Consider the following 113,565-nt stretch of genomic DNA (forward strand, 5'->3'; position numbering starts at 1 on the left):
CTCCTGCATGAGCGTGGCTGCTGCTTCGACAGCGACCACATCTTGGCACCGAGATGCCGTCAGTCGGAGCGGGAGCCATCCACCCCATCTGCTTTTCCGGCCGACCGTCTCAGAAGCGGCTGTTCCACTTACGGCCAGTTTCCGTCATCGCGCGACGCCCGCCTGAACGTCTCAGACGGATGGCTTCCGGCTGGTCGGCTTTCGAGCGACATGGGTCCGGAGCAGACGTCGTTGTCGTCTCCTCTCTCGCTGTTCGCGCGCGGGCCACCCTGCAAGGTGTCCCCCGACGAACGCGTCGCGCGCCCGAGGATGACGCGTCCAGACCGGCGGGACGGCCTACTTCAGGAGGCCGTTCGCCAAGCACCGGAAGGCCTCGGTGGCCCTGCCGAGGACGGCCGGTGGATCGTCGGACGCGGCGACCCAGAGCGCGGCGTTGAGCGCCGCGCCGTTGATCAGGCGCGCCGCGGCCTCGGCATCGACAGGCTTGACCGTCCCGGCCTCCACGAGGGCCTGGATCGTCTCGGTCGTCGTGCGCAGGCAGGCGGTCTGGCCCGGCCATCGCGACGGATCGCCCAGCACTGCCGGTCCGTCGAGGAGCACGATGCGCTGGATCTCCGGCTCGAGGGCCAACTCGATGTAGGCGACGCCCTCGTCGAGGAAGCCGAGCCAGGGCGTTGGCGCCCTCTCGCGCGCGACCCGCGCCTTAGCGACCATCTCGGCGTCGAGCTGCGCGATGACGGCCTGAAGCAGGCCCTTCTTGTCGCCGAAGTTGTGATAGAGCGCGCCGCGCGTCAGGCCGGCCGCTTCCGTCAGCTCATCCATCGACGCCGCTGCGTAGCCCTTCTCGGCAAAGGCTGCACGCGCCGCGCGGATCAGCCTCGCGCGGGTTTCCTCCATCTTCAGCGCGCGCCGTCCCGATGCCACAGGATGCCTCGATCCTTCACATAGGCCCGCATGTGTTGACATACGCCGCGTATGCCATGATGGTCCGCATACGCGGCGTATGTGAATGGCGCCGCGAGGTCGATGGAAGCCGTCGGCACCCTTCGCAGAGGACACGCGATATGTCGAAGCGCGATGCAGTCTTTCCGCCCGGACGGCAAGCCCTCTACGACAAGCACCGCTACTCGGCCGCGATCCGGTCCGGCGACCTGCTTTTCGTCTCCGGCCAAGTCGGCAGCCGCGAGGATGGCTCGCCTGAACCGGATTTCGGTGCGCAGGTTCGCCGTGCCTTCGACAGGCTGAACTCCGTTCTCGCGGCGGCCGGCTGCAGTTTCGACGACGTGGTGGACGTGACAACCTTCCACACCGACCCTGAAACGCAGTTCGACACAGTGATGGCGGTACGCGACGTAATGATCGGCGAACCGCCCTATCCGAACTGGACTGCCGTCGGCGTGACCTGGCTCGCGGGCTTCGACTTCGAGATCAAGGTCATCGCCCGTCTTCCGACCCCGGTCTGAGTCGGTGTTCGGCTCGGACGATGCCGGGAAGAATCGCCAAGCCGCTTGTTCCTCCACGGTCCCGATACCGGCATCATCGTCGATGAGACAGATTTAGACTATCGCTCCTGACCCTGTACGAACTTTGAACTTGGATCACCGCGTGGGGCCCATCACCCGGCGAGGAGCCCCGCCGATTGGACCACCACAACCGCGAGCATGCAGACCGCCGCCGCGGCCGCCGCGTACGACACAATTTTCGTGAATCCCTTCATGGATCTCCTCCTGACAAATCGGATCTTCGGTCGTCGACAGAGATCGCGGCGCGCGACCGCGCTCCGGGAAGGCAAGACGGCCCGGATCGCCGCGTCACACACCGTATCGGGGTGTCACGTCGTCAACGCTCCTCGGTGGCGAGCGTAAACAACGACAGGAAGATTCGGTTCACCTCGGATGCGCGCGTCCTGTCCTTGAGCGACAACTTGCCGCCCGCGACGCGGCACGTTCTGGAACTTCGCAGGCGATAGGTGAGCGGGACGCGCGGCCCGCGCAGGGGCGCACGGGGCGTCCATGACCGGCCCGGTGCCGACGCCCGTCGCGCGAGCGGCCCGAAGGCGCCCTCCCCTCCCGGTCCCGCTCCGTAGCGCTCCGATGTGTCGGGCGGTCACCGACCGCGTCGTCGCGGGCCGCGACCGGATGCCCGACCGTCTCCGGACCACGGGACCTTGCCGGTCAGCGACGCCACCATCCGACGCGTCGCCGCACCACCATCCTGATCCTGCGGTGCGCGGCTCGCATCTGAGTCGTCCCTGCCGATCGGTCCACGCCGCCTCACGGGCGCGCGGGTTACGGTCCGCCGCTGGAAGCGCGTCGGCGAGGTCCCGAGCAGGCCGGGTCGCCACCCTTTGTGCGGCTGATCGGCCGCCTCGCGTCTCTGTCCAGTGGCGTCCGAGCGCGCCCGAGACGCGTCGCCGGTCAGTGGCCACCCAACGCGCTGGTGCCGGGCCTGCCGACGCGACCGCTTACAAAAATCAGCGCCCCCGGGTCCGCTCCTGAGAAAACTCAGCGCGGCCCCTGCGGTGTCCGACGGCGCGGGACTTACAAAAATCAGCGCAGGTGGACGCGCCTGCCGGGGTTTGGAAGGTCGCCAAGCGCCCTCACCCGTCATCGACGGCGTGCGCCACGCTGACTTTTGCCAGCGGACGGTCGGCGAGCGCTGATTTTTCGCACTCGCGCCGACGCGACCGGCGCCAACGGCGGTCGCAGCCGTGCCGGGACGCCGTCGCGGCTCGACCGCTGGGCGGCCGTGGGTCGCCGACGCTGAGTTTTGTAAAGAATCCCGGTCGGCGCGCTGAGATTTGGAAACCCGATGATTGCGCCCGGTCGGCGACTCGCGACTGATAGCCTCCAAATTGCCCTGTGGTCGGCACGAGGAGAGCGAGACCGGCATGAACGCGGCAGAGACCCGCCAGTTGAGCCTGTGGGAGCAGAGCCTGCGGCGCCCCGAGGCCGGAGCCGACCGGCCGACGACCAGGCTCGGCCCCGCGCTCGACGGCCGCATGGATGTGTCGTTCCTCCACAAGGGCTTCTGCATCGCCGGCCTGCCGCTGCGCCGGCCCAAGAACACGATGGAGCCGTGGAACCGGCGCGACGGTCGCTTCTCGCTGACCGTCGAGCCGGCCCGGTTCGTCCTGCCCAACGGGCGCCAGATCGAGGTGGGCGTCCCGTTCGGACCCAAGGCGCGCCTCCTCTCCATGTGGCTGGCCACGGAGGCCCGCGATCCGCGCCGGAGCGCCGGCGACCGCTGGATGGAGATGGGGCGGATCACCGAGTGGTTGAAGGCCGTCGGTTTGCCGGTCACGGGCGGCGAGCGGGGCTCGATCGGGCCGACCAAGGACCAGCTCGTCCGGCTGAGCTTCCCCATCTTCACGATGGTCCTGAACGGCGACGAGGGCGGCCACGTGTTCAAGCGCGAGAGCCTGATCGAGGGGGGCGCGTTCAAGGATGACGACCTCGAGGTCTGGGCCGCCGGGGGACACAGCGCCATGCGCTGGCCGGAAGCGCTGATGCTCAGCCAGAACGCCTACGACCGCTTCACACGGCACTCGATCCCGGTGCCGACCGCCAGGCTGCGCCAGGTCGCCCACAACGCCATGGCGATCGATATCCTCGTGTACCTCTGCTACCGGCTGCCGCTGCTCTCGCGCGGGGAGAGCGAATTGCTGACCTGGCGCGATCTGATGGCGCAGTTCGGATCCTCGGAATTCGCCTCCCGCTTCAAGCAGGCCTTCTCGGAATCGATCAAGCGCACCCTCGACGCGTACCCGGAAGCCAACGTCGCGATGACGGCCGAGGGTCTGGTGCTGCGGCACTCGGACCCGGCGGAGCTGCGGCGCGCCTTCGTCGCCGTCGCGGGGGGGCCGACCCGTCGCGCCCGTGCCGCGCCGCGGGCGCGCAAGGCTGCGCGGGTCCCGGATCAGATGGGCCCCTGCGAGAGCGCGGACCTGCTGACGCCGGCCGGTGCCGCGCGCGCCTGACGGCGGCCCACCCCCACCCCTCTAGACGGAGCAACCCGGCAAAAGAAAAGGCCCCCGAGACGTTCGCCCCGGAAGCCCTCTCTGTCGTCTGGACAACCTCAGAGAATCACTCCCGGACATCGCTGTCAACCACGCGACGCGGCCATCGCCTCGGCGGGCGCTGCTCTCTTGCCTCATCGCGGGCGAGGACAATGCTTCCCGGACACGAACCCACGACGCCCTTCGGGCGGCGACCGCTCTCGCTCGGCATGATGGCCGCGCAGGCGGCGGCCAAGGCCTGCCCCGACGACGCGGTCGGGCACAAATGGCGCATCTTCCGCGACGTGACCGAGGCGAAGGATCACCTCGCCGTCTCGGACCGCGCCCTCGCGGTGCTGAGCGCGCTGCTCACGTTCCATCCCGAGACGGCGCTGTCGCCCGGCTCGCCGCTCGTGGTCTTCCCGTCGAACCGCGAATTGTCGCTGCGGTCGCACGGGCCGTCCCCGGCGACGCTGCGGCGCGCGCTGGCCCAGCTCGTCGCGGCCGGCCTGGTGATCCGGCGGGACAGCCCGAACGGCAAGCGCTACGCGCGCCGCGACGGTGCCGGCGCGATCGCGCGCCTTCGGGTTCGACCTGACGCCGCTCGTGGCGCGCGCGGGGGAATTCGCCGTTCTTGCCCGGGCGGTGCGGGCGGCCGCGCGCCGGCGCCTGCTCCTGCGCGAGGAGATCGCCCTGCACCGCCGCGACCTGTCGAAGATCCTCGCCCTGGCCGCCGAATCCGGATGGTCCGGGCCCTGGGCGGCGCTCGCGGACCGGTTCGCGGCCTGCGGCGGCATGCCGGGTCGGACCGCCGGCGAGCCCCACCTGCACGCCGCCGCCGAACCGCTGCGCGCGCTGCGCCGGGAGGTGGACAAGTGGCTGCCAAGTTTGGCGAATGCGCCGGAAATGGTCGGCACTGCGTCTCACGGTGAGCGCCACCATCAGAATTCAGATCCAGATCCTGCTGACGATTCTGAACGGTGCCCCCGGCGAGGCCCGGCCGGAGCCGCGCGATCCGACGTCGCTCCCGCGCCCGGCCAGCCGCGTCCCCTCCCCTCGCCGATCCCCTCTTCCCTCCCCTCGCCCCTGCCTCTGCCGATGGTGCTCGAGGCCTGTCCCGACGTCGTGCTCTACGCCCGCGACGGTATCCGGAGCTGGTCCGATCTGGCCGGCGCGGCGGAGGTCGTTCGTCCGGCGCTGGGAATCGGTCCGGACGTCTGGGAGGCGGCCCTGGCCGCGATGGGGCGGGACCACGCGCTGTCGGCGCTGTCGGCGATCCTCCAGCGCGCCGAGTCGATCGGCGCGCCCGGCGCCTATCTCCGCGACCTGACGCGGAAGTCCCGCTCCGGTCGGTTCTCGGCCTGGCCGATGCTCTTCGCCCTGTGGCGCCAGCGCCGTCGAGCGTCAGCCGACGGCCCAAGCGGTCCCGTCCGCGTCGCGGGAGTTGACCGCGGTCAACACGCTCGCCCGCTCGGAAGCGGGGCGGCGCGAGCGTCAACATTCTGTTAAGGTTGACTGTGATCTTGTCACGGTGCGGCGGCGTTTGCGGCCGAGAAAACCGTGACAGGAGTTCGGAACCGTGGCCAGCCCCGCGGCGCTCGCCGCCCTACCCTCTTCGGGGTCAACCTCCATGGCGATGCACGATCTGATCGCCGGCGACGCGCAGGCGCTGTCGGCCAAACTGCAGTCGCACCGGCAGCGGCTGTTCCCGCCCGAGGCGCGCAAGCAGCTGCGGCGATTCTCGTCCGGCGAGGCCGCCAAGCTGATCGGGGTCGACGACGGCTACCTGCGGCGCCTCTCGCTCGACGGCAAGGGGCCCGCCCCCGAGATCGGGCCGTCCGGGCGGCGATCCTACTCGAGCGCCGACATCCAGGCGCTGCGCGGCATGCTGGACGAAGGGGCCAAGACTGGCCGGCGGTACCGGAAGGAGCGGCGGGCCGAGGAGCATCTCCAGATCATCGCGGTGGTGAATTTCAAGGGCGGCTCGGGCAAGACCACCACGGCGGCCCATCTCGCGCAGCACATGGCGCTGCAGGGCTACCGCGTCCTCGCCGTCGACCTCGACCCGCAGGCGAGCCTGTCGGCCCTGCACGGGATCCAGCCCGAATTCGACGTGCGGGACAACGAGACCCTCTACGCCGCGATCCGGTACGACGCGGCGCGCCGTCCCCTGACCGACGTCATCCAGAAGACCTACTTTCCGGGCCTCGACCTCGTGCCGGGCAATCTCGAGCTGATGGAATTCGAGCACGAGACACCGCGCGCCCTCCTCCAGCGGAGCAGCGACGGCGATTCGCTGTTCTTCACGCGCTTCGCCCAGGCCCTGGCGCCGGTCGCCGACCGCTACGACGTGGTCGTGGTCGATTGCCCGCCGCAACTCGGCTACCTGACGCTCTCGGCCCTGTGCGCGGCGACCAGCGTGCTCGTCACCGTGCATCCGCAGATGCTCGACGTGATGTCGATGTGCCAGTTCCTGCTGATGACCTCCGAGATGCTCGGGGTCGTCGCCAAGGCCGGCGGCGACATGAACTACGACTGGATGCGCTACCTCGTCACGCGCTACGAGCCGACCGACGGTCCGCAGACCCAGATGGTCGCGTTCATGCGGACGCTGTTCGGGGAGCGCGTGCTCACCAACGCGATGCTGAAGAGCACGGCGGTCTCGGATGCCGGCATCACCAAGCAGACCCTGTTCGAGGTCAGTCGCGACCAGTTCACGCGCGCGACCTACGACCGCGCGATGGAGAGCCTGGACGCGGTCAACGGCGAGATCGAGGCGCTGATCCGCACGGCATGGGGACGCTGATCCGATGGCCCGCAAGAACCTCCTCGCCGGCCTGCTCGATCCGGCCGACCAGACCGAGTTGACCGCGGTCAACTCGCCCCGCGACGACGCGGCGGCCGCGCGATCGGAGCGGGGCCCGGCCCCGGCCGTTCCCAGCTTCACCGGCCGCGGCGCAGTCGGCGCGATGAGCCGGTCCCTGGAGCGCCTGACCTCCGAAGTCGTCTCGGCGCGCGCCGCGGAGGACCAGCTCAGGTCCGGCAGCGTCGCGGTCGATCTCGATCCGGGCCTCGTCGACCCGTCGCCGGCCCCCGACCGGCTGCCGGTGATCGACGGCCCCGGCGAGGACGCCTTCGTCGCCGTCATCCGGGCGCAGGGGCAGCAGACCCCGATCCTGGTGCGGCCCCATCCCACCGTCAGCGGGCGCTATCAGGTCGCGTTCGGCCACCGGCGGCTGCGGGCCGCGGCCGCGCTGGGGCGGCCGGTCCGCGCGCTGGTGCGGACGCTCACGGATGCCGAACTCGTCGTCGCCCAGGGTCAGGAGAACAACGCGCGGGCCGATCTCAGCTTCATCGAGCGGGCCGCCTTCGCCCTGACGCTGGAGCGGCTCGGGCACGGGCGCGACGTGATCATGGCCGCCCTGCTCGTCGACAAGACCGAGCTGTCGCGCCTGATCGCGGCGCGGCGCGCCCTGCCCGATTCTGTGATCGCCGCCATCGGTCCCGCCCCGAAGGCGGGACGCCGCCGGTGGATGAGCCTCGCGGATCGCCTCGCCAGCCCGGAGATGCGGGCGCGGGTCGATGAGATCGTCGCCGCGGACGCCTTCGCGACCCTGTCCTCCGACCAGCGGTTCGTGCGCGTGTACGCGGCCGTGGCGCCGGTCCCAGCCCCGGCGCCACCGGTGGTCCGCGCGGGGCCGGAGGCGGGGCTGGCGGAGGACGGGCGCCGCTTGGCGCGCATCGAGCGGACCCCGACGACCGTGGGCCTGATCATCGACGAGACGCTCCATCCCGCCTTCGGCGACTTCCTCGTCGCGCGCCTCCCGGAGCTGTTCGCGGCCTACGAGCGCGAGCAGGCGCGCGGCCCGGAGCGATCCGGGCTCTGAGGTCGCGCCGCCCGGGCCTCGCGCCGCCGGGGCGGACCGGTCGCGAGGCCGCCGGTCCCCGAGATCCGCCGCGCGCGATCCGCCCGCACGGGGGAGGGGGCTCCGGCGCGCTGCGTGAGGCCCCGGCTACCTGCAGGCCTCGGCCCGCTTGTCGATCAGGCCGCGCAGCCCGGAGAGGCTGATCTCCTCCGTGATGGCCTCGTGCCATCGGTCCAGCAGGCGGATGCTGAAGCGTCGACCGGCCAGAATATCTTTCAATACGTCCCCATTCAGCGTGATCACTCCGGCGTCCTGCATCTGCGTTGTGGGAAACATCGCGTTTGAAACAGGTCCCTCGTCGATCCGATACTGATAATTGAAGATGGAATTCTTTGGCAGGCCGGTGATCTCGATGCGGTCGCCGACGATCTGGATGCGCGACCGCGCCTTCGGCGCCAGAACGCAGGCGACGTCGCCGCTCGACGGGGCCGCCGATTTCCTGAGCACCCAATCGCCCTCGCCGGCGACCGTCTGTCCGGCCTCCTGAGCGTGGCCCAGGCCCGCGACAAGGCAGAGCGCGACGGCGCAGATCGTGACCCTCATGAACGACATCCCCGCTTCACCCGCCGGTCCGGCCCTGGGACCAACATCGTTCGCGCGGCGGCGCCGTCGATCTAAGACACATTCGCCCGGTCACCGGCAGGCGCGCGCCGGCGGATCCGCGATCGGGTCAGCCCCGCCTCTGCGACTCCTCCGGGGCCCTCGGCGGCCCTACGGCGTCACGCCGGCCGACCGGAGCCGCGCCGCGAGTCGCGGATACACGCGCAGCGCGTTCCCGGCGTAGATCTTGGCCCGGTCCGCGTCCGGGATCGCCGCGGCCTCGACGTAGCGCTTGGTGTCGTCGTAGGCGTGGCCGGTCTCGGGATCGACCCCGTTCACCGCGCCGACCATCTCTGAGGCGAACAGCACGTTCTCGCGCGGGACGACCTTGAGCAGCAGGTCGATGCCGGGCTGATGGTAGACGCAGGTGTCGAAGAAGACGTTGCGCATCAGCTCGGACAGCGGCGGCCGCTTCATGTCCTGGGCCAGCCCCCGGTAGCGTCCCCAGTGATAGGGCACGGCACCCCCGCCGTGCGGGATGATCAGGCGCAGCGTCGGAAAGTCCTTGAACAGGTCCGAGGTCACGAACTGCATGAAGGCGGTGGTGTCGCCGTTGATGTAGTGCGCCCCGGTCGCGTGGAAGTTGGGATTGGCCGAGGCGCTGACATGCACCATGCCGGGCACGTCGAGCTCGACCATCTTCTCCCAGAGCGGGTACCAGAACCGGTCGGAGAGCGGCGGATCGGTCCAGTAGCCCCCGGACGGGTCCGGGTTGACGTTGCAGCCGACGAAGCCGAGCTCCTTGACGCAGCGCTCGAGCTCGGCCGTGCAGTTCTTGGGCGAGACACCCGGCGATTGCGGCAGCTGGCAGACGCCGACGAAGTTCTGCGGCATCAGGCTCGTCACACGGTGGATCATGTCGTTCGACACGATCGACCAGTCGAGGCTGGTGCGGGCCGTGCCGATATGGTGGCCCATCCCGCCGGCCCGCGGCGAGAACAGCGCCAGGGAGATGCCGCGCTCGGACTGGAGCTTGAGCTGCCGCCCGCTCACGCTGGCGCGCACCGCGTCGTCGCTGACTTGCAGGTCCGACGGCTTGGGGGACTGGCCCGGGTCGTTGAGCGCGCCGATCTGGCGCTTGCGCCAGTCCAGCATGGCGGCCGGCTCGGTGGTGTAGTGCCCGTGGCAGTCGATCACCAGACCCGTGTAGCGCGACGGCTCGGCCCGCGCGGCGCCGGCCGTCAGCGCCGCCGCCCCCAGCCCCGCGAGGCGGCCCAGGAAGCCGCGCCGGGGCAGGCAGCACGCGCAGCCCGCGCCGGTGATCGGCGTGGCCGGATCTGCCGCCGCGATCATCGCGCGCCGCCCTCCGGCAGGGCGGCGCGCTTGCGCAGCACCATGTCGCCCCGGAACAGGAACTTCTGCGCCCGCTTCCCGGTGTCGACCTCGGTGGTGAAGACGTTGCCCTTGGAGTCGATCGCGAGGTTGTGGACCCAGTGGAAGTCGCCGGCCATCCGGCCGTTGCGGCCGAAGCGGCCGAGGACCTCGCCGGTGTCGCGGCTCAGGGTGCGGACCTCGTTGTTGGCCCCGTCGGCGTTGAGCAGGTAGGTCTGGCGCTCGTCCGGCCACAGGGCGAGTTCCCAGACCGAGCCGTTGGCCCGGGTGTTCTTCTCGACGAACATCTCCTTGACGAAGGTGCCGTCCTTCCGGAACACCTGGATCCGGTCGTTGGTCCGGTCACACACGTAGACGAGGCCGTCGCGGGCGATCTGCACGCAGTGCACCGGGTTGGCGAATTGCTGGGACGGGGCCGCCGCCGGATCGTAGGGGCCGAGCTTGTCGTCGGTCGGCGGCTTGCCGTAGGCGCCCCACATCCGCTTGAACGCGCCGGTCTCCGCGTCGAACACGATGACGCGGTGGTTGTAGTAGCCATCGGCCACGTAGAGCTCGTTCGTCTCCGGGTCGACCATCATGCCGGCCGGCTTGCCGAGGCGGCTCGTGTCCCGGCTGTCGGTCTGCGGCCCCTGCTTGCCGATCTGCAGCACGAACTTGCCGTCCGGGGTGAACTTCAGGATCTGGCCGTCGGTGTCGCCGTTGCCGGCGAGCCAGACGAAGCCCTTGTGGTCGATGTGGATGCCGTGCTCGTTCTGGGGCCACTGATAGCCCTCGCCCGGGCCGCCCCAGGACTTCACCAGGCGCCCGGCCTGGTCGAAGACGAGGACCGGCGGCGCCGGCTTGCAGCAGCGGGTGCGAGGCGGATCGAGGCTCGCGGCCTTCTCGTCGTCGGTGAGGGTGCGCGGCCGCTGGATCACCCAGACATTGTCCTGCGCGTCGACCGCGACGCCCGCCGCCTGACCCATGATCCAGTCGTTCGGCAGGCGCTGCGGCCAGGCCGGATCGACCTCGAAGCGCAGCGGCTCCTCGGCGAAGGCCGGAACGGCGAATGTCAGCACTGTCAGCGAGGCCGCAGCCGTCAGCCGACGCAGCACGCGTCGCAGCATCTCGGTTTCCTCTCCCGATTTTTACTCAATTCGTGCCGCCATGAGAGGCTGAAAGGCCGCCCTCGTCCAGCATCGCGCAGCATATCTGGGTAACATCCCGGGATGCTTGCGCCCGGATGTGCCCGTCCGCGCGCGGTCCCGGCCGCCGCCGGGTCGAGTCGAGGCGCGCGCCGAGATGCGCCCTGGGCGGCCCGAGGCTGTATCCTTCCCGCGCCGACGGCGAACAGGGACGGTACGTCCCGCATCGACGAGTCCGGATGGAGGCGCCCCCATGATGACGCGCAGAACGCTGACCCGCACCCTTGCCGCCGGCGCGGCCGCCGCGCTGCTGCCCGGACCGGCCACCGCCCAGGACCTCCCGCGGGCGCGCAACGTCGTGCTGGTCCACGGGCTGTTCGCCGACGGGTCGTGCTGGTCGGAGGTGATCCCGCACCTGCAGGCGGCCGGCCTCTCCGTCAACTCCGTGCAGAACCCGCTGACCACCCTCGCGGAAGCGGTGGCCTCGGCGCAGCGCGTGCTGGCCCGCCAGGAGGGACCGACCGTCCTCGTCGGCCACTCGTTCTCCGGCATGATCGTGACCGAAGCCGGGATCGACCCGAAGGTCTCGGCGCTGGTCTACGTGGCGGCGCGGGCGCCGGACGCGAACGAGGATTACGCGGCGCTGGCGAAGGCCTACCCGACCCCGCCCGCCTCGGCCGGCATCGTGTTCGACGGCGACGAGGGGCGCCTGAGCGAGGCGGCGTTCCTGCGGGATTTCGCGGGCGACCTGCCGGTGGAGAAGGCGCGGGTGCTGTTCGCGGTCCAGCAGCCGTTCCGCAAGGCCCTGCTGACGGGACGGACCACCCAGGCCGCCTGGCGCTCGAAGCCGAGCTTCTACGCGGTGTCGACCGAGGATCGGACCATCGACCCGGACCTCGAACGGTTCATGGCCAAGCGCATGAACGCGCGGACCGTCGAGCTCCGGGCGAGCCACCTGTCCCTGATCTCGCGCGCTCCGGATATCGCGGATCTCATCCTCGAGGCGGCCGGCCAGCCCCGCCGTCGTCGCTGACCGGACGCGGCTCGCTTGCGGGCGCTCGTCCCTCCCCACGGTTCCCGGTCCGGGGTTCCCGTGCCGGGCCGGACGGCGGGGAGGGGGCTGGGCTGCGTGCGGCGAAGGTCCCGGGATGTCCGGACGCGGTCCCTCGGCCCTACCTATCGGTCATCGGGCCGAAACGGATCTGGAGCGCGCGCATGCAGGACATCCCGTTGGGGGCGAAGGGGAGCTTCGCCATGCTGGTCGGGCCGTCACATCTGGCCAGCCAGTTCAAGGACAACATCCTGCCGCCGGTCTTCGCCACGCCGATGATGGTCCTGATCATGGAGAACGCGGCGCTGAACGCCGTCCGCCAGTACCTCGATCCCGGCGAGAGCGCCGTCGGGACCAAGGTGGACGTGACCCACATGGCGGCGACCCCGGTCGGGCACCGCGTCCGGGCGGAAGCCGAGGTGGTCGGCGTCGCCGGACGCCAGATCCAGTTCCGCGTCGCGGCCTGGGACGAGTCGGAGCAGATCGGGTCCGGGACGCACGAGCGGATGATCGTCGACATCGAGCGGCTCGGCAAACGTCTCGCCGCCAAACAGCCCGCCCCGTCGAAGCGCGCGTAGGGTCCGGGCCGTGGCCCCTGGCACCTGTGGGACCGACGAGCCCGGCTCGGTGCCGACGGGCTTCGACCCTCAATCCGGGCGGCCCGCGCCAGCGGACTCGGTCTGCCGCACCGCGACGGCAGCCCTGATCGCCTCGTAATCGGCCTTCTTCAGGACACGCCGGGTCACGAGATCCTCCGGGGAGCCGTAGGGCCGGAACGCGACGATCCGGCGCCCGATCATGCCGGCCCCGAGGGCGTTCAGCTCCTCGACGGACGCCGTGTTGAGGTCGACGCCCTGGCCTGGAGAAGCTGGCGGCTGGCCGGAGCCCGGCGCGCCCTCGGCCTGCTGCGGCGGCGCCGCCGGCTTCGCCACCCCGCTTGCCGCGGGGGCATCCGGCGACGCTGCCGGCGATGCGGGCGGGGTTGCCGCCAGGGACGACGGGGGGGCGGCTGTCGCGTTCCGCGGTGCCGGGGCGACGCGCTGGGCGGATCCGGCGTTCGGCCCCGGATAGACGGACCGGATGGCCTCGCCCTGCGGGTCGATCCCGGATCGGTCCTGCTTGGACACGGGAATCGGTGTGGACGCTTGCCTGTCGCGGCTCGCGTGAGGGCGGGGCCCGTAGGAGATCCAGAGGCCCGCCAGGACGACTGCGGCCGCCGCCAGACCGGCGCTGATGGACAGCGTGGATCGGCTCATTCTCACAACCTCCTCTTGGCGGGCGGGGCACTGTCCCACGGCGATGGCACTGTCGAGGCGGGCTAACCCAGCCCGAGCGGCATCGCCATCCGCCGCGTGAGGTTCGCTGATCCGAATCGTGCGGCGCGCTGGCGCAGCTCACGGTCGCGCGGGCCGCGCGGCGAGGCGGCCGGCGTCGTCGCCCGCGCGGGGCCGCACGTCTGATAACGCCGCAGCGCGGGTCCGGCCGTCAGAGCTCGAGCGTCACGGCGTCCCGCGCGCGCGAGACGCAGGGCATCATGCGGCTCCCGCGCTTGGCGAGCGGCAGGACCGCGTCGCGGTGGAGGACCGCGCCGTCGCGATAGCCGCACTCGCAGGCGCCGCAGACGCCGAGCTCGCAGGAGGAGGGCAGGTCGAGCCCCGCGCCGCGCAGCACGTCGAGCAGCGACCGGTCGGCGGGCACGTGGAGCACCTGCCCGGTGGAGGCGATGCGCGCCTCGAACGGCTCCGGTACGAAGCCCTCGTCGCGCAGCGGCTCGAAATGCTCGCTGTGCACCCGCTCGGCGGGCCAGCCCCGCGCGACCAGACCCTCCTGGACCGCGTCCATGAGGCGCCGCGGCCCGCAGGCGTAGGCGTGGGTCCCGGTCTCGGCCGGGCCGAGGGCGTCGGGGTCGAAGCGCCGCCCCTCGGACCCGAACCAGCACCGGAGGCGCGGCCCGCAGACCGTCCGCACCGCCGCCAGCAGCGGCGCGCGCTCGGGGGAGGGGGCGCAGAGATGGAACGCGTAGTCCGCCCCCGACGCGGAGAGCGCGCGCGCCATGGCGAGCAGGGGCGTCACCCCGATCCCGCCGGCCACGAGCAGGTGGCGGCGCGCGCCGGGGTCGAGGGGGAAGTTGTTGCGGGGCGCCGAGACGTGGGCGAACGCCCCCGGCGCGAGCGTCTCGTGCGCCCAGGCCGAGCCGCCCCGGCCGGCCGCCTCCCGCTTGATCGCGATCTCGTAGCGGCTCCGGTCGGCCGGGTCGCCGCACAGCGAGTACTGTCGCACCCGCCCGTCCGGCAGGCGCAGGTCGACGTGGGCGCCGGCCGTCCAGGCGGGGAGTTCCGGGCGCGCGGGATGGACCAGACCGAGGTGCAGCACCTCCGGCGTCGTCGCGACCGCGTCGGCGACGCGCAGCTTCATGATCAGGCGGGCCGTCATCGCGCGCAGCTCCGTCAGTCCAGCAGCGCGATCGCGTCGCCGGGCCGGATCACGCCGCCGCTCTCGATCCCGCAGTTCAGGCCCGAGCGGTTGTAGAGCGGCAGGTAGACCGGCATTCCGAGCAGCTCCTCGAGATAGCGGCAGGGGAAGTTGAGGCGCCCGCCCCGCAGGATCACCGCGCCGACCCGGAAGCGCCGGCCGACCAAGTGGTTGAGCGGCACGCCGCGCACCGTGAGGTTGCGCCGATGGTCCCCCGGCAGGAGGCGCAGCGGCCCCTCCTGCAGCGGCGGGTCGTTGCGGTTGAGGGCGTCGAGGGCCTCCTGCTCGATCAGCGTGACCTCGCGCACGTCGGGCTTGGGCGAGTAGGTGCCGGTGCCGAGGAAGTAGCGGTCGCCCTCGATCCCGCGGCCGGCCACGCACACGGCCTCGGACACCTCCTCCATCTCGTAGCTCGCCGCGGGGGCGATGTGGATGTGGGTCAGGCTGCCGACCCAGCCGGCGGCGCCGCCCGGAACCCGGACGGCGGCCGATCCGGCCGCGTGCGCGAAGGCCTCGACCATGCGGGGTGCGGTCTCGCCGGTCATCGTGCTGGTCGCCTCGGTTGTCATGCGGCCTCCGTGGCGAGCGCGATCGCCTCGATCTCGACCCGGGCGTCGCGCGGCAGGCGCGCGACCTCGACCGTGGAGCGGGCCGGGGCCTCGCCCGGGAAGTGCTCGGCGTAGACCGCGTTCATCGCGGCGAACTCCGCCATGTCCTTGAGGAACACGGTCGTCTTCACGACGCTCGCGAGGCTGGCGCCGCCCGCCTCGAGCACGGCGGCGAGGTTGGCGAGGGACCGCCGGGTCTGCGCCTCGATCCCGTCCGGGAACGCGCCGGTGGCGGGATCGATCGGCAGCTGTCCGGAGGCGAAGACCAGCCCGCCGGCCCGGATCCCCTGTGCGTAGGGCCCGACCGCCGGAGCGGCCTTCTCGGTGCGTATGGTGTGCTTCGTCATGCGGTCGATCTCGCGTCGGTCTGTTTCAGATAGTGGACGATAATCCACTGTATGGGAAGCCGCCGCGCGCGTCCGGGGCGGCTCATCCGGTCAGTCGATCGGCTTGCGCGCCGTCTCCGGGGCGAGGAGCGTCGCCGTCAGGGTGATGCAGGCGAGGGCGATCAGGTAGACGGAGATCGGCCAGGTCGCGCCGGAACTCCAGCCCAGCAGGGCCGCGGCGATCAGCGGGGTGAAGCCGCCGCTGAGGGCCGCGCCCACCTGGAAGCCCAGCGAGGCGCCGCTGTAGCGCAGGCGCGCGTCGAACAGCTCGGACATCCAGGCGGCGCCGGTGCCGAACATGATCCCCTGGCCGAAGCTCAGGGCCACCGCGACGGTCAGGGTGATGATCGTTGGGTCGCGCGTGTCGAGCAGGGTGAACAGCGGGAACGCGAAGGCGATCGAGAACAGGCAGGCGGCGACGAACAGGGTCCGGCGGCCGTAGCGGTCCGACAGCCAGCCGAAGGCCGGCAGGGTGAAGAGCTCGATCACCGCCGCCACCAGGATGCCGTTCAGGATGATGCTGCGCGACAGCCCGAGCTGGCCGGTCACGTAGGAGATCGAGAACACGGTCACGACGCTGACGTAGGCGATCTCGGAGACCTTGAGGCCCACGGCCTTCAGGAAGGTGCGCGGGTGCTCGGTGAGGATCTCCATGACCGGCAGCCGCGCCACGGCGGACCGCCGCTTCACCCGCTGGAACGCGGGCGTCTCGTGCAGGCGCAGGCGGATGAACAGCCCGAGGCCGACCAGCAGCGCGCTGGCCAGGAACGGGATCCGCCAGCCCCAGGCGAGGAAGTCCGCCTCCGGCAGGAAGCCGCACAGCGCGAAGGCCCCGATCGACGCGATGACGCCGAGGGGGTAGCCGAGCTGGACGATGCTGCCGAAGTAGCCGCGCCGCTCCGCCGGGACGCTCTCCACCACCATCAGGACCGCGCCGCCCCACTCGCCGCCGATCCCGATGCCCTGGACCAGGCGCAGCGCCACGAGCAGGATCGGGGCCCAGATGCCGATCTGCGCGTAGGTCGGCAGGCATCCGATCAGGAACGTGCCGAGGCCCATGATGATGATGGTCAGGGACAGCATCGCCTTGCGGCCGATCTTGTCGCCGAAATGCCCGAAGATGACGCCGCCCAGGGGGCGCGCCAGGAAGCCCACCGCGTAGGAGCCGAACGCCGCGATGGTGCCGACCAGCGGGTCGAAGCTCGGGAAGAACAGCTTGTTGAACACGAGCGCCGTGGCCGTCCCGTAGATCAGGAAGTCGTACCACTCGACCGTCGTCCCGATGACGCTCGACCAGACGATCTGGCGCCGGTCGGCGACCGGCACCGGGCCGGCATCGAGAGCCGGGGACGCCTCAAGGGGCAACGCGGTATCGGCCACGGCACATCCTCCACTGTGATGGATAAAAATCCATTCTTGTGGAGGCAAGCGGCGTGCCAGCCCGGCGACGCGCGTTCCGGAGTGCGCTTCGGCGCAAGGTGCGGCGCAAGGTGCATTTCGGCAGCCCCTGCGCTAGGCGGGGGCGACTCTCTCGGTGCCGCGCCCCGGTCGCGCGGCCCGGACGCGGGCGCGGAAGACGGGGCATGACGGCGAGGACGATCATCGGGGCGGACCCGGCAGCGACGGAGACGTCCCCGCAGATCCACATCGCCGAGGAGATCCGGCGGCGCCGCAGGGAGCAGGGCCTGTCGCTGGAGACGCTGGCGGCGCGCTCGGGCGTCAGCCGCTCGATGATCTCCAAGATCGAGCGCTCCGAGGCCGTGCCGTCGACGGTGGTGCTGTCCCGCCTCGCGGAGGCGCTCGGCGTCACCTTCTCGCGGCTGATGGCGCCCGCGACGGAGCGCGAGATCCTGGTCATCCCGGCGAGCCGCCAGCCGATCCTGCGCGACGAGGCGTCCGGCTACCTGCGGCGCTGCATCTCGCCGGTCCTGCCCGGGCGCGGCATCGACTGGGTGCTCAACACGCTGCCGCCGGGCGCCAGCACCGGCGAGTTCACCGCCCATCGCCGCGGCGTGTCCGAGTACATCTACGTCCTGCGCGGCCGCCTGCGGGCGGTGATCGGCGAGCGCGCGGTCATCATGGAGACCGGCGACAGCCTGTATTTCGAGGCCGATGCCGGGCACGCCTTCACCAACGTCGGCACGGAGGCGTGCGAGTACTTCCTGGTGATCGACCCGTCGCGCGTCCGCTGAGCCGGGCCGCCCCGGACGTCCGCGGCGCGCGGGGCCGGCCGCCGGTCCCGGTCGGGCGCGTCAGTGGAAGGCCTTGAAGGCGATGATCGTCTCGGAATCCTTCACGCCGTCGAGGCGCAGGAGGAAGTCGTTCACGAACAGCCCGATATCGACGCCGTTGTCCACGTGGAACTTGGCCATGATGTCGAACCGTCCGGCCGTGGAGTAGATCTCGGACGCGATCTCCATCGCGACGAGCGCGTCGGACGCGGCGTAAGTCTTGCCGATCTCGCATTTGATCTGCACGAAAAATGTCTTCATGTCCGTCTCGCTGGATGGCGCGCCGCCGCGGCCGCGCGGATCGGGGCCGCCGACCCCGCCGGAGCGGCCGAACCTAGCACCGTTCCGCGCGTCCGCTCAGGCGGAACCCGGCCGGAGAAACGCCAGGACCTCGCGGGCGAACAGCTCGGGGGCCTGGAGCTGCGGGACGTGGGCGCAGTCCGGCAGCGTCACGAACCGCGCGTCCGGCAGCCCGGCCGCGAGCTCGCGCGCCATGGCCGGCGGGGTCGCCTCGTCCTCCTCCCCGACGAGCACCAGCGCCGGCGCGCGGATCTCTGAGAGGCGCGCGCGCAGGTCGAGGCCGGCCAGGGCCGCGCAGGCCGCCCGGAACACGTCGACGTCCGTGCGCAGGAAGGCGGCCCGGCGCTCGGCCATCAGGTCCGGGTGCGCGGCCTGGAACGCGGGCGCGAACAGCCGGCGCATGGCCGTGTCGGCGAGCGCCGCGAGCCCCTTCTCGGCCGCCGCGCCGGCCATGCCGCGGAACGCGGCCCGGCCGGGCTCCGGGAAGCAGGCGCCGCAATCGGCGAAGACGAGCCGGTCGAAGAGGTCGGGGTGGCGCAGGGCGCAGAGCAGCAGCACGAAGCCGCCGTAGCCGTTGCCCAGCCCGGCCGCTGGCCGGCCCCCGGTCGCCGCGCGCAATGCCGCGCCGACCCGGTCGGCGACGGCCTCGAGGCCGCCCGGCGCGGGCGCGGAGGCGCCGAACCCAGGCAGGTCGGGGACGAGGAGCCGGAAGTCGCGGCCGAGCGCCGGGGTGACCCGGTCGAAGCTCGTCCGGTCGGCGAGCAGCGAGTGCAGCAGGACGAGGGGCGGGCCCTCGCCGGACAGGGTCACCGCGACCTGGCCATCCGCGAACATCGCATGCATCCGAGACCTCCCCCGCCGCCTCTGCCGGCGGCTCCACGACGCTGTCGCATCCGACGCGTTCGCTCGCAATCCGGTTGACGTGATATTTCACGAATGGCAGCATGTGTCGATCGAACGAGGTCGTGCGTGCTGCTCCGAGACAACATCTACGCGGCGATCCGCGCCGACATCCTGGCCTGCGTCCTGCGCCCCGGCGCGGAGGTGCGCGAGCAGGAACTGGCCCAGCGCTACGCCGTGAGCCGGCAGCCGGTCCGGGAGGCGCTGCTGCGCCTGGAGCGCGAGCGGCTCGTCACGGTTCACGCGCGTCAGGGATATCAGATCAACGCGATTTCGGTGGCGGACGCGCGCGATCTGCTGCGCATGCGCCTCGCTCTGGAGCCGGCCTGCGCGGCCGAGGCCGCGGCCGGCGCGCCCGCTTCCGTCCTGGCGTCCCTCGACGCGTTCCGCGCCGTCGCGGACGGCGCCGACTTCATCGCGGAGAACCGCGCCTTCCACATCGCCCTCGCCGAGGCGTCGGGGAACCGCCGCATGGCCGCGACCGTGCGCGACCTCGTCGAGCAGGCGGACCGGCTGGTCCGGGTCAGCCTCGACGGTATCCGCGGGCGCGACCCGGCGCAGCTGGTGGACGAGCACGCCGCCATCATCGACGCCGTGCAGCGCCGCGACGGGCGCGGGGCGCGCCGCCTCGTGCGCGCGCACGTCGCCCAGGCCGAGCGCCGCATCCTGACCGCCCTGGAACGCAGCGCGATCGTCCTCTGAACGAGGTCGCGCCCGGCGCGGAGCCGAGGGACGCGGTGGAACACGACACCGGGCCCGACCCGGCCCGACAACGGACCCGACACGGGAGAGACGCCATGACCCTGCACGCGCCGGAACCGACCGTCGAGACACGGGGCAACTTCATCGACGGGCGCGAGGTCGAGGCCGGCGACGGCGCGCTGATCGACGTGCGCAACCCCGCCACCGGCGCGGTGATCGCCCGGATCCCCAATTCGGGGCCGGCCGACGTCGACCGGGCGATGCGCGCGGCCCGGGCGGCCTTCGAGGGCCGGGAATGGGGCGGGATGGACATCCGGGCGCGCGCCCGGCTGGTGAACAGGCTCGCCGACGCGTTCGAGGCCAACCTCGACACGCTCTACCGGCTGGAGACCACCAACAACGGCCGGCCGGTCAACGAGACCCGGGCGCAGCTCTCGCGGCTGCCGGACTTCTTCCGCTACTTCGCGGGCGTGGCGCTGGCGCGGCGCGACGACGTCATCCCGGTCGAGGGCAACTACCTCAACTACACCCGCCGCACCCCGATCGGCGTGGTGGCGAACTGTACGCCGTTCAACCACCCGCTGATGATCCTGTGCAAGTCGCTGGCGGTGGTGCTCGCCACCGGCTGCACCACGGTGGTCAAGCCCTCCGAGTACACGCCGCTCACGACCCTGAAGCTCGCGCAGATCTTCACCGAGGCCGGCCTGCCGCCGGGCGTGTTCAACATCGTGCTGGGGCTTGGCGCCTCGACCGGCAAGGCGCTGGCCGAGCACGGCGACATCAACAAGCTCGTGCTCACCGGCGGCACCGAGGCCGGCCGGATCGCCGGCTCGGCCGCCGCGAAGGTCTTCGCCCACCAGACCATGGAGCTCGGCGGCAAGACCCCCGTGATGGTGTTCGACGACTTCGACGTCGAGCGGGCGGTGAACTACGCGGCCTTCGGCGCCTTCATCGGCGCCGGCCAGACCTGCGTGTGCGGCAGCCGCCACCTCGTCCAGGCCTCGATCTACGACGAGTTCGTCGAGCGGCTCGCCGCCAAGACCGCCGCGATCCGCCTCGGCGATCCCTTCGACCCGGCGACCCAGCTCGGGCCAGTCATCTCCGAGCGCCAGCGCGAGCGGGTGCTGGCCTATGCCGGCTACGGCCGCGACCAGGGCGCCCGCGCGGTGGCGGGCGGGCGGGCGGCCCGGGTGCCGGGCTTCGAGGGCGGCTACTTCGTGGAGCCCACCGTGTTCGCGGACGTCACCGCCGACATGCGCATCTTCCAGGAGGAGGTGTTCGGGCCCTTCACCAGCGTCACCCGCTTCGAGGACGAGGCCGACGCGCTCCGGCTGGCCAACGACTCGCCCTTCGGCCTCGCCGCGGCCGTGCGCACCCGCGACGTCGCCCGGGCCCACCGGGTGGCGCACGCGGTCAAGGCCGGCATCGTCTGGATCAACGACCACCACCGCCTCGACCCGGCCTCGCCCTGGGGCGGGGTCGGCGACAGCGGGCTCGGCCGCGAGTGCGGGATCGAGAGCTTCAACGACCATTTCGACGTGAAGAGCGTGATGGTCGCCACCGGCGACGGGCCCTTCGACTGGTACCGCGACACGGCCGGCCAGCGCCGCCTGAACTGACGTCCGGCGGCGCGGGGGATGCGAGGTCCGCGCCAGACGGACCCCTTCCGCGCCGGCCCCGAACCCGAGGAAGGAAACGCCCCATGTCCGAAGCCGTGAGCCCGGCGGTCAACGCCGGAGGCCGCCTCGACCGCCTGCCGATCGGCCCGTTCCACCGCCGCATCATGTGGCTGATCGGGATCGGCATGTTCTTCGACGGGTTCGACATCTACATCGCCGCCACCGTGCTCGGCGCGACCCTGAAGAGCGGCTTCTCGACCCTGCCGCAGAACGCGTGGTTCGTCTCGGCCACCTTCGTGGGGATGATGGCGGGCTCGTTCCTCACGGGCTTCTTCGGCGACCGCTACGGGCGGCGCTTCACCTACCAGGCGAACCTCCTGGTCTTCGGGCTGGCCGCCATCGGGGCGGCCTTCGCGCCCAACATGACGGTGCTGATCGTGCTGCGCTTCATCATGGGCGTGGGGCTCGGGGCCGAGAACGTCGTGGGCTACTCGACCATGACCGAGTTCGTGCCGGCGCGCTCGCGCGGGCGCTTCCTCGGCCTCATGGCGGTGTTCGTCGTCACGGGCCTGCCGGCCGCCTCCCTGATCGGCTACCTGATCATCCCGACCTTCGGCTGGCGGGCGATGTTCGCGCTGGGCGGCCTCGGGGCGCTCGCCGTCTGGTACGCCCGCAAGAGCCTGCCGGAATCGCCGCGCTGGCTCGAGGCCGTGGGGCGCCACGCCGAGGCCGAGGCGCTGATGCGCGCGATCGAGGCCGAGGCGGCCCGCGGCGCGCCGCTGCCGCCCGCCGCCGCCGCGGCGCCCGTCACGCAGCTCGGGCTCGCCGCCCTGTTCCGGCCGCCGCTGCTGTCGCGCCTGCTGCTGGGCTGCCTGTGCCTCGTGGTGATCAACACCCTGCTGTACGGCTTCGTGACCTGGCTGCCGACCTTCTTCATTCGGCAGGGCCTCTCGGTGGCGACCTCCTTCGGCTACGCGCTGCTGATGGGGCTCGGCGCGCCGGTGGGCAGCGCCATCGGCGCCCTGACCGCCGACCGCTGGGGCCGCAAGCCGACGATCATCGGCGCCTCGGCGACGGCCATCCTGTTCGGGATCCTCTACCCGATGACCCTGGACCCGGTCCTGCTGCCGCTGGTCGGGTTCGGGCTGACGGTGCCGATCTACGTGCTGGTGGCCCTGCTGTTCGGGATCTACATCCCCGAGCTGTTCCCGACCGAAGTGCGCCTGCGGGCCTCGGGCCTGTGCAACACGGTCGGGCGCGGGGCGACCATCGTGACGCCCTTCCTGGTCGTTACCCTGTTCGAGACCTACGGCATCGCGGGCGTGACCGGCCTGATGATCGGGCTGCTCGCCCTGCAGATCGTGGCGGTCGCGGCGTTCGGCGTCGAGCCGCGCAGCCAGAGCCTGGAGAGCCTGGAGGCCGGCGTGGCGCCGGCCGAGGGCGGCCCGGCCGCCCGGGCGCGGGGCACGGTTCCGCGCCCGATCCACTGAGACCGGGAGGCGCTCCGCCCGGCCGTCCCCCGGCCGGGCGGAGCGATCAGTTCCAGGTGTGCAGGACCGTGCGCCAGGCGCCGTCGCGCTTCTCCAGCACGTTCACCCAGTTGCCCTCGAACTTCTTCTTCGCGCCCCCGTCCCCGGGGCCGGTCATCTCCCAGCGGCCGGACACGATGAGCAGGTTGTCCTTCGGCAGCGCGGATTTGACCGTCGTCTTGTGCTCGTCCCATCCCTTCGCCTTCAGCCCGGCGAAGAACTTCTGGATGCCGTCGCTGGTCTGCGGCGCGCCCTTCGTGACGACGATCGCGTCGGGCGTGTAGAGCTTGGCCAGCGCGTCCATGTCGCCGCCGTTATACGCCGCGTCCCACTGGCTCGCGGCGCTCTGCGCGTCGGCCTGGACGGTGTCCGACCGGCACAGGCTCGGCGTCATCAGGGCGACAGCGAATACGGTCGCGTGCAGGACGTGGGGACGCAGCATGTCTTCCTCCATCGTGAAGTGTTCTGGTCGATCACGGTGCGAAGGCGCGGGAGCTCCGGATCTTGACTAAGGGTATTTCTCCCAGGTTAGGGTGATGACGCTCATCCTGCCGTCGACGTTGAACTTGAACGGCACCGTCGTGAGGACGAGCCGCCCGTTCTCCTGCGCGACGTGCCGGACCTGGGAGGTCCCGGTCCAGGCCTCGTTCCAGGACGTGTCGATGTCGTGGACGATCCGGTCGCCCTCGAGCCGGTAGGTCCCGGCATAGGCGAAGAAGGTCTTGTGGAGCTTGATCCGGTCCGCGTCGGACATCTTGTCGTTGGCGATCGGCCGCTCCCGGCCTTCGTGGGCGCAGACCACCATCATGCGCCCGTCGCGGCCGTAATGGATCCAGCCGGTCGGCTTCGGGCCGCCGTAGGCGTCGATCGTCTCGCCCGTGTCCACGATCCGGCGCGTGGCCGCGGCGAGGCGCCAGGTCCCGACGACCGCGTCCGCGTCCACCGCCCATCCGGGCGAGATGCCGAGACAACCCGAGACCAGGACGGCGGTGCCCGCGACGCCGACCATCGCCGTCTCGGCGAGCCGAGACCTGCGCAACCCCTGTTCGACGACGCGCATCGCAGCGACCCCCGGTAAGGCCATGGGGACTCAGAGCACGAACCAGACCGTACGCGACAGAACCATCATTGAATACCATGATCGGTGCGAATGCAAGGCATATGTGCTGATTTGATAAAAGCGAAAACAGTCAAAGATCTGATATGGTCCGAATGGCGCTGGAAAGATAAGTATAGATGCGCCCGAGAGACCCGCGCGGCCTGCCGGCCGAGTCGACGGCGCGCGCGGCGGCGACGTTCGGGAGGGGGATCGGCCGCCCGCATGCGGAAACGTCCTGATCCGCGTGTCCGGATCGTCCTTTCCACCTGCGCGAGGCATGCGAACATCTGCGCGTCCGAGACGATTGACCGCTCATCGGGGGAATGCCGCGCGCCTATCGAGGGTGGCGCGCAGGGGCTACGGTCCCACTGATGTCCGCGGCAACCGACCCCCACCCCGACCCCAGGCCGACCCTCGCGCGGCCCGACGACGATCCGTACCTCTGGCTGGAGGAGGTCGACGGGCCCGACGCGCTCGCCTGGGTCGAGGCACGCAACGCGGAGACGCTCGCCCGCTACGGCGATGCCGGCTTCCTCCGCGACCGCGACATCGCCCGGGACCTCCTCGACCGGCCGGACCGCATCCCGTTCGTCCAGCGCTTCGGCAGCTGGCTCTACAATTTCTGGACGGACGGCGCGCATCCGCGCGGCCTGTGGCGGCGCGTCGACGCGGCCGGCTACCGCGCCGCGGTCCCGGACTGGGAGATCCTGCTCGATCTCGACCATCTCGCGGCGACGGAGGGCGAGGACTGGGTCTGGGCCGGGGCGACGATCCTCAGGGACGCGCTCGATCGCGCCCTCGTGCGCCTCAGCCGCGGCGGCAAGGACGCGGCCGTGATCCGCGAGTTCGATCTGGACACCCGCACCTTCGTGGCCGACGGCTTCGTCCTGCCCGAGGGCAAGGGCGGCGCGACGTGGCTCGATCGCGAGACGGTGCTCCTGTCGAGCGCCCTCGGCCCGGGCATGGCCACGCGGTCCGGTTACGCGCGCACCGTCCGGCTCTGGCCGCGCGGCACGGACCCGCGCGACGCGTCCGTCCTGTTCGAGACCGCCGAGACCAGCATGGCGGTCTGGGGCGCGTCCGACCGGCAGACCGGGACCGAGCGGATCACGGTCGTCGAGCAGCTCGGCTTCTTCGACGCGGCTGTCCATATCGGCGATCGCGGCGGCCTGCGCGCGCGCCTCGACCTGCCCACGCATGCCGGGGTCCAGCTGCACCGCGACCACCTGTCCGTGCGGCTGCGGCGGCCCTGGACGGTGGACGGCGTCGCGCACGACACCGACACGGTGCTGGCGATCGCGCTCCCCGACCTGCTGGCGGGAGGCCGCGCCTTCACGGTCCTCTGGCAGCCGGACGCGCGGCTCGCCCTGCAGAGGGTGTTCTGGTCGGCCGGGCGGCTGATCGTGGACGTGCTCGAGGACCTGCGCCCCACCTACCGGGTCTTCGAGCCGGGGCCGGGCGGCTGGACCGAGCGGCCCCTCGCTGGGTTGCCCGCCCTGGGTTCCGTCCATCTCTGGCCCCTCGACGGCGATCCGGAGCGGGCGGACGGAGCCCTGCTGGCGCTGGCCCACGATCCGGTGACGCCGCCGGCGCTGCTCGCCTTCCCGCCCGCGCTCGACGCCCCGGCCGTCCTGCGTCGGGCGCCCCCGGCCTTCGACGCGCGCGGCATCCGGGTGACGCGCCACGAGGCCGTGTCGGCGGACGGGACGCGCGTGCCCTACGTTCAGGTCGGGCCGGAAGCCGAGACCGGTGCGGCCCCCGTCTACCTGACGGCCTATGGCGGGTTCGGGCTCTCGCGCCTGCCGGATTACCAGCCCGTGCTGGGCAAGCTCTGGCTGGAGCGGGGCGGCACCTGCGTGACCGCCAACATCCGCGGCGGCGGCGAGTTCGGCACCCGCTGGCACCACGCGGGCCGGCGCGAGGGCAAGGCCCGGGCGCACGACGACTTCGCCGCGGTGGCCGCCGATCTCGTGGCCCGCGGCGTGACGCGGCCGGGGCGGATCGCGGCCGAGGGCGGCTCGAACGGAGGCCTGCTGATCGCCAACATGCTCACCCGCTACCCGGAGCGGTTCGGGGCGCTGGCCTGCACGATCCCGCTGATCGACATGCGCCGCTACACGAAGCTCCTGGCCGGCGCGAGCTGGATCGCGGAGTACGGCGATCCGGACGACCCGCAGGACTGGGCGTTCCTGTCCGGCATCTCCGCCTACCACGCCGCCGAGGCCGGGCGGGCCTACCCGCCGATCCTGCTGGCCACGAGCCGCGGCGACGACCGGGTCCATCCAGGCCACGCGCGGAAGATGGCGCAGAAGCTCCGCGTCCTCGGCTGCGACGTCGCCTTCTACGAGCCCGCGACCGGCGGGCACGGCGCCGGCAAGGACAGCGAGCAGACGGCGGCGTTCCGGGCGCTGGGGCTCACCTTCCTGCGCCGCGCCATCGGATGGGATGACCCGGTCGCGTGAGCGCGGCCTCGACCCGAACCGCGGCATCGTCCGGGTCCGCATACGGGAACGGCGGGGCTCTCGCCCCGCCGCTCACGCCGTCCGTTCGGGCAGTCCGTCGCCCGGGCGGCCCCGAGGACCGCCGCGGCTCAGAAGCCCATCAGCACCCCGGCCGAGCCGGTCACCGTCATCGCGAGGCCGCCCAGGAAGGCGCCGATCATCGCGTAGGAGAAGCCCTTCAGGACCATGTCGTGCACGCCTCTCATCGAGCAGCGGGTCTCGGGCGAGACCCGGGATCACCAACTGCAATGATGATGCCGGATCGGCCGGCTGCGTGCGGTGCGAAGAGTCACGCTGCGCCGCGGAACCGTTCGGCGCGCGTTCAGGCGGCGACGGTGGGCGAGACGGCCGCCGGGCCCGTCTCGCTCACGCGAAATGGGCCGGCAGGCTGAGGGCCTGCGCGTAGGTCACGAGGGCGACCGCGCCGGCGATCAGGGTTGCCACCAAGGCGATGCGGTTGGTCCAGGTCATCGTCGTCTCCATCGGGTTCGCGACTGTGTTCGCGGTGTGATCCCGATGTACGCCCAAGCTTTCAGGTCCGGCGTGTCCCGGAACACCTGCAGGGCCGCCGCTCGCGCACGGATCCCGGGCCGCGCACCGGCCGGAGGCGGGCAGGGAGGCCGCCTCCGGGCTCGGAGGGCCCCGCAGAGCGGGACGGGACCCTGATCCGCCGGCCCGCTCTATCTGGCCCCCGCGCCCTGATCCGCGTTGGAGGCGACCGTGAAACCCTCGCGATCGAAGACGGTGTAGAGGATGCCGGCCGGATCGAGGCCGAGACCCCCGATATGCGCGATCGCCGCTTCCTTGGCCTCGGCCAGCGTGCTGAACGGGTCCGGCAGCTGATACATCCGTGAGGCCTGCTCGGCGCCGTCGATCCGCACCGGCGGCGTGGTGATCTCGACCGTGTAGGGCACGACGACTGTCCGCCTCGACCTAGTGGAACACGCCGAGGAAATACAGCAACAGGATGATCGGCAGCGGGATTCCCAGCAGCCACAGCAATCCACCGCGCAGCATTCGCGCCTCCTCTATGTCGACAATCGCACCGAAATATCGGCCGGTTCGAGATTGGAACGCGCGAACATCGGAAAGGGATGCACAATACTGGTGCGAATGCTCGGAGCGCACCTTCGGTAGAGCTGCGTGAGATCTGCAGGCGTCCCGCCCCGCGCGGATGGCCGTCCGCGCCCGACCTCCGCCCGGCCGCGGCTGGGACGGCTCAGCGATGCAGCGCGGCGATCCAGTCCCTCAGCGGATCCACCACGTAGGCCATCCAGGTCCGCGCCCAGGCCAGGGCAGGGCGGTTCGCGTCGATCGGCCGGGCGGCCATCAGGGCCGCCACGTAGGCGTCCTCCTGGGGCTTGCACGCGTCCAGGGCGCCCCGCTCCCGGCCGGGCCTGCTCCGGTGCGCCGGCTGCCGGTCGAAGGCCTCGCGGACGCAGCCGTGCCACGCCCGCTCCAGGCCCGGCAGGTCGGCCGGCTCCGCTGCCAGCGCCGCGGCGGGCTCGGCCCCCGCCAGGGCCGCGAGGAGCGTCAGGCCGGCCGCGAGGGGCGAGCGCCTACTCATCCGACGCGCGCTCCGTCTGCGGGGCCGCGTCGGCGAGGGTCATCGCGCGCGCGGCCGTGCGCAACTCGTGGCGGGCCACGCCGTCCGCGAGCGCGACGAGGGCGACGAGCACGAGCCCCAGCATGAGGAGACGGCGGATGGTCGGGGCGGGGATGAGCATCGAGGGCGCCTCAGGGAGACGTCCGCACCGTAGCGGAGCCGTCGCGCGCCGGCTGCCACTCCGATGCCACATGAGTACGGAAAGCGAACGTCCGTCCACGAAATCCCGGCGGGAGCGCCCCGGCGCGCCCGCGAGTCGCGGATGCCGGCCATCGCCGCGCCGGATCGAGCCGCGGTGCCGGGCGCGCCCAAAAGGGGCCGGTCCGGCGCGACGAAGAGACCCCGCGCTCGATCCGATACTGACGATTGTGCGGCGTCGCACGCATTCGCGGCAACCGCCGGCCTAACATCCATGTTGAAGGATGACATTCGGCCCGACAGAGCCGAGGCGATCAAGACCGCCGGAACGACGATCTTCCTCACTCGCGACAGTTGACCGGATGACTTCGTGCCGAAGTCAGAAGAGGTTTGCCATGACCGTCCGCCTGTTCGCTGCCGCCGCGCTCGCCGCGACCCTCGCCGCCGCCCTCGCGACGCCCGCCTCCGCGCAGGGATCCGCCGCACGCCACGGCCTGTCCGACGTCACCGCGGTGATGCTGCCCGAGATCTCCGTCACCTACCACCGGCCCGTGCCGGCCGACCGCTCCGCCGGCCCGCACGTCGCCGGCCCGGCCGGCCGCCAGCCGCGCTGACCGGTCAGGCCCGGCGCCCGCAGGATTGCCGGCCTTCCGCGATCTGACCTGCACGAGGCGTGCACGAGGCCTGCACGGTGCCCGCACGGTGCCCGGCGGGGAGGGCACGTCTCACGGCGCGAAGGCAGATCTCGATCCGGTCGGGCCGGGCGGCGACGCGCATTCGCCGAGCCCGCGCCCGGTCGACATGCACGCGCGATTAGTGTTGACGGCCGTCAATGCTATGCTCGGTGGTCCGTCCACGGTATGCATCGACTTCAGGAGCGCGCCGGGACGCGAAGGGCCGATTGCTATGACACGCTTGACCGTCGCCGCGCTGGTGTTCGCCCTCGCAAGTCCCGCGATCGTCGCGCAGGCCCAGCAGGACATCCCGATCCAGCAGGATCTCAAGCGCATGGATCGCCTCGATCAACGGCTCGGGCGCGAGGATACCGAGTTGAAGGTCGATCCGAACGTGACGCCGGACAATCCGGACGGTGTGGTCGGCTTCGACGGACCTCCGTTCAACTACGGGGATCCCGGCGTGATGGGTGACGGCCCCCTCCCGCCGGGATCGCCCGCCGACGACGACGACTGGTACTGACCGGGGACGGCGCGGCCCGCGGTTCTGAGACCGCGGGGCCCTGCCCGGTTCTGAGCGCGCCTCAGCGCCCCTTCTTGTAGAGCTTGCTGGCGATCTCGAAGATCTCCTCGGGGGCGTAGTTGGGCGCGAAGGCCCCGTAATTGCCGTCGAGTTCCGGGATCTTGCCGCCCTCCGGCAGGCCGTCGACGACCTCCAGGTTGCCGGGCGGATCCCCCGGCAGCGCGACCTCGTCGTTCGACCAGACGCCGGCCGCTTCCTTGTAGTCGTCCGGGCTGAAGCGGTAGAGGCGCCGGTGCGAGCCCTCCTGCAGATATTTCTGGCACTCCGGAATCTTGTCGAGAACGATGTTCGGGGTTGGCAGCATCTTCTCGATCTCGACGCCGGTCAGCTTCTTGAGCGCCAGCGCGTAGGCGTGCGCGTGCACCGAGCCGCGCACGAGCAGGTAGCCGCAGACCTCGCGGCCGGTCGGGTCCTTCAGGGTCTCGTAGACGCGCAGCTTGTGCAGGCGCGCGCCGCACTCCAAGTGGAAGTTGTGCAGCAGGTCGATGATGATGTTGCCCGTCGTCGTCACCATGTCGACGTTCCAGGACTGCGCGTTGGAATTGACCGGTGTCGCGCCGCCGCCGTTGCTCAGGAAGCTGCCGGCGAGCCGGATGTCCTGCATGTTGTGGAACGGGGCCTTCGAGACGTCGACCTCCTCGGTGTCGTCGCCGGGGCCGTTGTTGAGCATCGCGATGCCGGTCGAGACCAGCTCCACGTGCCCGAGCTCCTCGGCGAAGATGCTCGACACGAGGCTGTAGAAGGGGCGCAGCTTCGACTTGTTGCGGAAGTTGAAGCTCTGGAACATGTAGTTCCCGAGGGTCGACATCTCCCCGTACTTGCCGCCGAGCAGCTCCTGCAGCGCGGCCGCCGCGTTGGGATCGGGCTTCTTCGGCTGTGGCAGTTCGGCCTGAAGGCGGTCGAGCTTCATGAACATGCGAGCAGCTCCGTTCGCGCGGGGTGCGCATGACGGCATCTTCCCGCACGGACGATTGTTCCTGCGGCTGAGACGGGGCGGCCCGCGGGCGGCCCGCGGGCGGCCTCCCGGCGGCCGGCGCCATCCGGCTGTGGACAGTGGCCTCGGCGCGGGCGCCCGGCCGCCATCCTTTCCGGAGCGGTAACCATGCCGGTCCTACCAGCCGCGACCCCGGACGGTGAGGCAGGTGGACGAATGGGCGACGACGTGGCGGCGATCCTGTTGACCCTCGTGACCGAGAATTCCGAGTTGCGCGAGCAGCTCGCCAGCGCGCAGGACATGCTGATGGAGACGGCCATCGATGCCGGGCAGCTTCATGCCCGGATCCAGGGCCTGGAGGCCGAGCGCGACGCGTGGCGGGCCGAGGCCGGGCACCGGCAGGCCCGCGCCGCCCTGACCGCCTGACGGTTCGGCGGCGCGCCGACTGGGCGCGGAGGTGGGGCAGGGCCGGATGCGCGCGGGTCGGATTTCGCGGTCGGATCGCGGAGCGTGTACGCTCGGCGGCCGTCGAACAATCGGCACGGGAGCGCGCGGCCATGGTGACGAACGTCCTGCCCCCGCTCGATCCGGCCGCCCTCCCGAACGGAATCCGCGCCCGCTTCGTCGAGGACGTCAACGGCCTGCGCATGCACGTGCTGGAGGCGGGCGACGGCGGTCCCGACCGCCCGCTCATCCTCCTGGTGCACGGCTTCCCCGAGATCGCCTATTCCTGGCGGAAGGTCATGCCGGCGCTGGCCGCGGCGGGCTACCACGTCGTCGCCCCCGACCTCCGGGGCTACGGCCGCACCGCGGACGCGCCGGTCGCCTTCGCGGACGACCTCGCGCCCTACCGGCTGCACAACCTTCTCCTCGACCTGCTGTGCCTGATGAGCGCCCTGAAGCGCGACAGGGTCGCGGCGCTCGTCGGACACGATTACGGGTCCTGGGTCTGCGGCTACTGCGCCCTGGCGCGGCCCGATCTCTTCGGCATGGTCGCCCTCATGAGCGCGCCCTTCGCGGGGGCGCCGGGGCTCGACGCCCTGGCACGCGGCCTCCGGACGCCGGCCGACGACCCGATCCACGCGGCGCTGGCCGCCCTGCCGCGCCCGCGCACGCACTACCACCGCTACTACGCGACGCGCCGCGCCGCCGCCGACATGGAGCGCAGTCCCCAGGGCCTCGCCGCGTTCCTGCGCGCCTATTTCCACCACAAGAGCGCGGACTGGCCGGACAATCGACCCCGCGCGCTCGCCGGCTGGACGGCCGAGGCCCTCGCCGAGATGCCGACCTACTACGTGATGGATGAAGGCCGGACGATGCCCGCGACCGTGGCGCCGGAGATGCCGGAGCGGGGCGGCGCGGACTGCGCCTGGCTGACGGAGGCAGAACTCGCCGTCTACGCGGCCGAGTACGCGCGCTCCGGCTTCCAGGGCGCGCTCCAGGGCTACCGGTGCCGCATGGATGGCAGCATCGACCGCGACCTCGCGCGGTTCGCCGGCCGGCGGATCGAGGTCCCCCTCCTGTTCGTGTCCGGGGCGCGCGACTGGGGCCCGTTCCAGGCGCCGGGCGCGCTGGAGCGCATGAAGGATGGCGCCGGCGCGGGCCTGCTCGGCTGCCACTTCGTGGCGGGGGCGGGGCACTGGGTTCAGCAGGAGCAGCCCCGGGCCGTCGCGGACCTCCTGCTCGACGCGCTCGGTCGCGGCGGGGCCGGATCCCGCCCCGGCGCGTAGGCGCCCGCCGCCGCACCGCGTCCGCTTCTATCGGGGCGCCGACGGCCCGGCTATGTCTCCCGCCAACCGACCGGAGGCCCAGTCGGATCGGGCGCCCGGCGTCCGTTCCGGATCCTCGAGGGGGCGACGATGGATGTGGAAGCGCGCGCCATCCGGCGGGTCAGCAGGCGGCTCCTGCCCCTCCTGATCACCTGCTACTTCATCTCCTACCTCGACCGGGTCAATGTCGGCTTCGCCGCGCTGACCATGAACGGGGACCTCGGCATCTCCGCCACGGCCTACGGGCTCGGGGCCGGCATCTTCTTCCTGAGCTACTTCGTCTTCGAGGTGCCGTCGAACCTGATCCTGGAGCGGGTCGGGGCGCGGGTGTGGATCGCCCGCATCATGCTGACCTGGGGACTCCTGTCGGGCGCGATGGCCTTCATCGTCGGCGAGAAGAGCTTCTACGCCGTGCGCCTGCTGCTGGGCGCCGCGGAGGCCGGGTTCTTCCCCGGCATCATCTTCTACCTCACGCTGTGGTTCCCCGCGCGCTACCGCGCGCGCATCATCGGCACCTTCATGGCCGCGGTCCCGCTCTCGAGCGTCATCGGCTCGCCGGTCTCGGGGGCGTTGCTGGGCCTCGACGGGGTCTGGGGCTTCAAGGGCTGGCAGTGGCTCTACGTCCTCGAGGCGCTGCCCGCCGTCATCCTCGCGGGCATCGTCCTGGCCTTCCTGACGGACCGGCCGGCGCAGGCGGCCTGGCTGCCCGACGACGAGCGCGCGTGGCTCACCGAGCGCCTCGCGCAGGAGCGGCGGGCGCGCGAATCCGCCCGCCGCTACAGCGTCGCGGAGGCGCTCCTCGACCGGCGCGTGCTCGCCGTCGCCTTCGTGTATTTCGGCAACGTGGCGCTGCTCTACGGGCTCAGCTTCTTCCTGCCGCAGATCGTCAAGGGCTTCGACCTCACGAACCTCCAGACGGGTCTCGTCAGCCTCATCCCCTTCGCGATCGGGATCGTCGGCATGCTCGCCCTCGGGCGCTCCTCGGACCGCAGGGGCGAGCGCAAGGGGCACGCGGCCTTCGCGCTCCTGCTCGCGGCCGGCGGCACGGCCGCGGCGGCGCTGGTCTCCGATCCCTACGCCAAGATGGCCCTGTTCAGCGTCTCGGCCTTCGGCATCTTCGGCGGCCTCCCGGTGATCTGGACGCTGCCCACCGCCTACCTGTCCGGCGCCGCGGCGGCCGGCGGCATCGCCATCATCAACGCCCTCGGCAACCTTTCCGGCTTCGCCGCGCCCTACGCGGTCGGCGCGATCAAGGACGCCACCGGCACCTTCACGGGCGGCCTCCTCCTCATCGCGGCGGCCGGCCTCGCCGCCATGGTGACGGTCCTCTGCCTCACCCACGACCGGCACCTGGAGCAGGCCGCGGCGCGCGGCGCGCGGGCGGCGGAGTAGGCGCGGCGGGGCAGACGCGGTGGGTGAACGCGACCCGGGGGGAGGGGGCAGCGCCGCCGCCCCGCCGCGCCCGGGTGGCGGGCGGCCGCCGATCGACCTACGGTCGCGTCGCCAGGTCGTCCCAGCGGAGGCCGTGTCGCGGGGCCGCGCGGCCCCCGGGACACGCCGTCCCCGGCGACGCCCCAGTTCGAGCCCATCGGAGCAGCCCATGAACGCCCCCGTTCCCGCCCCGCGGACCCGCCCGGACGCGGCGACGATCGCGGGTCTCGCCGAGGCCCTGCGGGCCGTGCTCGGGGACCGGGTGACGGCGAGCCCGGCGGTGCGCGAGCAGCACGCCAACCAGCTCACCTGGGCGCCGTGCGAGCCGCCGGACCTCGTGGTCTTCCCGCACTCCACCGCGGAGGTGCAGGCCGTCGTGCGCGCCTGTGCCGAGCGCGACATGCCGATCGTGCCCTACGGCGTCGGCACCTCCCTCGAGGGCCACGTCAACGCGCCGTTCGGCGGCGTCTCGATCGACACGGGGGCAATGAACCGCGTCCGCGCGGTCCATGCCGACGACCTCGACTGCACGGTCGAGGCCGGCGTCACCCGCAGGGCGCTGAACGCGTACCTGCGCGACACCGGCCTGTTCTTCCCCATCGATCCCGGGGCGGACGCCACGATCGGCGGGATGGCGGCGACGCGGGCGTCGGGCACCAACGCCGTGCGCTACGGGACGATGAAGGACGCGGTGCTCGGGCTCACCGCGGTGATGCCGAACGGCGACATCGTCACGACCGCCCGGCGGGCGCGCAAGTCGTCGGCCGGCTACGATCTCACCCGGCTCCTCGTCGGCTCGGAGGGCACGCTCGGGATCATCACCGAGGTCACGCTGCGCCTGCACGGCATCCCCGAGGCGATCTCGGCGGGCATCTGCCCGTTCCCCTCGATCAAGGCGGCCTGCGACGCCACGATCCTGACGATCCAGTCCGGCATCCCGGTCGCGCGCATCGAGCTGCTCGACGAGGTGCAGGTGGCGGCCTGCAACCGCTACTCGAAGCTCGCCCTGCCGGAGACCCCGCTGCTCCTCGTCGAGTTCCACGGCACGGACGCGGGCGTGCGCGAGCAGGCCGAGCGGTTCGGCGAGATCGCCGCCGATCTCGGCGGCGGCCCGTTCGACTGGGCGACCGGGGCCGACGAGCGCGCGCGCCTCTGGCAGGCGCGCCACGACGTGTACTGGGCCTCGGTCGCGCTGCGGCCGGGTCCCACGATCAAGAACATGTCGACCGACGTCTGCGTGCCGATCTCGCGGCTCGCGGAATGCGTGGAGGCGACGAAGCGCGACATCGCCGCGACCGGGCTCACGGCGCCGATCGCCGGCCATGTCGGCGACGGCAACTTCCACACCCTGCCGCTCGTCGATGCCGACAGCCCCGAGGAGATGTCCGCGGTGGCCGGCTTCCTCGACCGGCTCGTCGCCCGCGCGCTGGACCTGGGCGGCACCTGCACGGGCGAGCACGGGATCGGCCAGAAGAAGATGCGCTTCATGGAAAGCGAGCACGGGCCGGAGGCGCTCGGCCTCATGCGGACCCTGAAGCGCGCGATCGACCCCCGGAACCTCATGAATCCCGGCAAGCTGATTCCCTGACGCGCCCCGCGACCCGGCGCCGCCGTCCGCGTCGCCCGTCGATCCCTCCGATCCCTCCGATCCGGGCCGATCGTCTGCATCGGTGCTGTTCAGGGCCGAGCGATCACGTCGTCCGATCCTCAAAGCTGGGGATCGCGCCGACGCCGCGGGCCGGGTCTCAGATGGCGCCGGCACACCGAGGACGGGCGTCCGCGAGAGCGGCGGCCGGCCGCGCGATCCGGTAGCACGCGCGAGATCGCCCTCTAATCCCGAATTCTCGGCCGAAACGGATGAATTATTCTGCTTGCCATACGTTCCTGGCACACAGAATAATGCATGCCGCCGTGCCAATTTCGGAACCCAACATAAGGTTCCGGCGCGGGCAAGGAATTCGTCGGCGTGCACGCCAATCCTATAGCACGCCGCTGAATGTCAGCGCAGGAATGAGGGAGGAAGCTCATGGCCATGCCAAATGCCACGCCGGCTACGGCAGTACCCAGTACAAATCGATGGCTGCAGATCGTGCTCGGCGTGATCTGCATGGTTGCAGCGGCGAACATCCAGTATGCCTGGACGCTGTTCGTCCCCGAGATTCAGAAGACCTTCGGCTGGGACCGCGCCGCGATCCAGGTCGCCTTCACGATCTTCGTCGTCGTCCAGACCTGGCTGACTCCGATCGAGGGTTACTTCATCGATAAGTACGGCCCGAGCCGCGTCGTCATGTTCGGCGGTCTGATGACGGGCCTGGCCTGGGTCATCAACTCCTACGCCACCAGCCTGAGCGGCTTCTACCTCGGCTCGGTGGCCGGCGGTATCGGCGTCGGCTGCGTCTACGCCACCTGCGTCAACAACGCGCTCAAGTGGTTCCCGGACAAGCGCGGCCTCGCGGTCGGCCTCACGGCGGGCGGCTACGGCGCCGGCTCGGCGCTCACCATCCTGCCGATCGCCAAGATGATCGACAGCGGCAACTACGCCCAGGCCTTCTTCGTCTTCGGCCTGATCCAGGGTGCCATCATCATCGCCGCCGCCATCGCCATGCGCGCCCCGCGCAAGGATCAGGTGCCGTTCTCCACCAAGGTCCTGCAGTCGCGGCGCGACTACACCCTGGGCGAGGCGCTGCGCACCCCCGTGTTCTACGTGATGCTGCTGATGTTCACCTGCACGGTGACGGGCGGCCTGATGGCCGTGGCCCAGCTCGGCGTGATCGCGCAGGATCTCGGGGTGAAGAACTTCCAGGTCAACCTGTACTTCTTCGCCATGGCCGCGCTGCCCTTCGCGCTGATGCTCGACCGGATCATGAACGGCATCTCGCGCCCCCTCTTCGGGTTCGTCTCGGACCGGATCGGCCGTGAGAAGACGATGTTCATCGCGTTCGCGATGGAGGGTATCGGCATCGTGGCGCTGGGCTACTTCGGCTCCAACCCGTGGGCCTTCGTGATCCTGTCCGGCGTGGTGTTCCTGGCCTGGGGCGAGGTCTACTCGCTGTTCAGCGCCACGGCCGCCGACACCTTCGGCTCGAAGCACATCGGCAAGATCTACGGCGTGCTCTACTGCGCCAAGGGCTTCGCCGCGCTGTTCGTGCCGGTGGGCAACCTGATCATGCAGGCGACCGGCACCTGGGCGACCGTCCTCTACACGGTGGCGACCATGGACCTGATCGCCGCCGTCCTGGCGATCGCGGTCCTGCGGCCGATGCTCAAGCAGCACCACGCGGCGAACAACGACGCGGCGGCTCCGGCGATGAAGCTGGCCCACGCCTGAGCGACGGCCCCGGCCGCTCCGCGGCCGGGGCGAAGCCTCCCCGACCCGGCTCCGGAATTCCGGAGCCGGGTCGGCCAGCACCGGGCAGCTGGCCCGCACGGAGACCGTCTCGTCGAGACGCAGGGCGCCGCGGGCGATCGCGCATGTTCGGGCGCGCATCGACGATCGGGCGAGGGGCGGCTGTCCTGGCGCCTCGCTCTCACGCGATAGCCCGGCCACGCTCGGCGCCATTCCAGGACCTGAGGCCAGAATCCATTCTCGCGTTCCCGGAGTTCGACTGTGCTGCAGCCTTCCGAGACCTCTCTGGGTCTAGCCTCGATCGGACAGACCCTGAGTCTGCGTGAACAGGCCTACGACAGCATCAAGCAATCGATCCTGGCGATGGATCTCTACGCCGGATCGGCGCAGATCCGGCTGCACGAACACCAGATCGCGCAGGATCTCGGCATCAGCCGCACGCCGGTCCGGGAAGCCCTGACGCTCCTGGAGCGGGAGGGCTTCGTGTCCACGGTGCCGCGCCGCGGCCTCTTCGTGACGCGCAAGAACAAGCGCGAGATCGTCGAGATGATCACCGTCTGGGCCGCGCTCGAAGGCATGGCGGCCCATGCCGCCGCACGGAACGCCGAGGATGCCGATCTCCGCGCGCTCGGCAGGGCCTTCGAGGCGTTCGATATCGCGACTCTGCCCGACCATCTGAAGGCCTACGACGAGGCCAACCTCGACTTCCATCGGACGATCATCCGTCTCGGCGGCTGCGGGTTGATGGTCGAGATGACGACCAACCTGTTCATTCACATGCGGGCGATCCGGTCGGCCTTCCTCCATCGGGCCGGGAGGCTCGAGGACTCGATGCGCGAGCATGCCGCCATCATCGCCGCCTTGCAGGCACGCGACGCGGATCGGGCCGCGATCCTCGTTCGCGATCACGCGCTCGGGCTGATCGCGCATGTCGAGGCGCACTGGGTTTGGCCAGAGGGGTGAGAGGCACCTCTGACGGAGGACCACCGATGCTACCGTCCGTTCAGACGACCGATCTGCTCGGCCTCGGCTTCCTGATCATCGGGCTCGCCGCAGCTGGGATCGCCAGCGCGAGCCGGTCCGCGCGTTTCGCAGAGGAGCCGCGCGAGGAGCTCGCGGGCGGGGCTCTGCTGGTGGCGATCCTCGGCCTCGCCTTCGTGCTCGCCGAGTGAGCGGGCGCGGCGCGTCGTGAGCGCCGGACTTCCCGGGAGCCCGCCGCGCGCTACGGGGTCGCCTGCCCCGCGCGTGCGTTCCACTTCTCGAACTTCCCGAGCGCGCCCCACGCCGTCAGCCCGATGAAGATCGGCATCGTGTAGGGGCTCAGCCCGAAGGCGGGCGTGAGCTGTGCGAGCACCTGCCCGAGACCGGTGTTGAGCGGCACCTGGGACAGGATCTGCGTGGCGACGGCGCCGATGATGCCGATCGCCGACTTCTTGCCGGAGAGCAGCTGCCCGATCGTCTGCCCGAGCGCGCCGTTGACCGGCCCGAGGACCGCGCCGTCGGGACGCGCCGCGGGCGGGCCGGGCAAGATCGGGGCGGTCGGGAGGCGCGCACCGTCGATCTGTCGGCGCAGGGCCTGGAGGAACTCGTCGAGCCGCGCCGCGACGTCGGCGGGCGGCGCGGCCGGCGCGATCACCACCGGGGGCATCGAGGCAGGTTGCATCGGGGCGGGCTGCATCGGGGTGACCGCCCGCGCGGCGAGCTGTCGCTCCAGGTCCTGGATCCGCGTCAGCACCGCGTGGTCCGGCGCCGCCGGCCGCAGCGCCTCCTGGATGGCGGCGATCGTGCGCGCGTCCGCGAGGCCGGTATCGTCCAGACCGCACCGCGCCTGGAACGTCGCGACGGCCGTCATGGTCCGCGGCCCGTTCCGGCCGTCCTCGACGAGGGGCGGCGTCGCGCCGAGGCGATTGAGCGATTGCTGGACCCAGAGCGTGCTGTCGGCGAGTTCGTCGTCGGGCTCGCGGGACACGGCCGCCTCGACGGCGCGCGGCGCCGCGAGCGCGACCGTCGCGTCGAGGTCGATGAGGCTCCGCAGGATCACCGCGGTGCCGATCTGCGTGTCGACCACGTTCGGGTCGAACACGTGGTCGCGCACGAACTTGCCGCCGCGCGCGCCCGGCGGCCCGTAGGCCGTCGATCCGCCCCAGAGATACGGCGAGTTCACGCCCCGGCCGTGGTAGCCGTAGCCGTTGAAGCCCTCGAGCCGGTAGAGGGCCCGCGCGACGCTCCAGTCGCCGAGCCCGACCAGGCCCTGGAGGCGCAGCGCGTCGACCGCCCCTTCGACGAAGGCCTGCGGCCCCGTGAACGGCCCGCGCCCCTTCGGGACGATCGTGGTGCGCCGTCCGAGCTTCTGTCCGTTGCCGAGATACGTGTCGAAATCGAAGGCTGATTCCCGGTAGTGGCAGAGCCCGATGAACCACCAGGGCACGCCGGTGCGCGCCTCGATCTCCTGGTAGCGCGGCTTGCCGGCGGCGAGCTGCTGCGCGAGCTTGCGCACGGTCGCGAGCTTCTCCGGCCGGATCTGGAGCGACGCCCAGGTCCGCTCGTAGCCGTCCTGAAAATCCTGGAAGGATGCCATGTCGATGCTCCGGGCTCTGCGGTGACGAAGCCTTGATGGGACGGCCGGCACCTGCGCGCGGCCGGGCGCCGATCGGGCGGGGCTCCGGGCGACGCCCCGGATCCGGGCGCGCGCGGTCGCGCGCCGCCCGGGCTCGCGACGGAGGGACCGGGTGCGGTGTCGGCGACGTCCCGCGCGCGCCGGGCTAACCGGGCCCGGCGGCCCCCGCCGGCCGGCCGGCGCAGGAGATCCGGAACGCGGTCGGGAACGGCGTGCCCCCGTCCTCGACCGCGCCCTCGGCCCGCACGGCGTCGCGCAGGAGGATGCGGCGAACGATCTCCGGGACCATCGCGCCCGCCACGTAGCGGCCGAGGCACTCGTGATGGCCCCGGCCGAAATGGAGATAGGTCTGCTCCGGGCGGGCCGGGTCGAAGCGGTCCGGGTCGGGCACGCCGGTCGCGTCGAACATCGCCGACAGGCTGAGGGGCAGGACGACCCGGCCCTTGGCGATCCCGCTCTCGGCCGGGCTGCCCCGGCCGAGCACGTGGTCGGTCTCCGCCTGGCGGAACATGAAGGCGACGATCGGCGCGAAGCGCAGCGCCTCCCACACGTAGCCGTCGAAGGCGGCGGGTCCGGTCCGGGCGGCCGCGCGGGCCGCCGCGAGGATCTGCGGCCGGCCGAGGAGCTCCGCGAGGGCGTGCACCACGGCCTCCGACGTGGTCTCGATGGCCCCGATCAGCAGGCCGCCGACGTTGATGACGACGCGGTCCATGCCGAAGCCGGTCGCCGCCGGCAGGTGCAGCCGGAGCAGCCGGGTGAGGACGTCGTCGGGCAGGTCGGCGCCGGCCTCGATCGCCGCGACGCGCGCCGGGATGATCCTGGCGAAGGCCGCCCGCATCTCCTGGCGCGCCAGATCCGCCGCCGCGTGGATCGCGTCGGCGTCCGGGCGCTCGTCGAAGGGGAGGTTGTTGAACTGGTCGAACTGGTTCGCGTACGACCAGCGCAGCAGGTCGGCATCGGGCGCCGCGAACCCGAAGAAGCGCTGCACGATCCGCAGCGGGACGCGGCGCGAGACCGACGCCACGACGTCGATGGATCCGCCGCCCTGGTCGAGACCCGCGTCGAGGGCCGCGTCGGTCTCGGCGCCCGCCAGATCGCGGATCGCCGGGAGGTCGCGCCAGGACAGCACGGCGCGCATGACCGCCTTGTCGCGGTAATTCACCTCCGTGCCGTCGAGCGCCAGCATGAACTCGCCCATCTTGGGCTTGTAGAGCGCGACGGAGAAGACCTGCGGCAGGGACAGGATCTCCTCGACCTCGGCGCGGCCGGCGACGAGGATGGCCGCGCCGCAATCCAGGGCGGTCCGTCGCGCGCGCAGCTGCGCGAAGAAGGGCTGGGGCGCGCGGGCGATCCAGTCCCGGGCGCGCTGCCAGCGCTCCGCCACCGGCAGGGCCTCCAGGAAGGCGAGGCAGGGCGTCTCGGGAGCGGCGGCGCGCATGCACGACCTCCTGTGGCGTTCGCGGAGCGGCGCGGGCCGTCCGGCCCGACGCCCGGTGGTCAGTTGAGCGAGACGTCCAGCCCCTCGCGCAGGCGCGCCACGAGCTCGCCCTGCCGGTGCGTCTCGGTCTTGGCGAACAGGGCGCGCAGCTGGGTGCGGGCGGTCGAGATCGCGATGCCGCGGTCCTGGGCGTGGTCGTCGAGGGACCGTCCCGAAGCGACCGCGTTGGCGAGGATCGACTCGGCGACGGTCAGCCCGAACAGCTTCTGCAGCCGCGCGGCGTTGCTCCCCTGGACCTTCGGGGTCCCGGTCCGGATCACGATCGCCAGCTCGGCCCGCACCTTCGACCCGGTGCCGGCCGGCCGCTTCGACAGCGGGTGCAGCGACACCCGGTAGGGCATGCCGCTCTCGCCGCAGGTCACGGTGATGTGGTCGGCCTGCGTGATCGCGACGTCGCCGCTCGCGGCCGCGAGCGCCTCGCCGGCCGCGCGGGCGATCCGCCGCCCGGTCTGGCTGTCCTTGAGGACGAGGCTGCCCTTCACGAAGGACAGGCCGGTCCGGGACCGCGCCAGCGCCTCGGCGGCGCGGTTGGCGTGCGCGACGCGCAGGTCGGAATCCGTGAGGATCACGGCGGCGTCGAGCAGGTCCAGGGCGGAGGCGAGATCGGACGTGCGCTCGGAGGCCTGCCGCATCAATGCGTACAGCTCGAAGGCCCGGCGCAGGTGCGGGACGAGCATCGCCAGGCGCCGGACCTCGTCGGACCGGAAGGGGCCGCCCTCCTCGCCCCGCATCGCCGCGAGCGTCGCCATGACGTCGGCTTCCTTGGCGAAGTAGGTGACGAGGCTGTGCTCGATCTCGAAGGGCTGGACGACCTCCTTGAACAGGGCCGACTCGCGGAACTGCACCGCGTCGACCCCCTCCTCGGCGCGGATGACCTTGCCCTGGTTCGACAGGATGTAGGGGAGGCGCGGATCCTCGGTGGCGTGCCGGTAGAGGAACTCGCGGTACCGCGACCGCTCGAAGCCGGACACCGCCCAGAGCGGCTTGCGGTTCCCGTCGAGGCTGAACACGGCGAGCTGGCCGACCCGGCCGCCGACGAAATCGGTCAGATCCTCCAGGAGCGCCGACCACTCCTCCGGCTGGCCGACGCGGTCGTAGATCGACCCCACCAGAACCGAATACGCCTCGAGATCCTGCATGGCCACGCTCCGCGCTGAGTGCGAGTCTTGAGTGTTGTCAGATCTCCAGCCATCCGGTCGGACCGACAGGTGCCGAAATCGGTTGTTCCATTACGGATGCAATCGAACGACAAATCAATACTGATAAGATAGAAATCGAAACCGCGGAGCTCGCCTACAGGGTTCGCAGATACTCCAGGAGCTGCCGGCGCTGCGCGTCGTCGAGCTGCTCGGTCCCGTAGGTCGGCCCCTCGTGGCCGGTATTGGCATTGCCCGGCAGCGCGGTGTCGAACAGGAACGGCCCGAGATCGGACCGGAACCCGATCCGGTCCTCGTCCAGCTCCCGGCTCCCGACCCGGAACGTCCTGGATCGCCGGCTGGACGGCAGCAGGAGTTCGTACAGGTTCGGCACCGAGCCGTTGTGCAGGTACGGGCCCGTCGCCCAGATGCCGTTGAGCGGCCGTGCCTTGTAGACCATGAGGTCGCGGTCTCTCCGCGCACCGACGAACGCGGCGACGAGGCCCTTGCCGCCGGCGGTCGAGACGTCGTCGAGCATCGCGTTGCGGGCCTCGAGGGCGGCGGTGCCGCGCTTGAGCAGCCGGTCGAGGATGACGGTCTGGTCCGCCCCGACGCCCGCTGGGTCCGGTCCACGGTCGAGGGGCGCCAGGATCGCGCCGGCGACGAGCGTGGCCACGAGTTCGAGGCTGCTCGTCTCGGCGGCCAGCGGCGGCGTCGTCGCGAGGAACGGCATCCGGATCCCTTCGAGGATCCCGGTCCGCGCGCGCCGGGACACGGCGTTCGTCGCCATCTTCGGGTCGGTCCCGATCTCCGCCAGCGGCGTCAGGGTCACCGTCAGCGTGCGGTTCGCGCCGGTCGGGGCGATCGCGTGGCAGGACAGGCAGTACCGGTCGTAGTGGACCTTGCCGGCCGCGGCGTCCCGGGCCTGCGCCTCGGTGCGCGGCGCGATCCGGTCGGGCCAGGCCGGCGCCGTGAGGGCGCCCAGCTGGTTCTCGATCCGCAGGAGGTTGACCCGGTCCGCCGAGGTCTCGAACCAGAGCGGCGGCAGGGTCGGCTCCCGGATGTCGGTGCGGGCGAAGACCCCCAGCACCTCGCCGACATTCCGGCCCAGGCGCTCGACGGCGAGCCCGTTCGCGGCCGAGCCGTTCCACTGCACCCGGTCGTGCCACGACGTATCCCACAGGAACGGATAGCTGACGGGCGCGTCGGGCGGGGCGATGTTGTGCGGGTCGCGCAGATCGATGCCCGTCGCCCGGTTGAAGATCATGCCGAACGCGTCGAGGCGTGCCGGCCCCCAGGGCACCGCGGTCCGGCTCGACGCGACGTAACGGGAGAAGTCCTCGGCCAGCCGCGTCAGGCTGGCCCGCAGGCGGCGGCGGTCGGGCTCGGACGGGCCCGTCCCCGGCGCCGACAGTTCCGTCGGGATGACGCGGCGGGCGAAGCGCTCGAAGCGCGCCGGGTCGTCGCGCGTCCGCGCGAGGGCGCGGCCGAGTTCCTCGATGAAGGCGAACATGTCGGCATCGGCCGGGCCGCCGTCGATCAGGATCGACCGACCGCGCAGGTCGACCCGGTTCACGTGGCAGGCGGCGCAGGTCAGGCCGATCCACTCGCCGCGATCGTCGACGTCCTTCACGAACCCGATGGGGAGCCCGCTGCGGTCCGATCCGCGCGTCCCGTCGTACGGGTTCGGCAGGTAGCCGAAGCGCGCGAGCCCGTCCGCGACGAAGAGCGTGTCGTCGTCCGGGCGCTCCAGGGACATGAACCAGGCATACGGCATGATCTGCGAGCCCTGGCTCGCCCGGTAGAACCACGCGCGCTCCTGCGGCGTCCAGGATTGCTCGAGAAAGTGCGGGGTGCCGTCCGGCCTGTCGCTCGGCCCGTCTGCCGGCCCGTCACCCGGCCCGTCTGTCGGTCCTCGGTCGGCGGCGCGCGATCCGGCCTGCGCCGGGAGCAGGATCGCCGCGGTGAGCGCGACGACGCGGGCGGCGTGGCGGGCAGTCTGGCGGGCGGCCTGGGAGCGGGTCACGATCGCACCTGGGACATGGCGGGAACCCTGCCTTCGCGAAGCGTCTCGCCGATTTCAATAAACGCCGATCCCCGTGCGCGCGTCATTCGAATGGATGATGTTCGAATACAGTTTTTCTGTGAGGGTCGGCGCGCCGGTAGTTTCGAGCTTCGGTGGTGCGGCGCCCCTGCTCGGCCGCAATGCTGATTCGGGCAACCTGTTCTCCCGACCGTTGTTCTCGATGTCGTTTATATAGCGGTTACTGATCCCGTAAAATTTTATCGTCACTTGTTTCGACATCGGGCGGGGAGATGTTCGAGAGGTCACCGATCAGGACGGCCGGGGCACGGTCGCTGTCGTGCCCCGGCGGCTGAACCGCACAGTCCGGCACGGTCCGGCACAGCGCGGGCGATAGCGGGCGATAGCGGGCGATAGGAGGAGCGATGAGCGCCAGTGTCGCGGACATCCAGGCGGATGCCTCTCCCCACCATCTGCCCGCCCTGACGACGGGCCGGGACGCGTGGTTCCTCGACACCGAGCAGGCGCTCGCGGAGGAGATGGATCATTTCTGCGGGCCGCCGGAGCCCGGCGATCGCGCGCCCTGGCAGGCGCGGGCCGACCAGGCCCGGCTCGCCGCCCTGTGCCTGTCCGGCGGCGGGATCCGCAGCGCCACCTTCTGCCTCGGCGCACTGCAGGCCCTGGCCAGCCGGCGGATGCTCGGCGAGTTCCACTACCTGTCGACGGTATCGGGGGGCGGTTTCGCCGGCGGCTGGTTGCAGACGTTCATCCGTCAGTGCGGCAGCATCGCCGAGGCCGAGCGCCAGCTCGGCGGCTCGGGCAACGAGATCTTCGCCAAGCTGCGGCGCTACACGAACTACCTGACCCCGGAGGTCGGGATCCTGTCGCGCGACACCTGGGCCGGCATCGTTCTCTACATCCGGAACACGATCCTCAACTGGTTGATCATCTTCCCGCTGCTGCTGTTCGTCCCCCTCGCGCTGCTCGCCTACCGGACGGCGCTCGAGGCTGCGAGCGGCAGCACGCTGTGGCTGCCCCTGGTGCTCGGCAGCGCGGCGCTGTTCGTCGCGACGTTCAGCGCCTGCACCCTCCTGCCGAGCCATCGGCCGCGGACGGGCGGCGTCACGGCGTACGCGTCCCCGGCGCGGATCGCGGCCTGCATCATCGCGCCGACCTGCGTCTGGGCCCTCGCGCTGCCGTTCACGCTCCGCGCGCTGTTCGAGCAGCCGCTGCCGGTCTCGGGCCTCTCCCTGTGCCGCCTGGGCCTCGCCTACTTCGCCGTGCAGGTCGCGGCCTATCTCAGCGGCCTGATCTGGCAGACCTCGAAGGGCCATCCGGGCCTCTGGCTGTACGAGCGGAATCTCGGTCCCTGGCTCGCCAGCAGCCTCGTCTCGGCCGGGCTGATCTGCGTCTGCGCCGACGCGTCCATCGGCTGGCTGGTCGGTGGCTCCGCTGCCGGCTTCGACGCCGCGAAGGCCGAGGTCTCTCAGATCCTGACGGTCGCGGCCCCGCCGGCGCTGATCGTCATCCACCTTCTCCAGAGCGTCATCTTCATCGGGTTCCGGAAGAGCGCCGAGTGCGCCGACCTCGACCGCGAGTGGGTCGCGCGGGTCGACGGCCAGTTCCTGCTGGCCGCGATGGGCTGGACAGGCCTGTGCCTGTGCTGCCTCGTCCTGTCCGCCGACGCCCTCGGCCGCCAGGACGCGCAGATCCCCGCCCTGTTCGGCGCGCTCGGCGCCCTCGCCACCGGCCCGGCCGCCGCCTTCCTGGGCAAGCAGGTCTTCGTCCGCGCGCAGTCCCTGGCCGCCAAGGGACGCATGGACGACCTCGTGATGATCGGCCTCAGCGCGATGGCGGCGGTCTTCGGGATCAGCCTGTTCGCCCTGATGGGCTGGTGCCTCGGCCGCTTCCTCGGCCAGGCGCACGATTGGTGGGGCAACTGCCTGCTGCCGCGCCGGGCGCTCGGCGGCGCGGACACCGGCGCGGATGCCGGCTCCGTCTGCGGCATCAACCCCTACGGCATGATCGTGATCCTGGACGTCGCGGTGGCGGCAATCCTGGCCGGGGCCGTCTGGCTGTTCGGCCGCGTCAACGTCAACCGCTTCTCCATGCACGGCGTCTACCGCAACCGCCTGACCCGGGGCTTCCTCGGCTCGGCGCGGACGCGGCGCGACGCCGATCCGTTCACGGACTTCGACGAGGAGGACAGCCCGCGCATCGCCGATCTCGGGACCGAGAAGCGGCTCCTGCCCGTCGTCAACATGACGCTCAATCTGACGGATCTCCTCCACACCGAGTGGGCGGAGCGGAAGGCCGCCTCGTTCACCGCGACACCCTTCGCCTGCGGCTCGGCGATCCTCGACCGCGCCGACAGGGCGCGCGACCGGCCCGGCACCGTCGGCCCGCGCGGGGCCTACATCCGCACGTCGCAATATGCCGGGATGGAGACTCCGGGCGACCGTGTCAGCGCGGGCCGAGGGCCGCTGCTGGGCGGTCTGCTGACGATCTCCGGGGCGGCGGTCAGCCCGAACTGGGGCTATCACTCGTCGCGCCTGATCGCGTTCCTGATGACCCTGTTCAACGTCCGGCTCGGCGCCTGGCTGCCCAACCCCGCGGTGGCGCGCCGGGACGACCTCAAGCTCGCGAAGCCGAGGAACTCCGTGCTCGCGCTCCTGAGCGAGCTCGGCGGCCGCAGCACCGATGTCCGGCAGGCGATCTACCTCTCGGATGGCGGCCATTTCGACAATCTCGGCGTCTACGAGATGCTGCGGCGGCGCTGCGCGCGGATCGTGGTGATCGACGCGGGCCAGGACGAACGCTGCACGTTCTTCGACCTCGGCAACGTGATCCGGAAGGCCGAGGTGGACGGGCTGGCGAAGGTCCAGATGGGCGAGATGCGCATTCTCCCCCGCGCGACGATCGAGCGCGAGGGCAAGCGTGCCGGTGCGCTGGGCTACGCGCGGGGTACGATCGCGTATCCGGGGGGCCGCGACGCGGCCTCGCTGATCTACATCAAGCCGAGCTTCCTCGACGACATCCCCGCCGAAGTCCGCGCCTACGGCGCCACCAGCCCGGCCTTCCCGCACGAGAGCACGGCCAACCAGTGGTTCTCGGAGAGCCAGTTCGAGAGCTATCGCGCCCTGGGCTACTACCAGGTCAGCAAGATGTTCGGCTCGCAGCTCACGACCTTGTCGGACTGGTCCGTGTATCTCGACAGCGAGATCGGGCGCCGGACCGCGGATTCCTAGCGCGGGCGACGCCGGACGCGCGCACCTCCCGATCACGGTCGCTCGGCCGAACGCTGCGGCCGCGCGGACGCGCAGGTCCGGGACGACCGGCGCCGGGGTGGGGTGTCCGTCGCGCCGGCCGCGCCCCGGCGGCGGCGCGTCGTAGCAGAGCGGAAGATCAGTTCCTTCCGGGGCGGCCAAAGCGCAGGAAAGCCGATGCCGATCCGGCCGCGCTCAGGATCTCGGCACGTCGTTCAAGGCATCGCGGCTCGACCAGAGCGCCCCCTGTCCGCGGCATCCCGAGCGCCGCCCGGCCGGCGGGGCAGGGAAGTCCTTCGAACCCGCGCGCGGTCTGTGTCGAGCCGGCCACCGTCTGCCACGAGACCGAGCGGCCGAAGCTGATCGGGGCCGGGATTATTTCGTGCGCAAGCCAGATCGGTGAAGCGAGGGACGTGGAAACTCTATTGCGCGGCCCGATCAGGGCATCGATTGAGAAATCTACGTAAACTTGCGCGCTGCAGAGGCGCGGAATCGATCAAATGATGGATGCGTTAATTGAAAGTAGCTGCTAGGACACGTCGTGATGTCGTGCGGAGGAGCGGATGCGCTACCGGGCCGTAAGTGTCTTGGATGTGTCGGCGATGGCTTCGGAAGAGAACCCGACGGACGAGACCCTCATGCTCCGCGAGCACATCCGCCGTATCCTGCGCAAGCTCTCCCGCGCGCGGGCCGAGCTTCAGTACAGCTGAACGGCGCGGGGCATGCCGGCATCGGTGCGGAACGCCGCGCCCGCACCGTCGCGATGCGCGGCGTCGCGCGCCGGTCCGAGCCTCCGCGGTCTCACGAGGTGACGTCGGTGTCGTGGCGGCTCGGCGCGGGTTCGACGTCGCGACAGGACGGGGTGTAGGCGCACCAGCCGCACTGCCCGAGGTCGGCAGCCCGGGGCGCGTTCCACTGCGAGCACAGAGGGCAGACCTTCAGCACCAGCTTGGCGCCGTGCGCGAAGGCCAGACCGCGGCCGCGGAACGTGACTCTACCCTGGGGGAGATCAGTGGACATCGTCGCCCTGACTGTAACACAGGTTAGTCACTGGAACCTGTCCAATCTGTCCGATTCCGTCAACTCCGGGCCGGCCTGACGGGTATTCGGGGCCGAGCCGCATGTCCGATTCCGCCGGTCCTGACTGAGATCCTGGCTTAGATCCTGGCCGATCCTCTCCATCCGCCGGGCCCGAGTTCAGGCGATCACGGCCTCTCCCGTCCGGACCGTGAGTTCGCCGACGCGGCGCGCGTCCCTGATCGGGCGCGGGTGCGGTGGCGGGTGCCGTTCGCGGAGGCCGCATCGAACGAACGCCCGTCGGGCGCGTTTATGGCCATGCTTGCGCGATCCCCGAACAGCCCGTCCGACGTCAGAGCACGCGACACCGCCAACCGATTCGAGGCGGCCGACGTCGCCCTCGGCGTCGGGCTGGCACGCGCGAAAGACCACCCCGTCGTTCGAACGGTGGGGACGGCGAGCGAGATCGGGAGCTGGCAGTCCCTGCTCTCGCTGTCTGCCGGCACCCTCGTCCTGGGGCTCATGGTGCGCGATCGCCGGATGGCAGAAGCGGGGCGGCACATGCTGCAAGCCGGTCTCCTGGCCGGTGTCGTCAAGACGAGCTTGAAGCGGGCGGTGCATCGGACGCGCCCGAACGTCCTGATGGACGAGGGGGTCTACGTGCGGGGATGGCCGGGAACGGGCATCGGTCCGTGGCAATCCTTCCCCTCGGGTCATTCCGCCCTGAGCACCGCCGTCGCGTGCGCCGCCGCGCGCGCCTATCCGGAGATCAGGGGACCGTCCTACGCCGCCGCGGCCGGCGTCGTCACGGCGCAGGTTCTCCGCGGGGCGCACTTCCCCGCCGACGTGCTGGCGGGTGCCGTCATCGGCATCGCCGCGGAGTTCGCCGTCGACCGCCTGACACGCGACCGGCGCAGGTCGCCGCGCTGACGGCGCCGGGATCCTCAGGCCGCGCCTCTCCGCACGGACCGCGCCGAGGCGATGCGCTTCACGTCACAGCCGACGAGATCGAGATCCGCGAGGTCGCGCTCGCTGAACGACGCGAGTTCGCTCCGCGCGCGACGGCAGTCGAGCCATCGCCTGATGAGGGAGAACGGAGCCGTCATCTGATCCTCCTGGCCTGCGGAGACTGACATGCCCTGTGCGCCGCTCCGCGACCGTGACGAAGGTCACGGTCGCCCGGGCGCCTGGCCCGCCGCATGGGCGGGAAGGTGGGAGCCCCCCGGCCGCACACGCCGCGTTGCCGGGACGTCCCAGGCGGAGACGGCGCCGGCGTCGGCTCATCGGCCGCGAGGGGCGCATCGCCGAGGCCGGCGTCGCGTTCCTCGCGGACCGGGCTTCCGGCCTCGAAGATCCGCGGGATGGACCACCGCGCGTTGTGGCCCGCCGGCGCGCGCCCTTGAACAGCGCCGCGCCAATCGATAGGTTACTATCAATATCGGTGCGGGGCCGCCCGATGCGCGTCACCACGATCCGCCGGGAGGCTTGAGATGGCAGCCAAGACCCTACGGCAGCTCCGTCTGGCCTACACCCACACGCTGCTGCTCTCCGGACGGCAGTGGCGGCGCCTGGCCAACGCGGCGACCGAGGCCCACGGCATCTCGGAGGCCAAGGCCCTGCCGCTGGTGCTGATCGCCCGCATGGGCGGCGAGCCGCGCCAGACCACCCTGGCGGACGCGATCGGCATCGAGGGGCCGTCGCTGGTGCGGCTCCTGGATCAACTGGAGAAGGCGGACCTCGTCGCGCGCCGGGAGGACCCCACCGACCGCCGCGCGAAGGTGCTGACCCTGACGCCCGCGGGACAGGCGGTCGTCGCGCGGATCGAGGCGGATCTCGAGCGCCTCAGGGAGACGGTGTTCGCGACCGTGAGCGCCGCGGACCTGGAGGCCGGCCTGCGGGTGTTCCAGGCCCTGCAGGATCATCTCCGCGGCGAGGCCGGGCTCGACGGGGCGGAGGCCGGGGCGCGTCGCGGCGAGGCCGCGGAATGACGCTCCCCGGCTGGCGCGACTGGGCCTTCGCGCTCAAGACCTTCGGTGCCGGCATGCTGGCCCTGTTCCTGGCGTTCTGGATCGATCTGCCGAACCCCTACTGGGCGCTCGGCACCGTCTACATCACCAGCCAGGTACTGGCCGGCGCCACCCGCTCCAAGGCGCTCTACCGGGTGCTCGGCACCCTGCTCGGGGCCGTGGTCACGGTCGCCCTCGTGCCGAACCTCGTGAACGCGCCGGAACTCCTGACGCTCGCCATCGCGACCTGGGTCGCGACGTGCCTGTACTTCTCCCTCCTCGACCGCACCCCGCGCAGCTACCTGATGATGCTCGGCGGCTACACGGCGGCGCTGATCGGCTTCCCGGCCGTGGGCGATCCCGGGACGATGTTCGATGTCGCGGTGGCCCGGGCCGAGGAGATCACCCTCGGCATCCTCTGCGCCAGCCTCGTGAACACGATCGTGCTGCCGCAATCGGTGGCGCCGGTGATCTCCGGCCGGCTCGACCTCTGGCTGCGCGACGCGCGGGGCTGGGTCATCGACGTCCTCGGCCGCACCCGCGCGACGACGGACACGCAGGCCACCCGGCTGAAGCTGGCCTCGGACGCGGTCGCGTTCGATGCCCTGGCGACGCCGCTGCGCTACGACATGACCGGCGCGGAACGCTCGGCGGATGCCATGGCGACCCTGCGCCAGCACATGCTGATGTTCCTGCCCATCGCCTCGGCGGTCTCGGACCGCATCGAGACGCTGGAGCGGGCGAGCGCGCTGCCGCAGCGCCTGCGCACCCTCCTCGACGCCATGGCCGCCTGGCTCGCCTCCGGAACCACCGAACAGGCCGAGGCCGACCGCCTGAAGGCCGACGCGGACGCCCTCGAACCCGGGCTCGGGGAGCGGCCGTCCTGGGACGCCCTCGTGCTGGCGAGCCTCCTGGCGCGGCTGCGCGACTTCATCGACCTGCGCCAGGACGCGCGGATCCTGCAGCGGCACATCGCGGACGGGACGCCGGTCACCGAGGACCTGACCTTCCGGTACACCGCGGCGGCGCGCACGATCCGCCACCGCGACCACGGCATGGCGCTGCTGTCGGCCCTGGGCGTGTTCCTGACCATCCTGGTCACCTGCGCGATCTGGATCGCGACCGGATGGCCGCACGGCTCGGCGGCCCCGATGATGGCCGCGGTCGGCTGCTGCTTCTTCGCCGCCCAGGACGATCCCGCCCCGTTCATCGTCAGCTTCGCCAACTCGGCCATCGTCGGCGCCCTGGGGGCGGGCGCCTACCTGTTCGCGGTCCTGCCGCTGGCCACCACCTTCGAGATGCTGGCCCTGGCGCTGGCCCCGGCCCTCCTGGCCTGCGGGGTGTTCATGGCCCAGCCGAGGACCGCGCCCCTGGCGATGGGCGCGGCGGTCAACGGCTCGGCCATGATCGCCCTCCAGGGCAGCTACACGGGGGACTTCGCGGCCTTCACCAACGCCTCCGTCGCGGTCATCGTCGGCATGTGGGTCGCGGCCATCGTCACGCGCCTCGTCCGCTCGGTCGGCGCCGGCTGGTCGGCGCGGCGCCTGCGGGCCGTCAACCGCCGCAGCCTCGCCCGCGCCGCCGGGCGCCAGGGCGCGCAGAACGGTCTCGAACTCGCCGCGCTGATGCTCGATCGGGTCGGCCTGATCGCGCCGCGGCTGGCCGCCCTGCCGTCCGACGACGCGGAATGGACCGCCGACCTCCTCGCCGAGGTCCGGGTCGGCATCAACGTCGTGGAACTGCGGCGCGACCGGCGGCAGCTCTCGGAGCCGGCCCGGGCGGCGGTCGAGGCACTCCTCGTCGCGCTGTCGCGGCACTTCGCGGCCGAGCCGGGGAAGCCCGCCCCCGGCCTGCTCGAGGCCGTCGACGGGGCCCTCGACGCCGTCTCCCGCGACGTGCGGCGGGCGGCCGGCCGGGCCGCGCTGATGGGTCTCGTCGGCGTCCGGCGCGGCCTGTTCCCGGACGCGCCGCCCTACCGGTCGACGCTGCCCACCACCACGCATCCGGAGCTCGCGGCATGACGGGTGAAGTCGACCTGTACGGCGTGTTCGTGCCGAGCCTCGCGGCCTGGATGCTGATCGCCTTCGCCCTGAGCCTGCTCGTGCGGCGGGTGCTGGCCCGGACCGGGTTCTACCGCATGGTCTGGCACCGGCCCTTGTTCGACCTCGCCCTCTACGTCGTGCTCCTCGGCCTCGTCGTCTCGGTCGCGGTCCCTCTCACCTCCTGACCGGCGGGCTCGTCCGGCCGCCCGGTCTCGCCCTGCCCACACCTTCCGGATCCCTCCATGCCCCGGCTTCTCCCCCTCTCGTTCCGCCTCCTCGTCACCCTCGGGACGGTCGCCGCCGCGATCGTCGTCGGGCTGGCGCTGTGGGACTACTACATGGAGGCGCCGTGGACCCGCGACGGGCGCGTGCGCGCCGACGTGGTGCAGGTGGCCCCCGACGTCTCCGGCCTCGTCACCGAGGTGCTGGTGGCGGACAACCAGGTGGTGAAGCGGGGCGACGTGCTGTTCCGCATCGATCCCGAGCGCTTCGATCTCGCCCTGCGCCAGGCGGAGGCGGTGGTCGAGGGCAAGCAGGCGACCGCCGAGCGGGCCGCCGCCGACTACGTCCGCTATCAGAAGCTCAGCGACGCCGCCGCGTCCCAGCAGAGGGTCGAGGCCGCCCGGGCGACCGACCTGGAGGCCAGGGCGGCGTACGGGCAGGCGGTGGCCGACCGTGACCTCGCCAAGCTCAACCTCGAACGCTCCGCGGTGAAGGCCGCGGTCAACGGGCGCATCACCAACATGGAGCTGCGTCCCGGCACCTACGTGTCCACCGGACGGGGCGTGATGGCGCTCATCGACAGCGACACGCTGCGCGTCGAGGGCTATTTCGAGGAGACGAAGCTCCCGCGCATCCATGTCGGCGACAAGGCCAGCGTCCGCCTGATGGGCGAGACGTCGACGCTGAACGGCCGCGTGGAGAGCTTCGCGGGCGGCATCGAGGATCGCGAGCGCACGGCGGGCTCGAACCTGCTGGCCAGCGTCAACCCGACCTTCGCCTGGGTCCGGCTGGCCCAGCGCATCCCGGTGCGGATCAAGCTGGACGACGTTCCCGACGAGACCCGCCTGGTCGCGGGCCGCACGGCGACGGTCGCGGTCGCGTCCGAGGGCGGGACCCCGCATTTCAGCCTGTTCGGATCCTGGCGCGGGGCGCCGGAGCCCGCCGCCCGGGAGACGAGAAGCCGCTGAGGACCGGCCGGCGATCCCACCTGCCGGACGGACAGAGATCGGGAGACGAACCATGGCGACACCCGCTTCGAGCCGGCCCCAGGCCGGGCCGGACCGCGTCCTGGCCGAGGCGCCGTACCGGATCGGTGCGGTGACCCTGGCCGTGCGCGACCTCGACGCGCTCACGCGGTTCTACCGGGACATCATCGGGCTCGGCATCCTCTCGGAGACCGAGAGTGCCGTGCATCTCGGGACGGGCGACGCGACGCGCCTCGTCCTGCGCCGTGACCCGAACGCGCGGTCACGGGACCCGCGCGAGGCCGGCCTGTTCCACACGGCGTTCCTGCTGCCCGACCGAAGCGACCTCGGTGCCTGGCTCCTGCACGCGGAGAGGCACGGCATCGCGCTCACGGGCGGCGCCGACCACCTCGTGAGCGAGGCCGTCTACCTCGACGATCCGGAAGGCAACGGCATCGAGATCTACGTCGATCGCCCGGCATCGGCGTGGCCGCGTGCGTCGGACGGTTCGGTCGTGATGCGCAACGAACGGCTCGATCAGGCCGGGATCGTCGGTGCCGCGACGCGTCCCTGGTCGGCGATGCCGGCCGCCGCCTGCGTCGGGCACGTCCATCTCCAGGTGGGCGACCTCGGAGCGGCAGAGCGCTTCTACGCGAACCTGCTCGGCTTCGACGTGATGTGCCGCTATCCGGGAGCCCTGTTCCTCGGCTCCGGCGGCTACCACCATCAGCTGGCCGGCAACGTCTGGAACAGCCGCGGTGCGGCCGTCAGATCCGAGGGGCGGACGGGCCTCGCCGAGGTGGTGCTGCTGGTCGATCGACCGACCCTGGCATCGACGGGAGACCGTCTGCGCGAGGCCGACGCGCCCCTCGGCGCGGACGACGGCGCGCTCGTTGTCCGCGATCCCTGGGGCATGGCTCTGCGGCTCCAGCCCACCGACTGACAGCGCCGCCGACGCTCCGTCGGGCGCGATGCGCGGAGCGCGAGACCCGAAGGCTGGAGCCGCATCGCCGTCGCGGCCGCCACCACCGGAGCGATGCCGGATTCCGGACCCGAGCCGTGCCCGCCGCGCCCGCAGAGCGTCGCCTTGGGGCTGTCGGACCGCGAGCGCAGGGCGACGCCGGCACGCGGACGACATGGCGGGAGCGTCCGATCCCGACGCAGCGAACCCGCTTGCCCGAGCGGTGCGCTTCAGGCGCCGGCTCCCGGCACGGCCTTCGGCTTCGGACGCACCGGCGGCACGAGGCGGAACAGCAGCATGCCGGCGACCATCGCCGCCACGAAGGTCAGGGCCTCGGCCGGGGCCACCGTCAGGATGGTGAGGGCGGGGCCGGGGCAGAGGCCGACCAGGCCCCAGCCGAGGCCGAAGATCGCGGCTCCGGCGATGAGACGCAGGTCGAGGTCGCGCCGGGTCGGGACATCGAACCTGGGCGCGAGCACCGGCCGGCCGCGCCGCAGCGCCAGGCGGTAACCGGCGGCCGAGACCGCGACGGCACCCGCCATGACGAGGGCGAGGCTCGGGTCCCAGCGGCCCGTCACGTCGAGGAAGGCGCGCACCTTGGCCGGGTCGGCCATGCCCGAGACGAGGAGGCCGAGGCCGAACAGGAGGCCGACGGCGAGGGCGGAGACGGTCTTGGCCATGGCTCAGGCTCCGACGAGACGCCGCGCGACGAGGACGGTGAGGATCGCGACGGTCATGAACGTGCCGGTGGCGGCCAGCGAGCGGGGCGAGCCGCGGCCTATGCCGCAGACGCCGTGGCCGCTGGTGCAGCCGGATCCGAGGCGCGCGCCGAAGCCGACCAGCAGGCCCGCGACGACGAGGAGCGGGAACGACGCCCCGATCGTCACCGGCGGCAGGTCGCCCCCGAGACCCCTGTAAGCGACCGGCGCCAGGACGAGGCCCGCCACGAAGGCGGCCCGCCAAGCGGTCCCGCGCGCGGGCGGGACCAGGAGCCTGCCGAGGATGCCGCTGATGCCGGCGACGCGCCCGGTGAGGAGGAGGAGGAGCGACGCGGATGCGCCGATCATCGCTCCGCCGATAAGGGCGCTGACTGCGGTGAAGTCATCCATCTCGATCTGCCCACAGCTCCGGTCCAGGCGAGGCCCGGCTCGGCGGCGGAGAACGCTGTCCCGCGCGATAACATTAGACGGCTCTTATTTAGTGCACCCTAATGTTCTGCGGCAAGCGCTGCGAGCGCCGGAGCGACGCGCCGGCCGGCTTCCCGGAGCGCGCGGGCTTCCTCCGCGATCGCCGCGCGCGACGGGCTGCGGGCTTGCTCTCGCCATCGCCGCGATGGCGTCACGCCGCAGCGGGCCGAGCCTGCGGCTGCGCAACCGGCCGGACCGTTCGGGACTCGCGGTGGAGATCCTGCGTGGCTGACGCGGTCAGGCGAGTTCCGGGCAGAAGATGTCCTTGAGGGTCGCCAGCACGCGGGCGACCCGGGGATCCTCCAGGCGGTAGTGAAGCGTCTGGCTCTCGCGCCGGTACGCGACCAGCCCGTCCTCCCGCAGCTTGGCGAGGTGCTGCGACAGGGCAGACTGGCTGAGTCCGACCGCCTCGGCGAGGCTCGTCACGTCCATCTCGCCGCGGGCGACCAGCAGGCACAGAATGAGCAGGCGCTTCTCGTTGGCGAGGAGACGGAGCAGACGGGCCGCGTCGCCGGCCCTGTCCTGAAGGCGCAGCAGTTCGTTCGGCGTGACGACGTCCATCGGTCCGGATCCGGGCGCTCTCAGGGTCTCTTATTTAGCGGATCCTAATATATCGCGGGCGTCGCCATTTGCCACGCCGGCGCGCGCCTTGCCTCACCGAGCAGCTCGGCGAGCCTGTCCGGTTCCGACGGCCGGCTACGGCGACGAGACCCGGCAGGACGGTCGTCGAGGGACAGCCGTCATTCCTGTTCCGTCTCCGGCCTGTGGCGGTGTGAAACGCGTCCCCCGACGGGGTGGGAAACGCCGACCGTCTGAAATCCACCGCACCTACATTGCTGCACCCGAGACGCGTTCAATTCGCTCCAGGCGCGGCCTCGAATATCTGAGGGCATTTAAACATGGACTCAGATACTAAAAATCGTGAATTCGCCAAGAAATATGGGTTCGGTCGCTGTTAGAAATATCGATCTCGGTCCGCACAATTGCTCCAGAATTGGGAAAAATAGGACCATCATCGGCCCGACAGATCGTTCTAAACGTTTTGTTAACCATGTAAGAGGAATGCATTCAAAACTTCGTGTGGACGATCGCTGGGTGCCCTGAGCCGCGAGGGCCCGGATTTTTTCTTGAGACAGCGGCGCAGAGAGACGCGTTCCTGATGGGTCACCGGCCAGGTCAGCTCTGTGTCCCACGCCGCGACCGGCAGATCCGCGATGGCGGACGGCTCGTCGTCGCGGCCAGCACCGGCCTGGTCCTGGTCCTCGACCTGCCGGCGCGCGCCGCGGAGCGACCTCGGCCCGAGGTGGTGACCGCCACCAGCGGCCGCGATGGTAGAGCCAACGTCATCGCGTCGAATGTCGTCGCGACGGCCGGTGCTGACGGCCCTGACCTGTCCTTGATCAATGTCGATGCCGCGGCCGCCGGCAACGACCTCGCCGCGACGATCCGGACCGGTTCGGTGGGCGGAGCGGGCGGGCGCGGCGACGCGATCGTGGGGCTGGCATCCGTCCCGGGCGCGAGCGGTGGGCGCGGCGGTGCCGTCGCGGTGACGCTCGGAGAGGATGTGAGCGGAGAGGGGGATCAGGTCGGCTACACGACGCGCGCCCGCGTCTCCCAGCTCCAGTTCCGGCCGATCCCGCGGTTCTGGGTCTTCTCCCGGGGTGGGAACGGCGGCGACGCCCAGAAGGATGTCGGCGCCGGCGGCGATGCCGGGCCGGCGACCCTGACCCTGTCGTCCCGCGTCGCGACCGAGGGGCAGGCCTTCCTGGGGGTCCGGGTCAGTGCGGTCGGCGGCGATGCCGGCCGCGGGGGCACCGACGCCGACCAGACCGCCTCCAGACGGGGCGGCGCCGGCGGCGCGGCCGCGCTCACGGTGACACGCTCCGGGCAGGTGACGACCGACGGTGTCGGGGCGACCGCGGTGATTGTTGAGTCCATCGGCGGCGCGGGCTCGATCCGCGGGTCCGGGACCTTCTACAGCAACCCCTTCGTGACGCCGGGCGGCGCGGGCGGCACCGCGCGCCTCGACATGGCCGGGACCATCCGGACCTCCGGCGACTCTGCCCTCGGCGGCCTCGTCCAGAGCATCGGCGGCGACGGCGGGATACAGCCCGATGCCGGCGGCCGGCCCGGTGGCCGGGGCGGTGACGGCGGGACCGTCACGGTGACCCAGAGCGGCACGATCGTCACGGCGGGCGACTACGCCCTCGGCCTCGTCGCGCAATCGGTCGGCGGGCCGGGCGGCAAGGGCGGCGGCGGCGTGTTCGGTGGCGGCGGCGGGGGCGATGCCGCCCCGGGCGGATCGGTGACCCTGACCAACAGCGGGACGGTGACGACGTCCGGCGCCGGGGCGACCGGCCTCGTGGCGCAGAGCATCGGCGGCGGCAGCGCCCTCTCGGCCCTGCCGCTCGCGGCCCTCGACGTGGCGCCCGGGAGCGGCGGCGGGGCCGGAGGCATCTCGCTCTGGTTCGGCCGCGGCGGGGCCGGCGGGACCGGGGGCGCGGGCGGGACCGCGGAGATCGTCAACGCGGGTGGCCGGATCACGACCGAGGGCGACTCGGCCTTCGGGGCGTTGGTGCAGAGCATCGGTGGCAGCGGCGGCAGCGGTGGCGGCGCCTTCCCGGCCGGGGCCTTCTTCGCGGTCGGCCTGGGCGGCAGCGGCGGCGGCGGCGGTGATGGCGGTCTCGCGCGCTTCACCGGCCGGGCCGGCGCGATCGAGACCGGCGGGGCGGGATCGACGGCCGTGCTGGTGCAGAGCATCGGCGGCGGCGGCGGCGCCGGCGGCGACGTCAGGAGCATCGCGGTGGGCGCGGCGCTCTCCGCCTCGTGGGCGATCGGCGGATCCGGTGGCAAGGGGGGCAACGGCGGCGAGGCCCGCATCGAGAGCAGCAGCACCGTGACCACCGCCGGTCTCGGAGCGGACGGCCTGGCCGTCCTCAGCATCGGCGGCGGCGGCGGTGTCGGCGGCCTGGCCAGCGCGACGGCGATCACGACGCCCCTGGCCACGCCGAGCGGGCAGTCGCTGCCGAGCTTCGCCTTCTCCACCGCGATCGGCGGCTCGGGGGGCGACGGCGGCAATGGCGGCCCGGCGGGCGTGATCAATGCCGGCCGGGTCACCACCTACGGCGACGCGGCCGCGGGGTTGCTGGTCCTCAGCGTCGGCGGCGGCGGCGGGATCGGCGGCGATGCCGCCGCCTACGCGCTGGCGGTCGCCCCGCCGGGCCAGATGGCCGTGTCCGCCACCTCCACGCTGGGCGGGACGGGCGGCGGCGGCGGCAATGGCGGCACCGTCACCGCCGCGAATAGCGGCGCGGTGCGCACGTCCGGGGACGGCGCGATCGGCATCCAGGCCCAGAGCATCGGCGGGGGCGGCGGCAATGGCGGGGGCGCGACCGCGACGAGCAACAGCCTGAGCCTCAAGCAGAACGTCACGGTGGCGCGGAGCGTCGGCGGCACCGCGGGCGTCGCCGGGATCGGCGGCGCGGTCACGGTCACGCAGTCCGGCAGCGTCACCACCGGGGGAGCCGGCGCGGTCGGCATCCTCGCGCAGAGCATCGGTGGGGGCGGCGGCAACGGCGGCAACGCCGCGAGCCTCGCGGCCCCCGGCTTCTCCTTCGACAAGACCCTGAACGGCCTCGTCGGAAAGCTTCCGATCGCCGATACCCTCTCGGTGACGGAGACGATCGGCGGCGGGAAGGGCAAGGGCAATGTCGGCGGCGCGGTCACGGTGACGAACCGGGGCGCGATCACGACCGGGGGGTCGGACGCCCACGGCATCGAGGCGCAGAGCATCGGCGGGGGCGGCGGCAACGGCGGCACCGTGTCCGGATCGGCCGTCGGCAAGCTCACCGTCGGCCTGACGCTCGGCGGCCAGGGCGGCAGCGGCGGCAGCGGCGGGGACGTGACCGTCACCAATGCCGCTGGCGGCCTGATCGCGACCAGCGGCGACGGCTCGCACGGGATCGTGGCGCAGAGCGTCGGCGGCGGCGGCGGCATGGGCGGCAGCGTCGCGGCGCGTGACGTTTCCGACCCCGACACCGTCGGAACGATCTGGACGCAGATCAAGAAGACGATCGGTGTCGCCGCCTACCAGGAGTGGGCGAAGGACAAGGAGAACAAGGACGATCTCGATCGATTCCTGAAGGACATCAAGTCCAGCGACACGTACAAGGGCCTGGCGGATCAGCTCAAGAACTCGGATTTCGGCAAGGCGCTCAAGTCCTACAGCGGCAGCGTCTCGAGCTATCTGGACGCGCAGAAGAAGGGCGCCACCAAGCTGCCCGACGTGGCGTTCACCCTGTCGCTCGGCGGGAGCGGCGCGCAGGGCGGGAACGGCGGTCGCGTCTCGGTCGAGAACGGCGGCACCGTCCGGACGATGGGGATCGGCGCGCACGGCATCCTGGCGCAGAGCATCGGCGGCGGCGGCGGCCAGGGTGGCCTCGCCTACGCGGAGGCGACCAACAGGACGACCGTGACGGCGACGCTCGGCGGCACGGGCGGCAGCGGCAACATCGGCGGCACGGCCAAGATCGTGAACACCGGTTCCGTCGCCACCGCGGACGATGCCGCCTACGGCCTCTACGCGCAGAGCATCGGCGGCGGCGGCGGCAACGGCGTCGGCGCAACGGTCGCCGGCAGCCAAGCGAACAAGGGCCTGACGCTCAACCTGACCGTCGGCGGATCGGGAGGGACCGGCGCCCGGGGCGGATCTGTCCAGGTCGATAACCACGGCTCGGTGACCACCGCCGGGGCCGAGGCGCATGCCGTCGTCGCCCAGAGCATCGGCGGCGGTGGCGGAAGCTTCTCGGCGCCCTCCGCCGAGGCCGACACTCCCGCCGCTGCCACCCCCGCCGCTGCGGCGGAGGGGACGGAATCATCCAAGGAGCCGGCCGCGAGCCAGGTTCAGAGCCAGACCAAGAGTGAGGCGAAGAGCGGGACGAAGAGCGACGCGCAGGCGCTGGCGGACGCCCTGCTCGCCGCGCTCGACATCGAGCGGATCGCCCCACCGGAGGATCCGGCCGGCGTCTCCGAGAGATCCGGCAGCCTGACGCTCGGCGGCTCCGGGCGCGTGGCGGGCGACGGTGGCGGCGTGACGATCGTGCAATCCGGCACGGTCGCCACGACGGGCTTCGGGGCGGTGGGCATCCTGGCGCAGAGCATCGGCGGTGGCGGCGGTCTCGCCTCGGTGGCGGCCGGCCCGGGCGGCCACCGCTACACGTTCGGGATCGGCGGCGCGGGCGGCGCCTCGGGGAGCGGCGGCCCGGTCGGGGTGAGCCTGACCGCGGGCGCGCAGGTCTCCACCGTCGGCGACGCGGCGCCGGCGCTGCTGCTGCAGTCGATCGGCGGCGGCGGTGGCTACGGCGGCGCGCACCAGGCGATGGGATACGCGGTGCCCTACGCACTGCGCGACGGGTCCGGCGGCAACGGTGGGACGATCCGGGTGACGCTGGAGGAGGGCAGCGCGATCCGCACGTCGGGCGCCCAGTCCCACGGCCTCCTCGCCCAGAGCCTCGGAGGCGGCGGCGGCCTGCTCCTGGACCTCGCCGGCCCGGCCGCCGGGGCGTCGGGTCAGAGCCGTCTGAACGCGACCGGCAAGGGCGGCGACATCTCCGTCGCGTCGTCCGGATCGATCATCGCGTCGGGCCGCGACGCGAACGCGATCTTCGTCCAGTCCGGCGTCCAACGCACCGACGGGAGCCTCGAACCCGACCCGGAGCGGGGCGGCAGGATCAACCTCCAGGTGAACGGCCTCGTCACGGGCGGCAGCGGCACCGGGGCGGCGATCCGCATCGACGGCGGGCGCTCCACTACGATCGTGATCGGCGGGCGCGCCGTGGTCAGCGCGGCTTCGGGCCGGGCCATCGTCGGCGCGTTCTCCGCCGGCGAGATCAACAATTACGGCACCGTGATCGGCGACGTGGACTTGGCCGCCGGCCAGGCGGGGGGCGTCACCTTCGTCAACGGCGGTTTCCAGAACACGGGTGGGACCTCGGCGATCCTGCGCACCGGACCCGAAGGCGTCATCGCCCTGGGGCCGAACGGCCGCCTGCACAACAGCGCCACCCTCGACATCGGCGGCGTCGGCAAGGTCGCCCGAGCGACGGTGACCGGCAATTTCGAGCAGAGCGCGTACGGGCGGATGCTCGTCGACGTGGCGCCCCTGGCGCCGGAGGGGGCCCTGCGCGCCGATCTCCTCACCGTCACCGGCACCGCGTCACTGAAGGGCCTCGTCGAGCCGCATCTGATCGACGGGCTGCTGCCCGGCCGGTACGCCTTCCTCCGGGCCGGTCAGGTCGTGGAGAGCGGCGCCATGGCTGTCGGCAGCAGCCTCCATTCCGGCGCGGTTCCGATCTCCTGGTCGATCGTCGCGTCGGGCGACACCCTCTCCCTGGTCCCGAGAGCCCGGTTCACGGAGCCGACGGGCGTCACGCTCACGCCGGACCAGCGCAGCGTCGCGCAGGGCCTGCAGGATGCCTGGGACGGCAATACCAGGCAGCTCGGAACGCTCTACGGGCGCTTCCTCTCGGTCGACAGCCAGAAGGCCTACGCCGCTGCCCTCGACGAGTTGAAGCCCGAGTCCAACCAGGACAGCCTGACCGACCGGACGCTCGACACCCGCAAAGGTCTTCAGCGGGCCATGAGCTGTCCGGCCTTCAGCGGCACCGGCACGCTCCTGCGTGAGGGCGAGTGTGTCTGGGGGCGGATCACGAGCGCCCACACGACCCTTTCCGCGACCGCGGAGGACGGCGGCTATCGCCAGACCGCCCTCAGCTACCAGACCGGCCTCCAGACCGAGTTCGCCCCTGACTGGTTCTTCGGTCTGACCGGCGCCTACACCCGCGCCATCCAGAGCGATCCCGACCGGATCACCGGGACGACCAGCGATGCCGGCGATGTCTCGGCGGCGCTCAAGCACCAGATCGGCCCCTGGTTGCTCGCGGCATCGGCCAATCTCGGATATTCCTGGGCCGAGAACAGGCGCCTGATCGACTTCGGCGGCGCCACGGCCACGGCGCGCAGCAAGTCCGGGATCCTCTCGGCGGGCGGGCGGCTGCGGGCAAGCTACCAAGTCCTGTTCGGCGATTGGTATCTCAAGCCCTACGCGGATCTGGATCTGCTCTACAGCTACAGTCCCGCCTATTCAGAGACCGGGGCCCCCGGCTTCAACCTCGACATGCGACCGGTCGCCAAGACGCTGGTGGCGTTCAGCCCGATGCTGGAGATCGGCGGCCGGATCGACCTCGATGCGGGGCGCTGGATCCGGCCTTACGGTATCCTCGGCGTGACGCTCCTCTCGGACGACCATTTCACCGGCAGGGCGAGCTTCCAGGGGACCGGCGCTCTCGGCCTGTTCGCTACGGAATCGTCGATCCCCGATCGCCTCGGCGAGATGGGGCTGGGCTTTCAGATCAGCCTCGGTGGCGGCATCGAGGTGACCGGCGAGTATCAGGGTCAAGTCGGCGATCACTTCCTCTCGCATGCGGGGACTGCTCGGATGCAGCTGCGCTTCTGAGCGCGACGTGGAGCATTCCAGGGACGTCGCGTGGGCGGAGGTGACGAAGCGGGCGTGACGGACAGGCCGGTGTGACCTGACCGACTGGCTCTGGACCGGGCTGATTGAGAGGATCGGCCAGGACCGAAGGAGTCGGGCATGCGGCGAGGTCAGAAGACGAGCGCGGAGCAGGTGGTGCTCGGACCTTACGCGAGGGCTCGCAGATACTGCTCGGCGGTCTCCCACGCGCCGTCCCTCGCAGCCAGACCGATATAGCCGTCGGGTCGGACAACGATGAGGTCGGAACCGCTCGGCAGCGACCGACGCGTCGGTTCGAGCAGGCCGGGGAAGCGCTCGATCAGTTCAGCCCCACGCGTCGCGTCCGCCGCATAGAGGACGAAGCGCGGCTCGCTGCCGGCGCCCGGGGGCGGTCCCGCGTAGGCAGCAGGCTCCCAACGCGCTCCGGCGCCGTGTCCGAGGGAGAGCGGGCTGTCGGCATAGGCGATCTCGATCTCGCTCAGCTGCGTCGCCATCCGGTCGCGGACGACATGGAGGCCGAGCAGGAAGCGCAGCGCGAGGTTGCGCGCCGTCTGCGCCGCCGGGTTCGACAGCGTCGCCATGTCGGTCAGCCGGGTCGCGTTGCGCAGGACCAGCTCCCCGACCGCGCTGCGCTCTGGGCTGTAGCTGTCGAGCAGGGACGCGCTCGCTTGACCGCGCACCACCATCGCCAGCTTCCAGGCGAGGTTCACCGCGTCCTGCATACCGGTGTTCATCCCCTGTCCGCCTGCGGGACTGTGGATGTGCGCCGCATCGCCGGCGAGAAAGGCGCGCCCGCGCCGGTAATCCGCGACCTTGCGCTCGTTGATGCGGAAGTGCGTCAACCAGACCGGGTCAGACACGCGGAAGCCGCCGCCGGCGCGCTGATCGACGAGGGCTTGCACGTCGTCGAGGGTGGGCTCCGGCCGCGGGTGCGCCGCATCCGCCTTGCCCACCGTCGCGATGACGCGCGCCCGACCGCCCGGGATCGGGAAGACGACGAAGGGGCCGTCACGGTGCAGGTAGGTCGCGATCTCGTCCGCCGGCGGTGCTGCGGGCCCCTCGAGGCGCACGTCGGCGAGCAGCCAGTCGTCCCCCTGCGCCGAGCCGGAGAACGGGATGCCGAGTTTGTGCCGGACCGTGCTGTGAGCACCGTCGCAGCCGATCAGCCACGGCGTCCTCACCGTCTCCTCGCGCCCGTCGGCGTGTCGCACGTGCGCGTCGATGCCGTCGGCCGTCTCGGCGAAGTCGACCAGCTCGACCTGACGCTCGATCTCGACGCCGAAGGCGCCCAGCTGCGCGGTGAGAAGGCGCTCCGTCTCGCATTGTGGGATCATCAAGGCGAAGTTGTACGCGCTCGCCACGCCTTCCAGGCGCGGGCTGCCGAGCACCTTGCCGCCGCTGCGGATCGAGGCACCGGGAGCGCGCAGTCCCGCATCCAGGAAGGCTCGCGTGCAACCCATGCGATCCATGAGTTCGAGGGTGCGCGACCAGACCACGAGGGCCTTCGAGGTCTCCGTGGCGTGCGGGGCGCGGTCGATCAGGCGCACTCCGACGCCGTAGCGGGCCAGCTCCGCCGCCATGGTCAGACCGACCGGCCCCGCGCCGACGATGAGAATGTCCGTCATGGACCCGCCTCCCGCGCCACGTGGCTCGCTCGGTCGCGTATCCTGAGGCGGTACCACCTCAGTCTCGAATTCGCCCAGCGGAGAGACCCGACCCTAAAGGGCGCCGTCCGGTGGTCAAGGCTCGCCGCACTCGCTCGGTGCCCGCACGCCGGCGGAGCGGTCACCGATCCGGTCGAGGGCCGCCGGCGCAGCGTCCTTGGCCATCGACAGATGTCCCACGCCAGGCACGCGGTCGAACGCGACCCGGCTGCCGGCTCGGCACAGCCGCGCGCGATACTCCTCGGTCACCCGCGGCGGCACGCGGTTGTCCGTGCTGCCCTGCGCCAGGAAGATCGGGATGCGCGGCGGAGCAAAATCAGGAGCCGCGTGAGAGCTGGAGAGCCGCGCCTTCGTGCGGCCTGAACGGCATCCGGCCTGTGCTGCACGTCACGGCAATCTCTGGAAGATCGCCTACAATCCTACACAGTTCGGCGGGCCGACGTAAACGCGGATCTGCTAGACGCCACCGTGCTTGCAGAAGGTGTGGGATAGTGAAGACGTTGCTCGCAGCCGCCATACTTCTCGGATCGACGGTCGGCGCGATGGCGGTCGAGTCGTACGGGGATTACCGTGACTATTTCGATGCGAAGCCCGTGACCGCGAAGCGCGCGCCGCGCAGCGCTTCCCAGAAGAAGGCTCCCATCGACATCACCACGGACTTGAGCGCGGTGCGACGCCGCGCCGATGGCGACCACCGTGAGATGTACCGCTACGAGACTGGGTCGAGGCTGATCGCTGACATGAGGCCTCGCAACTGGGACGGCGGGCATGTTCCCGTGCAGCCGCACAGTTGGTCGCCGGATGGCTTCTGGAGCCCCATGGTACAGTCACACGAGGGGCGCGAGCGGCCCGACCAGTCATTCGAGGGGCGGGGACGGCCCGAGCGATTCCGGTGATGCTGCGTCCTGTAGGGCGCGATGGACGCTGCGGCGTGAGATCTTGAGCGCTCGTTCGAGGCGGTCGAGTACGCCACCCTCGAATGGGTCGACTGGTTCAACCACCGGCGGCCGCTCCAACCGATCGGCACGCTGCCTCCGCCGAGACGGAAACCCGCCGCTTCTGCCGAAGCCGAGGTCCGAGCCTTGGCCGCCTGACCCGAACCGGACAGGCTCCGGGAAAGCCGCCGCGGTTTACTGCGGGTGACGGCGCAGGCCCGCAAAACCATAGACCTCGATGGGCTTGTCCAGCGGACTAGCTCATCGCCGTGGCGTGACGACGCCTGTTATGCGGCGTACAAGAACAAAGGCGCTTGCGCTGAGCGGACTCGGGTTTGTCCGACGGGTCTGCGACGATTGCCGAAGTCAGAGCGGGAACGCTGGTGGCTTGCGGCAACGAACAAACCTAACTTTTGACTACCATACAGGGCCGAGTTCCTGCTGAACCATAGCTGGTGACATCGCCTATTCGCGGACGTGCGACAAGGTCGTCGGATGAAATCCTTATCCCGTCTCTTTGTGGCCGCATCACTGGTCGGATGTTACAGCATTGGGTGCGCGCGAGGGCATGCTCCGGGACTGGGTGACGCACGTGGGGCCATCGTGCGTCCCGCGGCCATGAAGCTGTTTGACGCCGAGCCCGTCTTTCCTCGGGTCCCGGCGATCATGCCAAGTCCGTGGATGCCCCTCGAGGTTGGGCGGACCATGGGGGCGATCTGCAAGCCCCACGACGCGGGCGGAGGGACCTCGTTCCTCGGGCTTCATTTCGACGATTACTGCTTCGGCCCGGCTCCTGAGCATGTGGCACACGCTGTCTTGGCCCTCCCTGTCCGAGCGTTCGACCTCGAACGTGACACGCGCCGTGAGGATCTGCGCAAAGCTTTTTATCTGGCGGCTCCCGGCTTCGGGCGCCGTCCTGACTTCACGCTGGGGGCCGGCGCGTTCATGGTCCGCAGCTTCGAGGGAGCGGACCCCCGAGACACCGTGTACCTGATCTGGCCCGTACGATGCGACGAGGGTGAGGCGGGGTTGGATTGCCGCAACGGCATGGGTCGGAAGGCTTTTCGGTTCGCTGCCGACGGCGCCTTGCGGGATGTCAGTGCGGACGTGCTGCCGGCGGATCCGGTCCTGAGCTTCGACGACCGCGTGCGTCAGACGAAGTACGGCGGCAGCGTCCTGTTTCTGCTCGACGACAAGCTGCCTTATGCGCCCACCATGCGCTGGATCATGGAATTCGATCCTGACTCGCCACCACTCGAGAAGGACGATCCGAAGGCCGCGGGCCCTTGGGCCCACTTCGGCTTCGTCCACTGGACCGGTTCTCGTTTCGAGCTCGTCGATCGAATTGCCCGATCGCAATGGCCGTGTCGGAAGCTCAATGACGCCCCGGCCTGCTCGACGTATCCCGACGGCTTCGAGGATCCCTTTGTCATCCCGTGAGCGGAACTCTCGAAGTCGAGGGTGGGGCGGTGCCATCGCCGGAGCATTTGCTGCTCAGGATCGACGGTCCGCCTCTCGATCCAGGTGACGCTCGTCCTCTGTTCGCTCTCTCAGGGAGACGGTGATCGTCCCGACACTTTTGAATAGGGGCGCATCGTGGCTCTGTCGGGCGACCGTTGGCACGCGACAGAGGAGGTCGAACAGGCAGCGATGGAAGGACATCGGCGAAGGCGCACGCCCGCATGGCGTGCTCAATGTGGCCGGTTGCACCCTCGACGCGGCCAACACCGGAGACACACCGTTGACCAGCCGTCCCAAGATCAGCTCCGTTCCGATCGTCCCCAGTGAGGTCGAAGGTACTCTCGAAGCTCCCGTCATCTACTTCGAAGCCACATCGACGCATGGCGTCGGAGGAGGCGTCGGTCGCCTCGCTCTCGAGATGATGCTCTCCGAGCCCAGCGCGGACGGCACCCCGATCAGTCGGCGAAAGATAGTCGTACACCTGCGCGGCCCGCTGGGCGCGTTCATAAGTCTGAAAGCCGCGATTGAACACATCGAGGAAATGGCCGCCGGCCCGCTCACGGCGGACATCGCGGAAGATGGGAAACCCAATTGAATCGCGTGCAGATCTGCGTCAAGCGGTGCTCTCGTACTCAGGTCCTATTGGTTCATTCCGGTTTTCCGTAAAATAGAACTTGTATTGATGCTTGGATCGGAGCAGGTCGAATTTCCGGATTGCGTGAGGGATAATCGATTGGCATGGCAGTATGTGATGTATCCCGCGCTGGACATGCAGCGTGTTGATATCGGATATTCGTTCGTCATCCGGTCATAGGGCAGAACAGGGCAAATATTCGGGATAGTTGGCTTCTTGCCCGTCCTCTCCCGGACGGCGGATGCATCGCGGCGGACAGATCCAGTCGCGGATTGCCGCGAAAAATCTTGCATTCCTCAAGCTTGCGAGGGATTCGAAAATCGCCCTCAGGATTTTCCCTGGCAATTTCGAATGATATCGATTCTGAACGCGTTGCTGCGAGCCTACTGGCGTGACGCCCGCCTGACGACCATCGCGGTGATCTCGGCCAGTTTGCTCGGTGCATTGGCCTCGATCTCGGCTCCGTACCTTTTCTCACGCGCCGTCGACGATCTGGCCCGCGGACAAGTGCGGTCCGACGCGCTCCCGCTCCTCATGTCCTACGCGTTCCTGTTCGGATGCGCGAAAGCTCTGGGCATTGGATCACGGTTCCTGATCGTGCTTTGCGCGGAGCGTCTATCGTTCATTGCAAATACGGCCTTCTTTGCGCGCCTCCTACACAAGACGCCAGCCTTCTTCCTGGAGCACAACGCCGCGGAGATCGGGACTGCCCGTCAGCAGGGAACCCAGACGCTGAACCTCATCACCCAGCTCGGGCTCGGAGGCTTGCTCCCTGGATGCGTCCAGATCGCCTTCAGCGTCCTAGTCCTCGGCAACCTCGTCAGCTGGGACATAGCCCTGATCATATTCATCTACGGCGTGGTCGTGATCGCGCTCGACTACACGCGTATCGGCAAAGTCAAACCCGCTCTCAATGAGGCGATGAATCAAAGTCAGGCCAATGCGCGCTTGGTCGGCAACGCCATCGCCGTCATCGACACCCTGCGCCAGACACGCGGCGAACGATGGATCACCGAGCGCTTTACTGCCAGCGCGGGTGATGCCTTCGCGAATTTGCGGCGCTACGCGCTGGTGAGCAGCGCCTTCTGTGGGCTTCTGGGCATCGCTGCAGCCTTGCAGTTGACGGTCACGTTCCTGATCCTCGTCCCCCGGTTCGAGGGCGGCCTGATCTCGATCGGCGGCATCGTGCTCTTCAACACGTTGCTGATCCAGTTGAATGAGCCGTTCCACATGGTCGGCATGGCCATCAAGGAGTCGGTCGAAGCAGCGGCCCGCTTCCGGCCCTTAGCGATGATGTGGAGAGCACCGGAAGAACTCGAGCCCGCCGATCCGCTGCCCTACCGGCCGTCCCTCGGCATCGTCGCTTTCGAGAACGTCAGCTTTCGCTACGCCAATGGTCGTGGCGTTGCCGACCTCTCCTTCGTCGCTCGCCGCGGCACGCCGACCTTCCTTACGGGTGAGACCGGTGCAGGCAAATCAACCGTCGTTCGCCTGCTGTTGAAGGGGTTGCAACCGAGCGGCGGCCACATCTTCGCCGACGGAACCGACCTGACTCGCATCGCGAGCGATGATTGGTTCAACCATGTCGGCGTCGTGCCGCAAGAGGTGACACTGCTCAACGATACGCTGTCGGCCAACATCGTGCTGGGCCGTCCGTTCGACGCGGAGCGCCTCCGCCGGGCCTCCGCGCAGGCCTCCATCCTCACGCGCATCGAGGCCATGCCGGAAGGGTTTGAGACCGTCGTGGGCGAACGGGGCCTCAAGCTGTCGGGCGGTGAACGGCAACGCATCGCCATCGCGCGGGCGCTCTACGGCGAACCGGCGATTCTCGTTCTGGACGAAGCCAGTTCGGCCCTCGACGACGAGACCGAGCGGCACATCATGGACGGCTTACGTGACCTTGTTGACGGGTTGACCATCATCGCGGTCACGCACCGCACCTCCATGATACGGCCAGGAGATCAGAACGTCCGCCTGTCGGCGTCCCCACCACGGGCGTAGCCGTCTGAGATGGGCCGACAGCCGAAGGGCGGCTCCGGGTGGAATGCCGCCATTTTTGCTGTGGGACGGCAGATGTAGCGAAGCGGATATATAGCCGCACGGACCAAGTCCGACCCTTTTCCGACCCTCGCAGCGCCAGAGTGCAGGCCGCGTTGCGAGGCGAAGGTTCGTGGCCGGAACGGGCGGCTCCGCGATCGGCCGGGTTCGAGCACCATGTCGAGGACGTGGGCGTTCGACGTCTGACGGAAGGCCGCCCCGGGACGCTGAGCGCGTCTCGACCACGAACGGCGCGAAGCCGGGTCCCAGAACGCCACCGGCATGCCCCGATCCATGCCGCAGATTTGCAACAGAACATGGAAAACAGCCGTTCTACTAGAACTATTCCAGTTCAAGGCCCCGCATTCGCATCGCTGTTTCGTAGCGGCCGAACAAGCGTTTGGCTGAGAGCAGATGCATCAGTTTAGATCGGCTAAAAGCGTTCAGAACGCTTGCGTCTATCCTCGGCGTGACAGTCTAATCGGCCGGCGCCGCGCGCTCGTGTGCGTCGGCGAGGCACCTGAGGATTGGAGTTATGGCGGCGGTATCATTGGATGCCCTACATCGCAGTGAGAACCTGAACCTCCAGCGGTTCCTTCTTCGCAAACTCGGGAACCCTGCCGACGCAGCCGACGCCGCGCAGGAGACGTATCTTCGCCTCGTCAAAGCACTCACGACCACCGACTTGGAGCATCCGCGCCTCTTCCTGTTCCACCTCGCGCGCAACGTCGCCGCCAATCTCGGCAAGCGCCGCCGGTTCGAAGCGCGCCTCTTCCGATCCATGACCGATCTCGAACTGTCGAGCGTCGTGGACGGGCACGCCCAGACCGAGACGCAGGTGATCGCCCGCGAGCAGCTGCGCCTCGTGGCGGCAACGATCGACGGGCTGCCGCCGCGCTGCCGGGAGGCGTTCCTGCTCAGCACCGTCGAGGGCCTCTCGAACTGGGAGGTCGCCGTCCGTCTCGGCGTCAGCCGCAACATGGTCGAGAAGCACCTCATCACGGCGCTGCTGCACATTCGTCGCGCGTGTCACGAGTTTTTCTGATCGGGCACGTCAGGAGTTCGCGGCCTCGATGGTCTTCATAGGTCGGACGGGCGGAGCGGGCAGCGGGTCGACATGGAGGAGGAGCGCAAGCCCGCGGGCGACGACGAGGCCGCCGACGACCCGATCTACGCGCGGGCCGCGTTCTGGGTGGTTCGCCTGTCCTCCCCCGACGCGACCGACGCCGACCGGGCAGCCTTCGAGACCTGGCGCGCCGCCGACCCGGCCCATGCCGAGGCCTACGCGGAGATGGAGGCGTGGCGGGGCATCGCCGGGCGCGTGCCCGATACGCGCCGGCGCAGGCGGCCGCCGCCGACGCGCCTCGTCGGTCTCGCGGCAGCGCTGGGCCTGTCCGGATTCATCACCTACGAGAGCGGGATCCTCGACCGTGTCCGCGCCGACGTCTGGACCGGGATCGGGGACATCGAGACGGCGCGGCTCCCCGACGGCAGCCGCGCCGCCCTCAACACCGACACCGCGCTCGTCCTGCACTTCACGGCCGCCGCGCGCGACGTCCACCTGCTGCGCGGCGAGGCGGTGTTCGATGTCGTGCCCGACAGCGCCCGACCCTTCGTGGTCTACGGCGGCGGGTTGCGGGTGCGCGCTGTGGGGACGCGCTTCTTCGTCCGGGCCGGCGGGGACGCCGAACCGGTCGGCGTGGCGGAGGGGCGCGTGGACGCGTCGACGACCGCGGGCGCCGTGACCATCGGAGCCGGCGAGGTCGCCCTCCGGAGCGCCGACGGCCATCTGACGGTCGAGCGCGGCGATGTGGGGCGCGCCACGACGTGGCGGGAGGGCAAGCTCGTCGTCACGGGGCAGCCCCTCGCCGCGGTCGTGGCCGACCTGAACCGCTATCGGCGCGGGCGCATCGTCCTGCTCGGTTCGGGGCTCGGCGCGCAGCGCTTCAGCGGGACGCTCGACATCCGCGACACCGACGACGCGCTCGACGTTCTGGCCGCGACGATGAGCCTGCGCGTCACGCGCCTGACTCCGTACCTCGTCCTCGTCAGGCCGCCGGCCTGACGAGGCGAAAAAAACCGACGCGGGGAGGTCAGGAGTTTCGCGCCTCGATTGTCGTTTGTCCGTGAGGGCCACGGCACCGCCCTCACGCTCACCGACCTCGCCGGCCCGGCCTCCGCCGTCCTGGGCAACGGCGCCCTCACGGTCTCCAGTGCGGCCGCCTCCACCTATGCCGGCGCCATCCTGGAGACCGCGAGCCCGACCAGCCTGACCAAGGCCGGCCCCGGCACGCTCCTGCTCACCGGCCCCGGCCTCTTCTCCGGCCCGACCACAATCCAGGCCGGCACGCTCTCCCTCAACGGCCTCTGGACCTCGCCGGTCACGGTCGCGGCCACCGGCACCCTGCGCGGCATCGGCACCGTCGCGGCCCCGGTCACGGTCGCGGGCGCCCTGCGGCCGGGCAACTCCCCCGGCACGCTCACCGTGCTCGGCGCGGTGGCGTTCGCCCCCGGCAGCAGCCTCGGCCTCGACATCGACGGACCGGGCACCGGCACCGGCGCGGGCAGCTACGCCCGCCTCCTGGCGCTCGGCCCGACCGGTACGGTCTCGGCCAACGGCACCCTGGTGCCGGAACTGCGCGGCATCACCGGCAACGCCACGAACAGCTTCACCCCCGCGCTCGGCCAGCGCTTCGGCGTGCTGACAGCGCAGGCCGGGCTGTCGGGCTCGTTCAGCGGGCTCGCCCAGCCGGCGGCGGGCCTGCCGGCGGCCACGCGCCTCGACGCGCTCTACGCCGCCACCGGCCTCGACCTCGTGGTCACGCCGGCCGCCTACGGCAGCCTCGCCGGCCTCGGCCTCGCCCAGACCGGCAACGCCCGGGCCGTGGGCGCGGCCCTCGACCTCGCCCGCCCGGCCGCCGGCACGCGGCCGGACGCGGCGCGGGCGCGGGTGTTCGACCCGCTCTACGCGGCCGGCCCGGCGACGCTGCCGGGCGGCCTGGCGAGCCTGTCGGGCCAGAGCTACGGCGACGCGGTGATGACCGACCTCGCCGCGCGCCGTCTGCTCTCCGACACGATCGACCGGCACCAGCGCGGGCTGGGCGGGGGCGCGGGCGCGTTCAGCGCGGGCGATCCGGGCCCGGGCCCGAACCGCACGGCGCTGCAGGTGCGCGGCGGCGCCGGGGCGGCGGCGGCGCCGCTTGGGGTGGGCGAGGGCCGGGTCTGGGCCGACGCGCTGTACGGGTTCGGCGCGCGCGCCGGCGACCGGGCGGCCACGGGCGCCGGGTTCGACGCGGGCGGGCTGCTGATGGGCGTCGACCGTCAGGTCGGGGCGGACACGCAGGTCGGCGGTGCGTTCAGCTACCTGCGCGCGGGCGGCACGTCGCGGGGCGCGGGGCTGGGGCGGTTCACCACTGACAGCTACGGCGGCACGCTCTACGCGAGCACGCGGCTCGGCGCCGTGGTGCTGCGGGGCACGGCGGGGGTGTCGTACGCGGACGGCCGGGTGGACCGGACGGTGGCGCTGGGCGCGGCGGTGTCGCAGGCGAGCGGGGTGTCGTCGGGCTGGAACGGCGGGGTGTCGGGCTTTGCCGGGTACGCGCTGGCGACCGGCCTGCCGGTCGAGGTCGTGCCGGAGGTGGGCTTCAGCTACGACCGGCTGACGCGGGGCCGTGTGTCCGAGCGGGGCGGTCTGGTCGGGCAGGGCTTCGGCGGGCAGGGCTTCGCGGTGGCCGACCTCGACGCGGCGCGCAGCCTGGTCGGCGGGCGGGTGACGAGTTGGGCGTTGGCGGGCATTCCGGACCTGCGGCTGGAGGGTCGGGCGTACTGGGCGCACGAGCTGGCCGACACGGCGGCTTTGATCCGCTCGAGCCTGTTCGGGGCGGGGTTCGCGGGTCGGACGAGCGCGCTGGGCCGGGACGGCGCGGTTCTGGGGGTGAGCCTGACGGGGGCGGTCGCCGAGGGCGTGCGGCTGTCGGTGGGCTATACCGGCGACGTCCGCCCGGGCGCCACCGCCCAGGTGTTCACCGCCGGCCTCCAAGCCGCGTGGTGACGGCCTCTTGAGCCACGCTCCTCGTCGCGGCCGGGTCGCTCCCGGCACCCGTGCCGATCCCGCAGCATCACGCCGCGCATCGCACGGCGCGGCGGCGAGGGCAGCGAGGATCTCGGACGCCACCGCTGGATCGTCGCGCACGCCGGCGTGGTCGGCGCGCTTCCGCCGCCTCGCCATCCGCTCCGGGCGGCGCGACGATCTCCGCGCGCCTTCGCCCATCCCGTCCGCGCCCTCGTCCGCCGGACCCGGGCCAGAGGGTCGTGTGGCCGACTCCGCGTCAGAGGCGTCGGTGAGGAGCCAACTCGAGAGCGGACGCGCCGCGAACCGGCGTGGCAGTCGGATCCGTCGCGGCCGAGTAGGTTTCAGCCGTCCCCTTCTGCTTACGCTTCGCGGCGTAGAGGGCCGCGTCGGCGTGGCGCAGCAGCACGTCGCGGTCCTGTCCGGCCTCTCGTGACCGCGCGAGGCCGATCGTTCCCGTCACCCGCGCGATCTGACCCTGCCCTTTCACGACCATCTCGAGGTCGTGCAGGAGGCGCCGCACCATCGCCTGCACGCCCGCGCCATCGCAGCCGGCAGGCACCAGGATCGCGAACTCGTCGCCCCCCAACCGTGCCGGGAAGCAACCGGCGTAGCAGGGCGCGCGCAACCGCTCGGCTACGCAACGCAGAACCTCGTCGCCGGCCGCGTGCCCGAGGCGATCGTTCACGCCCTTGAAGCCGTCGAGGTCGATCAGGAGGACAGCCACATCGTCGTCGGAAGCGCGCGCCTCGCGCAGCCGCGCGTCGAGCGCGCGGTGGAATTCGGCTCGGTTGGCGAGTTGCGTCAGGTCATCGGTGCGCGCCTGATGGCGAAGACGCTGCTCCAAGCTGTGCCGTTCGGTGATGTCCTGGATCAGGCCGATGAGGGCGACGGGCTTACCCTTGACCAATTCGATCTCGCAGGAGCACCGCACGCGCCGGGCATTGCCCTTGGCGGTCACGAAATCGGCGTCCATCTCGAACGGCTCGCCCGTGTCCAGCACGCGCCTGACGGCCGCGCGGAAGAGGGCGCGATCGGGCTCGGGAAAGAAGTTCATGATCGCGCCAATCGGCACACCGCCGCTGACGGGCAGCTCGTGAATGACGAAGACGCCGTCCGACCAGGAGGTCGACCGCGTCTCGATATCGTAGCGGTACGAGCCCATCTCGGCCATGCGCTCCGCCTGCTTGAACTGGCGGCGCTCACGCTCCAGGCCCTCGACGGCCATCCGGCGCTCTTCGGCAGCCTCGGCTGCGCGCAGGGCCACGGCGCGCGCCTCGATCAGGGCCTCCGCGATGCAGGCCAGCTCTTCGAGCACCTCCAGGTCTGTCGTCGTCGGCTCGCGGGGCTGTTCGTCGAGGACGCAGAGCGTGCCGATCGTGATCTTGTCGCCGTCGGCTTGCCGGACGCGGACCGGCACGCCCGCGTAGTAGCGGATGTACGGGGCGTTCGTGACGAAGGGGCTGGCCACGAAGCGAGGGTCGAGGCTGGCATCCGCCACGATCAGCGGAGCCTCCGTCTCGAACACGACGGGGCAGAACGCCTGGGCACGCGGCGTCTCGGCCGCCAAGGGACCGCAACGCGCCTTGAACCACTGGCGCTCCGGGTCGATCAGGGTGATCGAGGACATGCCGGTGCCGAGCATGCGCTGCGCGAGCTTGGCGAGTGCATCGAACTCGCGCTCCGGCGGCGTGTCGAGGAGGGCGATCTCGGCCAGCGCCTGCTGGCGGAGTGCCTCGCGCTGGGTATTCGATATGGTCCCCTGCAGCACTGTTCGACCTCGCCGGAGCCAAGATGGTATCCGGGGGATACGACGAGAAGGTTTAATCGAGGGTGCGATGGCCTGACCTTTCGTCGAGGCCCGGCTTCGTCCTGGGACTGGCGCTGTCCGGCACGCGCGCAGGGGCCGCTCTCACCGCTCTTCTCCCGCGAGCCGGCCGGCAGCTTCCGAGCGGGGGCGATCCGGCAGCGACCCGGGGTAGCCGTTCCGACGAACATGGCCCCTCCCGGGGGAAACAGCCGAGTGTCCGGCGATGCGGGCTTCGGCCGGCGCTGGGGCCTCCCGGGCCTGGATCGCTGACCCGTGCGAGAAGCCGCGCGGCGGCGCGCGCGCGTCAGGTGGCTGCCCGCAGGGTGATCCGCGTCAGCTCCGACGGACGCCCGAGCCGGAGGGCGAAGCCGGGCCAGAGCCCGGTGCCGTTGCTGACGTAGAGCCGCATGGCCCCGACCCGGTACGCCCCCGAGACGAACCCGGAATTGCCGCGCGCCACCAGCCGGTCCAGGCCGCGGATCATGCCGCCGTGGGTGTGGCCGGAGAGCTGGAGCGCCACGCCGCGCGCCGCGGCCCGCGCGGCGTTGGCCGGCTGGTGATCCAGCAGAACGATCGGCGCGCCCGGCGGTGCGCCCGCCAGGGCCGCGTCGAGGTCGGGCCCCGGATGCCCCGTGGCGGGCGCGGAGCGGTCGGTGACGCCGGCCAGCACCAGCGCGCCGCCCCCGCGCCTCAGGATCGTGTGGGTGTTGGCGAGGACGCGGATCCCCAGGCCCGCGAGATGGCGCATCCAGGAATCGTGGTCGAAGAAGTACTCGTGGTTGCCGGGCACGGCCCAGACACCGTCGCGCGCGCGCAGGGCCCGCAGCGGCGCGACGTCGTCTCGCCGGGCCTCCAGCGAACCGTCGATGAAGTCGCCGGTCACGACGATCAGGTCGGCCTGGAGGGCGTCGGCCCGCGCGACGACGGCCCGCGCCCAGGCGGCCGGGAACAGGCGGCTGATATGCAGGTCGGTCAGGTGCAGGATCGTGTAGCCGTCGAGGCCGGGGGGCAGGTCCGCGATCGCGACCGGGACGTCTTTCAGGGGCGGCACGCGCACGGCCTGCCACACGGCGACGGCCGAGAGGCCGGCGGCCGTCGAGGCCACCGCGATGCGCCAGGCGGTCGGGATCGCCCAGCCGCCCCCGGGCAGAGCCAGCGAGATCAGCGCGACGGCATCGAGGCCGAGCTGCATCACCGCCGCCAGCGCGATCGCACCGAACGCCCAGTTGAACAGGATCACGATCGGGCGCGGGAATTCGGGCGCGAAGACCGACCCGGAGGAGAGGCGGCTCCACAGGTGGTACTGGGAGGCGACCAGGAGGAGCCCGGCGAGGCCGAGCCTGAGCGCGAGCGGCACCGGCAGGGGCCACACCACCCGCGCGATGACGTAGGCCGCGGGCAGGCTGGGGATGAGGCGGATCATGGGCGGCTACATGGACCGGGCGACGGCCGAAAGGCAAAGCTCGCGCCGGGCCGCCCGGTGCGCGGCGGCACATGCGGTCGCCTCGCGCGGGTCGGGAGGTGCCCTCTGCCGGCCCGTCGCCCGCCCCGCCTTCCCCCCGCCGCGCCCGGAGAAGGTCAGCGTCAGCGCGCGCCCGGATCGAACCAGGCGCGCAGCGGATCGAGGGTGGTCTCGTGCGCCAGCGGGGGCGACGCGCCGTCCGGGGCCGCCATGCCCACGCGGTCGTGCCAGTACGTCGCCAGCCCCACCTGCGCCGTGCCCACGAGGTCGAAGGCCGAGCCCGCGACGAACAGGCAGCGCGCCGGCTCGACCCCGAGGGCCTGCAGTCCCAGCCGGTAGGGACGCGGATCGGGCTTGTAGAACCCGGCGCGCTCCGCCGTGACGACCGCGTCGAGTTCGACCCCCAGGCAGCCGGCGGCGATGCGACCCAGACGTTCGGAGCAGTTGGTCACGACGCCGAGCCGCACGGAGCGCGCCGCGAGCGCCTGCAGGGTCTCCGTCACGCCGGGCCAGGGCCGGAGCTCGCTGTAGCGATCCTCGAGGTCCGCCGCGAGGCGGCGCGGCAGGCCCACCGCCGCGGCGGCCTCCGCCACGAGATCCTCGTAGGGCTGGTACGCCCCCGTCCGGTAGGTGATCCGCAGGTACTCGGCCCGCCACCGGCGGCCGGCCTCCGTGCTGCCGGCGACCGAGTCCCACAGGGACCAGCTGTCGAGCAGGGCCGTCAGGAGGTCGAACAGGACGGCGTCGAACCGGTGGGCTGTCATGATGGGCTTCTCCTTCCGTATCGGGCGCCGCATCGGGCGGCGTCGGTGCCGGGGGCCTCGGGCCGCGCCGACCGGGCCCGGAGCGCGCGTCAGTGCGCGCGTCAGTGCGCGCGGGCGGCATGCGCCGCCCCGAGGAGGGCGGCGGTCACGCGCCTCGCGGTGTCCAGGCGGGCTCCCGCCGCGTCCGGCGCCGCCGGGCGCTCGCGAGGCGCCCGATCCGCGACGTCACGGTCGGCGCCGCCTACCAGCCATTGATGCGCGGCCAGACGGCGGCGACCCGCCCGTCGGCGTCGAGGACGTGGTAGCGGTCGTACTGGGCGCCCGTCGCGCAGGCGTGGTTCGGCAGGACGCGCACACGATCGCCGAGGGCCAGGTCGGGGAGGGCGGCGCGGGAGCCCGGGCGCAGGGCGAGGATGCCGTGCTCCTGGTTGGCGTCGGCGACGATCAGGTCCGGGTAGGGGCGGCCGGCGCGGTCGCAGACCACGCCGTAGCCCTGATCGACCGCCTGCCGGGCCGTGCCCCGGTCGCGCGACAGCGCCATCCAGCCGGCATCGGTGATGATCCAGCCCTTGTCGCGGCGGTGCCCGATCACGGTGGCGAGCACGCTCACCGCGATGTCGTCGACCGCGACGGAGCCGACCCCGGCCTGGAACAGGTCGCCGAACATGAACACGCCGGCACGGACCTCGGTGATCCCGTCGAGGTTCCGGGCGTAGCGCGCGGTCGGGGTCGAGCCGACGCTCACCACCGGGCACGGCAGGCCCGCCGCGCGCAGGAGGGTGGCCGCCGTCACCGCCGCCGCGCGCTCGCCCTCCGCGGCCGCGGCGAGATCCTCGGGATCGCTGAGGCCGTAGCTGTCGCCGGCGTGGAGCAGCACGCCGCGCAGGTCCGCCCCCGCGCCGAGCGCGCGCCCGATCGCCACCAGCAGCGCCGCGTCGGCCGGCTTCACGCCGGAGCGATGCCCGTCGGCGTCGACCTCGATCAGGACCGGTAGACGGTCGCCGGTCCGCGCGGCCCAGGCGGCGACCGCGTCCGCCTGCTCGATCGAGTCGAGCACCACGGCGAGGTCCGCACCCCAGCGGCGCCGGACCGCTCCGACGCGGTCGAGCTTCTGCGGGGCGATGCCGACGCCGTAGATCATGTCCCGGACCCCGCCCTCGGCGAAGTACTCGGCCTCGCGCAGGGTCGAGACGATCGCCGGGCCGGCCGGACCGGTCATCGCCAGGCGGGCGACGTCGATCGACTTCGCCGTCTTCAGGTGCGGCCGGAAGGCGACGCCCAGCCGGTCCAGGTGCGCCCGCAGCCCCGCGAGGTTCGCGCGCAGCCGCGCCTCGTCCAGGAGAAGGCACGGTGTCTGAAGAGGACCCGACGCCCCGTCGGCCTCCGCTGACGGCACCTGCGTCCCGACTCCGGTCTCCGGCATGTCCACGCCTCTCTGTCTCGCTGCCGGGTGACAGATCATGCCGGACCGCGAGACGCCATTAATCTGTTCGGCATTCTGGATTAAGGTCGGCCTTAATGCTCGACACCGACGATCTCCGCTTCTTCGTCGCGGTCGCGGCCAGCCCGTCCCTGGCCGCCGCGGCGCGCAGTCTGAACGTGTCGCCCCCCGCCGTGACGCAGCGGCTGCGCAGCCTGGAGAAGCGGCTGCGGGTCCATCTGGTGGACCGGTCCGGCCGCGGCCTCACGCTGACCGACGAGGGGGAGCTTCTGGCCGAGCGCGGTCGCGACCTCCTCGGCGCCTTCGACGATCTCGCCGACGCCCTGGCCGAGCGCGTCGGCGCGGTGACCGGACATCTGCGCGTCGTCGCCCCGCTCGGCTTCGGGCGCCGCTACGTGGCCCCGGTCGTGACGGCGTTCCGGCTGCGGCATCCGGGCGTGCGGATCGACCTGCTGCTCTCGGATCGCCTGGGCCGCATCCCGTCCGAGACCTGGGACCTCGCGATCCACGTCGGTGAGATCAGGGAGGCGACCCCGAGCCTGACCGTGCGCGCCCTCGCGCCGAACGACCGGATCCTCTGCGCGGCGCCCGCCTACCTGGCCCGGCATCCGGCCCCGCGCGTGCCGGCCGACCTGCGGGATCACACCTGCATCGCGCTGCGCGAGAACGACGAGGACGTGACGCTCTGGCGCTTCCGCGCGGCGGAGGGCGCCGAGGTCCGCGTCAGGGTGGATGCGGCCTTGGTCAGCAACGACGGCGACGTGGTGCGGGGCTGGGCCCTCGCGGGCCTCGGCGTGATCGTGCGCTCGGAATGGGATGTCGCCGACGACCTGCGCGCGGGGCGGCTGGCGCGCCTGCTCGAAGGCTACGCCCTGCCGTCGGCGCCGGTCGTCGCCCTGCTCGGCTCGGAACGGCGGTCGCGCGCGGCCCGGACGGAGCGGTTCCTCGAGGCGCTCCGGCGCTCGTTCGATCCGCTCCCGTGGCGCCCGCCCGCGGGTCCTGGCGCGGCCGCCGGGGATGCGGGGCCTTGAGGCGCCCCGGCCGCGCGCCGTCCGGCCCCGAACGCTCCGCCCGACGACGCCCGATCCCGCTCAGCTCCGGATCTCGATCGGCGTGCCGACCTCGACCCGCGCGTAGATCGCGCGGGCCTCGGCGTTGGTCACGCCCACGCAGCCATCCGTCCAGTCGATCAGACGATGCAGGCGACCGACCCAGGAGAACCCGTTCCTCAGACCGTGGATCATGATGTCCCCACCGGGCGGCACGCCGGCCGCGGACGCCGCGGCGCGGTCGGCGGCGTCCGGATAGGAGATCCGCAGCGCGAGGTGGGCGATGCTGTCCGGGTTCTTGCCCGCGATGCGGTAGCGGCTCTCGGGTGTTCTGCCGTCGCCCTCCATCGCCTTCGGGCCGACCGGCGCGAAGCCCAGCGAGACGCGGTAGACCGCCAGCACGCGTCCGCCGCGCAGCAGCGTCAGGCGCCGCTGCGCCTTCTCCACGCGGACGAGATCCGCGCGCTCGGCCTGCGGCACCAGGCCGGGGGCCGCGGAGCCCGCGGGACCGTCGGCCGTCCCGAAGAGGAGGGCGAGCGGCGCGACGCAGAGGATCGGTCCGACGAGGTGGCGGCATCTCATCGGCCGATCCTACGGGGCAGGCGTTTCACGGCCAAACGACCGGGCCCGGATCGCCGCCGGTCAGGGTCGATCCCGGAGTCAGGCGGCCCATCGCAGGGCGTCGCGGCCGGCGTGCTTCGCCTCGTACAGAGCGCTGTCGGCCCGCTGAGCCAGCGCTTCGTAGCCCTCGCCCACGCGCGCGACGGCCAAGCCCATGCTCAGGCTGACCGGCGCCTCGGACCCGGCACTGGTCGAGAATGCCGCGGCGCGTGCGCTCGCGCGGATCCGCTCGCACACCGCCCGGGCGCGCGCGAGATCGCTCTCGCGGAGAAGGATCACGAACTCGTCGCCGCCGAGGCGCGCGACCAGATCCCCCGGGCGGATCTGCGACGCGAGCAGCGATCCGAGAGTCTCGAGCGCGCGATCGCCCGCCGGATGCCCCCAGCGGTCGTTGATCTGCTTGAAATGATCCACGTCGATCGCGATCAGGCTGACGGGCGGCAGCGCCCTGACGGGCAGGATGGTCTCGATCTGATGCTCGAAACCTGCCCGGTTGAGCAGTCCTGTCAGGGAATCGGTGAAGGCGCTCCTCGTCATCTCCCGATCGTGCGCGGCCAGCTCGGCCGTGAGCCGCGCCCGCGCGGAGACCTCCGCCGCGACGGGCAGGCAGGTCAGCAGGATGAAGGCCAGAAACACCTGGAACGCCTGCGCCTGCGTGACGGCGTCGGCCGCGATCAGGACCATCGGCCCGCGACCGTACATCGTGGCGACGCCTCCGATGACGGCCACGACCATCACGGCCGCGGTGACACCCAGGCGGCCCAGCCGGAAAGCGATCAGGATGAGGGGCGGGAAGATCAGGAACAGCAAGGGGCGGCTGGTGCAGAAGAAGGTCGCGTACGCGACCGAACCTGCGAGGACGAGCAAGGCGGCCGCTTCGAGCCGGTCCCGCCAGCTCCGCTCCGCGAGCGCACGCGCGTAATCGCCTCGGAACAGCGAGAGCAGGAAGGGCGTGAAGACGATGAGTCCCAGGCCGTCGCTCGCGACCCAGGTGCCGAACGAGCGCAACAGGGGCTGGCCGAAGACGAGATGCGCCGTCAAGCCTCCCAGGACGCCGCTCGCGGCCGGTGCCAGCAATCCCGCGATCGCGAGGAACCGCAGGGCGGATCTCGTGGATTGCAGCAGGGCGTCCTGCTCGTAGGTCCTTCGCAGGAGACGGACGGCCAACATCACCTCGGCGAGGTTGGCGAGACTGTACAGGAAGGGGCCGATCAAAGTCCCCCGCGTCAGGACATTGGCCGCGATGTTCGCGGCCAGTCCGGCGCTCAGCACCGTGCCCGATCGGACCCTGTCATGGGAGAGCAGCAGGGCGACCAGAATGGCATTGGCCGGCCATAGGGCAGCGATGTCGTGTCCGCTACTGGCCAGGCTCAGTGTCGAAGCTGCGGTGCAGAAATAGAGAAACGCTGTCGTCAACCATAGATAGAGTGCCGGCTTCTCGTCGCTCTCGTCGTCGGATCGCTCTCGGATCATGGTCTCGATAGACATGAAAATTTATAACGAACAGATAATATTGTGCAACTATTGGTATGCTACTCGTCTATAATACAACTGCTGGGGATGGAGACAGCAATCGTCATGATCGGCGATCGGCGCAGCGAGCATTGCGCCGACTCGCATGATCGGAGATCGGAGCCGTTACGGGGTGCCGCTGAGGCGTCCGTCGCGCGGTTGACCGCGCGTCCCCGCGGCGGACCCGGTCTCGCGCGGAAGCGGCGGGCGTGCCGCTTCACGCCTGCCGTCCGCGATCCCGCCGGACCGAGCCGGCGCCGTCGAGGCCGTGGAGGTCGAGGGTCAGGGCAGCCGCCGGGGCGTCGGCGGGCCTCTCGTCCGGAGAGGCCCGCCTCGCAAGCAAAGGTGGCTAAAGGGCCGGCATTAACCAAAGCTTAATTATCTGAGGAGGGCCGCTCCGGCTGCCTAGCTCCGCAACGCCGGCTGAGATACGGTTAAGGATCACTTAACGGATCCGAATACGATGGCGTCTATTACAGGTCTCGCCAAAGACTTGGTGCCATACCCTGGTCCTGTGCCGCTGCGACGGCGTCCGACGGCCGCGCGGCGGCCGAGCGAGAAGCGGATCGCGCCGACCGTCTCGTCTCCCGACCACGGCCTTTCCGAACTCGCTCAGATCGAAGTCAATCTCGAAACCGACACCAGCACCCTGTGGGCCTTCATGCGCCCGCAGGGCCGCCCGTGCCAGAATCCCGAGATGCTGGCCGACTTCAGCCGCCTGCAGGATGGCATCGAGCGCGGTTTCGGCAACGGCAGCCTCGACCTGAACTACTTTGTCTTCGGTTCACGATTTCCCGGCGTGTTCAGTCTCGGCGGTGATCTGAGCCTGTTCGCGAGCAAGATCCGCGCGGGCGACGAGGCCGCGCTGGTCGGTTACGGCAACGCGTGCGTCGATGTTCTTCATCGCAACATGAACGCGCTGAACCTGCCGATCATCACGATCGGCCTCGTTCAGGGCGACGCGCTGGGCGGGGGGTTCGAGGGCCTGCTCTCGTTCGACGTGATCATCGCCGAGAAGGGCACCAAGTTCGGCTTCCCGGAGATCCTCTTCGGGCTCTTCCCCGGTATGGGGGCCTACAGCTTCCTCGCCCGGCGTCTGGGGACCATCAGGGCTCAGGAGATGATCCTCGATGGGAGAACCTACACCGCGGAGGAGATGCACGAACTGGGAATCGTTCACGTCCTCGCCGAGCGTGGCCAGGGCGAAGCGGCCGTGCGCGCGTACATCGCCGGCAACCACCGGCGCCGCAACGGGCAGCAGGCGATCTATCGAGCCGCCCGGGAGGTCAATCGCATATCGTTGGAGGAACTGAGAAAGATCGTCTCGGTCTGGGCGGCCGCCGCGATGAATCTCACGGACAGGGATCTGAGCATCATGGAGCGGCTCGTCCTGGCGCAGGACAGGCTCAGGGGAAAAGCCCAGGCCGCTCAGGCCCGCACGGTGACCGCGCGGGGACTGGCGGCGTCAGCTCGCTAGCTTCGTCACGGGCTCCGCGGCCGCGAGCATGGCCCGGATCTGGGATGCGGCGACCGGACGACTGAACACGTAGCCCTGGATCAGATCGCAGCCCTCGGCCCGGAGGATGGAGAGCTGCGTCTCCGTCTCGACGCCCTCGACGACGATGGCCATCCCGATGCTCCTACCCATCCCGACGATCGCCCGGATGATCGCGGTCGACTCGGCCTTCCTGTCCAGGTCCCACACGAACGACCGGTCGATCTTCAGCTTGTCGAAGGCGAAGTTTCTCAGGGAGCTCAGGGACGAGTAACCGGTTCCGAAATCGTCGATCGACAGGCGGATCCCGAGCTGGCGGAGCGTGCGGATGGTCTCGACGATCTTGTGCGTCGCGCCCAGCGTCACGCTCTCCGTGATCTCGAGCTCCAGGCGATGCGCCGGGAGGCCGGAGCGGTTCAGCGCGCCGATGACGTGGAAGGCCAGCTGCGGATCACCGAACTGACGCGGCGACATGTTGACCGCGACGCTCACGGTCGACGGCCAGTTCCGGGCCTCGCGGCACGCTTCGTTCAGAACCCAGTCGCCCAGCTGGACGATGAGCCCCGTGTCCTCGGCCACCGGGATGAAGTCCGACGGCGGGATGTAGCCGGAGACGGGGTGCTGCCACCGAAGCAGGGCCTCGCAGCTCACGATCGCCCCGGTGCTCGCGTCGACGATCGGCTGATAGTGCAGCTCCAGTTCGCCGTTGGTCAGGGCGGCCCGGAGATCGGACTCGAGGGCGTGCCGCGCGCGCGTGGCCGCTTCCATCTCGTGCTGGAAGATCTTGAACCCGCTCCTGCCGGCCCCCTTGATGGCGTAGAGGGCGATATCGGCGCATTTCAGCAGCCTGTCCTCGTCGTTGGCATGGAACGGGGCGATCGCGATGCCGATCGAGGCGCCGACCGTGACGTGAGTGCCGTCGATATCGAAAGGTCGCTCCAGCTCGTGCAGGACGCGCTGCGCGAGATCCTCCGCGACGGCCGGCGACGTGACGGATTGCTGGACGATGACGAACTCGTCGCCGCCGAGGCGGGCGACCGATCCGGACAGCGCCCCGATCCCGCGCAGCCGGTCCGCCACCATCTGCAACAATCTGTCTCCGGCCGGATGCCCCAGCGTGTCGTTGATGACCTTGAAGTGGTCGAGATCGAGCAGATGGACCGCGAAATCGCCCTTGCTGCTGGCGCTGGCTTTCAGCGCCTGGGAGACCTTGGCCTTGAAGCTGCTGCGATTGAGCAGGCCCGTCAGATCGTCGTAACGCGCCATCTGCTGGATGCGGGCTTCGCTCCGACGCCGCTCGGTGATGTCCTCGAAGATGATCACGTAGCCCTTCTCGGCGGTCCGCCGCTGCATCAGGGAGACCACGCGATCGTCGGGGAGGATCAGGACCAGGTTTCCCGACCTCAACGCGTTCGACGCCGCCGAGAATGTCGAGAGCGTCGCGCCGCGCCCCGCGGTCCGCTCATCGATGATGGCGCGGCTCAATGCGTACAGCGATTTGGCCGTCGAATTGGTGTGGATGCGGTTCGAGGGAATGCCCGATATCGAGAGGAACTGGTCGTTCCAGACCTGGAGCCGGCCGCGCGCGTCGAACATGCACAGTCCGTGCGACATGTTGCGCAACGCGATGTCGAAGAGATTCGCCTGGGCCTGGAATTTCTCGGCGAGCGCCTCCTTCTCGCGCGTCGTCACCAGGGCCGACACGATGATCTCGCGCGTGCTGAGCGTGATGTCGATCATGCCGTAGGCGAACAGGAGCGAGAGGATGCCGAGCGAGGCCCGCTCGCCGTCGCCCGACACGAGCAGGCCCGCCGACAGCGGCATCGCCGACAGGAGTACCTGCGCGATGGCCAGCAGGGGGCGGCCCGCATTGCGGCCCGAGATGCCCGCGGCGTAACCGATCGTGAACGTGGGGGTGATGACCTGGAGCGCGAGGTTGGACGACCGCGTCGTGATGAGGAACGACAGGATGCCGAGCGACGCGGCGTAGGCGAACGCGCCGAGGGAGAAGTAGGTCTCCCAGAGCTCGTAACGATCGTGCTTCTGCGGCCCCTTCGTCAGGTAGATCCGAGCGAGCACGATGCGGGTGAGGCCGATCAGGCCGACCGCGAACGCGGTCACCGTGATCGCGCGATCGTCGGACCAGAACGCCGCGGCCGTGGCGACGATCGTCCCGGACGCGGCGCCGACCGCGAGCGACGCGAAGGGCTGATACAGCCCGTCGACGAGCGAGCGCTTCACGCCGCGCGCGAGGAGGGCATCTTCAGCGAGTGCGGCCCGCAGCTTGGAATACAGTCCCAACGCGGCGTCTCGCTACTTCGCTCTCGTCGAGGGGGTGATCATTTTAGCAGTTCAATCCCAGGTTATATCCGCATATTAGCGGCCTCGAATTTCAGAAATATTGAAAACCGTGGTTAACGGCGCGCGCGAGGCAAATCTCTGCTTCGAATATTTGTCTCCTCTGCGCAAATATTCGGTGATCTCCGTCGTTCACGAAGCCGAATATCGGTGCCGCGCCGGGCAGTCCGGCGCATGTATGGACGGGACGGACGGGGAGGGTTCACTCATATCCCGTCGGGCGTTGCGCCGCGGACACCCCACATTCGGAGCTGTCGTCTTGCTCGGCCGCGTTCGGCGCGAAGACGTCTGCCTGTTCGTCAGACGTCGCGGCGATCGCGCGATCCTGCCCCGGCGGCATCGTGGCACCGCTGATCCCGTTGCGCGCTCGACGTCCGCATCGGTGCCCGGATGATGTCGTCTCGTCGGGGACTTTCACGCTCCCGGGCGGGCGACATCGCTGTCCGCCGTGCGCGACCGCCACCGTTGCGTGTGAGCCGCTTCCCCGGCGCGATTGCGCTCGCGGAGTCCGGGCCACCCGCGCGTGGACGCCGGCGGGTGCGGCGCGCCGCCGGCGACCGGCTCAGCCGATCCCGAGGCCGCGGATGAGCAGGACGGCGATGGCCAGCAGCACGAGGAGCGAGGCGGTGACCGCCACCGTGACCCGGCCGCCGACCTGGGCCAGCACGCGCACGTCCACCCCGAGGCCGAGCGCGGCCATCGACACGATGGTGAGGAAGCCGGCGAGGCGGGAGATCGGCGCGACCCAGGCGTCCGGGATCAGCCCGAGCGAGCGCAGGCTCGCCAGGGCCAGGAAGCCGAGGATGAACCACGGGACCAGCTTGAAGAAGCCGGGCCGGCGCCGGGCGCTCCCGGGGGCGCTTCCCCCAGCAGGCTCGGCGGTCGCTCCCGCCGCCGGCAGGCGCGGGGCGAGGAGCGAGAGCGCCAGCACCACCGGCCCGAGCATCAGCACCCGGACCAGCTTGACGAGTGTGCCCACCTGCGTGGCGAGCGGGCCCACCGGGACGGTCGCGGCCAGCACCTGCGGCACCGCGTAGACGGTCAGGCCCGCGAGCACGCCGTACTGGTGCTCGCTGAAGCCGACGAGCGGCACGAACAGCGGCAGGCCCAGCACCATCAGCACGCCCAGCACCGCCGTGAAGGCGATGGCCGCCGCCACGTCCCGGTTGTCCGCCCCGATCACCGGCGCCACCGCGGCGATCGCCGAGTTGCCGCAGATGGCGTTGCCGCAGGCGATCAGCAGCGCCATGCGCACCGGCAGGCCCAGGGCGCGGCAGAGCGCGCAGCTCGCCAGGATGGTCAGCGCCACCGCCCCGACGATGCCGGCCAGCAGCGCCGGGCCCGAGGCGACGATCGCCCCGAGGCTGACCGCGGCGCCGAGCAGCGTGACGGCCACTTCCAGCACCTGCTTGGCCGAGAAGGCGATCCCGGCCTTGAAGCGCGCGCCCGGCACCCAGGCGGTCCGCACGGCCGTCCCCAGCAGGATGGCCAGCACCAGCGCCTCGACGTAGGGATGGCCGGTCAGGTGCTCCTCGCCGGCCTGCAGAGCCTGCGCCACCGCGGTGATGCCCAGGCACAGGAGCAGGCCCGGGAGCAGGGTGCCGGCCGCCCCGGCCCAGGCGGAGGCCCCCCGCGACCCGGTCGGCGCGGCCCCGGACCGGTCCGGCACGGCGGTTCTGACGGTCATCGCGCGACCTCCTGCCCGGTCTCGGCGCTCAGTAGGCCGCGCCGAGATAGCCGGCGATGGCCCGGGCCTGCTCCTCCGTGATCGGCGCCCGGTAGACCTTGATCATCTTGGCGACCTCGGCGTCCCAGAACGCCTGCCCCTTCCGGGGCGGCTGCATGGCGACGTAGTCGGCCGAGTGGCAGGTCAGGCAGTTCTCCTGCGCGGCCTGGAAGCCGGCCGCGTGCGCGGCGTCCGGGGCCGGCCGGAACTGCGCCGTCGGCTCCGGCAGCGCGTAGGTCTCGGGCGCGGCCAGCGCGGGTGTCGCGGCCAGCGCGGCGGCGATCGCGACGACCGACGCGCGGGGTGGGCGGGTGCTGAACATGCCGATCCTCCCTCTAGGCCGCGCGCACGCGGGTCGTCTCGACGACGTTGCGCATGTAGCCGGCGGGGTTCCAGCGCGGCTCCATCGGCTGGGTCGCGCCGTCGTTGCCCGTGGCCCGCACGCGCAGGGCGTGGGCGCCCGGCGCGAGATCGACCTCCGCGGTCCAGGTGCGGAAGGCGTAGGGGCCGAGATCCTGGCCGAGCCGGGCCGCGCTCCAGGTCCGGCCGTCGTCGGCCGAGACCGCGACGTCCCGGATGCCCGAGCCGCCGTCGAACGCGATGCCCCGCAGGGCGACCGGACCCGCCTTCACCGGCGCGCCGTCGGTCAGGTTCGTCAGGAAGGAGCGGACGTTGAGGCGGCCGATCGGGACGGTCCTGTCCGGCGCCTTGCCGGGCTCGGTGCAGGCGCAGGGATTGTCGGGGATGCGGTAGGCCGTCTTCATCCAGAAGCCCTCGAAGGGGTGATCGAGGACGGCGATGCTGTCGAGGTGCTTGACCCAGTAGGTGCCGTAGTAGCCCGGCACCACGAGGCGGAGCGGGAAGCCGTTGAGCCAGGGCAGGTCCTGCCCGTTCATGCCCCAGGCGAGCAGCACCGCGCCGTCCCGGGCGTGGTCGAGGGTCAGCGCCTTGGCGAAGTCCGGCGTCTCGGGCAGGACCGGCCCGTCGAGGCCGTTGAAGGCGACCTGCACGGCGCCGGCCTTCACGCCGGCCCGGTCGAGCACCGTCTTGAGCGGCACGCCGGTCCAGCGGGCGCAGCCCATGGCGCCGTTGGCGAGCTGGCCGCCGGCGATGCGCGGCTCGAAGAAGCCGCGGGAATTGCCCGAGCACTGGTTGACCGCGACGATCTCGGTCTGGGGCATCGCCTTGAGGTCGGCGAGCGACAGGGAGAGCGGGCGCTCGACCTGCCCGGTCACGGCGACGCGGAAGGCCTGCGGGTCGATCTCGGTCGGGATGTCGGCGAGGTGGTAGCGGACGAAGAACGCGTCGTTCGGCGTGATCGCGCCCCCGTCGAAGACCGCGAACGGCGTCTCCAGCTGCGGCGGGCGCGCGGTCATCTGCAGGAGCGGCCGCTTGCCCGGATAGGCCACGAGCGGCCGCTCGCCGTTGCCGAAGGGCAGCGTCCCCCCGTCGGCCGCCCGTGCGCGCGGCACGCCCCCGAGCGCGGCGAGGGCGCCGAGGGCGCTCAGCCGCATGAAGTCCCGTCTTCCGCGATCGGTCATCGCGCGCTCCCCGTTCAGGCTGTGGCAGCGGAGGTCCGGTTCGGCGCGCCCCGCCTTCGACTGCGAGGCGGCGCGTCGGGGGATCCCGGTCAGCGAAGGACCGAGAGGTAGTGGATGTCCTGCGTCAGGCAGGTCGAGAGGCGCCACTCGACCGGCCGCTCCTCGAGGTCGATGGCGACGCGGTCGATCTCGAGGGCGGGGGTTCCGGCGGGCACCTGGAGCAGCTCGGCCTCGCGGGGCCCGATCGCCACGGCCTTCAGGCGCTCGTTGGCGGTGGCGATCGTGATGCCGTAGCGGGTGGCGTAGAGGCTGTAGAGGGTGTTCGGCAGCTCGATCTGGGCGATGCCCGGGAACAGGCCGGCGGGCACGCTGATCGTCTCGACCACGCACAGCTTGGCGTCGACGGCGCGCACGCGCTCGATCCGGACCACGCGGGCGGACCGCACGAGGTCGAGCCGCCCGCGCTCGTCGGCGCTGGCGGCCGCCTCCGCGATCCCCGTGACCCGGCTCGTGGGCATGCCGGTGCCGTCGCCGTCCGGCCGCAGCTTCAGGAAGCGGAAGACGCTCTGCTTGTCGTCGTGGTCGGCCACGAACGTCCCGCGGCCCTGGCGGCGCACCAGCAGGCTGTCGGCGGTGAGCGCGTCGAGCGCCTTGCGCACCGTCCCCTGGCTGACGCCCAGCTCGGCGGCGAGCTGCCCCTCGCTCGGAAGGATCTGGCCGGGCTGCCAGACCGCGTCGGCCAGGCGCTTCAGCAGCGTGTCGTAGACCTGCCGGTAGAGCGGGCGGAAGCCGACCGCGCCGGCGCGTCCCGAGTCTGCGCGCCCCGAGTCTGCGCGCCCCGAACCTGCCTGCCCTTCGCCTGACCGTTCCATCGCGTGACGACGCAGAGCCCCATCCGTGGGTAGAGCGTCGAAGGTTGTGTCCAGCACCTCTCCCTCCTCTCGCTTACGTCGCCCTGCCGACGGGAGCAATCACGGGTTCTTCCTCCGCACAGGCGTTACGCCTCACAGCGCCCGGATCTCGGCCACGAGGGCTTCGGCCACGTCGAGGCCCGCCTCAGCGGCCCGGCGGCGGAGCCCGAGCCGGCGGCTGCCCGGGAGCCGGGCGCCGTCCTGCGCCTCGATCGCGCCGGCCAGCGCCGCGAAGCGCTCCGGCGCGTCCGGGCTGAGCGCCGAAGCGTCGAGGGCGAGGATCAGCTGCCCGGTGCCCGGCGGGTCGCCCGCGGCGTCGAGGAACGAGGAGGCTTCACCGGCGAAGCGCGCGCCGACGAGCCCGGCGGCCAGCAGCTCGACCATCAGGGCGAGCGCCGTCCCCTTGGCGTCGCCCAGCGGCACCATGGTGCCGTCGAGGGCGGCCGTGGCGTCGGTCGTCGGGCGTCCCTCCGCGTCGAGGGCCCAGCCCTCGGGGATCGGCTCGCCGCGCTTGGCCGCCCCGACGATGTTGGCGCGGGCCACCTTCGACAGGGCGAGGTCGACCACGATCGGCGCGCGGCCCGGCAGCGGGCAGGCGAAGGCCAGCGGGTTGGTGCCGAACACCGCCTGACGCCCGCCCCAGGGGGCCATCGCGGCGGGCGTGTTGGCGAAGAGCAGGGCGACGCAGCCCTGCTCGGCCAGGGCCTCGACCGGGCGGCCGGCCGCGCCGCAATGGTGTGAGCGGCGGATGCCCGCCGCCGCCACGCCCTGCTGGCGCGCGACGCCCGGCAGCGCCTCCAGGGCGAGGTCGATCGCCGGGTAGGCGAAGCCGTGGGCGGCGTCGATCGCGAGCAGGCCCGGCCGCGGGCGCGACGCAAGCGGGACCGCGTCGCCCGCGACCTTCCCGGCACGCACCTGCGCCGCGTAGGGCGCGACCCGCGACAGGCCGTGGCCCTTGAGCCCGTCCGCCTCGGCGCCGACCAGGGCGCGGGCGACGCTCCGGGCCGCGGCCTCGGCCGTGCCGCAGCGGACGAGGGCGTCGGCGGCGAGGGCCTCGGCCTCCGACAGGGTCAGGTTCGGCATCGGCTCAGCGCTCCGTGAGATGGCGGCGGACGGCCGCGGCCGTGACGGCGGAGACGCGCACGTTCGATTCCTGCGTCACCCCGGCGATGTGCGGCGTGAGGATCAGGTTCGGCACGTCGGCGAAGACGGCGCCCGCCGCCGCGTCGAGGGGCTCCCGGTCGAACACGTCCAGCGCCGCGCCGCCGAGATGGCCGGAGCGCAGGGCTTGCGCCACGGCGGCCTCGTCCACCACCCCGCCGCGGGCCGCGTTGATCAGGATCGCGCCCGCAGGCATCCGGGCCAGCGCCGCCGCGTCGATCAACCCGCGGGTCTGATCGGTGAGCGGCACGTGCAGCGAGAGCACGTCGCTCTGCGCGATCAGCGCGTCGAGCGCCTGGCTCTGCACGGGGCCGTAGGCCGGGTTCCAGGCCGGGTCGCCCGCGGCCACGAAGGGGTCGTGGGCGGCGACCGTCATGCCGAGGGCCGCCGCCCTCCGGGCAGTCTCGCGGGCGATCGACCCGAAGCCGACGAGGCCGAGGCGCTTGCCGGCGATCTCGCGGCCCATCAGGGCGTTGCGCGGCCACGCGCCGGCGGCGACGGCGGCGCTCGCCCCGTAGGCGCCGCGCAGGAGCAGCATCGCGGTGGCGACCACGTACTCGGCGACCGCGCCGTCGTTGGCGCCGGTGGCCGGGTAGACCGCGATGCCGCGCGCCCGGCAGGCCGGGACGTCGATGTTGTCGAGGCCGACGCCGAGGCGGCCGACGACCTTGAGGTCGCGGGCGGCGTCGAGCAGAGGGCCGCGGACCTGGGTCCGGTTGCGCACGATCAGGGCGTCGGCCCGGGCCACGGCGGCGGCGAGGTCCCCGGGCCGGTCGACGAGGCCGGGATCGTACTGCACGTCGAGGCCGGCGAGCTCGGCCGCGATCGCGGCCTCGTCCATGAACTCGCTGATGATGACCTTGGGCATGGAGGATCCTTCTCAGGTCGCCGGCACGGCAGCGGGGAGGGGGCGGCGCGAGGCCGCCGCCGGCTCGCGGGCGGGGATCGCGTCCGCCGCCTCGTCCTCGTCGTCGAGAAGGTCGAGGTTCGGGGTGATGCGGCCGTCGAGCACCGCCCGGGCGTGGGCGAGGTCGATCTTGCCCTCCCAGCGGGCGATCACGAGGGTCGCCACCATGTTGCCGACCGCGTTGGTCACGCAGCGCAGCTCGTTCAGGATGCGGTCCACCCCGATGATCAGGGCGATGCCCGCCACCGGCAGGAGCTGCGAGGCCTGGAGCGTCGCGGCGAGCACGAACAGGATGGCGCCGGCCACGCCTGCCACGCCCTTCGAGGTCACCAGCGCGATGGCGAGGATGCCGAGCTCCTGCTCCCAGGTCAGCGGCACGTTGAGAGCCTGGGCGATGAAGCCGATCGCCATGGTCAGGTAGATGCACGAGCCGTCCATGTTGAAGGACAGGCCGGCGGGCATCACGAGGCCGGTGACGCTCTTGTCGACCCCGAGGCCGTTGAGCTTGGCCATGATCCGCGGCAGCACCGATTCCGAGCTCGTGGTGCCGAGCAGGATGAACAGCTCCTCCCGGCTGTAGCGGAACAGCTTCCACAGGCTCAGGCCGACGTAGAAGCGCATCACGCCGCCGAGGAAGACCGCGATGAACACGATGAAGGTCAGGTAGAGGGAGACGATCAGCATCCCGTACTGGGCGAGGATGCCGAGCCCGAACTTGCCGATGGTGAAGGCCATCGCCCCGAAGGCTCCGATCGGCGCGAAGTGCATGATCAGGCCGACGACCTTCATCAGCACGTCGCCGAAGGCGTGGACCACCTTGAGCGGGAACTCGCCGCGCCGGCCGAGCATCGCCAGACCCATGCCGACGAGCACCGAGAAGAACATCACCTGGATCAGGTCGCCCTTGGCGAAGGCGTCGACCGCGCTGTGCGGGATGATGTTGGCGACGATCTCCATCGGCGACTGCGCGTGGGCCTTGCCGGCGATGCCGGCGACCAGCTTGGCGTCGAGGCTGTCGACCGTGGCGTTCACGCCGTCGCCCGGCCGCAGCAGGTTGACGAACAGGAGGCCCGCGGCGAGCGCCACGGTCGTGGCGACCTCGAAGTACAGGATGGTCTTCAGGCCCATCCGGCCGACGCTCTTCATGTCGCCGACATGCGCGATGCCGACCACGACCGTGCAGAAGATCACGGGGGCGACGATCATCTTGATCAGGTTGATGAACATGTCGCCGAGGATCTTGCAGCCCACGGCGAAATCGGGGGCCACCACCCCGACCGCGATGCCCAGCGCGATGCCGAGCAGGACCTGGCCGTAGATCGACCGAAGCAGCCTCATGCGTTCCTCCAGAATGACGGGACGGAGGCCGCCGCGGTTTCCCCCGCGGTCGTGCGCTCCGGCGTGGTCCTGACCCCGTGGCGTCGGGGCCGCGCCCGCGGACCGGATCGCGGTCCGCGGGCGCGGGACTTGTGCGTCAGGCGCTGCGGTAGAGCTTCGTCATCACGAATTCCCGGTGGCCGAGGGACTCGGCCGCCGTGAGCCGGCCGTTGGCGGTGCGCACCACCATGTCGATGAGCGCGTCGCCGGCCTGCGGGATCGTCATCTCACGGGTGAGCACACCCGAGACGTCGACGTCGATATGCTCGCCCATGGTCCGCACGGTCCGGGGATTGCCGGTGATCTTGATCACCGGGACGATCGGGTTGCCGATGACGTTGCCCTGGCCGGTCGGGAAGGTGTGCACCACGTAGCCGGCCGCCGCCATCAGGGTGACGCACTCGGCCGCCGCCGAGGACGTGTCCATGAAGTACAGGCCGGGCCCCTTGGCGGGCGCCTCCGCGGGCTGCAGCGCGTCGATGAACCGGCACTCGTGGCCGATCTTCTCGAGGTTGCCGAGCGCCTTCTCCTCGATCGTGGTGAGGCCGCCCGCGATGTTGCCCTTGGTCGGCTGCGAGTCCGAGAGATCGTCGGTCTTGTGGGCCTCGATCACGTCGTCCTGGTAGGCCTTCCACATCGTGTACCACTTGTCGGAGACTTCCGGGCTGATCGCCCGCTCGCGACAGAGGTGCTCCGCGCCGGTGATCTCCGAGGTCTCGCCGAACACCCCGTAGATCCCGTGCGGGATCAGCTTGTCGTACATGTTGCCGACGGTGGGGCAGGAGGCGAGGCCGGTGGTGGTGTCGGACTCGCCGCACTTGGTCGAGACCCAGAGGTCGGCGATCGGGCATTCCTCGCGTTGGAGCTCGGTGGCCCACTGCACGAAGCGCTTGGCCTGGTAGCTCGCCCTGGCGACGATCGCGATGTCGCCGTGGCCCTCGATGCCGAAGCCGACGACCGGCTTGCCGGTCTTGGCGATGCCCTCGACCACGCGGTTGGTCCACTGGTCCTCGATGCCGATCACCACGACGGCGGCGACGTTCGGGTTCGAGCCGATGCCGATCAGGGTGCGGAAGTGGAGGTCCAGGTCCTCGCCGAACTGGAGCCGGCCGTAGGCGTGGGGCAGCGCCATCGTGCCCTTCACATTGTTGGCGACCGCCTCGCAGGCGGCGTTGGACAGGTCGTCCAGCGGCAGGAGCACGACGTGGTTGCGCACGCCGACCCGGCCGTTCTCCCGGCGCCAGCCCATGAAGGTGGCGGAGGTGTAGTTCTCCGAGGCGCGCCCGGTCGCGAGCGCCTTGGTGGCGAACTGATCGGGCGCACCGCCGACGAAGGGGGTGGCGATCTCGTGTTCGAGCTGAGCGGCTTCCTTGAACATCGTCACCTCACCAGCGCTTCGTCTTGACGTTGTGGACGTGGACGTGCTCGCCCTTGGCGACGTCCTTGATGACCTTGCCGATGTCCTGGCCGTACTTGATGGCCGTGTCGCCGGCCTTCAGGTCGGTGAGCGCGACCTTGTGGCCGATCGGGATGTCGTGGCGGACATGGACCTCGAAGGTGCTGTCGTTCTCGGTGACCACCCCGAAGGCGTCGGTGCTCGCGCTCAGGCCCTCGATCACCGCGACGGCGACGTTGTCCTGGGGGGAATGGGCGAGAAGATGCGGCTTGCGGCGCCCCGCGCCGGACGCGGCGTGGCTGCTCATGCGGTCCTCCTGATCTGCGTCGTCGGCTTCTCGGCGGCGACTGGTCTTATATAAGACCAATGAGGTGTCCGGCGTCAACGGGTGATCGAGGGGTGCGGGTGATTTCACTGGTTCGGGGACGGCACCGAGCGCCCCCTCCTCCTCTGTGGCGGTGGGAGGTCGCGAGCCGGATCCGGAGGGCCGACCCTGTCGCGCCGCAGAGGCATGTGCCTTGCTCAGTCGAACAAGTCTTATATAAGATACATGGAAAGAGAGCCCGCCCCGGCGGGACGCGGGCCGGGAGGACGAGAATGGCGGGTGTGCGCGCGGATGGGATCGGCCGGGCCGGGCGCCCCCGGTGAACGAGACGCTTCTCCTGATCCTGTGCGTCGGCTGCGCCGGCGTGATCTCGGGCCTGACGGGCTTCGCCTTCGCGCTGATCGCCTCCGGCACGCTGCTGTCGATCCGCACGCCCGTGGAGGCGACCGCCCTGGTGCTCGTCTGCAGCATCCTCTCGCAGGTGATCTCGATCCTGCGCCTGCGGACCTGGCCGCCGCGGGGCACCGCCTTCGCGATGATCCTGCCGGGCATCGTCGGCGCGCCGATCGGCATCCACCTGCTGCATGATCTCGATCCGCGCTTCATCAAGGTCGCGATCGGCGCCTTCCTTGTCCTCTACAGCGGCGGCGTCGCGCTGCTGCGCGCCGATTACCGGGTCGGCTTCGGCAATCGCTGGAGTGACGGCGCGATCGGCTTCCTGGGCGGCGTGCTGGGCGGGATCGCCGGCCTGTCCGGCGCCCTGCCGACGGCCTGGAGCCTCGTGCGCGGCTGGGATCCGCGCACCCAGCGGGCGGTCTACCAGTCCTTCACCCTGGTGATGCAGGTCTGGGCCCTGACGATCCTCGTCTATCTCGATCCGCTGCCGCCCGAGCTCCTCGGCGACCTCGCCCTGGCGCTGCCGGTGGTGCTGGTGAGCGTGCTCGCCGGGCTCTCGCTGTTCGCCCGGATCGACCAGCGCCGCTTCCGCACGCTCGTCCTCGCGCTGCTCGCCGCGATCGGCCTGACCACGACGGCCCTGGCGCTGCCCGGCCTGCTGCAGAACTGAGCGCGGCCGGTGGGGCGTCAGCTGCCCGCCTTGTCGTGGACGCCCGCGAAGAACAGGTCCTTCCAGCTCTCCGGCCGGCGACGGATCGTGCCGGTGCGGGCCATGAAGTCGGCGACCTTTCCGACCGCCCGGGGCGTCGCCGTGAAGGAGACCTGCGGGTCCTTCAGGATCTCGGTGATCAGCCCGACATCGCTCCCGTTGCGGGCGAGCCGCACGTAGGCGCGCGCCGCCTCCGACGGATCGGCCGTGATCGCGGCGAGCGCGTCGTCCAGGGCGGCGTTGAAAGCCGCGACGACACGGGGATTGGCGCCCGCGAAGGCCGAGGACGCCCAGACGACGTTGAAGGTCGAGGGTTCGCCCAGCACGTCGAAGCTGTTCAGCACCGTGCGGATGCCGGGCCGGCGCAGCTCCAGCTCCTGGATCGGCGCGGCGGTGAAATGGGCCGTCACCTCGCTGCCCCCGAGGAGCGCCGCCATGCCGTCGGGATGGGAGAGGGTGACGGTGAGCCGGTCGAGGTCGTTGCGGCGGCCTGCGCCGAGCTCCTTCTCGGCGGCCATCTGCAGGAACATCGCCTGGACCGAGACCTTCACGGCGGGGAGCGCGATCTTGTCCCGGTCGGTGAAGTCGGCGAGCCGGTGCACCTTCGGATTGCTGGTGTTCATCAGGAGCGGCATGCTGTTCATCGCCGCCACGCCCTTCACCGCCATGGCGGTGCCCTCGGTCTTCGACCAGAGCAGCACGAGGGGCGGCACGCCGCCGGCCGCGAACTGGATCGTCCCGGAGAGCAGGGCGTCGTTCATCGCCGCCCCGCCCGCGAGGGTGAGGTAGCGCGCCTGGAGCCCCGCCACGCCGCGGGCGGCCGCGGCCTTCTGGAGCAGGCCCTGCTCCTCCATCAGCATCAGCGGCAGGTGGCCGAGGCTCGGCTGGCGGGCGATCGCCACCGCGCCGACCTCGTCGGCCCGCCCCGGGACGGGACTCGCCAGGAACGCCGCTGCCCCGGCCAGAACGTCGCGTCTGCGCATGATTCCCCTCCTTGAGCCCAAGGTCCACGACCGTCGCGCCGGCGCACGTGGCGGGCGCGACCTGCCCCCTCTCCCGAGCGGGAGAGGGTTGGGGTGAGGGATGAGAAGGTTCAGGATTAAGCCCGCCCTCGAACCGCCTACGCGGTGCGCCTCGTCCGGATAGGTCTCATCCCTCACCCTGTCCCTCTCCCGCCCGGGAGAGGGGACCCGCGCCTCATTCGGCAAGACGGCGTCGCCGTCATGTATCGTGCTCGCCCCCTCAGCCGGGGCGGCGGATCACCGGCGCCGCCACGCTCGCGATCATCACGTTGATGCAGGCCGGCAGGCCGCTGGCCTGGGCCGCCTCCAGCGCCGCCGGAAGCTCGGCCGCCTCGGTCACCAGCGCCCCGAAGCCGCCGAGGGCCTGGACGACCGCGTCGTAGCGGGTCGGGAGCAGGTCGCAGTGGCGCGTCCGCTCGGGGCCGTAGCTGCGCAGCTGGATCTGGTGCTCGGCGTTCCAGCGCGCGTCGTTGCCGACCACCGCGACGAACGGGATTCGATAGCGCACGGCGGTGTCGAACTCGGCCATGTGGAAGCCGAAGGTGCCGTCGCCCAGCACCGCGACCACGGGGGCACCGGGGCGCTCCAGCGCGGCGGCGATCGCGAAGGGGATCGACGCGCCGATCGTGCCCGAGACGCCGTTGATCAGCCGGCGCCCGGCGCGGACCAGGGCCTGCGGCCACTGCCCGATCTCGCCGCCGTCGCAGATCAGCGTGCCGTCGGGGTGGCGTTCCAGGAAGGCGTCGACCGCCCGGCACAGCTCCACCGGGTGCAGGCGCGCACCACCCCCGCGCAGCTCCGCCCAGGCGGGCGGCCGGTAGGCGAGGGCGGCCCGCGCCTCCCGGTGCCAGGCCTCCCGGCGGGGGAGGGCGGTGGCGCGCGCGGTCAGCGCCGCCAGCACCGGCCGCGGATCGGCGAGGCCCGAGACGGCGAGGCGGTCGGCCGGCGCGCGGGCCAACAGCGCCGGATCGGGATCGACGACGGCGAAGCGGCAGTCGGGCGCGAGGGCGGGCGCCGCGCCGAAGCGCAGGGTGAAGTCGAGCGGCTTGCCGAGGAGCACGAGGAGATCGGTCCGCGCCAGGATCTCCGCGAAGGCGCCGAGCGCCGGATCGTTGATCCCGCGCGGGCTCTCCATGCCGACGACCGGCAGGCCGAGAGTTTCTTCCAGCGTTGCCATGGCAGCCCGGCCGGAGGCGTCGCACAGGGCCGGGCCGCAGGCGATCAGCGGCCGTTCCGCCCCCGCGAGGGCAGCGAGGAGATCGGCCACGAGATCCGGCGCCGGCTCGGCGATCCGGATGGCGGCCGCGGCCCGGTCCGGGATCCGCACCGAGGCGGCGGGGACGGCCGTCTCTAGCAGGTCGACCGGCAGGCTCAGATGGACCGGGCCGGGCCGCCCCTCCCGGGCGATCCGGAAGGCCCGGGCGAGGTCCGGCCCGAGGGCGGCGACCGACCCGGCGGTCCAGGCGGCCTTGGTCATCGGCCGGGCGATGTCGGCCTGGGCCAGTTCCTGGAAGGCGCCGCGCCCGAGCTCCGACAGGCCCGCATGGCCGGAGAGCAGCAGCACGGGCGACTCGGCCGCGAGCGCCGTGGTGAGCGCCGCCGCGCCGTTGGTGTGGCCCTGCCCACCGGTCACCAGGGCGACGCCGACCTCGCCGGTCAGCCGGCCCCAGGCGTCGGCCATGTGGACGCAGGCCGCCTCCTGGCGGGTGTGGATGAGGCTGATCCCGGTCTCCAGCAGGGCGTCGAAGACCGGCATGATGTGGTTGCCCGACAGGGTGAAGATCCGGGTGACGCCGAGCGCCTCCAGGGTCCGGGCCACGATGTCGGCGCCGCGCAGGGTCTGCATGGACGGGCTCTCCTCAGGCGGCGGCGTCGAGGAGCGAGCCGCCGGGCCGCACATGCGTGAAGTGCACCGGCTCCATCGCGAGGTCGAGCGCCCCGCCGCGCTGGCGGACCACGGTGAAGTGCGAGGTCGCGAGGTCCGAGGCCTCCGGGAAATCCTCGCGGAAATGGGCGCCGCGGCTGTCGGTGCGGGCGAGCGCCGCCCGGGCGACCGCCTGGGAGACCAGCACGAGGTTCTCGAGGTTCAGCCGGTCCATCCAGGTCAGCGCGTAGCGGCGGTCGCCGTCCGGCGCGCCGGCCCGGGCGACCGCGTCGGAGAGCCCGTCGAGGGTGGCGAGCGCCCGGGTCAGCCCGGCCGCGTCCCGCAGGATGCCGACATCGGCCCACATCGTCTCGTAGAGCGCCTCGCGGATCTCCGGCAGCGACTCCGCCGGCCGGCCGAGCGGGCCGTAGGCGCGGGCGAGGCCCGCCTCGATGGCGGCGGGATCGGGCTCGGCGAGGCGGCCCTCGCGCGTCACGGCCCGCGCCATGGACTGGCCGGCCAGCCCCCCGAACACCGTGGAGTTCGCAACGCCGTTGCCGCCCAGCCGGTTCGCCCCGTGGACGCCGCCGGTATCCTCGCCGGCAGCGTAAAGGCGCGGCAGCGCGGTGGTGCAGTCGACCGCGAACTGGAGGCCGCCCATCATGTAGTGGGCCGTGGGGATGACCTCGACGAGCCCGCCCGCGAGGTCGAAGCCGCAATCGGCGCAGCGCTCGACCATGCCCTTGAACCGGCGGCGCACGTCCTCGGGGCCGAGATGGCTCATCTGGATGTGCACGCCCCCGCTCGGCGTGGCGAAGCCGTCGCGCAGCCGCCGCATGATCGAGCGGCTGACCACGTCCCGGGTCGCGCGCTCGGCCCGCGGATCGTAGGCCTCCATGAAGCGCTGGCCGGTGGAATCGAGGAGCCAGCCGCCGGCTCCGCGCAGGCCCTCCTCCAGCACCGTCCCGGTCATGCGGGTGCCGGCGCCGGCGAGCAGCCCGGTCGGGTGGAACTGCACCATCTCCATGTCGCGCAACGGCAGCCCGGCGCGCAGAGCCATGGCGAGACCGTCGCAGGACTTGTCGCCCGACGGCGTGTGGTACTTGTACATGGTCGGCCCGCCGCCGGTGGCGAGCAGCACGGCCTTCGCCCGCACCAGCTTCGGTTCGCCGGTGCGCATGTCGAGCATCAGCACGCCCGCCAGCCCCGAGCCGTCCCGGGCCGGGATCAGTTCCAGGGCGCGGTGGTCCTCCAGGCGGTGCACGTCCCGGCGCCAGACCTGCTCGGACAGGCGGTTGATAATCTCGATGCCGGTCAGGTCGCCCTTGTGCACCGTCCGGTCGAAGGTCTGGCCCGCGAAGGCCTTCTGGTGGACGCTGCCGTCCGGGTTGCGGTCGAAGAAGCAGCCGAGCTCGGTCTCCAGCTCGCGGATCCGCACCTGCGCCTCGGTCACGAGCGTCCAGGCCAGCGCCTGGTCGTTCAGCCACTTGCCGCCCTCGATCGTGTCCATGAAGTGCCGCTCGACCGAGTCGCCCGGCGCCAGCGCCACGTTGTAGCCGCCCTGGACCATGCGGGTGCAGCCGCATTTCCCCAGCAGACCCTTCACCGCGACGGTGACGTCGAGGTCCGGCGCGACCTTCTTGGCGTGGAGCGCGGCGAACAGCCCGGCCCCGCCGGAGCCGAGGATCAGGATGTCGGTCTCGACCTGTTCGGGGCTCATCGGGCCTCCTCGAGGGAGGCGATGACGGCGTCGCGCCGGGCGGCCACGTCGCGCTGCACGTCGGCGAAGAGCGAGCCGCCGTGCGAATCCATGCCGACCAGCAGCGGCCCGAAATCGCGGATCGCGAACTGCCACAGGCTCTCGGGATGGAGATCGTCGAGGTCGACGTCCACGATGGTCTCGATCCAGGTGGTCTCCAGCGCCGCCGCGCCGCCGACGATCGCCAGGTAGGCGCCGCCGCGCCGCGCGAAGGCGTCGAGGGTCGCCGGCCCCATGCCGCCCTTGCCGACGATGAGGCGCACGCCCTCGCGCTCCATCAGCGCGTCGGTGAAGCGCTCCATGCGCATCGACGTGGTGGTGCCGATGCAGAACGGCGCGAAGCCGACCGGCGCCTCGTTGGAGACCGGGACGCGGTGGACGTTCGGCGCGGTGTGGATCACCGCGTGGCCGTCGAGGTCGAGCCGGGTGCGGCGGTCCCGGTCGAACATGTGGATCAGGGTCGCGTCGCGGATGCCGAACAGCCAGCGCCGCAGGGTGACGGTGTCGCCGATCCGGAGCGCCCGGATCTCGGCCTCGCCGGCCGGCATGTCGAGGACGTGGTGGGCCACGGTCTGCTCCTCAATCGAACGCGATGCCGCCGGGCGTGAGCGTCGCGCGGGCGCGGCGGGCCGAGTGGCACTGGATGTTCACCGCGACCGGGTTCTGGGTGATGTGGGTCGCGGCGAGCTCGACATGGACGGCGAAGCTCGTGGACCGGCCCCCGAGCCCCTGCGGGCCGATGCCGAGTTCGTTCACGGCCCGCGACAGCTCGGCCTCGATCCGGGCGCCTTCGGGATCGGAGCAGACCGAGCGCAGCGGCCGGGTCGCCGCCACCTTGGCGAGGTGCATGCACAGGTCGGAGGTGCCGCCGAGCCCGACGCCCACGATGGTCGGCGGGCAGACCCGGCCGCCGAGCTCGATCACCCGGTCGATGACGAAGCGCTTGGCCGCGCCGATCCCGTCCGAGGGCAGCAGCATCTGCAGGAACGAGCCGTTCTCGGAGCCCGAGCCCTTCGGGATCATCTCCACCGCCACGGTCTCGGGCCGGTCGTCGAAGTCGACGTGGATGATCGGCACGCGGATGCCGCAGGAGGTCTGCTCGTTCCTGCGGGTGATCGGGTGGACCACCGAGGAGCGCAGGGAGAAGTCCTTGGTCGCCCGCTCGCAGCCGCGCCGGATCGCGGCCTTGAGCGCGGCGCCGTCGAAGCGCACGTCGGCGCCGATCACGACGTTGTAGATCGGGATGCCGGTATCCTGGCAGAGGATATTCTTCGTGCGCTCCGCGACCGCGACGTTCTCCACCATCGTGTCGAGGATGGCGCGGCCGGTGGCGCTGGTCTCGGCCCGCTGCAGGTCGGCGAAGCCCGCCTTGATGTCGGGCGGCAGGATCTTCAGGGCGCGGACGTAGAGGTCGCGGCAGACCTCCTCGAATTCGCGGATGTCGAGATCCATGGCGGGTCTCCGCTGGTGACGGTCGGGGGATCAGGCCCCGCTCAGGAGGAACAGCAGGCCGACCGCGAAGGCGGCCGCGAGACAGCCCGCCACGACGCCGGCATTGCGCTCGCGGAAGCGCAGCCACTCGATGGCGAGCACGCGCAACCCCAGCGCCATGTGGACGGCGAGCGCGCAGACGAGTCCCCATTCGGCCGTGCGGACGAGGCCGTTGTGGGTGAGGCCGAGGAAGCTCTCCAGCCGGTCGGCACCCTGGAGCGCGGTGCCGAGCGCGATGAAGTGCATCGGCAGGAACAGCGCCAGGGCGATCCCCGAGAGCCGGTGGATCAGCGCGGCGGCGAAGCCGGGCCGGCGCAGGGACGCGCGGGTGATGCCGGCCCGCCCGGCCGTGCCCGGGGCGGTCCTCATGCCGCGTACACCGCGAGTGCCGCCCGCAGGCCCAGCCCGGCGAGCAGGGCCGAGAGGGCGATCATGGCGACGTCGAGGGAGCGGCCGCGCCAGCCGGTCCACTCGCGCAGGACGCTGCGCAGGCCGATCGGCGCGTGGATCGCGGCGGCCAGGACGAAGACCGCGTAGAACAGCAGGAAGGCGAGGTTGCCCTGCGTCCGGCCCAGGATCTCGCCGGCCGTGAGCCCGCCGCGCACCGCGTAGAGGATCGTGCCGAGATGGACCGCGACCGTGACCGCCAGGATCGCCGCGGTGCCGCGCTGGGCGAGGTACAGGAGCGGGCTCATCCGCGCCTCCAGAACCGGCGCAGCGCCGCCTTGCCGGTCTCGCGCTTGAGGCCCGCGATCGAGAAGGTCGGGCTCAGGCCCTTCGGACAGTGCTCGGTGCAGCTCATGTGGCTGTGGCAGGAGTGGCAGCCGGCATCGCCCGCCACCGCGGCGAGCCGATCCCGGTCGCGGTCGCGCACGTCGTTGACCAGCGTCCAGGCCCGGTTGAGGGCCGCCGGCCCGAGATAGTCGGGGTTCCACGTCACCAGATCGCAGGCGGCGTAGCAGACGCCGCAATTGATGCACTCGATGCCGGCATCGACCTCCCGGCGCGCGGCGGATTCCGGTTCCACGACCGCGAAATCCTCGGGCGGGTTCTCGCCCGGCTCGAAGAAGCCGTGGGCCCGGCGCCACTTCTCGAAGAAGGGCTCCATGTCGACCGCGAGGTCCTTCACCACCGGCAGGTTGCGCAGGGGCTCCAGCAGAAGCTCTCCGTCGGGCGCCACGGCGGCGACCCGGGTCCGGCAGGTCCAGCGCGGGCGCCCGTTCACCGTCATGCCGCAGGAGCCGCACATGCCGACGCGGCAGGCGAACCGGTAGGCGAGGGTCGGGTCCTGGTCGCGCTGGATCTCGGTGACGACGTCGAGCACCGTCTGGTTGGCCCGGCGCGGCACCGCGTAGTCCGCGACGGTCTCGCCGCGCCGGACATGCACCCGCAGCGTCTCGCCTGCACCCGGGTCGACGGCCGCGTGGCCGACGGGAGCCGTCACCGGTTGGCCTCCTTCGGAGCGCCGGCAGCGTTCGGATCGGGGAAGAACAGCTCGCTCTCGCTGTCGGCCTTGGCCGAGACCAGCCCGGCCCGGTTCATGTACGCGAGGTAGGCGAGCATCCGCTCGGGCTTGGTGGTCCAGGCGTTCTGCGGCGCGCGGATGATGGCCACGGCCTCCTCGGGCGAGATCTTCGCCCCCTCGGCCTTGATCCACAGGGCGGCGGCCCGGGCCGGGTCGTCGCGGATCAGCGCGAGGCTCTCCTCCAGCGCCGCCCGGAAGGCCGCCGTGACCTTGGGGTTCTCGGTGACGAAGCGGTTGGTCGCCCAGACGAGGTTGAAGGTGTGGGGGCCGCCCATCACGTCGTAGCTGTCGAGCACCTTGCGGGCGCGCGGGTCCTTCAGCTCCATCTCCTGGAAGGGCGGAGAGCCGAAATGGGCGGTGATCTCGGAGCGGCCGCCCATCATGGCGGTCTGCGCGTCCGGGTGCCCCATCGAGACGGTGAGCGGGTCGAGCTTGGCCTGCTGGCCCGGCCCGAAGGCCTTCTCGGCGGCCATCTGCAGGGTGATGGCCTGGATCGAGGTCTTGGCGGTCGGCAGGGCGATCTTGTCCTGGGGCCCGAAATCCGTGATCGCCTTCACCGCCGGGTTGATGGTGACCAGCCAGAGCGGCATCGCGTTCAGCGCCGCCACGCCCTTGACCTTGAGATTGCCCTGCGTCCGGCCCCAGATCGTCAGGAACGGGCCGACGCCGCCGGAGGCGAGGTCGAGGTTCCCGGAGAGCAGGGCCTCGTTCATCCCCGAGCCGCCGGTGAAGCGCAGCCACTCGGCCTTGACGTCGAGCCCGCGCTGCTTGGCCTGCTTCTCGAGCAGGCCCTCCTCCTCCATCACGGTGAGCGGCAGGTAGGAGATCCCGAACTGCTTGGCGAGCCGCACGGTCGAGACCTCGGCCCGGGCGGCGCCGAGCGCCCCCCATAGGACCGCGACCGTCCCGACGAGCCGGATGATGCTCCGTGCCGTCATGGCGCTCCTCACCTGTCCGCGCGCCGATCTTGCGAAGTCCGCGACCTCGTCGGCGTCGGATCGAGGATACGCCCCCGGGAAGGCCTGTCAACATTCATGTGTCATATATATGACTTGAGGGCCGAGCTCCCGGTGGCTGCACCGAGGCGCCCCGTGCGCGAGGGGACCGGCGGCGGATCGGCGGCGTGCGACCGGCTCTCGCCCTCGCTCTCATCGCGATGATCGTCGACATGGCACGCGTCAGAGTCGGCCCTTGTCTCGGGCTACCCGCCCCGCTGCGGGCGTCGGCACAGATTTAAGGTCATTTATAAGACTTGCGCGCAGGCGTGCCGCTGCCGGCTGCCGCGACGTCGCTCACGCGAGGGCCGGCCGGAATGCGGCCTGCGGCCGGCACCGCGCAACCCGACCCGCGGCGGAAGCCGGATCCGCCCGCGTCAGTCTTCCAGTGGCCGAAATCCGCTCGATGCGGGCTCCGCCGCCACGGCGCAGGTGTGGTCCTGCACGACCTCGCCGTTGGAGGCCTTGCCGAAGCGGCTGGTCACCAGACCGTCCAGGAGCACGAAGCCCGGCTTCGCGCCCGGAAACTCGGCGCCCACGACAGCCAGGGCGTGCTCGCCCATGGCCGAGCGCGCCCCGTCGTCGCGCGCCAGCAGGTCGAACGGGTCCGCGGTGCCGAGATCCTCGCCGAGCACGCGCATCGCCCTGTACGGGCGACCGACCAGCGGCTCCGCGAGAGGGGCCCAGCGATCCCCGATCGTGGGTGCGAGGCGGCGGAGGGTGTCGCGGACATCCTGGCGGACGCAGTCGATGTGGATGTGCAGCTGCCCCTGAGTCCGCCGCAGCCGCGAATTCACCGCGAGACTGACGTCCCGCCGGTCGAGCGGATGGCCGAGACGCTCCTCCACGAAGGTTCGGGCGCGCCACGCCTTGGCGAAGTAGTTCGTCGTGCCGGGCTGGAGGAGCACGGGGCTCTCGATGCCGGTGATGCGCGCCGTCGGGATCAGGAGGAACTGCGCCCGCCCGCGAAGGTCTTTGAGGATGGCGTATCCCTTCTCGACCCCACCCTCCAGGTCGACCAGGCTGCACGGTGCGGGGCCCTGTCCGCGCAACGCGTGGGGGACGCACGCGCCGTGCACGATCGCCCACAGGGCTCCGCCCTTCCCGAGGAGGTTGGGCACGAGGGCGACGGCCAGCCAGACGGCCGTCGCCGCGAGGACGAGCAGGATGCCCAGCGATCGCCGCGACAGCCCGGTCCTCGCGCGCCCCGTCGAGCCGCGCGGTGACACGGTGCCCGGCCGGCCGCGGACGGCGTCACGCACCTGACGGGTGAGCTCGGCCGCGGCTCTGCGCAAATCCATGACGTGACCCGGTAGCCCGTTGCCGCGAAGCGCCGGGGCCGCCGACGCCGGAACCGTCTTACAGATCGCCCGCCGCCTGAGCGATCTCTGTCCCGCTACGGATGCAACGCCGGACGGATCGTGCGGAACGCGGGCGCCGCCGTGGAGGCTGGCACCGGACGCGGTGACGCGGCCGCGCTTTTCGCGCTCCGGAAGCCGCGCGGCCCCTTCTCGGACACCTATCCGATGGGCCATGCCTTGAGAGGCCTCGTCATCGGCGCCGGACTGGGACATGCCTGTCCGCACCCCGATGCCGTCGGCGGCCGCAACCGATCCGGCGGCGCGCCGCCGGGAACGCGGCGCGAACGACAGGGGTGGGACGACGCGCGCGAGGACCTGCTCGACGCGCGCTCCGGGAGCCGGGAGCCCGGCGACCGCTGAGACAGACCGGACGGCCGGGGCGACCCGGGCCGCCCACGCGAGGAGACGACCATGACCGACGAACCGCACGGCTTCGACCGCGGCCTGACCAATTACGGCGACCGCGACTTCGCCCGGTACCTGCGCCGCTCCTTCGCGCGCTCGATGGGCATCTCGGTCGGCCTGCTGAACAAGCCGGTGGTCGGCATCGCCATGACGCCGTCGGGCTTCAACAACTGCCACCGGGGCATGCCCGAGCTGGTGGAGGCGGTCTCCCGCGGCGTGCTGGCGGCCGGCGCCCTGCCGCGGCCGTTCCCGACCGTGTCGCTCGGCGAGGTTTTCCTCAACCCGACCAGCATGATGTACCGCAACCTCATGGCCATGGACACCGAGGAGATGATCGGGGCCCAGCCGATGGACGCGGTGGTGCTGATCGGCGGCTGCGACAAGACCGTGCCGGCCCAGCTCATGGGCGCGGCCTCCGCCGACCTGCCGGCGATCCAGCTCGTCACCGGCCCGATGTCGACCGGCCGCCACCGGGGCCAGCGGCTCGGCGCCTGCACGGATTGCCGGGGCTTCTGGGCCAAGTACCGGGCCGGCACCGTCGACGCCGAGGAGATCGCCGAGGTCGAGGGTCGGCTCTCCGTCACGGCCGGCACCTGCGCGGTGATGGGCACGGCCTCGACCATGGCGTGCATCGCGGAGGCGCTCGGCATGTCGCTGCCGGGCACCGCGGCGATCCCGGCGGTGCATTCCGACCGGCTGGTGGCCGCCGAGGAGACCGGCCGCGCGGCGGTGCGGCTGATCGAGACGCGGATCCGGCCCTCCCAGGTGATCACGCAGAAGTCGGTCGAGAACGCGATCCGCGTGCTGATGGCGGTGTCGGGCTCGACCAACGCCATCGTGCACCTCACCGCCATCGCCGGGCGGCTCGGCATCCGGATCTCGCCCGAGCGGTTCAATCAGATCTCCGACGAGACGCCGGTGCTGGTCGATCTGAAGCCCGTGGGCCAGGGCTACATGGAGGATTTCCACGCCGCCGGCGGCATGGGCGCGCTCCTGCGCGAACTGCGCCCGCTCCTTCACCTCGACACCATGGACGTGGAGGGCCGGATGCTCGCCGAGCGTCTGGACGAGCCGGAGGCCTGGGTCGACCGCGCGGTGATCCGCACCGCGGCGGATCCCGTATCGCCCGTCGGCGGCTTGGTGGCCCTGTCCGGCAGCCTCGCGCCCGACGGGGCGATCTTCAAGCGCGCGGCGGCGACGCCCGAGCTGTTCGAGTCGGAGGGCCGGGCGGTGGTGTTCACCGGCCTGGAGGACCTCTCGGCGCGCATCGACGACCCCGACCTCGATGTGGCGCCCGGCGACATCCTCGTCCTGCAGAATGCCGGCCCGCACGCGGCCGGCATGCCGGAGGCGGGCTACCTGCCGATCCCCAAGAAGCTGGCGCAGGCGGGCGTGAAGGACATGGTGCGCATCTCCGACGCGCGGATGTCGGGCACGGCCTTCGGGTCGATCGTCCTCCACGTGGCCCCGGAGGCCGCGGTGGGCGGACCGCTGGCCGCGGTGCGCGACGGCGACCGCATCCGCCTGTCGATCCGGGACAAGCGCGTCGATCTCCTGGTCGCGCAGGACGAGATCGCCCGCCGGCTCGCCGACCATCGCCCGCCCCCGGCCCCGGCCCGGGGCTACAAGGCGCTCTACCGGCGCAGCGTCACGCAGGCCCCGGAAGGCTGTGACTTCGACTTCCTCGCCAAGGCGGAGGGCTGACGGCCCGCAACCCTCCGTCCGGACGCGCCGGACGGCCGTGACGGACACCGTCGATCCGAAAACCGCGGCCCGCCCGACCGCGGGCCGCGCGCCGTCGCGGCATCTGAGGCCATCGCATCGCCCGTGCCTGTCCCGGCGGTGAGGCGGCCCGAGCCGGGGTGCCGCCTCGGACCGGCTCAGCCCGGGATCGTGGAGCGCGCCGCCTCGAGCAGTTCCCCGGCCAGGGCCTCGTCGTCGACGCCCCGGGCCAGCACCACCGCCCCCACCATGGTCGACAGCGCGATCAGGGCGCGCTGCCGGCGGCGTTCCTTCGACGCTCTGGGCAGCCTGTCCGCGATGAGACCGGCGAGCCCCTTGACCCCCTGGGTGAACCGCGCCCGCAGGGCGCTTCCGGGCGGCTCACGCCCGACGTCGTTCACCAGCGCCGCGACGGGGCAGCCTCTCCCCGGCGTGCGGACATGCCCCAGGGAGAGGTAATTCTCGATGAAGGCGTCGAGGTTGGCCCGGTACTCGGCGCTGATCGCCGCGTCGAACGCCTCCGCAGCGAGGGCATCCTTGCTGGCGAACTGACCGTAGAAGCCGCCATGGGTCAGGCCCGCGGCCGCCATGATGTCGACGACGCCGATACCGTGCAGGCCGCGCTCCCGGAACAGGGCCGAGGCGACCTCGACCACGCGCTGGCGGTTCAGCTTGGCTTGCTCCTGCGAGACCCTCGGCATCGTACCGTCCTCCGCTCCGCCTCCTCACATAGATGCGAGATGTCATTTATTGAAGGGACGGCGAGCCGCGGATGCCCGAGGCCGGGCGGAGAGCGGCGTCGCGGTCGCGCCGCGGCGGCCGTTCAGGGCTGCCGACCGGCCCGGGCGAGGGGGCGAAGCGCGGGCCGGTCGACGCACCGCGCGCCCGGGACCCGAGCGCGCGATCGCGGGATGCCCCGAGCGGGGCATCGGTGGGGGGCGGCCGGGTCAGGGCTCGGCCGGCACGGGCACCGGTGCGGGGCCGGGTGCGGTCCGCGGCGCGTGCGCGTCCCGCGCCACCCGGAACCAGAGGGCGTAGAGTGCCGGCAGGAACAGCAGGGTCAGCAGGGTCCCGACGCCGACGCCGCCGATGAGCACGTAGGCCAGCGCCCCCCAGAACACCGAGTGGGTCAGCGGGACGAAGGCGAGCATCGCGGCAGCGGCCGTCAGGATCACCGGTCGGGCCCGCCGCACCGTCGACTCGACGATGGCCTCGTAGTCCGACAGGCCCGCCGCGCGGTCGTGGTGGATCTGGTCCACCAGGATCAGCGTGTTGCGCATCAGGATGCCGGACAGCGCGATCAGGCCGAGGATCGCGTTGAAGCCGAAGGGCTGGTGGAAGACGAGCAGCGTCGGGACCGCCCCGACGAGGCCGAGCGGCGCGGTCGCGAACACCATGAACATCGTGGTGAACGAGCGGACCTGCAGCATGATGACCGTCAGGGTCATGATCAGCATCAGCGGGAAGACCGTGACGAGCGCCTTCATCGCCTTCTCGCTCTCCTCCACCGAGCCGGCCGTGTCGATGCGGTAGCCGGGCGGCAGCCTCGCCTTGATGGCCGCGAGTTCGGGGACGATCTGCGCGTGGATGTCCGGCGGCTGCTTGCCGTCGATCACGTCGCCCTGCACGCGGATGTAGGTCTCGCGGTTGTAGCGCTTGAGCACCGCGTCCTCGTTGCGGCTCTCCAGGTGCGCGACCTGGGAGAGCGGCACCTGCCGCCCGTCCCGCGTGGCCAGCGTCAGGTCGCCGATGTCGCCGAGCGAGCGGCGCTCGGGGCCGGGGCTGCGCAGGAGCACGTCCACGGAGCGGAGGTTCTCGCGGACCTGGGTCGCCGGCGTCCCGTTGAGGTAGCTCTGCAGCTGCTGGCCGGCCTCCTTCGGCGTCAGGCCGATCAGGCGCAGGCGCTCCTGGTCGAGGGCGAGGTGCAGGGTCGGCGTCCTGTCGCCCCAGTCGAGGTGGACGAGGCGCATGTTGGGGTTGGCCATCATGACGTCGCGCACCTCCGCGGCGATGCCCCGGATGACGGTGAGGTCGGGCCCGACCACCCGGAAGGCGACGGGGAAGCGCACCGGCGGCCCGAACACGATCTGCAGCACCCGCACCCGCGCCTCGGGGAAGCGGCCGTCGTCCACGAGCTTGCGCACCTTGCCGCGCAGCACGTCGCGGGCGTGGGAATCCGCGGTCTGGACGACGATCTGCGCGAAGGCGGGGTCCGGCAGCTCCGGGTCGAACGAGAGCACGAAGCGCGGCATGCCCTGGCCGATATAGCTCGTGATCTCGCCCGCCTCGGGCAGCGCGCGCACGGCCGCCTCGACCTTCCGGACGCTGGCCTCGGTGGTCGCGAAGGCGGACCCGGTCGGCAGCGTCACCTCGACGATGAGCTCGGAGCGCTCCGAGTTCGGGAAGAACTGCTTCTCGACCTTGCCCATGCCGACCGCGGCCGCCGCGAACAGCGCCACGGTGATGCCGGCGGCCATCCACTTGTGGTCGACCGAGAGCCGCACGACCCGGCGCAGGCGCTGGTAGTTCCGCGTGGCGTAGATCGCGGCGTGCCCGCCCTCGACCTTCTTGATGTCGGGCAGGAGCTTGACGCCGAGGTAGGGCGTGAAGGTCACGGCCACGATCCACGAGACGATCAGCGAGAAGGCCACCACCCAGAAGATGTTGCCGGCATACTCGCCCGCCGTGGAGGCGGCGAAGCCCACCGGCAGGAAGCCCGCGATGGTGACGAGCGTGCCGGTCAGCATCGGCGCGGCGGTGGCGCTCCAGGCATGGGTCGCCGCCGAGACCCGGTCGGCGCCCTCCTCCATGCGCACCACCATCATCTCGATGGCGATGATGGCGTCGTCGACGAGGAGGCCCAGTGAGATGATGAGCGCGCCGAGCGTGATGCGGTCGAAGTCGCGGCCGGTGATCATCATCACCACGAACACGGCCGAGAGGGTGAGCGGCACCGCCAGCGCCACCACGATGCCGACCCGGAAGCCGAGCGCCACGAGGCTGACGAAGATCACCACCGAGAGCGCTGTGAAGAACTTCACCATGAACTCGTGGATGGCGTCGTCGATCACCCTCGCCTGGTCGGTGATCTTCGTGAAGGTGATGCCGGTCGGGAGATCGCGATGGATCGCGACCTCCTCGGCGTTCAGCGCCTCGCCCAGGCTCAGTCCGTTGAAGCCCGGCTTCATCACGAGGCCGAGCACCAGGGCCGGCGCGCCGTCGTTGCGGATCGCGAAGGTCTTCGGGTCCTCGTAGCCGCGTTTCACCTCGGCGATGTCGCCGAGCTTGAGGCTGCGGTCGCCGGCCGCCACCGGCAGGTCGCGGATCGCGTCGAGGCCGTCGATGGCGCCGTCGAGGCGCAGGTAGACCCGCGGGCCGTCGGCCTCGACGAAGCCGGCCGGCGTCACGTCGTTCTGGTTGGCGAGCGCCGCCAGCAGCTGCTGGCCGGTGATGCCCAGGGTCGCGAGGCGCTGGTAGGAGACCTCGACGAAGATCTTCTGCGCCTGCTCGCCGAGGATGTTGATCTTCTCGACGCCGGGCACGCGCAGCAGCCGCTGGCGCAGGTCCTCGGCGCGGAGCACGAGATGCCGGTGCGGCAGCCCCTGGGCCTGGAGCGCGTAGAGGGCGAAGTAGACGTCCGAGAACTCGTCGTTGAACAGCGGCCCGAGCACGCCGCGCGGCAGGCCGGAGGCCTGGTCGGAGAGCTTCTTGCGCGCTTGGTAGAATTCCGACTGGAGCCGGGCCGGCGGCATACTGTCCTTGAAGAAGACCTTCATCAGCATCAGGCCGGGGCGGACGGTCGTCTCGACGCGGTCGTAGTAGACGAGCTCCTGCAGCCGCTTCTCCAGCGGGTCGGCGACCTGCCGCTGCATCTCGTCGGTGGTCGCGCCGGGCCAGGCGGCCGAGACCGCCATGGTCTTGACCGTGAAGGTCGGGTCCTCGGCGCGCCCGAGCTTCTCGAAGGCGAAGATCCCGGCCGCGGTGACGGCGAGCAGGAGGAACAGCGTGACGGCGCGCTCGCGCACCGCCAGGGCCGAGAGATTGAAGCCGGAGGCGTTCATCGGCCGGCCTCCACGACGCTGGCGTCGGCCTGACGGACCTTCTCGCCCGCTCTCAGCAGATGGGCGCCGAGCGCGACGATCCGGTCACCGGGCGTCAGGCCCGAGGCGACTTCCGCGGTCTCCTCCGACAGGCGCGCGACGGTGACGGGCTGCGCCGCGACGGTCTGGGTCTCGGCGTCGTAGCGCCAGACGGCCGAGCCGCCGCCCTGGTCGAACAGGGCCCCCAGCGGCACGGACACCGAAGCCCGCGCCTGCCCCTGGGCAGGGATC

Annotated in this window: 97 protein-coding genes and 3 pseudogenes (1 of these 100 only partly in view); 43 read left to right on the top strand and 57 right to left on the bottom strand. The window is 71.5% G+C overall.

Annotation, left to right across the window (positions count from 1 at the left end; genetic code table 11):
* Positions 1–336: 336 nt before the first annotated feature.
* Positions 337–924 (bottom strand): TetR/AcrR family transcriptional regulator, encoded by a 588-nt coding sequence (locus tag ABIC30_RS06365; protein WP_020096194.1) that lies wholly within the window; start codon positions 922–924, stop codon positions 337–339.
* 140 nt (positions 925–1,064) lie between these two features.
* Here ABIC30_RS06365 and ABIC30_RS06370 point away from each other — a divergent pair, with 140 nt between their 5' ends.
* The 5 genes and pseudogenes from ABIC30_RS06370 to repB all read left to right on the top strand — a co-directional run bounded on the left by ABIC30_RS06370 (position 1,065) and on the right by repB (position 7,884).
* A complete protein-coding gene (locus ABIC30_RS06370) occupies positions 1,065–1,463 on the top strand; it encodes a RidA family protein (protein ID WP_020096193.1) in 399 nt (132 codons plus the stop codon).
* A 1,427-nt stretch (positions 1,464–2,890) separates the two neighbouring features.
* Positions 2,891–3,979: a replication protein RepA gene (locus tag ABIC30_RS06375; protein ID WP_020096191.1), complete on the top strand. Its 1,089-nt coding sequence runs from the start codon at positions 2,891–2,893 to the stop codon at positions 3,977–3,979.
* 251 nt (positions 3,980–4,230) lie between these two features.
* Positions 4,231–5,506: pseudogene (repC, locus tag ABIC30_RS06380) on the top strand (plasmid replication protein RepC).
* A gap of 121 nt (positions 5,507–5,627) precedes the next feature.
* Positions 5,628–6,803, top strand: a complete 1,176-nt coding sequence (gene repA, locus ABIC30_RS06385; protein WP_020096188.1) for a plasmid partitioning protein RepA — start codon at positions 5,628–5,630, stop codon at positions 6,801–6,803.
* A 4-nt stretch (positions 6,804–6,807) separates the two neighbouring features.
* The gene (gene repB / locus ABIC30_RS06390) at positions 6,808–7,884 is read left to right on the top strand and encodes a plasmid partitioning protein RepB (RefSeq protein ID WP_234083242.1); all 1,077 of its coding nucleotides are present in this window, start codon (positions 6,808–6,810) and stop codon (positions 7,882–7,884) included.
* 126 nt (positions 7,885–8,010) lie between these two features.
* Here the strand turns inward: repB and ABIC30_RS06395 are convergent, their stop codons facing one another.
* The 3 genes from ABIC30_RS06395 to ABIC30_RS06405 all read right to left on the bottom strand — a co-directional run bounded on the left by ABIC30_RS06395 (position 8,011) and on the right by ABIC30_RS06405 (position 10,961).
* Positions 8,011–8,466, bottom strand: a complete 456-nt coding sequence (locus ABIC30_RS06395; RefSeq protein WP_132368204.1) for a hypothetical protein — start codon at positions 8,464–8,466, stop codon at positions 8,011–8,013.
* Positions 8,467–8,634: 168 nt separating this feature from the next.
* The gene (locus ABIC30_RS06400) at positions 8,635–9,663 is read right to left on the bottom strand and encodes an amidohydrolase family protein (protein ID WP_056524304.1); all 1,029 of its coding nucleotides are present in this window, start codon (positions 9,661–9,663) and stop codon (positions 8,635–8,637) included.
* Positions 9,664–9,812: 149 nt separating this feature from the next.
* Complete coding sequence (locus ABIC30_RS06405; protein WP_234083245.1) at positions 9,813–10,961, bottom strand: NHL repeat-containing protein; 1,149 nt, start codon at positions 10,959–10,961, stop codon at positions 9,813–9,815.
* A gap of 271 nt (positions 10,962–11,232) precedes the next feature.
* Between ABIC30_RS06405 and ABIC30_RS06410 the strand changes: the two genes are divergently transcribed.
* Both ABIC30_RS06410 and ABIC30_RS06415 read left to right on the top strand, forming a co-directional pair.
* Positions 11,233–12,012 (top strand): alpha/beta fold hydrolase, encoded by a 780-nt coding sequence (locus ABIC30_RS06410; RefSeq protein ID WP_234083248.1) that lies wholly within the window; start codon positions 11,233–11,235, stop codon positions 12,010–12,012.
* Positions 12,013–12,194: 182 nt separating this feature from the next.
* Positions 12,195–12,608, top strand: a complete 414-nt coding sequence (locus ABIC30_RS06415; RefSeq protein WP_020096182.1) for a thioesterase family protein — start codon at positions 12,195–12,197, stop codon at positions 12,606–12,608.
* A 69-nt stretch (positions 12,609–12,677) separates the two neighbouring features.
* Here the strand turns inward: ABIC30_RS06415 and ABIC30_RS06420 are convergent, their stop codons facing one another.
* The 5 genes from ABIC30_RS06420 to ABIC30_RS06440 all read right to left on the bottom strand — a co-directional run bounded on the left by ABIC30_RS06420 (position 12,678) and on the right by ABIC30_RS06440 (position 16,876).
* Positions 12,678–12,962, bottom strand: a complete 285-nt coding sequence (locus tag ABIC30_RS06420; protein ID WP_234083251.1) for a helix-hairpin-helix domain-containing protein — start codon at positions 12,960–12,962, stop codon at positions 12,678–12,680.
* 553 nt (positions 12,963–13,515) lie between these two features.
* On the bottom strand, positions 13,516–14,463 hold the full coding sequence (locus ABIC30_RS06425) for a PDR/VanB family oxidoreductase (protein ID WP_234083254.1): 948 nt from the start codon (positions 14,461–14,463) through the stop codon (positions 13,516–13,518).
* Positions 14,464–14,477: 14 nt separating this feature from the next.
* Positions 14,478–15,047 (bottom strand): MOSC domain-containing protein, encoded by a 570-nt coding sequence (locus ABIC30_RS06430; protein WP_026605417.1) that lies wholly within the window; start codon positions 15,045–15,047, stop codon positions 14,478–14,480.
* Positions 15,048–15,067: 20 nt separating this feature from the next.
* The gene (locus ABIC30_RS06435; protein ID WP_042670561.1) at positions 15,068–15,457 is read right to left on the bottom strand and encodes a Rid family detoxifying hydrolase; all 390 of its coding nucleotides are present in this window, start codon (positions 15,455–15,457) and stop codon (positions 15,068–15,070) included.
* A gap of 90 nt (positions 15,458–15,547) precedes the next feature.
* Entirely contained in the window at positions 15,548–16,876 is a 1,329-nt protein-coding gene (locus tag ABIC30_RS06440) for an MFS transporter (RefSeq protein WP_026605416.1), read from the bottom strand.
* A gap of 203 nt (positions 16,877–17,079) precedes the next feature.
* Here ABIC30_RS06440 and ABIC30_RS06445 point away from each other — a divergent pair, with 203 nt between their 5' ends.
* Positions 17,080–17,688 carry a helix-turn-helix domain-containing protein gene (locus ABIC30_RS06445; RefSeq protein WP_020096176.1) on the top strand — a complete coding sequence of 203 codons (609 nt, stop codon included), beginning with the start codon at positions 17,080–17,082 and terminating at the stop codon, positions 17,686–17,688.
* A gap of 60 nt (positions 17,689–17,748) precedes the next feature.
* Here ABIC30_RS06445 and ABIC30_RS06450 read toward each other — a convergent pair whose 3' ends face one another.
* Both ABIC30_RS06450 and ABIC30_RS06455 read right to left on the bottom strand, forming a co-directional pair.
* Complete coding sequence (locus tag ABIC30_RS06450) at positions 17,749–17,988, bottom strand: Lrp/AsnC ligand binding domain-containing protein (RefSeq protein WP_020096175.1); 240 nt, start codon at positions 17,986–17,988, stop codon at positions 17,749–17,751.
* Between the two features lie 96 nt (positions 17,989–18,084).
* Complete coding sequence (locus ABIC30_RS06455; RefSeq protein WP_026605415.1) at positions 18,085–18,870, bottom strand: alpha/beta fold hydrolase; 786 nt, start codon at positions 18,868–18,870, stop codon at positions 18,085–18,087.
* Between the two features lie 126 nt (positions 18,871–18,996).
* Between ABIC30_RS06455 and ABIC30_RS06460 the strand changes: the two genes are divergently transcribed.
* The 3 genes from ABIC30_RS06460 (at position 18,997) to ABIC30_RS06470 (ending at position 22,738) form a co-directional block, all read left to right on the top strand.
* Positions 18,997–19,629 carry a GntR family transcriptional regulator gene (locus ABIC30_RS06460; RefSeq protein WP_020096173.1) on the top strand — a complete coding sequence of 211 codons (633 nt, stop codon included), beginning with the start codon at positions 18,997–18,999 and terminating at the stop codon, positions 19,627–19,629.
* A gap of 95 nt (positions 19,630–19,724) precedes the next feature.
* On the top strand, positions 19,725–21,248 hold the full coding sequence (locus tag ABIC30_RS06465; RefSeq protein WP_020096172.1) for an aldehyde dehydrogenase: 1,524 nt from the start codon (positions 19,725–19,727) through the stop codon (positions 21,246–21,248).
* 83 nt (positions 21,249–21,331) lie between these two features.
* Positions 21,332–22,738, top strand: a complete 1,407-nt coding sequence (locus ABIC30_RS06470) for an MFS transporter (protein WP_020096171.1) — start codon at positions 21,332–21,334, stop codon at positions 22,736–22,738.
* Positions 22,739–22,784: 46 nt separating this feature from the next.
* Here ABIC30_RS06470 and ABIC30_RS06475 read toward each other — a convergent pair whose 3' ends face one another.
* Positions 22,785–23,219, bottom strand: coding sequence for a YybH family protein (locus ABIC30_RS06475; protein ID WP_020096170.1), 435 nt, complete (start codon positions 23,217–23,219; stop codon positions 22,785–22,787).
* 66 nt (positions 23,220–23,285) lie between these two features.
* Positions 23,286–23,837, bottom strand: coding sequence for a lipocalin-like domain-containing protein (locus tag ABIC30_RS06480; RefSeq protein ID WP_103986146.1), 552 nt, complete (start codon positions 23,835–23,837; stop codon positions 23,286–23,288).
* A 410-nt stretch (positions 23,838–24,247) separates the two neighbouring features.
* Between ABIC30_RS06480 and ABIC30_RS06485 the strand changes: the two genes are divergently transcribed.
* Entirely contained in the window at positions 24,248–26,338 is a 2,091-nt protein-coding gene (locus ABIC30_RS06485) for a prolyl oligopeptidase family serine peptidase (protein ID WP_354454482.1), read from the top strand.
* Between the two features lie 719 nt (positions 26,339–27,057).
* On the opposite strand, the gene ABIC30_RS06490 is transcribed toward ABIC30_RS06485, so the two are convergent.
* From ABIC30_RS06490 to ABIC30_RS06500, 3 genes are all read right to left on the bottom strand, one after another.
* Positions 27,058–27,291 (bottom strand): hypothetical protein, encoded by a 234-nt coding sequence (locus tag ABIC30_RS06490; protein ID WP_354454484.1) that lies wholly within the window; start codon positions 27,289–27,291, stop codon positions 27,058–27,060.
* A gap of 305 nt (positions 27,292–27,596) precedes the next feature.
* Positions 27,597–27,944: a hypothetical protein gene (locus ABIC30_RS06495; RefSeq protein WP_020095858.1), complete on the bottom strand. Its 348-nt coding sequence runs from the start codon at positions 27,942–27,944 to the stop codon at positions 27,597–27,599.
* On the bottom strand, positions 27,937–28,104 hold the full coding sequence (locus ABIC30_RS06500; RefSeq protein ID WP_020095859.1) for a hypothetical protein: 168 nt from the start codon (positions 28,102–28,104) through the stop codon (positions 27,937–27,939). Before ABIC30_RS06500 ends, ABIC30_RS06495 begins: the two co-directional genes overlap by 8 nt.
* Positions 28,105–28,516: 412 nt before the next feature.
* Here ABIC30_RS06500 and ABIC30_RS06505 point away from each other — a divergent pair, with 412 nt between their 5' ends.
* On the top strand, positions 28,517–28,735 hold the full coding sequence (locus ABIC30_RS06505) for a hypothetical protein (RefSeq protein WP_020095860.1): 219 nt from the start codon (positions 28,517–28,519) through the stop codon (positions 28,733–28,735).
* 292 nt (positions 28,736–29,027) lie between these two features.
* Positions 29,028–29,318 carry a hypothetical protein gene (locus ABIC30_RS06510; protein ID WP_026605349.1) on the top strand — a complete coding sequence of 97 codons (291 nt, stop codon included), beginning with the start codon at positions 29,028–29,030 and terminating at the stop codon, positions 29,316–29,318.
* A gap of 61 nt (positions 29,319–29,379) precedes the next feature.
* Here the strand turns inward: ABIC30_RS06510 and ABIC30_RS06515 are convergent, their stop codons facing one another.
* Positions 29,380–30,294: a manganese catalase family protein gene (locus ABIC30_RS06515; RefSeq protein WP_020095862.1), complete on the bottom strand. Its 915-nt coding sequence runs from the start codon at positions 30,292–30,294 to the stop codon at positions 29,380–29,382.
* Between the two features lie 234 nt (positions 30,295–30,528).
* Here ABIC30_RS06515 and ABIC30_RS06520 point away from each other — a divergent pair, with 234 nt between their 5' ends.
* The 7 genes from ABIC30_RS06520 (at position 30,529) to ABIC30_RS06550 (ending at position 38,030) form a co-directional block, all read left to right on the top strand.
* Entirely contained in the window at positions 30,529–30,738 is a 210-nt protein-coding gene (locus ABIC30_RS06520) for a hypothetical protein (RefSeq protein WP_020095863.1), read from the top strand.
* A gap of 131 nt (positions 30,739–30,869) precedes the next feature.
* Positions 30,870–32,042 carry an alpha/beta fold hydrolase gene (locus ABIC30_RS06525; protein WP_234083260.1) on the top strand — a complete coding sequence of 391 codons (1,173 nt, stop codon included), beginning with the start codon at positions 30,870–30,872 and terminating at the stop codon, positions 32,040–32,042.
* Positions 32,043–32,171: 129 nt separating this feature from the next.
* Positions 32,172–33,473 (top strand): MFS transporter, encoded by a 1,302-nt coding sequence (locus ABIC30_RS06530; protein ID WP_020095865.1) that lies wholly within the window; start codon positions 32,172–32,174, stop codon positions 33,471–33,473.
* Between the two features lie 208 nt (positions 33,474–33,681).
* Positions 33,682–35,100 carry an FAD-binding oxidoreductase gene (locus ABIC30_RS06535; protein ID WP_020095866.1) on the top strand — a complete coding sequence of 473 codons (1,419 nt, stop codon included), beginning with the start codon at positions 33,682–33,684 and terminating at the stop codon, positions 35,098–35,100.
* 438 nt (positions 35,101–35,538) lie between these two features.
* The gene (gene oxlT, locus ABIC30_RS06540) at positions 35,539–36,840 is read left to right on the top strand and encodes an oxalate/formate MFS antiporter (protein WP_026605350.1); all 1,302 of its coding nucleotides are present in this window, start codon (positions 35,539–35,541) and stop codon (positions 36,838–36,840) included.
* A gap of 279 nt (positions 36,841–37,119) precedes the next feature.
* On the top strand, positions 37,120–37,821 hold the full coding sequence (locus ABIC30_RS06545; RefSeq protein WP_020095868.1) for a GntR family transcriptional regulator: 702 nt from the start codon (positions 37,120–37,122) through the stop codon (positions 37,819–37,821).
* A gap of 26 nt (positions 37,822–37,847) precedes the next feature.
* Complete coding sequence (locus tag ABIC30_RS06550) at positions 37,848–38,030, top strand: hypothetical protein (protein ID WP_020095869.1); 183 nt, start codon at positions 37,848–37,850, stop codon at positions 38,028–38,030.
* A gap of 50 nt (positions 38,031–38,080) precedes the next feature.
* Here ABIC30_RS06550 and ABIC30_RS06555 read toward each other — a convergent pair whose 3' ends face one another.
* The 4 genes from ABIC30_RS06555 to ABIC30_RS06570 form a co-directional block, all read right to left on the bottom strand.
* Positions 38,081–39,436, bottom strand: coding sequence for a peptidoglycan-binding protein (locus ABIC30_RS06555; RefSeq protein ID WP_020095870.1), 1,356 nt, complete (start codon positions 39,434–39,436; stop codon positions 38,081–38,083).
* A 184-nt stretch (positions 39,437–39,620) separates the two neighbouring features.
* Positions 39,621–40,913: a cytochrome P450 gene (locus ABIC30_RS06560; RefSeq protein ID WP_020095871.1), complete on the bottom strand. Its 1,293-nt coding sequence runs from the start codon at positions 40,911–40,913 to the stop codon at positions 39,621–39,623.
* A gap of 59 nt (positions 40,914–40,972) precedes the next feature.
* A complete protein-coding gene (locus ABIC30_RS06565; RefSeq protein WP_020095872.1) occupies positions 40,973–42,112 on the bottom strand; it encodes a helix-turn-helix transcriptional regulator in 1,140 nt (379 codons plus the stop codon).
* A 154-nt stretch (positions 42,113–42,266) separates the two neighbouring features.
* Positions 42,267–44,135: a di-heme-cytochrome C peroxidase gene (locus ABIC30_RS06570; protein ID WP_020095873.1), complete on the bottom strand. Its 1,869-nt coding sequence runs from the start codon at positions 44,133–44,135 to the stop codon at positions 42,267–42,269.
* Positions 44,136–44,557: 422 nt separating this feature from the next.
* Here ABIC30_RS06570 and ABIC30_RS06575 point away from each other — a divergent pair, with 422 nt between their 5' ends.
* The gene (locus tag ABIC30_RS06575; RefSeq protein ID WP_020095874.1) at positions 44,558–47,380 is read left to right on the top strand and encodes a patatin-like phospholipase domain-containing protein; all 2,823 of its coding nucleotides are present in this window, start codon (positions 44,558–44,560) and stop codon (positions 47,378–47,380) included.
* Positions 47,381–48,199: 819 nt separating this feature from the next.
* Here the strand turns inward: ABIC30_RS06575 and ABIC30_RS06580 are convergent.
* Positions 48,200–48,418, bottom strand: coding sequence for a hypothetical protein (locus ABIC30_RS06580; RefSeq protein WP_020095876.1), 219 nt, complete (start codon positions 48,416–48,418; stop codon positions 48,200–48,202).
* Between the two features lie 261 nt (positions 48,419–48,679).
* On the opposite strand from ABIC30_RS06580, the gene ABIC30_RS06585 reads away from it, so the two are divergent.
* Positions 48,680–49,345 (top strand): phosphatase PAP2 family protein, encoded by a 666-nt coding sequence (locus ABIC30_RS06585; protein WP_234083264.1) that lies wholly within the window; start codon positions 48,680–48,682, stop codon positions 49,343–49,345.
* A gap of 14 nt (positions 49,346–49,359) precedes the next feature.
* Here ABIC30_RS06585 and ABIC30_RS06590 read toward each other — a convergent pair whose 3' ends face one another.
* Entirely contained in the window at positions 49,360–49,521 is a 162-nt protein-coding gene (locus ABIC30_RS06590; RefSeq protein ID WP_244435356.1) for a YjiS-like domain-containing protein, read from the bottom strand.
* A 384-nt stretch (positions 49,522–49,905) separates the two neighbouring features.
* Between ABIC30_RS06590 and ABIC30_RS06595 the strand changes: the two genes are divergently transcribed.
* Genes ABIC30_RS06595 through ABIC30_RS06615 form a run of 5 tightly spaced genes read left to right on the top strand, consistent with a single transcriptional unit; the run spans position 49,906 to position 54,593 of the window.
* Complete coding sequence (locus ABIC30_RS06595) at positions 49,906–50,403, top strand: MarR family winged helix-turn-helix transcriptional regulator (protein ID WP_020095879.1); 498 nt, start codon at positions 49,906–49,908, stop codon at positions 50,401–50,403.
* The gene (locus ABIC30_RS06600) at positions 50,400–52,442 is read left to right on the top strand and encodes an FUSC family protein (protein WP_020095880.1); all 2,043 of its coding nucleotides are present in this window, start codon (positions 50,400–50,402) and stop codon (positions 52,440–52,442) included. Before ABIC30_RS06595 ends, ABIC30_RS06600 begins: the two co-directional genes overlap by 4 nt.
* Positions 52,439–52,648: a DUF1656 domain-containing protein gene (locus tag ABIC30_RS06605; RefSeq protein ID WP_020095881.1), complete on the top strand. Its 210-nt coding sequence runs from the start codon at positions 52,439–52,441 to the stop codon at positions 52,646–52,648. The genes ABIC30_RS06600 and ABIC30_RS06605 overlap by 4 nt, the downstream gene beginning before the upstream one ends.
* Before the next feature lie 57 nt (positions 52,649–52,705).
* A complete protein-coding gene (locus ABIC30_RS06610) occupies positions 52,706–53,653 on the top strand; it encodes an efflux RND transporter periplasmic adaptor subunit (protein WP_354454493.1) in 948 nt (315 codons plus the stop codon).
* Between the two features lie 52 nt (positions 53,654–53,705).
* Positions 53,706–54,593 (top strand): VOC family protein, encoded by an 888-nt coding sequence (locus ABIC30_RS06615; protein ID WP_020095883.1) that lies wholly within the window; start codon positions 53,706–53,708, stop codon positions 54,591–54,593.
* Between the two features lie 248 nt (positions 54,594–54,841).
* On the opposite strand, the gene ABIC30_RS06620 is transcribed toward ABIC30_RS06615, so the two are convergent.
* From ABIC30_RS06620 to ABIC30_RS06630, 3 genes are all read right to left on the bottom strand, one after another.
* Positions 54,842–55,291, bottom strand: a complete 450-nt coding sequence (locus ABIC30_RS06620; RefSeq protein ID WP_042673736.1) for a DUF6691 family protein — start codon at positions 55,289–55,291, stop codon at positions 54,842–54,844.
* A gap of 3 nt (positions 55,292–55,294) precedes the next feature.
* Positions 55,295–55,720 carry a YeeE/YedE family protein gene (locus ABIC30_RS06625; protein ID WP_020095885.1) on the bottom strand — a complete coding sequence of 142 codons (426 nt, stop codon included), beginning with the start codon at positions 55,718–55,720 and terminating at the stop codon, positions 55,295–55,297.
* 315 nt (positions 55,721–56,035) lie between these two features.
* Positions 56,036–56,359, bottom strand: a complete 324-nt coding sequence (locus tag ABIC30_RS06630; protein ID WP_020095886.1) for an ArsR/SmtB family transcription factor — start codon at positions 56,357–56,359, stop codon at positions 56,036–56,038.
* Between the two features lie 598 nt (positions 56,360–56,957).
* On the opposite strand from ABIC30_RS06630, the gene ABIC30_RS06635 reads away from it, so the two are divergent.
* Positions 56,958–63,311: an autotransporter outer membrane beta-barrel domain-containing protein gene (locus tag ABIC30_RS06635; protein ID WP_267965806.1), complete on the top strand. Its 6,354-nt coding sequence runs from the start codon at positions 56,958–56,960 to the stop codon at positions 63,309–63,311.
* A gap of 185 nt (positions 63,312–63,496) precedes the next feature.
* Here the strand turns inward: ABIC30_RS06635 and ABIC30_RS06640 are convergent, their stop codons facing one another.
* Positions 63,497–64,954 (bottom strand): FAD-dependent monooxygenase, encoded by a 1,458-nt coding sequence (locus ABIC30_RS06640; protein WP_056524270.1) that lies wholly within the window; start codon positions 64,952–64,954, stop codon positions 63,497–63,499.
* Positions 64,955–65,068: 114 nt separating this feature from the next.
* Positions 65,069–65,293: an alpha/beta hydrolase family protein gene (locus ABIC30_RS06645; protein WP_107353651.1), complete on the bottom strand. Its 225-nt coding sequence runs from the start codon at positions 65,291–65,293 to the stop codon at positions 65,069–65,071.
* A gap of 191 nt (positions 65,294–65,484) precedes the next feature.
* Between ABIC30_RS06645 and ABIC30_RS06650 the strand changes: the two genes are divergently transcribed.
* The 9 genes and pseudogenes from ABIC30_RS06650 to ABIC30_RS06690 all read left to right on the top strand — a co-directional run.
* On the top strand, positions 65,485–65,889 hold the full coding sequence (locus ABIC30_RS06650; protein ID WP_026605351.1) for a hypothetical protein: 405 nt from the start codon (positions 65,485–65,487) through the stop codon (positions 65,887–65,889).
* Between the two features lie 57 nt (positions 65,890–65,946).
* A pseudogene (locus tag ABIC30_RS06655) lies at positions 65,947–66,087 on the top strand (IS3 family transposase); the annotation flags it as partial.
* A gap of 459 nt (positions 66,088–66,546) precedes the next feature.
* Positions 66,547–67,368 carry a hypothetical protein gene (locus tag ABIC30_RS06660; protein WP_083916012.1) on the top strand — a complete coding sequence of 274 codons (822 nt, stop codon included), beginning with the start codon at positions 66,547–66,549 and terminating at the stop codon, positions 67,366–67,368.
* A 301-nt stretch (positions 67,369–67,669) separates the two neighbouring features.
* Positions 67,670–67,984 carry a hypothetical protein gene (locus ABIC30_RS06665; protein ID WP_020095892.1) on the top strand — a complete coding sequence of 105 codons (315 nt, stop codon included), beginning with the start codon at positions 67,670–67,672 and terminating at the stop codon, positions 67,982–67,984.
* Between the two features lie 390 nt (positions 67,985–68,374).
* The gene (locus ABIC30_RS06670; RefSeq protein WP_056524280.1) at positions 68,375–70,024 is read left to right on the top strand and encodes an ABC transporter ATP-binding protein; all 1,650 of its coding nucleotides are present in this window, start codon (positions 68,375–68,377) and stop codon (positions 70,022–70,024) included.
* Positions 70,025–70,595: 571 nt separating this feature from the next.
* The gene (locus ABIC30_RS06675) at positions 70,596–71,105 is read left to right on the top strand and encodes an RNA polymerase sigma factor (protein ID WP_042669387.1); all 510 of its coding nucleotides are present in this window, start codon (positions 70,596–70,598) and stop codon (positions 71,103–71,105) included.
* A gap of 72 nt (positions 71,106–71,177) precedes the next feature.
* Positions 71,178–72,125: a FecR family protein gene (locus ABIC30_RS06680; RefSeq protein WP_020095896.1), complete on the top strand. Its 948-nt coding sequence runs from the start codon at positions 71,178–71,180 to the stop codon at positions 72,123–72,125.
* 48 nt (positions 72,126–72,173) lie between these two features.
* Positions 72,174–74,111 (top strand): autotransporter family protein, encoded by a 1,938-nt coding sequence (locus ABIC30_RS06685; RefSeq protein WP_354454498.1) that lies wholly within the window; start codon positions 72,174–72,176, stop codon positions 74,109–74,111.
* Positions 74,112–74,147: 36 nt separating this feature from the next.
* Positions 74,148–74,313 (top strand): annotated as a pseudogene (locus tag ABIC30_RS06690) (IS5/IS1182 family transposase); the annotation flags it as partial.
* 75 nt (positions 74,314–74,388) lie between these two features.
* On the opposite strand, the gene ABIC30_RS06695 reads toward ABIC30_RS06690, so the two are convergent.
* The 4 genes from ABIC30_RS06695 to ABIC30_RS06710 all read right to left on the bottom strand — a co-directional run bounded on the left by ABIC30_RS06695 (position 74,389) and on the right by ABIC30_RS06710 (position 79,588).
* Entirely contained in the window at positions 74,389–75,885 is a 1,497-nt protein-coding gene (locus ABIC30_RS06695) for a diguanylate cyclase domain-containing protein (RefSeq protein ID WP_081636521.1), read from the bottom strand.
* Positions 75,886–76,243: 358 nt separating this feature from the next.
* Positions 76,244–77,362 carry a metallophosphoesterase gene (locus ABIC30_RS06700; protein WP_020094937.1) on the bottom strand — a complete coding sequence of 373 codons (1,119 nt, stop codon included), beginning with the start codon at positions 77,360–77,362 and terminating at the stop codon, positions 76,244–76,246.
* Positions 77,363–77,523: 161 nt separating this feature from the next.
* Positions 77,524–78,165 (bottom strand): HAD-IA family hydrolase, encoded by a 642-nt coding sequence (locus tag ABIC30_RS06705; protein WP_354454501.1) that lies wholly within the window; start codon positions 78,163–78,165, stop codon positions 77,524–77,526.
* A 241-nt stretch (positions 78,166–78,406) separates the two neighbouring features.
* Positions 78,407–79,588, bottom strand: coding sequence for an alanine racemase (locus ABIC30_RS06710; RefSeq protein ID WP_020094935.1), 1,182 nt, complete (start codon positions 79,586–79,588; stop codon positions 78,407–78,409).
* 95 nt (positions 79,589–79,683) lie between these two features.
* Here ABIC30_RS06710 and ABIC30_RS06715 point away from each other — a divergent pair, with 95 nt between their 5' ends.
* Positions 79,684–80,637, top strand: a complete 954-nt coding sequence (locus ABIC30_RS06715; RefSeq protein WP_020094934.1) for a LysR family transcriptional regulator — start codon at positions 79,684–79,686, stop codon at positions 80,635–80,637.
* 60 nt (positions 80,638–80,697) lie between these two features.
* On the opposite strand, the gene ABIC30_RS06720 is transcribed toward ABIC30_RS06715, so the two are convergent.
* Both ABIC30_RS06720 and ABIC30_RS06725 read right to left on the bottom strand, forming a co-directional pair.
* Complete coding sequence (locus ABIC30_RS06720) at positions 80,698–81,237, bottom strand: L,D-transpeptidase family protein (RefSeq protein ID WP_234083320.1); 540 nt, start codon at positions 81,235–81,237, stop codon at positions 80,698–80,700.
* Positions 81,238–81,315: 78 nt separating this feature from the next.
* Entirely contained in the window at positions 81,316–82,764 is a 1,449-nt protein-coding gene (locus ABIC30_RS06725) for a GGDEF domain-containing protein (protein ID WP_331327397.1), read from the bottom strand.
* A gap of 487 nt (positions 82,765–83,251) precedes the next feature.
* On the opposite strand from ABIC30_RS06725, the gene ABIC30_RS06730 reads away from it, so the two are divergent.
* Positions 83,252–84,265, top strand: coding sequence for a crotonase/enoyl-CoA hydratase family protein (locus ABIC30_RS06730; RefSeq protein WP_331327398.1), 1,014 nt, complete (start codon positions 83,252–83,254; stop codon positions 84,263–84,265).
* Here ABIC30_RS06730 and ABIC30_RS06735 read toward each other — a convergent pair.
* From ABIC30_RS06735 to ABIC30_RS06780, 10 genes are all read right to left on the bottom strand, one after another.
* On the bottom strand, positions 84,254–86,584 hold the full coding sequence (locus ABIC30_RS06735; protein ID WP_354454504.1) for a putative bifunctional diguanylate cyclase/phosphodiesterase: 2,331 nt from the start codon (positions 86,582–86,584) through the stop codon (positions 84,254–84,256). The genes ABIC30_RS06730 and ABIC30_RS06735 overlap by 12 nt on opposite strands.
* A gap of 619 nt (positions 86,585–87,203) precedes the next feature.
* The gene (locus ABIC30_RS06740) at positions 87,204–88,328 is read right to left on the bottom strand and encodes a YeiH family protein (RefSeq protein ID WP_234083272.1); all 1,125 of its coding nucleotides are present in this window, start codon (positions 88,326–88,328) and stop codon (positions 87,204–87,206) included.
* A 28-nt stretch (positions 88,329–88,356) separates the two neighbouring features.
* Positions 88,357–88,689 (bottom strand): SorB family sulfite dehydrogenase c-type cytochrome subunit, encoded by a 333-nt coding sequence (sorB, locus tag ABIC30_RS06745; protein ID WP_020094928.1) that lies wholly within the window; start codon positions 88,687–88,689, stop codon positions 88,357–88,359.
* A gap of 13 nt (positions 88,690–88,702) precedes the next feature.
* Positions 88,703–89,908, bottom strand: a complete 1,206-nt coding sequence (sorA, locus tag ABIC30_RS06750; protein ID WP_026605217.1) for a SorA family sulfite dehydrogenase catalytic subunit — start codon at positions 89,906–89,908, stop codon at positions 88,703–88,705.
* 89 nt (positions 89,909–89,997) lie between these two features.
* Positions 89,998–90,837 carry a GntR family transcriptional regulator gene (locus ABIC30_RS06755; protein WP_049961882.1) on the bottom strand — a complete coding sequence of 280 codons (840 nt, stop codon included), beginning with the start codon at positions 90,835–90,837 and terminating at the stop codon, positions 89,998–90,000.
* Between the two features lie 75 nt (positions 90,838–90,912).
* Positions 90,913–91,902, bottom strand: coding sequence for an Ldh family oxidoreductase (locus ABIC30_RS06760; RefSeq protein ID WP_042672188.1), 990 nt, complete (start codon positions 91,900–91,902; stop codon positions 90,913–90,915).
* Between the two features lie 4 nt (positions 91,903–91,906).
* Complete coding sequence (locus ABIC30_RS06765; protein ID WP_234083273.1) at positions 91,907–92,848, bottom strand: NAD(P)-dependent oxidoreductase; 942 nt, start codon at positions 92,846–92,848, stop codon at positions 91,907–91,909.
* Positions 92,849–92,860: 12 nt separating this feature from the next.
* Positions 92,861–94,225 carry a cation:dicarboxylate symporter family transporter gene (locus ABIC30_RS06770; RefSeq protein WP_100251796.1) on the bottom strand — a complete coding sequence of 455 codons (1,365 nt, stop codon included), beginning with the start codon at positions 94,223–94,225 and terminating at the stop codon, positions 92,861–92,863.
* 136 nt (positions 94,226–94,361) lie between these two features.
* Positions 94,362–95,642: a UxaA family hydrolase gene (locus ABIC30_RS06775; RefSeq protein WP_326491911.1), complete on the bottom strand. Its 1,281-nt coding sequence runs from the start codon at positions 95,640–95,642 to the stop codon at positions 94,362–94,364.
* Positions 95,643–95,649: 7 nt separating this feature from the next.
* Positions 95,650–95,967 carry a UxaA family hydrolase gene (locus ABIC30_RS06780; protein WP_020094921.1) on the bottom strand — a complete coding sequence of 106 codons (318 nt, stop codon included), beginning with the start codon at positions 95,965–95,967 and terminating at the stop codon, positions 95,650–95,652.
* Positions 95,968–96,304: 337 nt separating this feature from the next.
* On the opposite strand from ABIC30_RS06780, the gene ABIC30_RS06785 reads away from it, so the two are divergent.
* Positions 96,305–97,051, top strand: coding sequence for a sulfite exporter TauE/SafE family protein (locus ABIC30_RS06785; protein WP_103985145.1), 747 nt, complete (start codon positions 96,305–96,307; stop codon positions 97,049–97,051).
* Positions 97,052–97,068: 17 nt separating this feature from the next.
* Here ABIC30_RS06785 and ABIC30_RS06790 read toward each other — a convergent pair whose 3' ends face one another.
* The 10 genes from ABIC30_RS06790 to ABIC30_RS06835 form a co-directional block, all read right to left on the bottom strand.
* Positions 97,069–98,073, bottom strand: coding sequence for an ABC transporter substrate-binding protein (locus ABIC30_RS06790; RefSeq protein WP_103985144.1), 1,005 nt, complete (start codon positions 98,071–98,073; stop codon positions 97,069–97,071).
* Positions 98,074–98,332: 259 nt separating this feature from the next.
* Positions 98,333–99,958: a thiamine pyrophosphate-binding protein gene (locus ABIC30_RS06795; protein ID WP_234083275.1), complete on the bottom strand. Its 1,626-nt coding sequence runs from the start codon at positions 99,956–99,958 to the stop codon at positions 98,333–98,335.
* Positions 99,959–99,971: 13 nt separating this feature from the next.
* Positions 99,972–101,696, bottom strand: coding sequence for an L-aspartate oxidase (locus ABIC30_RS06800; protein WP_234083277.1), 1,725 nt, complete (start codon positions 101,694–101,696; stop codon positions 99,972–99,974).
* Positions 101,693–102,304: a fumarate hydratase C-terminal domain-containing protein gene (locus ABIC30_RS06805; RefSeq protein ID WP_234083278.1), complete on the bottom strand. Its 612-nt coding sequence runs from the start codon at positions 102,302–102,304 to the stop codon at positions 101,693–101,695. Before ABIC30_RS06805 ends, ABIC30_RS06800 begins: the two co-directional genes overlap by 4 nt.
* A gap of 10 nt (positions 102,305–102,314) precedes the next feature.
* Positions 102,315–103,187, bottom strand: a complete 873-nt coding sequence (locus ABIC30_RS06810) for a fumarate hydratase (protein WP_042672195.1) — start codon at positions 103,185–103,187, stop codon at positions 102,315–102,317.
* 30 nt (positions 103,188–103,217) lie between these two features.
* Positions 103,218–103,595: a succinate dehydrogenase, cytochrome b556 subunit gene (locus tag ABIC30_RS06815; protein WP_020094914.1), complete on the bottom strand. Its 378-nt coding sequence runs from the start codon at positions 103,593–103,595 to the stop codon at positions 103,218–103,220.
* A complete protein-coding gene (locus tag ABIC30_RS06820; RefSeq protein ID WP_020094913.1) occupies positions 103,592–103,921 on the bottom strand; it encodes a succinate dehydrogenase/fumarate reductase transmembrane subunit in 330 nt (109 codons plus the stop codon). The genes ABIC30_RS06815 and ABIC30_RS06820 overlap by 4 nt, the downstream gene beginning before the upstream one ends.
* On the bottom strand, positions 103,918–104,670 hold the full coding sequence (locus tag ABIC30_RS06825) for a succinate dehydrogenase/fumarate reductase iron-sulfur subunit (RefSeq protein WP_020094912.1): 753 nt from the start codon (positions 104,668–104,670) through the stop codon (positions 103,918–103,920). The genes ABIC30_RS06820 and ABIC30_RS06825 overlap by 4 nt, the downstream gene beginning before the upstream one ends.
* Positions 104,667–105,689: an ABC transporter substrate-binding protein gene (locus ABIC30_RS06830; protein WP_020094911.1), complete on the bottom strand. Its 1,023-nt coding sequence runs from the start codon at positions 105,687–105,689 to the stop codon at positions 104,667–104,669. The genes ABIC30_RS06825 and ABIC30_RS06830 overlap by 4 nt, the downstream gene beginning before the upstream one ends.
* Before the next feature lie 434 nt (positions 105,690–106,123).
* Positions 106,124–107,047 (bottom strand): CDP-diacylglycerol diphosphatase, encoded by a 924-nt coding sequence (locus ABIC30_RS06835; protein WP_049961883.1) that lies wholly within the window; start codon positions 107,045–107,047, stop codon positions 106,124–106,126.
* A gap of 120 nt (positions 107,048–107,167) precedes the next feature.
* Between ABIC30_RS06835 and ABIC30_RS06840 the strand changes: the two genes are divergently transcribed.
* Together ABIC30_RS06840 and ABIC30_RS06845 are read left to right on the top strand one after the other, a co-directional pair.
* A complete protein-coding gene (locus ABIC30_RS06840) occupies positions 107,168–107,467 on the top strand; it encodes a hypothetical protein (RefSeq protein WP_020094909.1) in 300 nt (99 codons plus the stop codon).
* 51 nt (positions 107,468–107,518) lie between these two features.
* A complete protein-coding gene (locus ABIC30_RS06845) occupies positions 107,519–109,216 on the top strand; it encodes an IlvD/Edd family dehydratase (protein WP_103985141.1) in 1,698 nt (565 codons plus the stop codon).
* Between the two features lie 176 nt (positions 109,217–109,392).
* On the opposite strand, the gene ABIC30_RS06850 is transcribed toward ABIC30_RS06845, so the two are convergent.
* The 3 genes from ABIC30_RS06850 to ABIC30_RS06860 form a co-directional block, all read right to left on the bottom strand.
* Entirely contained in the window at positions 109,393–109,935 is a 543-nt protein-coding gene (locus ABIC30_RS06850) for a TetR/AcrR family transcriptional regulator (RefSeq protein ID WP_020094907.1), read from the bottom strand.
* Positions 109,936–110,181: 246 nt separating this feature from the next.
* Positions 110,182–113,295 carry an efflux RND transporter permease subunit gene (locus ABIC30_RS06855; protein ID WP_103985140.1) on the bottom strand — a complete coding sequence of 1,038 codons (3,114 nt, stop codon included), beginning with the start codon at positions 113,293–113,295 and terminating at the stop codon, positions 110,182–110,184.
* Positions 113,292–113,565 carry the 3' portion of an efflux RND transporter periplasmic adaptor subunit gene (locus tag ABIC30_RS06860; protein ID WP_091978509.1) on the bottom strand. 812 nt of this gene lie beyond the right edge of the window, so only the last 274 of its 1,086 coding nucleotides appear in the window; its start codon lies beyond the right edge, outside the window — the gene reads right to left on this strand; the stop codon is at positions 113,292–113,294. The genes ABIC30_RS06855 and ABIC30_RS06860 overlap by 4 nt, the downstream gene beginning before the upstream one ends.

The sequence above is a fragment of the Methylobacterium sp. 1030 genome (assembly GCF_040544715.1).
Classification (GTDB): Bacteria; Pseudomonadota; Alphaproteobacteria; order Rhizobiales; family Beijerinckiaceae; genus Methylobacterium.

Excerpts from the sequence above, each read along its gene's own strand:
- ABIC30_RS06590 (WP_244435356.1), bottom strand. The coding sequence starts at position 49,521 with ATGACGGCTCCGTTCTCCCTCATCAGGCGATGGCTCGACTGCCGTCGC.
- repB (WP_234083242.1), top strand. The coding sequence starts at position 6,808 with ATGGCCCGCAAGAACCTCCTCGCCGGCCTGCTCGATCCGGCCGACCAG.
- ABIC30_RS06480 (WP_103986146.1), bottom strand. The coding sequence starts at position 23,837 with ATGCGCGTCGTCGAACAGGGGTTGCGCAGGTCTCGGCTCGCCGAGACG.
- ABIC30_RS06600 (WP_020095880.1), top strand. The coding sequence starts at position 50,400 with ATGACGCTCCCCGGCTGGCGCGACTGGGCCTTCGCGCTCAAGACCTTC.
- ABIC30_RS06790 (WP_103985144.1), bottom strand. The coding sequence starts at position 98,073 with ATGCGCAGACGCGACGTTCTGGCCGGGGCAGCGGCGTTCCTGGCGAGT.
- ABIC30_RS06760 (WP_042672188.1), bottom strand. The coding sequence starts at position 91,902 with ATGCCGAACCTGACCCTGTCGGAGGCCGAGGCCCTCGCCGCCGACGCC.
- ABIC30_RS06445 (WP_020096176.1), top strand. The coding sequence starts at position 17,080 with ATGACGGCGAGGACGATCATCGGGGCGGACCCGGCAGCGACGGAGACG.
- ABIC30_RS06465 (WP_020096172.1), top strand. The coding sequence starts at position 19,725 with ATGACCCTGCACGCGCCGGAACCGACCGTCGAGACACGGGGCAACTTC.
- ABIC30_RS06835 (WP_049961883.1), bottom strand. The coding sequence starts at position 107,047 with ATGGATTTGCGCAGAGCCGCGGCCGAGCTCACCCGTCAGGTGCGTGAC.
- ABIC30_RS06815 (WP_020094914.1), bottom strand. The coding sequence starts at position 103,595 with ATGAGGACCGCCCCGGGCACGGCCGGGCGGGCCGGCATCACCCGCGCG.
- ABIC30_RS06710 (WP_020094935.1), bottom strand. The coding sequence starts at position 79,588 with ATGCCGGAGACCGGAGTCGGGACGCAGGTGCCGTCAGCGGAGGCCGAC.
- sorA (WP_026605217.1), bottom strand. The coding sequence starts at position 89,908 with ATGACCGATCGCGGAAGACGGGACTTCATGCGGCTGAGCGCCCTCGGC.
- ABIC30_RS06720 (WP_234083320.1), bottom strand. The coding sequence starts at position 81,237 with ATGAGATGCCGCCACCTCGTCGGACCGATCCTCTGCGTCGCGCCGCTC.
- ABIC30_RS06450 (WP_020096175.1), bottom strand. The coding sequence starts at position 17,988 with ATGAAGACATTTTTCGTGCAGATCAAATGCGAGATCGGCAAGACTTAC.
- oxlT (WP_026605350.1), top strand. The coding sequence starts at position 35,539 with ATGGCCATGCCAAATGCCACGCCGGCTACGGCAGTACCCAGTACAAAT.
- ABIC30_RS06605 (WP_020095881.1), top strand. The coding sequence starts at position 52,439 with ATGACGGGTGAAGTCGACCTGTACGGCGTGTTCGTGCCGAGCCTCGCG.
- ABIC30_RS06405 (WP_234083245.1), bottom strand. The coding sequence starts at position 10,961 with ATGCTGCGACGCGTGCTGCGTCGGCTGACGGCTGCGGCCTCGCTGACA.
- repA (WP_020096188.1), top strand. The coding sequence starts at position 5,628 with ATGGCGATGCACGATCTGATCGCCGGCGACGCGCAGGCGCTGTCGGCC.
- ABIC30_RS06535 (WP_020095866.1), top strand. The coding sequence starts at position 33,682 with ATGAACGCCCCCGTTCCCGCCCCGCGGACCCGCCCGGACGCGGCGACG.
- ABIC30_RS06770 (WP_100251796.1), bottom strand. The coding sequence starts at position 94,225 with ATGAGGCTGCTTCGGTCGATCTACGGCCAGGTCCTGCTCGGCATCGCG.
- ABIC30_RS06670 (WP_056524280.1), top strand. The coding sequence starts at position 68,375 with ATGATATCGATTCTGAACGCGTTGCTGCGAGCCTACTGGCGTGACGCC.
- ABIC30_RS06395 (WP_132368204.1), bottom strand. The coding sequence starts at position 8,466 with ATGAGGGTCACGATCTGCGCCGTCGCGCTCTGCCTTGTCGCGGGCCTG.
- ABIC30_RS06520 (WP_020095863.1), top strand. The coding sequence starts at position 30,529 with ATGGGCGACGACGTGGCGGCGATCCTGTTGACCCTCGTGACCGAGAAT.
- ABIC30_RS06810 (WP_042672195.1), bottom strand. The coding sequence starts at position 103,187 with ATGGATCTCGACATCCGCGAATTCGAGGAGGTCTGCCGCGACCTCTAC.
- ABIC30_RS06680 (WP_020095896.1), top strand. The coding sequence starts at position 71,178 with ATGGAGGAGGAGCGCAAGCCCGCGGGCGACGACGAGGCCGCCGACGAC.
- ABIC30_RS06510 (WP_026605349.1), top strand. The coding sequence starts at position 29,028 with ATGACACGCTTGACCGTCGCCGCGCTGGTGTTCGCCCTCGCAAGTCCC.
- ABIC30_RS06435 (WP_042670561.1), bottom strand. The coding sequence starts at position 15,457 with ATGACGAAGCACACCATACGCACCGAGAAGGCCGCTCCGGCGGTCGGG.
- ABIC30_RS06610 (WP_354454493.1), top strand. The coding sequence starts at position 52,706 with ATGCCCCGGCTTCTCCCCCTCTCGTTCCGCCTCCTCGTCACCCTCGGG.
- ABIC30_RS06455 (WP_026605415.1), bottom strand. The coding sequence starts at position 18,870 with ATGCATGCGATGTTCGCGGATGGCCAGGTCGCGGTGACCCTGTCCGGC.
- ABIC30_RS06425 (WP_234083254.1), bottom strand. The coding sequence starts at position 14,463 with ATGACGGCCCGCCTGATCATGAAGCTGCGCGTCGCCGACGCGGTCGCG.
- ABIC30_RS06370 (WP_020096193.1), top strand. The coding sequence starts at position 1,065 with ATGTCGAAGCGCGATGCAGTCTTTCCGCCCGGACGGCAAGCCCTCTAC.
- ABIC30_RS06565 (WP_020095872.1), bottom strand. The coding sequence starts at position 42,112 with ATGCAGGATCTCGAGGCGTATTCGGTTCTGGTGGGGTCGATCTACGAC.
- ABIC30_RS06415 (WP_020096182.1), top strand. The coding sequence starts at position 12,195 with ATGCAGGACATCCCGTTGGGGGCGAAGGGGAGCTTCGCCATGCTGGTC.
- ABIC30_RS06730 (WP_331327398.1), top strand. The coding sequence starts at position 83,252 with ATGGCGTCTATTACAGGTCTCGCCAAAGACTTGGTGCCATACCCTGGT.
- ABIC30_RS06525 (WP_234083260.1), top strand. The coding sequence starts at position 30,870 with ATGGTGACGAACGTCCTGCCCCCGCTCGATCCGGCCGCCCTCCCGAAC.
- ABIC30_RS06725 (WP_331327397.1), bottom strand. The coding sequence starts at position 82,764 with ATGTCTATCGAGACCATGATCCGAGAGCGATCCGACGACGAGAGCGAC.
- ABIC30_RS06595 (WP_020095879.1), top strand. The coding sequence starts at position 49,906 with ATGGCAGCCAAGACCCTACGGCAGCTCCGTCTGGCCTACACCCACACG.
- ABIC30_RS06845 (WP_103985141.1), top strand. The coding sequence starts at position 107,519 with ATGACCGACGAACCGCACGGCTTCGACCGCGGCCTGACCAATTACGGC.
- ABIC30_RS06375 (WP_020096191.1), top strand. The coding sequence starts at position 2,891 with ATGAACGCGGCAGAGACCCGCCAGTTGAGCCTGTGGGAGCAGAGCCTG.
- ABIC30_RS06485 (WP_354454482.1), top strand. The coding sequence starts at position 24,248 with ATGTCCGCGGCAACCGACCCCCACCCCGACCCCAGGCCGACCCTCGCG.
- ABIC30_RS06675 (WP_042669387.1), top strand. The coding sequence starts at position 70,596 with ATGGCGGCGGTATCATTGGATGCCCTACATCGCAGTGAGAACCTGAAC.
- ABIC30_RS06625 (WP_020095885.1), bottom strand. The coding sequence starts at position 55,720 with ATGGATGACTTCACCGCAGTCAGCGCCCTTATCGGCGGAGCGATGATC.
- ABIC30_RS06505 (WP_020095860.1), top strand. The coding sequence starts at position 28,517 with ATGACCGTCCGCCTGTTCGCTGCCGCCGCGCTCGCCGCGACCCTCGCC.
- ABIC30_RS06705 (WP_354454501.1), bottom strand. The coding sequence starts at position 78,165 with ATGACAGCCCACCGGTTCGACGCCGTCCTGTTCGACCTCCTGACGGCC.
- ABIC30_RS06575 (WP_020095874.1), top strand. The coding sequence starts at position 44,558 with ATGAGCGCCAGTGTCGCGGACATCCAGGCGGATGCCTCTCCCCACCAT.
- ABIC30_RS06410 (WP_234083248.1), top strand. The coding sequence starts at position 11,233 with ATGATGACGCGCAGAACGCTGACCCGCACCCTTGCCGCCGGCGCGGCC.
- ABIC30_RS06515 (WP_020095862.1), bottom strand. The coding sequence starts at position 30,294 with ATGTTCATGAAGCTCGACCGCCTTCAGGCCGAACTGCCACAGCCGAAG.
- ABIC30_RS06775 (WP_326491911.1), bottom strand. The coding sequence starts at position 95,642 with ATGTTCAAGGAAGCCGCTCAGCTCGAACACGAGATCGCCACCCCCTTC.
- ABIC30_RS06555 (WP_020095870.1), bottom strand. The coding sequence starts at position 39,436 with ATGGCATCCTTCCAGGATTTTCAGGACGGCTACGAGCGGACCTGGGCG.
- ABIC30_RS06475 (WP_020096170.1), bottom strand. The coding sequence starts at position 23,219 with ATGCTGCGTCCCCACGTCCTGCACGCGACCGTATTCGCTGTCGCCCTG.
- ABIC30_RS06740 (WP_234083272.1), bottom strand. The coding sequence starts at position 88,328 with ATGACCGTCAGAACCGCCGTGCCGGACCGGTCCGGGGCCGCGCCGACC.
- ABIC30_RS06530 (WP_020095865.1), top strand. The coding sequence starts at position 32,172 with ATGGATGTGGAAGCGCGCGCCATCCGGCGGGTCAGCAGGCGGCTCCTG.
- ABIC30_RS06855 (WP_103985140.1), bottom strand. The coding sequence starts at position 113,295 with ATGAACGCCTCCGGCTTCAATCTCTCGGCCCTGGCGGTGCGCGAGCGC.
- ABIC30_RS06850 (WP_020094907.1), bottom strand. The coding sequence starts at position 109,935 with ATGCCGAGGGTCTCGCAGGAGCAAGCCAAGCTGAACCGCCAGCGCGTG.
- ABIC30_RS06780 (WP_020094921.1), bottom strand. The coding sequence starts at position 95,967 with ATGAGCAGCCACGCCGCGTCCGGCGCGGGGCGCCGCAAGCCGCATCTT.
- ABIC30_RS06615 (WP_020095883.1), top strand. The coding sequence starts at position 53,706 with ATGGCGACACCCGCTTCGAGCCGGCCCCAGGCCGGGCCGGACCGCGTC.
- ABIC30_RS06820 (WP_020094913.1), bottom strand. The coding sequence starts at position 103,921 with ATGAGCCCGCTCCTGTACCTCGCCCAGCGCGGCACCGCGGCGATCCTG.
- sorB (WP_020094928.1), bottom strand. The coding sequence starts at position 88,689 with ATGTTCAGCACCCGCCCACCCCGCGCGTCGGTCGTCGCGATCGCCGCC.
- ABIC30_RS06560 (WP_020095871.1), bottom strand. The coding sequence starts at position 40,913 with ATGCGCGCCGCCGCTCCCGAGACGCCCTGCCTCGCCTTCCTGGAGGCC.
- ABIC30_RS06800 (WP_234083277.1), bottom strand. The coding sequence starts at position 101,696 with ATGAGCCCCGAACAGGTCGAGACCGACATCCTGATCCTCGGCTCCGGC.
- ABIC30_RS06700 (WP_020094937.1), bottom strand. The coding sequence starts at position 77,362 with ATGATCCGCCTCATCCCCAGCCTGCCCGCGGCCTACGTCATCGCGCGG.
- ABIC30_RS06550 (WP_020095869.1), top strand. The coding sequence starts at position 37,848 with ATGCTACCGTCCGTTCAGACGACCGATCTGCTCGGCCTCGGCTTCCTG.
- ABIC30_RS06580 (WP_020095876.1), bottom strand. The coding sequence starts at position 48,418 with ATGTCCACTGATCTCCCCCAGGGTAGAGTCACGTTCCGCGGCCGCGGT.
- ABIC30_RS06660 (WP_083916012.1), top strand. The coding sequence starts at position 66,547 with ATGAAGCTGTTTGACGCCGAGCCCGTCTTTCCTCGGGTCCCGGCGATC.
- ABIC30_RS06765 (WP_234083273.1), bottom strand. The coding sequence starts at position 92,848 with ATGCCCAAGGTCATCATCAGCGAGTTCATGGACGAGGCCGCGATCGCG.
- ABIC30_RS06430 (WP_026605417.1), bottom strand. The coding sequence starts at position 15,047 with ATGACCGGCGAGACCGCACCCCGCATGGTCGAGGCCTTCGCGCACGCG.
- ABIC30_RS06630 (WP_020095886.1), bottom strand. The coding sequence starts at position 56,359 with ATGGACGTCGTCACGCCGAACGAACTGCTGCGCCTTCAGGACAGGGCC.
- ABIC30_RS06500 (WP_020095859.1), bottom strand. The coding sequence starts at position 28,104 with ATGCTCATCCCCGCCCCGACCATCCGCCGTCTCCTCATGCTGGGGCTC.
- ABIC30_RS06470 (WP_020096171.1), top strand. The coding sequence starts at position 21,332 with ATGTCCGAAGCCGTGAGCCCGGCGGTCAACGCCGGAGGCCGCCTCGAC.
- ABIC30_RS06830 (WP_020094911.1), bottom strand. The coding sequence starts at position 105,689 with ATGACGGCACGGAGCATCATCCGGCTCGTCGGGACGGTCGCGGTCCTA.
- ABIC30_RS06620 (WP_042673736.1), bottom strand. The coding sequence starts at position 55,291 with ATGGCCAAGACCGTCTCCGCCCTCGCCGTCGGCCTCCTGTTCGGCCTC.
- ABIC30_RS06795 (WP_234083275.1), bottom strand. The coding sequence starts at position 99,958 with ATGCAGACCCTGCGCGGCGCCGACATCGTGGCCCGGACCCTGGAGGCG.
- ABIC30_RS06715 (WP_020094934.1), top strand. The coding sequence starts at position 79,684 with ATGCTCGACACCGACGATCTCCGCTTCTTCGTCGCGGTCGCGGCCAGC.
- ABIC30_RS06640 (WP_056524270.1), bottom strand. The coding sequence starts at position 64,954 with ATGACGGACATTCTCATCGTCGGCGCGGGGCCGGTCGGTCTGACCATG.
- ABIC30_RS06495 (WP_020095858.1), bottom strand. The coding sequence starts at position 27,944 with ATGAGTAGGCGCTCGCCCCTCGCGGCCGGCCTGACGCTCCTCGCGGCC.
- ABIC30_RS06635 (WP_267965806.1), top strand. The coding sequence starts at position 56,958 with ATGGGTCACCGGCCAGGTCAGCTCTGTGTCCCACGCCGCGACCGGCAG.